The following is a 112496-nucleotide window of genomic DNA, read 5'->3' on the forward strand; positions in this document are numbered from 1 at the left end:
CCACCTCTATTTGATAATAATGGCCTTACTGACTCACATATTACAGGACTTAACTCATGCTTAGTTAAAGCAAAAGCATGGGAATATGAGCAGGAAGTTAGAGTAATTAAAAAGAAAAAGTCAGGAATCTACAAATTTGATAGAAATCAGATTACAGGCGTTTACTTTGGTATGAAAATTGACAAAGACAAGAAAAAAATACTATCAAAGTTAATTGACGATTCTAACAATTACACAGACACAAAAATAAAGAAGCATGATATTAAAATCGCATTCGATAAATTCGAGCTATCTAACGTCCCTTTCCGATTATGATTGAGAGAGAATTACAAAGTGTGTTGCCCATATACGGTTTGCAGAACACTCTCCCAGTTTTGGGGTATGGACAACACATTAATAATTTTACAGATTTCTATAGATTTGTCACCTCTCTTGAAGCTAAGATTAGGAATTACCTCTGTGGTTACAAAGGATTAGTGACATGAATTTATTAGATTTATTGTTTCCACCTAAGAAAGATGATACTGAAAGCCCTCACTCCAGATTTGATAGTGATGAAGCACAAGCCTACTTCAAGGATCCATCAGTTAATTCATATATAAAAAAGCTACTTAGATGTGAAGGTAAAGACTATCTAACTAATGGAGATATGGAAAAACTTAAAGAAGCTTATGAAAAAGCACATGACATCAGAAAGTTTGAAATAGATCTTTATTGGAAAAGAACAACGTATATATGGACACTTGTTGCTGCTCTAATTACTATATGCGGCGTAGCTGTTACGGCACTTTATAGGCTCAAAGATGATCCTGAAAAAATGGCTTCACTACTTATCGGAACGGATGCAATTGCCATATTTGGCAGCGTTATCACTATAATATCTTCAAAGATTTTAATAAGCGGAGAATACTGGCAAAAAAACTGGGAGTTCCATGTTAACATCCTTGAGCCATTCTTTAGCGGTTCATTATACAGTACACACTTATATAATAATAAATCCAAAAGATATTCAATAGCAACACTGAATAAATCTTTTTATCTTGCAGTACAGTGCATATGGTTTATTTTAATAATCGCCAACACAGTAATTCTTCTTAAAACAGTTGATATTTTGGTCGCTTGGTTAAGTGCAATTATCATAGTGGTTACATTAATGGGTTTTTCTGAATTTATTGCATGGTTAACTCAGAGTGAAGATAAGAACACACAACTTATAATGTCACAGTCATCAACAACTATATCTACGATGACTTTAGTCATTGACAATAGACAATCTCCAGAAGAATCTGGCTTCAAAAAACCCTTATTAAATAACAGCTCAATACTGAAAGCATTCCTCCTTGTGGGCATCATCTTCTTTATAATTGGTAGCATTGCATTATTAAAGACAATTGTATAAAAAAAGGGATACCTTATGGTATCCCCTCTTCTACTTCCCGAATTTGTGTATATAGCTCTGAATCTCTTCTTTATCCGTCATAGTACCGGCAAGTAGCTCACTCTCCATTAAACGTCTTGTGTACAGCCCGTAGCACAGCTTGTTAGGCTTACCGTGAAGATACTGAGAGCAATCATAATAGTACTTACCATTTCTGTGTTCCCAACGGCCTTTAGAGTAATCAGGCTTCTTCTGAGAGACGTAACGCCATTGCAGTACTGCCTTACTTGCTTGTGCATAGTTACCTTCTGCAAGCCGCTTTTTTACTGTACTGCTATTCGCTGCGTTTATACCTGCGTTATATGCAAAATCCAGAAAACCTACAGTTGTTGAAACTGGCATTACTGGCAAGTTGTTCAGTACTACTATGTACTTATAAAGTGTCTTATCAAGCAGTACATCACATTCTTTCTTTGTATACTCTTTCTGTATGGCTTCTGTCATTTGTGGTACATAGCCATAACAAAGAGTCGTAATACCAACAGGATCTTTATACGGCGAGTAATTGCCGTTAGGATTCATTGATGGTAATCCTTCAAAGGTTACTACACTTGTTCCAAACAGAAGTATTACCCCTGCACTTATTCCCTTAATTGTGCTTTTTATATCCATCCATAGACTCCGTTTTTAATATCTTGAAGTCAGTTATATCAGTACAATCATGAATCTTTCCGTCCACTACTACACATTGAATATAACTAATTCCTTTCGGCTCTGCTTGTTTACTATTGTGTTCAAAGAACAGGACAGAACCGATAACGATAATAAGTGCGATAACAATCTTTTTCATAAAAACCTCTCATTAAGTTAAAAAATCAGGAAGGGAAGTTATTTTCCTTTCCTGATATTATTTAACGAATTAGTGCTAAAAAGAGGCTCAAATGAAATGAGTTTATTGTTCTTTTTTATCTTTGTAATACTTTCTGATTTTCTTGTACCATCCATATGAGAACTGTATGAACTTCACCAAATTCATCACGAACAAGAGTACTGCACCAATAGCGAGGATAATCGTAACCCATCCGCCTAATGTTACTCCTAAGAAAGCTAAGTTAGAGATTTGAGTACTTGTTATTGCTGCTGCAATGCCCTGATGTGTTAGTTGATCAGTGATACATGAACCGTATACTGTTATTGCTGTTATTACTTCTTTATCTGGTAGCATCCCTGCCCCCTGGTTAAAGGGGTAATCATTACCCCTGTAGTTTATTATTGTTATCCACTGAATCAAGGTAGGCATTAACCCCATCACTTAGCTTTGAACTATATGCCGGATCATTTAACCCCCTCCATCTTTGAACAAGTTTGTTATAATCGCCGCCATTTTCTGAATCTAAGATTTCAATGATCTTTTTGGCAATTGAGTTATATGTTTTTCTGAACGGTGGCGTACTACCCATAACGCCTTTCTTACCGTACCCAAAAGTAGGATCATCAGGACGTGCAGCCATTACTTTAGCTTGATCGATAAAGTTATTAGCGTACTCAAGTTCTTCACTGGTGAAGTACTGCGGGTAACGGGAAACCATATCCTGCATCAAACTACCGGTAATCTGAGCTGGGCCATAGGCAGTACTTGTACCACCTACAGTACTATCCGGTTGGCCTGTACGTATCCACGGATCTTTAAGCCCGCCAGTTTCAGCATGAACAATACCGTTATACAACGCCTCGTTACGTAAGCTGATTTCTGGTGCAGTACTTTTCTGTGCTTCAGCTTGCGGTACTTCTACAGGCTGAGGTACTTGAACAGGTTCAGATACTGATTGAGGCTGGCTTACAGGTTTTTTAGACTGAGTATCGATAGTACTTGCTCCACGTCCTAATGCCTCTGCTGCCTCCATACTGCCATCTATCACTCTCTGGATCATTGGTACGTTCTTACGTGCAAGAGCTTCCATATCCTTCTGAGAGAGAGAATTCCAGTACTGTACCGCTTGGTTGTATGTATCAATATCAGCCTGGCTTGCATTACTACCTGGTGCTGTAGTTTGAGATACACGTTGTGCCTGTAGCCGTTGCATCTCTTTTTCAGCAAGTACATCAGTCATGTTCTTGCCCTTACTACTTTTCAGATAGCTTTTGAGTGCTAACGATTCTTGTACTTTTGCAGCGTTATCTGGCTTAGTTAACCAGTCAATGTACTGGCTCGCCTTGCGGTTAGTACCTCGTAAGCCGTCTACCACGCCTTCAGTGATCGCTTTTCTGGCTCCTGCTCCTGCAAGATGACCAGCAACATATCCGACAGGGCCATGTAGGACTCCACCGAGTACGCCTGACGCCCAACCGATACCGCCGCCTAAGTTGCCGTACCAAAAAGTGTTGCCAGGATCTTTAGGTTTTGCACGTAGCTTAGTAATATCAGCAGCATCTGACAGGGCACTATTGATAGATTGCTGAACAGGTGCATTTGGTAATTTACTGCCAGCGGCAATGAGTTCATCTGAGGCATTACTTTGTACATCGGAGTTACGTAGTACTTTGGCAAGAGTACCAAAATTTATTTGACCAGAAGTTTCAGCTTTTTCTACTGCACGATTACGTACAGCAGTACTCAAGCCCTGTCCTAATTTCACCGCATTGTTACTTACTGCTGGACTATCATTAGTTGCAATGCGACCAAGTACAGAATCTTTTACGTTATTAGTATTAAATTCACCAGAAGTTGGATTGAAGAGTTTATTTTCAGCGGCCTGTTCATTAGGGTCATTGGCAATTTTACTTAGTACTGATTTCTTACCAATAGCATTTACACCATCACCATAAAACTCATCAGCTTCACGATATAAGCTACCGGCAGTAGGGTTAATACTACTAATAGTTGCATCAGCTTCCTGTTTCAACCCTGATAGTACTTCACGTATAGCATCTCTGCTTGTGTAATCGCCCTGACGAAATGCAATGTCTGCTTTATTAGTAAGTGTTCTCTTCCACTTATCCAAGTCTTGAATATTATGTAGATCGGCTTTGTTGAAGTTCTCCAGAGTTCTACGTACTTCAGGACTTAGATTCACATCACCCATGCGTTCGTTTTCATCAAGATGGTACTGTGCTACCTGCTTAGTACGTGGCATCTTGAGTTGTCCAATCTTAGCTTGATCCAGTAATTGCTGTGCTTCATTCGCCCGTGCTGTATAGAGCTTTGACGCCTCTTTATGAAAATCATTACCTAACGCAACGCCTGCATTTTGAAGCGTATCTGGTGAGACATTCACATCATCTATTGCACCTTTGATTGCATCGCCCGTATCAGTAGCCGCATTACGTTGTGACCAGATTGAATCATCTTTGTTGAGTGCCCTACGTTCAGCATTGATATAACGACTACCTGTATCGTTGAACACCTGAGAAGGTACAAGTAATGAGTTACCTGCATCATCAGTAGTTGCAGCAGTAAACGCCTTCTGTGCTTCAGCACGTGCAGTAGGATCTGCAATGTTACTTTGAGTAATGTTCTGTACTGTATCTGGATTCGTTTTATCGCCATATCTGCGTAACATGGCTGCATCTTTAGTGATACCAAGTGCAGGTATATCTAACCCTAAATCAGCCAGTTTGTTACCGATACCAGAACCTAATGCAGTTACGCCTTTCACAAGATAAGGTGCTGCTGCACCACCTGCTGCCCCAAATCCAGCACTTGTAGCCAGTTCACGGCCATTAAAAGCATCGCCAACAGTTTTATCACTTGCCGCTGCATCTGCTGCCTGACCTGCTAACGTACTTCCAGCGGTTAATGCAGCCCCGATACCCAAGCGTGCCAGTAGGGATGTGCCGCCTGTAACCGGTATTGTTGCTGCAAGTGTTGAGTATTCAGCTAAATCTTTTGCATCCTTACCCATTGCCAGACTACCCGCCAGATCAACTTCATCCATTGGGTACTGTTCAGGATTCTTAGCCTTCAATGCCTGAGCCTGCGGTAAGTACTCTTCTATCTGCTTCTTACGAGACTGGAACAGTTCTTCTTCATCTGGATTACGATTTTTACTTTTTAGTTCTTTGTACTGCCCTGCGTAATCAAAGCTTCCAGCACCTTCTAAAATTGCTGAATTTCTGTCAGAAAATTTTTGAAGTAGAGAACGATTATCAGCACCCGTTGGTGAACCTAATGATCCATCCGCTGCGGCCTGATGTAGTGCATTTTGAGCATTAACTAACTGAGCATCGATAGTACTGGCAGTATCAGAGGTAGGTAATGCATTTGCGGTAAAATCATTGTAGACAGTACTTACATCATCACCATTCTGTTCAACCTGTGGGCGAATTACTTTATTAAAATAATCTTCCGCAATTGCACGTTGTGTTTCAGGTGTCTCGTTTAGAAAATCCTGACTGTTTTTTATTTCTGACCATGACTTAGCCATATATTCACCTTATTATTAAAATTATTTTTAGGCGGCTATTAACCGCCTTTTCAGGATGATTAATAGCCGTACTTGGAACCGAAATTAGTACTGGAAGAATTGTATTTCGCAGGTGCAGCACTTACAGGTTGACCACGCTTAGTTGCGTTGAACTGTGTTGTATATGCCTGAATCTTTTCCAGTGAGTTCTGTAATGCTTCAGGAGAAGTTTTATCGAGACGGGGCATAGCTTTAAAGTACATATCCGCTTCGGCTTTGGTATTAATACCCGACGCTCCCATTGCTTTAGCATTAGCAACACCACCAGTTAACATATTACCGTCTATACGTTGTGCTGCTTTATATGCCTCACGTTCTGCATCAGAACCACGTAATGAACTGTTCCAGTCGGCTACAGTATCTGAGCGGCCTGCTACCTGACCGGTAAAGGTATCAACATTGCCTGCTTTGATAGCATCCTGAAGTTCTTTAATATCACCGCTCATCTGTGTTTCTGATGCACTTGGTAAACCACTTACTTCTTTGGCATCCAGTTGCTTTTGCATTTCTGGGCCTGCTGGCTTGTAACCTGTGAACTGACCTTTGCTGTTGAAGTTTGGTACTTGCCATACACCTGTACTGTCTTTCTTAGGTACGTATTCAGTACTGTCAGGCGTAACGTTACCTTGTGCCAGACGTTGTAGACGTGCAGCAGTTTGTTCTGTGACTCGTTGATCAGCTATAGAACGTTGGTTATCAATACGCTGAGTACCTAACTGTACCTGTGCCTGCTGCCACGGAGTTAGCTCTTGTTGTTTGAGTACTGAAGCATCACCAGTACTTTGATACTGCTGTACGCTGTCTGGTGTGTACTGGCGATACAGAGAATCACGGTATGCAGCCTTATCATTCCATGCCTGTTCTGCTTGTCTGTCTTCAAGCTGCTGTTGTCTTGCCAGCTTCTGCTGCTGAGTTCTGCTGATCTCCTGTCTACGCTCATCCATCGTCTGAGCGTATGCATTCAAACCACGCTCAAAACCACCCTGATCACCGGCAAGTGAACTACCAAATGCTGATGCAGATTGTAAGAACGCTGGATTGCTGAATAGGTTTGCAAGATTATCCAGAAAACCGCCAGAACTATTAGTACTTTGAGGCTGTTCATCCGTTGAAGTAGTTTGAGGTAAAACACTTTGTGCATTTAAATCGTAATCATTATTAACTGAGTTACCAATATTGTTAAATACGCTTAGTGCTTGTTGTTTATCCTCTGGAGTACTTTCAGGATTTTGACGTAGCCAATTATCAAATAATGAAGCCATATTTTATTATCTCCGAAATGGGTTAGTACTGTACTGATTTGTTCCCAAGGCCTGGTTTAGTAATTGTTGTGCCTGAGAATATGCAGTACTGGTAGGTGGCTGATAATTAAAACTGCCACTCTTTGTATGTAATGTTATTTGAGGTGCTTGTTGTTGCTGGTTCTGGTTTTGGCTTTGCTGAAGTCTGCTTATCCCTTGCTGGATAAGCTGCGGGTTAATACCAGAACTACCAGATGAACCAAGACCAGCACTAAAATCTGGAGCAATACCAGAACCTGCACCACCAAGTACGGTACTTTGAGTAGGTGCATAGCTGAGTGCTGATGTACCTGCACCTCCGGCGATACCCTGTGAACCTGTACCTGCCAGTACTGAGCTGGAAGAAGGTGCATAAGCCAATGAACTACCAGCAGCAGAAAAGGGAGTTGCAGATACTGAACCTGCACCGATACCACTCGCTCCCGCTGCACCTGAGAATGGCGTAGCAGATACGCCAGCACCAAAACCCGTCATACCTGATCCTGCTGAACCTACCCCAGCAGCACTACCAGTACCGGCTCCCGTTGATGCTGCACCACCTGCCGCCGTTCCAGCAGCCCCACCATAAGCACCGGCTGCCGCCCATCCTCCAAATATAGAAGCCACTACAGCCGCTGCTGTTTCTTGGGGGTGATCACCTACCCAACCTTTTATCCCAAAACCTTTTTGAAATAGATCCTGATCTTTATGCTCATTATGAGTATACAAATCAGTAAGTTCGTCCCAGCCCTTAGATGGATCGGTAACTAAGTCTTTACTGATTTTCACTGGATGAGATACAAGATCCCCTACCCGTTTACCAATTTCCCCTAAGAAGTTTCCCATGTGTAGTATCCTTCTTAAAGTTTGTTGTAATCGACGATTAGGAATCCAGTATTCGGATCTGTACTGACAGCTTCAGGTTTCTTCTTAAGTACTTCCTGTGCAATAACACCTCGTGCTGGCTGATTACCGGCAAGTTCTTTCCCGCGTTTAGTCCATTCCCATTCATAGACGTTGTGACCAGCTTCAGTACCTACTTTCCTGATATTTTTCTTCAGGCGTTTATCAGAGAAACCCTGATAGATTTGTGAAGCAGCCGCCCCGCCAGATAGTAATGAGTTGAACAGTGAAGAACCGCCAGGTTGAGTACTGGAACCAGAAGTAGTACCGCCTAAGCCAGCAATAGAGCCAGATACAGGTAAGTAGTACTGAGAAATGAGGTTAGCCAGGTAGTCACGATTACCAGTAGCATCAGTCTGTTGTTGTTGTTGAATGAGTGCAGATAGCTGAGAACTCTGTAGCTGTGGAGACAGACCATTCAGTACTGAAGACGCATAGTTACCACCCTGCGAGTACAACTGATTACCAGTACTGGCAGTGCCTGCAAGCCCTGCTAACTGCATGTTAGAGTTATTGCTTAAAGTATTAGCTGCGGTATTGATCGCGTTGTTGTATGCGTTGCCGGTTATGGTATTCGCGTTGTCTGCTTTCATCTGTGCAGCATCACGTGCAGCAATAGCCTGAGCCACGCCAGCACGAGATGAACCAGCGTTACCGCCAGCGACCGCATTACGATCAATGCCGGTAAAGGTTTGCTCATTGAGTGTGTTATCAATCTGACGGTTAGCAGCGTCGATCTGATTTTGTACTAAATCGTTGTTATAGAGACTCGATGCGGCATTTGCTATATCGCCAGTACTGTAACCAAGTCCACCATTTGCGGCATTCTGATAGCCAGATAATGCAGACTGTGCAGCACTGTTACCCTGACCAAGCAAACTGTTAGTAGTATTCGTTGCATCAGAACTTACACCGTTTAAACCTTGTAAGTACTGGCTATAGATTGAAGACAGATCACCAGTAGGTGAAATGTATCCTGTTTTTTGAGCCTGGTTATACCAATCACTAACATCACCTAAAATATCTTTGTGAATCGCCACGGCTTTAACAGACACCTCGGAGTCATTTAAGATGGCTTAAAGAGAGGTGCCCATGAGCGGTAAGCGTTATCCCGAAGAGTTTAAAATCGAAGCAGTCAAACAGGTTGTTGATCGCGGTCATTCTGTTTCCAGCGTTGCAACACGTCTCGATATCACCACCCACAGTCTTTACGCCTGGATAAAGAAGTACGGCCCGGACTCATCCACTAATAAAGAACAGTCAGATGCTCAGGCCGAGATCCGCCGACTCCAGAAAGAGCTGAAGCGGGTTACCGACGAGAGAGACATACTAAAAAAAGCCGCGGCGTACTTCGCAAAACTGTCCGACTGAGGTACGCCTTTATCCGCGACAACCGCCGTTGCTGGCCTGTTCGTTTGCTCTGTCGGGTTCTGGACGTCCATCCGAGTGGATTTTATGTCTGGCTTCAGCAGCCACATTCACAGCGTCACCAGGCAGACCAGATGCTGACCGGGCAGATCAAACAGTTCTGGCTTGCGTCTGGCTGCGTCTATGGTTATCGCAAGATCCATCTGGACCTGCGGGATAGCGGGCAGCAGTGCGGAGTGAACCGGGTCTGGCGGCTGATGAAGCGTGCCGGTATAAAAGCTCAGGTTGGGTACCGTAGCCCACGGGCACGTAAAGGCGAAGCCAGCATCGTGGTACCGAACAGGCTCCAGCGGCAGTTCAATCCGGACTCACCAGATGAGCGTTGGGTGACGGACATAACCTACATCCGAACTCACGAAGGCTGGCTGTATCTGGCCGTGGTGGTTGACCTGTTCTCCCGGAAAGTTGTCGGCTGGTCAATGCAACCCCGCATGACAAAAGAGATTGTCCTGAACGCATTATTAATGGCGGTGTGGAGGCGTAATCCTCAAAAACAGGTACTGGTTCATTCTGATCAGGGCAGTCAATACACGAGCCATGAGTGGCAATCGTTCCTGAAATCACACGGTCTGGAAGGCAGCATGAGTCGTCGCGGTAACTGTCACGACAACGCGGTTGCGGAAAGCTTTTTCCAGCTACTGAAACGCGAACGGATTAAGGAAAAGATCTACGGAACACGGGAAGAAGCCCGCAGTGATATTTTTGATTACATCGAAATGTTTTATAACAGTAAGCGTCGGCATGGCTCGAGCGATCAGATGCCACCAACTGAATACGAAAACAAATATTATCAACGGCTCGAAAGTGTCTAGATTATCCGTGGCGATTCAGTCAATGTCATACTGCTGACCGTCATTACTCCAATCAGTACTACCATCTGCTTTCAATGCCTGTACTGAAGCGTTGATAGCATCCCATGCAAGTTCACCTACAAAGGCAAAGGTAGCTTTATCGAGGTACTCACCAAAGTAAGGTGAACCATGCGGTACTTTGGTTAGACCATTTGTATAGGGAAGTAGTACACGTTTGAATCCAGAGTGTGTTGGTGATTCCCAATCGATAGGGTAATTTGCAAGTGATGGTTCCTTACCGTTGATGATCCAGTTACAGATATACATTCGTGGAATGTCTGGTACTGGTTCCTGATAGAAGTGGTCTATGTATGCCTGAAAAGTCTTCTTAGCCATATCAAGCTGCCATTCATCCCGAGTAGCCATGTATGCATAGCAATGACCAATAATCTGTAATGACTGTCCTTCTGTGGTAGCGTCTCCTCCAGGTTGTGCTTCTTGCATACTTGCTGCAATAAAATGACGGTTATTACTTAACACCATTTGTTCATTAAAAACATAGTGCTGTTTTCTACCATCGATGGTTTTACCCGTGTTTCTTTCAAGAAAGTACCTGTGCCCTCTTAAAAGTTGCAGTACATTACCAGAGGAATCTTTATCATTATCCCATATGCTATGTATCATATAACCCTCTTTATTAATTCATGTTAAACCATCCACCATTAAAGAAGCCTAACCATGTATTACCACCGTCATAGCTGGCGAGAGTAAGTACATCCATTATGTTTGCATCTAATGATAGTTGTGGTTTTCTGTCCTGTGACCACTTCACGTTTGCAGGCCAATTAATGGCACGATCACCAAAAACATCTTGCAGTACTAACAATGTAATCTGACGAAATGCAGACTCGCCGCCATATGGTGCAAAGGTGAGATTAGTACTGGCACGGTCTAACGTAATGTGAAATACGGATGCAGTACTTGCGTCAATTTTGATCGAGTCTGCACCAGCCAACGTTTGTAATTTGTAGTTGGAAGCAATTGGAAACGGGTTTGCTTCCGTATAGTACCGGTACTTCATGCCAGTACTTGTTTTTGCGAAGATTACGCCATCCTCCTGTAGTCCTAATATAGCCTTAGAGTTACCGTGCATGATCTCTAAATCGGTTGTGAGATTGTTCATACGTAACTCAGAACCGTTTGCCCCAAATGCCAGCCCAACACCCTCATTAGGTGTGGTTGCGTTGAAGGAGAACAGCCCTGTGATGGTCTGTGCCGTAGTCTTTACTGCTACATCAGGTTTACTGGTAATGTCATTCCAGCCTGGCGACCATGTTACAGAACGGGCACCAACCATATCTGCCGTGTAGTCACCCTTTTGTGGGTACACAGCCCCATGACGCTCATTGAATAGAGCGACACCAGATACAGCACCTGCTGCCAGTTCCATGTAGTGCTTTGCCTGATCTGCATCGGCTGCGGCTGATGACTGTGAGTTAGTCGCACTGGTAGCTGCCAGTTCTGCACGCTTGGCGTTTTCCTCACTGCTACTGATCCATTGCGGATCGTCTGTAGCGAGAGAATCAAAAATCCCTGCCATTTAATATCTCCTTTTTAATAGTACCGCGTGATGTTGTCTGAGTTAGCCCACGTCACTAAAGTACTTCCCTGATATGATTCCCTTAGTAGTTGTTCCTGTAGTCCTGCTAACGAAGTTTCAGCCATGTTACGCCAGTACTGAGCCTGGTCTGGCTGACCGTCAAAGATGTATGCTTGCTCCAGTGCTACCCATAACAGGAAGTCTGGTACGGCAATCAGATACAGGTTGCTGGAATTACTTACATCAAGCTTTTCTGGTGCAATGTAATACACAACTTCGAAAGCGGTATCAGTACTGACAGCTTTATCCAGCTTGTACATGTTGGATACTGAGGCAAAGGCTATTGGCTGATTAGAGTAGTTCTGTACGTCATAGATCTTTTCATAAGACTAACGATACAGAATCTGATTGTTAGAACGGTTACGGATTGATTTTAATTCCAGTAGGTTTTTAGGTGCAGTCAGATAGTCATAGCCTGCACTCACAGTGAACACATCCACCTTTTCAGCAGCAGGATGACGTAAACGGCGATCTAATTCAGTTTCGGCAAAGTACACCCACGCTGGAATTTTACTAATGAAATAAGCTTCCTTAGTATCAACGTATTTTTGTACATCCGTGTACAGGTCAGATACGTTTTGGTATTGAGCCATTTTATATCCTTATAAAATAAAAAAGGGTAAGGCACAGACAAAATTTGTCATTATGCCCTACCCTTGAGGATTGGTTAATTAAGTACTAAGCACTCAATTCAATTAAACTTTAACGTTAGTGATTAGACCAGCAGATTTGAATGAGCGGTTTTTCAAGCCACATTCAACGATTAGTTGACGTGCTTCGCTATCACCAGTTTTAGCCAGTTCATTTAGGCTATATGGACGTAGAGTAACAAGTTCCCACATAGATGAATCGAATACGTAAATGTCACCAATACCAGTACTTGCATCATACTTTGCAAGGCGGTTATTAATAATATCTACCGCACCTACTGGAGATGTATAACGAACGACATCATTAACGATCTCAGTGCCGTTACCTACATCACGTAGTACTCCATCACGTTGAGAAATGGCTTTAACCAGTGCATTACGTACACGTGGGTGACACATGATGTAGTCTGGCGTTGCACCATTCTCGAATAGACGAGTTAGAAGTTCATCAATTACATCAAGAGTAATTACAGCGGATGCCTGATCAATAACGTTACCAGCATCAACCTGTGCCTGATAAGACGCAGTTAAACGGCCTACAGAAGCAGTCTCACCTGTTTTAGCCTGGCCTGATAGAAACGCAAATTCCTGATCACGTTTTAGTTCTTTAGCACGTAGTTCAACCTGATGTGCAAGCTTTTGTTTTTGACCAGCAATACTTGTAACCATTGCAGAACCAGACAGGCGTACAGTCTTGGTAAAGATTTGCGTATAGTTGTCGTGTTCGATTAGAACATTGTCAACATGGTCTTTTGCGTCAGCACCTTCTTTTGCACTGTTACTACCAGCGGCTGCAAGTTCTTCTTCAGTCCAGTAAAATAGTACGTTATCAATAGTACTTTTACCGATCATCGAAAGGAACGGGGTGGATTCTGGTGAGATGTTCTCGACAATATCAGACAGTGCTTTGTGTTGTCCCTTTAGATTGGCAGTTAATTGTTGTGCCATATACTTCTCCTAATTTCTTATAATAATTTTGATAGCAGATCCTGTGTAACTTTGGATTGTTCCCTGCCCCTCAACTGTTTTTGTCTTTGAAGTCCTTTCTCGATTTGTCGAGATTTACTTCCTTTTTGATCTGTCTTTTTAACAGGGGCACTCAAATGTGATTTAGACTCAATCTCTTTTTTCTTCTCAGTTTTTACGTTCTTGTTAGTACGCTCCTGTAGCTTCTGGTATTGCATTGCGTCATACACAATGTCCCATGCTTCAGGCGAGGTCATGCTTAGTACTTGATCCTCTGTAAATCCACGGTTTGATAGAAATTTGTCTAACTCATTAATAGTACCGGCATTGAAGCCATCACGAGTACTCGCCATCTCTTTAAAGATGTTCTCGATTGTTTTTGCGTTTGTTTCACGCATAGAATTTGATGTTTCACGTAAAATATCATCAGCTAATTCTGCGTCTTTTTTAGCTTGAATATAACGTGTGTGAAATTGATCGTACTGTTCAGGGGTAGTTTGTTTGCGTAACCCATCCCAACCGCCCAATTGCTTTAATGCACCATCTAATCGTTCCATTTCGATGTTTGCATTGAACTTGACAGCCTCAGACCGTTCAACTGCTTTGGTCAGTTCTGCTTCAAGTGCTTTACGCTGAGTTGCAATCTCTTGCGTCTTCTTGGTAAATGCCGCTTGTCGCATGTACCCACTTTTGAGTTCACTACCCTTTACGGTAACTTCCTCACCGTCGATAGTAAGTGTGAAGTCATGATCATCAATGTTGCTGGCCTCAGTACTATCAGTACTGTCATCATCGCTTTCATGTTCTTCATCTTCGCTATCTGCGGTTGACTCTTCTTCTGCTTCATAATCGTCTTCATCGTCATGAGTACTTTCTTCGGTAGTTGATTCGTCGGTGTCAAGTTCCTCTTTTTCCACATCATGAGATTGTTCCGCTGGGGAGTCTGCTGGCGATTCAGAATCTAAGAAACTTATAATTTCGTTTGTTGTTTCGGACATAAGTATTCCTCACTATGCATAGTGATAAAGGTTATATTTGTAAGATGTATTATTTCAGTTATTACTTAATAGTAGTCTGATTCATCTATAGGCTTGGAAAGAATATTTTCTTGTTCTGCTGCACTGAATTTAAGTGCTTTGATCTTTCCAATAATACGTTGTAGTGCCTGATACTCATAGTGAGAAATCACAGCATCATCAGGTGACTTTTTAATCCCTGATAAAATATCTTCTTCGACTTGCACAAGAATCTCTTTGAATACTGGATTGTTCAAACACTCTGAACGCAAGGATTCAAACTTTTTTAGTACTTCATTGTCATTCATTCATGCACTCCATAAATTAATCCCGTATTTCAGTACGGGTTCCATTTAGTGGACTACTTTACTCAACTTCAGATACAGAAATCACAGCACTGGTGTAGCTGATATTCTTGATAAAAATATCTCCAGTACTGGATACGGTAATAGAGAATGGTGTAACAAGTTCAAAGCCATCGTGAGAAGTGTTTGAAGTAGTTCTGATAACGATCTTTGCAGTCGATTTGTTTTGTACTAACAGTACCTTTCCTACTGAGTCAGGGAATACTGCATACAAAGAGATTTCACCATCAGCGGGGATAGTGTAATCAGGGTAAGTAGTTTTCATTGTTATTCCTTATTTAATTATTGTGGATCTACCTGGAAGTACGAACTGTCACTTGCTTCTGCACCCCTGAACTTAGCTTTAACGCCTATACGGGTATTGCCATCAGTGATGCCGGTAGCGAGTCCAGTACTGCTGATAGAGGCAACGGCGGGGTCATTGCTGAAGAACTCAAGTACCAGTTCTGGATGAGTAACAACTTCAGCAGGACTGATCGTGTACGTTAGCTGGTAAGTCTCCCCAACTTTGATAGTACTGGTACTGTCTGTGTAAGCTGAGAAGGTTGAGGTAACAACGCCAGAGCTATCCGTAACAGTACTGCCATCGGTGTTAGTCAACGTGACGGCAATACTTACCCCACTACCATCTTTCAGTACCGTCCAGGTGCTATCTGCATTGATCTGAACAACGGTACTGTCAGTGGATGAGTACTGTGCGGTATAGCCGGTAGAGGCTTCTGGATTCGTCGTGAAAGGTACTTGAGGGTTTGTACTACCGATAATCGCTAAGCCCACAGAGCTAAGGTATACGGCCTCTGCGGGTACTACTGGTGCGTTAGTACTGTCAGTCTTGAGGATACCGATAGAAGCGGTTCGGTATGTCTTATTGGTGAGATATACGGTTACGTCCTGATCAACAACTAAGGTTTCCCCTACCTGTAATTCGTATCCCTGCATTGTATTGTTTGAAGCACTTATTAGTACTGGAGTAGTTTTAGGCTGAATCAAATATGGTGCAGTTTGATTTACTTCCTGAGTACTATTAGGTGCTAATGAAATGTCGCTTAGTGTTTCGGACATTATTAACTCCTGTAATTTTAGGGGAAATCCATTCCCCCTTTAAATTGATGTGAAAATATTATTTCCAGATTTAATTTCAGCCTGAGCCATTTCTTCTTTAAGAGCTTCTTCTTTCTCAAGTAGTGCCTGCTTATCAGCCATGTTCTGCAACTTGCCATCGGTTTCATCCTGCTTGCGGATCTGCTCATGTGCCATGTTTTGCATGTCTGCCTGAGCTTGCTGCTCCTGAAGCACAACCTTACGTTCATCCAGTTCAAGCTGCTTCTGAGCCATGTTGTTCGCAGTACTTTGAAGTACCTGATTCTGATCTGAAAGCTGCTGTAGCTGTTGAGCCATCTGCTGCATTTGCTGTTGTAGCTGAGATAGCTGCTGCGTGAGCTGGTCTTTTTGCTGGATAGTACTGTCATCGTTCATGTAGTACTGAGCATCTGCAATATCCATGAGTTCATAACTCTTCACCATCGCGGCACGGATGTTACTTGCACTGGCTAACTTAGCGAGTTCAGTACCTGGTGCAGCCGTTGCCAGTACTTGTGCAAGGTTGCCGTACTTCTGGCTTTGTTCAAGTTTGGCTGTAGTACCCAATGGTGTCTTGATACGTACATCACGTAGTTCAGGCCATTCGTTGGGGTTAATAGTAAGTCGCTCACCATCTACCTGTAGTTCCCATGTACTGAAGTTTTCACGCAACATGTTGTACAGAGTTTTGACAAGAGGAATGATCGCACCGTTGAGTAGTGTGTTGATCACACTCTTCTGTACTAACTGTCCTTCTGACAAAATCATTGCGGCTGATTGAGTACTGGAGCCTGCCGCAAGAGCTTCACCTAACATGCCCTGACCAACAAACGACATACCCGTACCGGATTCACGCATGGTATCGAGCATCTGTAGTAGTCCGGCTGAATCACCCATCAATGCAGAAAGCTGGATAGGGTTGATCGTGCCTGGATTTTTTACTGCAATACCAGTACCTGGACTGGTGTTAAAAATATCTCGTACATTGTGAAGCTGTTCAGGGTTGTACTCAAAGCGTGGACGGCTTGCCATTTCGTTATACACGAACTGTTGGCGTAGTAATCCGGTACGGGCACTCTGAATACTCTTTGTTAGGTCAACCATGCCCTCACCCCAAAACATATGAGGTCTTGGGATTGGTGAAGTACCGCAATAAGGTACTTCATCTGTTTCCTGATATGCTAAAAGTACGCCTTCGCAATAAAATACCTGATAAAGTTTTGATACTGCTATTTCCTTATCAGTACCTACAGTCTCTTCCACGGATGATTTGATATATAACTCATATAGCTCTACCTCACGTTGTGAGTTGTCAAGAGAATCATCATCATTATCCAGTACTAAACCGGATTTACGGGATAGTGATGCAATATTACTATCAGCATCGTCATCATTACACTTCTCCCAAACTTCCTGTACTTTATCTTCATCAATGCCCATTTCTAATAGAGTACTGATAGTTGTCATCGCTTTATGACCAACAATACGAGCATCTTTAATACCACGTGCATCTTTATTGATAATGAAGTTTTCAGCAGGTACGGCTTCAATCTTGATTGCTTTTACTTTTGAGACTAAAACAAAGTAGCCAGTATAAAGAGTCTGCTCCATAACAGTACTGATACCTGTTACATCCATCTGCCCGAGTAGAGATGTTGGCTCTACCGGCATATCATTGCTGATCTGTTCGTCTTTCCTGTCTGTAACGATAACCTCTACTGATTCGTACTGATCATCAGACTCAAGCTGAGCCTGTCTGAACTGAATCACATCCTGTGTTTGTTCTGTGAAGAATTCCTTTTCGATCTTGTTCTCTTCACGAATGATAGGACGCATGACAGAGGCACTACTTACCATCGCATCTTTGAAAAACGCACGGTAAAGGGTTTGTCTGTCGTTGTCGCTATCCAGTACATCATTGAGTACTTGATTGATTACTTTCAGTGTTACTGGTGATGTAATGCCATCAGGCACTACCTCAAGTGACTCACCGCTACTGAATGCATCCATACATGCTGCTACATAGTGTTCAACTGTTGCGGTACAAGTATTGTCAACAAACGAAGGTTCGCCTTCACGCTTCTTAGGCAAAGTACCGTTATAGTACCCCCAATTTTCGGTAATCTTTGGACGAATACTTTCTTCAAGATACTCTTCGCAATCTTCTACATCTGCCCGTACTTGCTTCAGTAGTGCTTCTTCAAAAGCTTCTAACTTTTCCGAGGATAAATTAGGTGTTCGACCTGAAGTCAGGTCTGTATATTTAAAATCCATTTTAATTATTTCTCCGTTAGTAAGTATCGTATGTGTTTGTGTACTTACTCCATTCGTTAGTACTGATTACTTTATTAGTACCTCTTGTTTCGTGATCGTATTCAGATACGCCAAACTTATTGATTGCCATGATGTTATATCTAAAGCTATCAATGAAATGGTTATCTTTGTCGATAAAGTTTCCGTCTTCATCATATGAATACAGGCTGAACTCTTTTAAGAATCCAGTACATTTAGGGTGTACTTTAAGTTTCCCTGACAGCATTAATTCACGCATGAATATAATGCCTGATTTAACAGTACGGTCTTTACCTGTGGGATCAAAGTACCAGTTACGTGCATATTCTTTAGTTAAAATTAATCCTGCACCTTCAAAGATAGATTGGTATGTAGCTCCTAATCCCCTTTCAGACTTTGCATCTGTAGGTAAGATCATGGGTATATATCCCTGCTGCATTGGCCTTACACCGGCTGCACAAATTATTGCATCTGTCTTTGTGTATGACTTCTCGTCATAGAGGTAGTAAGTACCGTCATCGGGATTGTAAGCAATGAAACTGAATACCATGTCATCGCTGTAGCCTAAGTCTGCTGCGGCCATGCGTTTCCAGTGCTTACCGATCTCGAATGTATTATCAAGTAGGCTTTCCTTTAAGATACCGGCGAACACAGCACCACTACCGGCACTTGGGATACCCTCAATACTGAACTGTCTGGCCCACGGTTCGATCTGCTCATTCATCTTCACCTTTTCTTCATCGGTGAACCTGTTGCTGTCCCATAGCGTTACGTGTACTAAACCGCTGTGGTGAGTACCGTCTTCTTCCCAGAACTGTTTGATTACTTCATCAAGTCCTTTCTCTGGCGTTGCTACGTAAAGTACTCGACCGCGTGAAGTCCAGGTACGCTTCTTAACCTGGCTGAAAATGTCTTCTGGTACTTGTTCATCAAGTAACGCAAAGTCGATTTCCATTCCCATGAGAGTACCAACGCCAGCACTGTACACATCAAAGGTGATGCGGCTTTCACCGTCACATACACCTGCTGCATCATAATGCTTCACGTATACAGTACTGACAGTGTTCTGAAGCCCCGTCTTAGGGATAAGCTTTACTATATCTTGTCTTGGTATCCAGCCGCTGCCGCGTGAATCAGAAGTACCAAGTATGCATTCAGCAGTACATTTAGGCCGGTTGATCTGGCTCCAGTCCCAGCCCATTACAAGTACGTTTATTGGTTTGGTATAGCGGTGTCCTGTCCATCCTTCAGGGTATCGGCCTGTAGCATGTATGACAGTTTCATAAGTACCAAAGTATGTCTTCCCGAGGCGGTTTCCGGCACATACCATCCTGAAATCTTCAGTACTACCTAACGTGATCGCGTCTACCTGCCACTGGTCAGGTTCAAAGAACTCAAGCTTGTTGTATTCCCTGTAATCCTTACAGGCTTGTAGATAGTTCAGTACTGAAACTTTTTCTTCATTGGTGAGAGTACTGACATATGCTGATATATCTTGAATGTGATCCAATAGGGTTAAATCCATTTAACGCCCCTTTATTTTTTATCTAATAATTTTTTAATTGCGTCCTCAACATTGTTAGGTTCAATAGTGTTATTAATTTCTACGTTTGAACGTATTGCTTTGGCAAAGTATGGTGCGGCGTTATTCGCTGCTTTTAAAGCACGCTGAAATGAACGCTCGTACTCTTCGCTATGTAAGTCATGCGTCTTTAAAGTAATTGCAAGGTCTTCATAAGCATCATTAGCAATAAGGAATAATATTTCTGCAATATTCTTGTATCCTTCCTGCTCATAGCGAGCTTGCATCTGTAATGTATCTTCATTGAGTTTTGGTGAGAGTCGTGCTTTCCGTGCTTTGCTTCTGTCCTGTACATAGGTAGTACGTTTCTTTTTATTTTCTTCAGCCATGATTAGTACCCTTCTTTGAAGGAATACCCATGCACGTTTAACCAGGTTTTACCGATAATTGATTCTGCGGCGGCATATGGAATATTGATAGTTTTACAGTACTGTTCCAGTGCAGAGACAGGTACTACCTGAATGACTTCATAGTTCTTGATTACTAATACTACATTCTCACCTTCGATTGGTTTAGTACTAACACTGTTAACAGCATCAACTACATCAGCAAGCGATTGATGAAACTTGATTTGTAGATCTGATTTGAGGTTCTTGAGTGAGCGAGTTTTTACTAATGTTGTGATGCCTAATGTGTTGGCATAATCAAGTACTTCATCTTTAGTACTCAGTGCGTTTAGATATTCCTTATCCATATTATTATCCTGTAATTGTAATGTTCAATACTGCATCCCTGTGAGTTAAATTGTGCAGAACTAAACTGGTGCATGTAATTTTTATTTCATCGAGTACTTTAATTGATCCTTTGGTGAGATCATCACTGATAAGTACTGTGACACCTGATTTATTCTGAATAACCAGAGTTTGAGTATCTGTTAATGAAAGTACTGAAAACACGTTCACAGTACTCTCTTTGGGAACGGTAATATCAGTCGATAATTTCAAATTGATAAACCGCTGCTTAATGATTGATGTGTCCATGTGAGTTCTCCTTTTCATCTAATCCATTAAGTAGGCGGCTTTAATTACATATAAGCGTTATATGCCGTTTTAAGGTCTTCTTCCCAGGTATCCCATGTATCTTCAGTAGGTACTTGCTTTAGCTCATCTGGTACTGCTTCTGGCGGTATGCCATCCAGTAACTGATCTTTGAGGTTTTCGAAGTACTCATTTTTTGCCACAGCCAGTAGTGAGTTGGTTACGGCAGTCTTAGTATTTTCAATGTTGTTGGGATGTACGCCTACGGAGTCGTGAATGTAGGCCATATCTGCTTCTAACATACCGTGTTTGATAAGGTGCAGTAGTGCAGCATCGGCACTGTGTATGATGGATGGTACTGAACTACTGGTAGTCTTGCGTTTGTTGGTAGTACTGGTCTTCTTGTTGATACGGCTGGTTAGCGTCTTCCCGTGTACCTTGTAGCTTAGAGAGATCGATTGTTCTTCATAAACTCTTAGTACTACGGGGAAGTTATTAAGCGGATTCACGAACTCAATTACATCTTTATTCTTTAGTACAAACGCCAGCAATTTACGAAAGTACCCAAGAAATTTCATAGCACTTGGTACACCTTCTTCCATTGACCAGAATATCATATTGGTCATCATGGTTATTTCAGAAGGAGTAAGTGAGTAGATAAAGCCATCATCAAATGTTTTAAGCTGGCTTATTACGTCTTGTCTTGATGTTCTTTGAGTGCCGCCATAGTTAGTAATGACCATCACTGATTTCTTAAATGTTTTACGTGCAAATACTTCATCGGCATGTTCAGTCATTTTAATGCACAAGTCACGTTGAGCGATTAAAGTACTCAATGTCTGTTCTACTGATAGTTTTTTATTACGGCAAGATTCGATCAATTTTAATTGCAGGTGATTAATATCCATGTACCCCGTCCTTAGTTATGAATGGGGAACTATCCTTAGTTCCCCATGTAATTTAGCTTTTCTGGTTCGTGTATTTGGTAATACGCTTTTAGCATTGTATTTATCTCTTCATCGCTTTGAGCGGCGATTTCAGTACACATAGCTTTGCAGGTATCAGCTACGGCTTTGTATGCATCAGGCAGTTCATCAGTACTGTTAGGTAACAGATTCGTTAGCCCCGCTGCCTTAGAACATTTCTGTACTAACGCCTGTATCTGGATTGCAGAACTGGTAGCGTCGATGTAGGCGAGTATGCCGGTTTGGTAAGTACTGTCTTTGTTGTGCATATAGAGCGTGTACATGATGTTCAGTGCCTGTAGTACTTCATCTTCATCAAGCAGATCAATCACACTGTAATCACTGTGTTCGATACACTTTGTGAATGCCTCATGTAGCTCCTGTACGCGGTTGTACCGTGCGTTGGTACTCTTCTTACTGAATCCCTCAATCATCCCACCAAGCAGTACCTGAAGCTGGTATACGCCGCTATCGGTAAGCCTATCAGTACTGAAACTTCGTACCAGTGCCTTAGCGAGTGAGTTACCCTGGAATGACAGAGACGTATTGTAGGTATAGACACGGCCACGGTTATCACAGAACACAGGGTGATAAAACTTCTCGTACTGGCTGAAGAACTCAACATCCGTTAACGTCTGTTCCCATCCCCGTGCTTTACCTACTGTACTGGTAGCGTTCACCAGTTCTTCGCTCAGTTTGTCGATTTCATCATTAGCGTTAAGTGCATCACTAATGTGTTGCGTCTTCACATCCTCATCTTTCGTTTGAGTACTGAGATAGTTACTGGTTTTCGCTTTCTTCTGGAGTTTTGCAACCTGGGCATTAATCTCTTTAACCTGCTTGTTTAGTTCGATCTGCATCTTCTTGATGTTGTTATTAAAGTACTTCATTACTGATGGATGTTTGCATTGCTTCATCCAATAAAGGAACTCAGTATTAACAGCCCATTCAGTACTCTGCATTTTATTGATGGTATCGAAGAACATCTTGCCTTCGTTGTCACTTGTGAACTTGTACTGTCTTACTTCAGCCCACTCAGGATTTTTGAGTACTGGAGATTTAATTTCCAGATAACCGCCATCGTGATCGAGTAGGTTGCTATGAGGTAGCGGCGGAACAAGCATAGGTTTGTACGCGGCATGGCTTTCTTCAATAGTATTCAGTAGTTCTTCTTTGCTGATCTGTAGAGTACTGAACTCTGGTTTAATCTTGATAATTATCCCGTCTGATAAGTTTTGAGTTTCGAAGTACTTACAGTAATCGGTTGCAACGTAAATTCTTACCAGTTGGATTACGCCAGCAAGAGCATCATCTGGAGCTTCGCCAAAGAAGTTGTAGCTTTGCATATAATAGTTGGCGATCTTTCTGCAAAAAACAGTTAGTACAATATTCTCTCTTACCATCAACTTAGTTAGTTCTTTTGTTATGAAGTACGCCAGCAAAGTAATTGGGTTTTCATAACGAGGAACAAACAAAGAGTACTTCGCTGCGTTTGTCACATCCTTCTGGTACATCAAAGACTGCTTTTCAATAAGAGCTGTATAGAATTTTGATTTACGGGCTTTCTTCAATTCGCTTTCGATGGATTCATACAGAAAGGTTTGTACAGTACTGAATGTTTCAAGGAAGAATTGCTTCCCTCTTGGTAAGTCCAGTACTGAACCGTTTCCTTTCGCTGCCCTTTCGTAACTACCTGAAGCTTGAAGCAGGTCTTTCTCATAGCCTTGCATCAGTAACTTTCTTTCAAGTTCCCTTTGTAATTCTTCCATATTAATTGTAATCCCCGTAGAAGTTGTAGTTATGAACAGCTTCATCAGTCCATTTCAATTCACCTGTTAATTCATCATTGCTATCTGGAAGGTAATATGTATCTTCAAAATCATCTTCGTACTCGTATTCATCCATTTTTATAAACTCCGTTAGTTAATTTAATATCACGGAGTATTTATCAATTCTTTTAGGTTTTGCGTGTAAAAGAAACGGAAGCCGTTCTTAGTAGCCCATTCTTCCTGAGTCTGCTTAGTACCGTCCTTACGCTTTTTTGCATTAGGCATAGGGGTATTAGCTTTCATGAATAAAAATACTATTTCGTGATCAGCGGGAAGTACTTCACGTACATGTTTGTATTTGGCTGCCTCAGTACTGGTACGGAATCTGCCCTTAGATTCAATGAGGTAAGTTTTAGTATCAGTGCAGAACTTGAAATCTGGCTCGTAACGGGAAGGTATTGTGTATTGGATAGTATTTTCAGGATGGTATTCTAATTGCGGAAACTGCTTATCTATTTGTTGTTCGAATTTCGAATCATACTTTTTTGTCATATTGTCTAAGTCCTTTTATGGTCTTTATCAGTGCATCGTTCCTTGTTGCACATTCGCTATAGATGCCTTGGTACTCAATCAGGGCTTGCATGAGGGCTTTACCGGAAGTATCTGTAGGTATTGGCGTGTCATTACTACATGGCTGTAGAAGTGATTGTTGTTCGATTACAGGGGCTACTTGTACTGGAGTACTACAGGCAGTCAGTAGTAGAGCAACGCCGATGAGAGCAGCCTTAAGGCTTCTTGTCACGTAGTGCATTGCTCGCCTCCTTGTACCGCTTCAATAGCTCTATGCCCTCTTGCTCAATGCATTGCTGTGAATAGATAGGCCGTTCAATGATCGTCTGTGAGTCCCTGAGTACCTTAAAATCCTGATCTTTTAACTCATTGAGTTTTGCTGTTAGTTGTTCTGCTTGTTGGTACTGCATATCACTGATCTCTTTTTTGATAGATGCAGTAACGTTTTTTTCGAGGTTCATTTCATAACCTGTGTAGTACGTATTTGCTTTCCATCCAGAAAAGACAGAAAGCAGTACTATTAAAATCATTGCTTTGTAAGAAGCCATAGGCGATTCCTCAGTACTTTCTTGGGAGTACTTTTATGTATGTGTTGATGTAGTCAATGAAGCGAAAGAGATCCCTTACAATAATTCTCAACCAATCAGTATCAATTCCATTTATTGTGCTAATATTGAATGCGTAATCCCTCCAATCAGTGTCATCATCAATAGGCAGTTCAAGTATGTTTGTATTTAATACATCTGGTTCCTGTTCCCTTTTTGAGTACTTCACAATGTAGATGTCTCCATAAACTGCATTGCAAACCACATAAGTGAGTCCATGATCCATTGTAATACGTTCTGTTTTGCTCTCATATGTAAACACCCCATTACTGAGGGTAATATCTAATTCTCTCATTTGAATTCCTTTTTTGAGTAGTTGTCCATTGAGTAGAAGTCTTTGAGTTGTACATATGAAAAGCGAGAGCAATTCAGTACCTATCAAGTACAGATCAAAAAAAATGCGTTGTTAGTACAGTGAGCGTCAGCGAGATGTACTAACAAAAGCCGTTGGGGTTTCCTGTCAGGGAAACACCTACGTCAATCTACCTATATAGGTTTTAACATTCAAAGAGGGATTACATCCCTCTTCTCTTACATCTCTCGTTGTTCTCGCTGTCGCTCGTACAACAAGAAATGTACTCGTTTTTAATTTTATGTCGAAAAGATCCTTATATAATTTTTATTAAGGAATTATTCGACACAATCAACACATGTCTGCAAATTCGACATTCCCTGTATGCAATCAAATCTCAACCCGAATTGAATTCATTTCAATGCCTTTTAATCAGGACAACCATAAATACTACAAATAATCCTGAAACAAAAAAAATTTATGTCCTATACTAATATTAAACAAAGGAGTCAAACATGAACAGGAACTCAATTACAGAAGAGAACAAAATTGAACGAATTGCCTGCCGTATTACTACTGAACAGCGGGAACACCTCGAAAAATTAACCGATAGCTACGGCTTTAGATCTATGTCAGCAGCAGTTCAAAGCCTCATTGAAGAATCAATGAAAAAAAACAAATAAAATATGAAGAAAAACTCTCATTATTGAGGGTTTTTGTTCGCCTGCGATAAATACTTCATACATTAACAGATAAAGGAATATCTAATGATAAACTATATTAGTACTCAACCTGGCACTGGTAAAACTCACTACATGATTAGTGAAGTTATTAAAACATATAAAGATGTCAAACATCTGATTGTGCAGCCAACAATGAAACTTCAAGAAGAAACCAATGAAGCTTTATCTCTTATTGGTGAACACGTCAAACTACTCAATACAGATAGCAAAAACGAAAATCTCATTCAAGATATTCGTACTGCCTTGCGTGATGATTCAGTACGTGTATTACTAATCACTGAACGCATGTTTTATTTGTTAGCTCCAAGTGAATTGAAAAAACATAAAACATGGATGGACGATTGCATTGAATTTTCAAAGAATTACTTTACTGGCATTGCACTAAACGATTACGACAATTGGAGTACTATCTTCAATGAGACAGTTTTCCAATTTATATCCGTACATAATGCACACTTTGATAATGTAGTACTTAATGAAGCTACACCTGAAATGAGTGATGAAGTAGTACATATCATAACTAAGCTTAAATCATTGATGCGTGGCTTTAACAAATTAGCTGTAAACAATGATTATGCTAATAACCCTCCCAAAGAAGATCAAAAGAGATTTATTACATTAGTTGGATGGCATGACCTTTCAGACTATTGCAGTTTAGATATTTGTTATATGGCAAATGATTTCGATTCAAGTTTATTGTACCAGTACAATCAGAGTTATTTTGTAAAAGTAAACTTTACTGGTAAAGCTAACATTGATACAAACCGCTTGGATGTACGTTATTTTGTCCCAAGTACAAGCTTGAAGTTTGGTTTAACAAAGGGATATACAGAAGATGTAGAAGGCAAGAATCTACTTAATAATATGGTAGCGTATATCAATAGTAATGAAAGCAAGCTTTATTATACGGAAAATACAAATATTACTCTTGATGTTGGTGAAAAGTACTCACCAAATTTACGTGGTATTAATACTCTCCAGCATATGAATACTTGTGCATGGTTTAGCTGCATGAACGGCACAACTCCTGAAATTAATACCTATAAAAAGTTATTCGGATTTACAAGTAATCAAATCAAAACAGAAAGGGAATATTCAGTACTTTTCCAATTTATTTGTCGTGGCGGTATTCGTCGTAGAGATAGTACTGAAAAAATGGTTGTATATGTTGTTAGCGAGGATCAAGCACGTTTTATATCAAATAATCCTACATATATCGATTTGAATATAACTCATAAAAAAGCCACAAAACCTGGCCCTATACCTAAATTAACTGAGGAACAACAATTAGCGTGGAATGCATACAAAACACAATTTAAACGACTAATGAAGAAAAATGAAAAAATGGGTATAAATATTCAACCAGAAAAAGTTGAAGACTTTATTAAAAGAATAAATCTCAATGAAGAACTTTCTAATTACATCAATGTACAATTCGAAAAGTTCCTAACTAAACTAAACAACAAAAAATAACTCTATTTATGGCACTTCATGGATGATTGGCCATAAATACTACACAAGATAAAACCTAACTATGAAAAGGATTTCATATGAAAAGAAAACTCACCCTTCGTGATAAAGCAGTACGTGCATATAACTCTATGGTACTTCGCTGTAAAGCTAACAAGAACTATCAGCACATCGCTATTGATACTGCATGGATCAACAACCGCGAATTATACATTGCTAATTTCATGCAAGGCTACAAACCAAATTGGCATTTAGATAAGGATTTAAAAGTACCCTACTCTAACCTTTATAGTGCTGACACTTGTATGTTCGTCCCTGCACATATCAATAATATCTTACGTGGTAAAAAGTCAAACAGTCGTGGTAATGCTGATAATTCTGTAGTACTTCCATTAGGTGTTAGCATTTCGAAAAGTAGTAAAAACCCATACCAAGCACATTGTAAAATTAATGGTAAGCAAACCCACTTAGGGTTGTTCAGTACTCCAGAGGCTGCACATCGTGCATGGCAATTAGGGAAGATTGATCAATTGCAGTACGCACTTATGGATACAGAATTAACCTCTGAAATCATTGAAGCTTTAGAGCAATGGATTAATATCATTATTTGCGATGTTGAAGCAGGACGTGAAACAAAATTAGATTAATAAGAAGCCAGTACTATGATTGTGAAGTACTGGAACTTAATGTTATATCCTCAAGTACTTAGTACTAATACTTCAGTCTTGATTACTGGTGAAATACCGCCATTGATATATCTTTTCTATTTTCAGTAATTTTTAGGACAAAAGACATTAAAAACAGAGGGTTATAGCAAACAGCTTTCTGTAAATTTTTTTGGTTCTGTTTAGAATTAATCGTTATTTTTTTTAGCTTTAATCACCTATTATTTTCTCACAGCAGCAATCACAGCAAAATTTAACATTTGGAAAAATGAAATGACCGACAATACTTTGTTAGTACAGTGCCTATTCAACAAGATTGTTCCTGTTGGGAAACTTACACCGCTCCAAACAGTATTAATAAAATTGGATGAGGATTCATTTAGAATCAACTATGATGAAATGAAAAAAATGATGGTTAGAATCAGCATGACTGCTGATAATCAAAAAGTGATAAAGAAAGTTGTTGAAAAAGAGTGGAAGAGAATCAAAAAAGCCAAGAGTAATTAATGCTAAGAAGTGTATAGAATTTAATAGATTCTGGAATCTTAAATCATCCTTAGTAAAATTAACACAAAATGTTTTAACACAGCATTAACTCTAATAATATTTGATTAAAAAGGTAATTACGATGAATACATCTTCTAACGCTACAGTTATGGCCTCCGTATACCCAAAAGTTGAAGGATACATTAAAAAGAATATGGTTGGCTATATGAGCACTTCCGTTTGCGTATTAAATACTGATGATGAAAACCAATCGAAATTATACTTATGCGATAAAGATAGCGATGTTGGTACGTACCAGTTTTCTATTAATGAAGAAGATTCAGTTGTAGTATCTGATTACTTCGACGAAGATGAGGTGTTTGGTACATATGGTCTATATGAAGGTTCTAAGTTCAACAAGGACTTTGATCTGAATATCAAGTTCAACAACATCGTGTACTTTCTGAGTCTTTTACAGCAAGAGAAGGCTTACATGTACATCAACATTGATGACGACATGATTCAACATCAAAATCTGATCATGCGTAAAGGATGGACAGATCGTCGCATCAAGCAAGTTTTTGGCATTAAGCCGTATGAGTTTGGTGAGCGTTGGTACTCTTTATTGGATGTACTTAAAGAAGAGGGAAAGGCTAATCTTTAAAATAAAAGAAAATAAAAAACCCAGTACTGTAAGGTACTGGGTTTTTTTGTTATTTGCGAGGCCAGAATAACTTACCGTCTATTGCTGGATAACCAACTACCTGTAGTGCTTTAACAACAGTTTTGAGAGCATGACCTGCTGCTTCAGCTTCTTGATTTTTGAGTGCAAGTATCTTATCAAATAGTTCGTTGTTCATTTCTAATGCTTGTTTGGCTTGCTCAAAACCATCTGACCGCTTAACCAAATCTGGCACACCAAAATAAAAACGCCATTCATCCTTTTCATCCCCTGCTTCAAACGTGAAATCTGTACCGTCTTTAGTAACGTAATAAATCGTTATCTTCTTATCTGCTTTCCAAACTACGGCTTTATCTATAGTACTTCTAACGATTTCTCTAATCTTAACCCTTTCAGGATGGTCAACCGTTTCGATAATCGGCCATTGAATAGTTTCAAAGTAGTTCATCATAAGTTCTTCAAAGTGGCTACTCTCTTGAAGAAGGTTATTTTGCTGTAGTTTATCAAGATGCAAGTTTAGTACTTGTCTTTCTTCATTTAACTTTTTGATGCTTTCAACAACTTCAGCTACATTTCCTAAGCCAGCACTTATCAACTCAGTCAGGTTAGTAATCCTTGCCGTCACAGAAACAATCTTATCATTGGTTTCATTTATTTGGGTTTCATAATCTACTTTTTCTTTATTATCTTTATTCTTATAGATGAAAGCGTATGTGACAGCATACATTAAGGTATGCTCGACTAACTCACCACTTAATGACCAAGTACGACAACCTTTTAATTTCTTAAGTTTATCATCTTTACTTTTTAAGTTGCCAGCAGCCCTACCTTTTTCACAGAGGTATCTAATTGTATCTTTATGCCTCATTGCCATCATTGTAGAGCCACAATGACCACATCTGAAAAGGCGAAGACCCGCCATCAAATTTATCTGATTTTTCTCGCCTGTAGTTATGTACTTGTTGTTTTGCTGAATGTCCTGTAACCGTGCAAACTCTGCTTCTGTAACCAACGCCGGATAATAACCTTCAAGCTTATATTCAATACCTTTTACGCTTAAGATACGTAATCCATAAACAGCCGGATTAGTACGTAACTTTCGCACATTTGGTACTGACCACATTTTACCTTTCCAGCCTTCAGGGAATCGTGTGTTAAGTTCTTTGCAAACCTTAAAGGCAGAAGCCCCTTCTAAGAATAGTTCCATAGCGTACTGTGCTACCTGCCAGTACTGAGGATGTTTGCGTACTTGTTCATCATATGCAGTACTTGCATCTATCCAGAATGGATGAGAACCAACACTTTTGATTGTTGTAGGCAGTCCAGATTTGAATCTTTTAATCCTTTCTAAAGCATTATCCTCCACCCTATTTTTTTTAGTATTAGACTCTTCGTTGGCCCTACTGAACAACATTATCGAGTACATCAGGTCGAAGGGATTCGTGTTTACCGATTCCTTTGAATAACTTCTTTCATCTATACCTGTAACTATGGTTATCCCTAAATCAAGCAACTGAAGGAACAGTTTGTTTGCAGTAATTATGTCGCTTCTTGATATGCGATCCTGGCTCTCTACATAGAGTACTGAATCTCTTGGTATCAGCCCTTCTTCTACGGCATCTATGAACTTACCTAACTCACCTACTTTGGAAGTACTGTTAGACGCTCGTGCTGCATTTCTTCCACGGAACGCAGAAACGCCAGCGTCGATCATAGTGACCAGTTCATAGCCATGTTTAAGAGCATACCTTCTTGCACCCTCTAACTGGCGTTCTTCAGTCGTCCCGCCGTTCTTCCCCTGCACGGCACTTGACCAACGTATGTATGAAAACAGCTTACTTTTCATTTAGTGTTCACTTTTTAATTTCGGGTTGCCCGGATGACTGATGATGTGCACCAGTCCGCTGGCCATGGTGGCGATCATCGCTTCGGTGTGGTGGGCCTTGTCGCGCGGCGCATAGACCGGCTCATGGAAGCCGGCGACAATCAAATCCAGCGCATCCAGCATCGGCCCGCTGCAATCAATCTCACCCTGCTGATTTTTGATGTTGGCTTCAATGCCGCGCAGCACGCCGACGCCGTCAATCACGCGCGGCCAGATGCGCATATTCACAAAATGCCAGTAGTGCGGCGCATCGGCCATGTCCGGACCGTGATCGGTAATGGCGAACAGCTTCAGGCCGTTCTGTTTCGCCTGCGCGACGTAATCGTGCAGCGTGCTGTAAGCATGGGTGCTGGCCACGGTGTGCATATGTAAATCGACGGGATACATCCTCTTCTCCTCTGCTGAATTAATAGCCACGCTGGCGATCGACCAGACCGCGCGGCTGTTGGCCCTGCTCCAGTGCCGTGATGGCACCGGCGATATAGTCCATCGCCTCATGCGGCAAGGTGGTGGCGGCATTATGCGGGGTAATCATGACACGCGGATGAGACCACAGCGGACTCGCGGCCGGCAGCGGTTCCACCTGGAATACGTCCAGCGCGGCGGCGGCCAGTTGACCGCTCTCCAGCGCCGCCAGCAGATCGGCCTCCACCACGTGCGCACCGCGCGCGAGGTTGAGGAAACAGGCGCCGCGCGGTAGCGCGCTGAGAAAGGCGCCATCGATCAGGTTGCTGGTTTCCGGCGTGGCGGGCAGCAAATCAATTAATACCTGACTGTCAGCGAGAAAATCCGCCAGCTGGTCGCGGCCATGAAAGGTGGTGACCCCCGCTATCTGCTTCGGCGAGCGGCTCCAGCAGCGCAGCGGAAAGCCCCACTGGCGCAGGCTCTCCAGCACGCTGCGGCCAAGCACGCCTGCCCCCAGCACGCCAATGGTAAAAGTAGCACGTTCACGGTCCGGCAGCGGCTGCCACAGCGCCTGTCGCTGCTGCTGGTGATAGTCGGCGAAGCGGCGGAACCAGCCCAGCACGCACCAGTTCGCATACTCCTGCATCTGGCGTGCCATGCCGGTGTCTTCCAGCCGGTAGAGCGGCACCGCGTCAGCCAGCATCTCAGGGTGCGTGCGCAGCTGCCGCAAAATTTCGTCCACGCCGGCCCCCATGGCGAATACGCCACGCAACGCCCGTCCCGCCAGCATCTCCACCGGCGGCGATCGCACAATGGCGTAGTCGGCAGGCGCACTGTCGCCCGGCTGCCACTGGCGGATGCGCACTTCCGGCAGTCGCTGGCGCATGCCGTCCAGCCACGGCTGCGGATTCAGTGACGGGTGATACCAGATGATCTCCATACTGCTCTCCTTTTTTTCTTTCAGCCTCAGTCAAATAGCGGCGCAGGGCAAGTAAAAACCCGCGCGGCACCGCAATTTTCCGGCGATTAATCGCGAAGGCTTCACATTTCCGCCGCTGCAAAAGGCTAAGCGGCGCGTTAACGTCTAAAGTTGTTCGGGTGGTCAATGCGTTAGCGCACCACCTTTTCGGACAAGGAGAAAAACCGATGATAAAAAATGTAGTGTTTACGCCTGCGCGTCTTACCCTATTGCTCAGCGCGGCGCTGCTGAGCGCGTCTGCTGTGCACGCTGAGGATAACAGCCGCATGCTCAGCGCCCAGCCGCAGCCGCCGGATGTGCGACTCGGCCCACTATTCAGTGCCGTGCAGCAGGCCAGATTTTATCCGGACCAGAAAACCTTTGCCGATGCGGTCCCCAAATATGACCCGGCGTCGATTCTCGCCGACTGGCAGATGCAGAAAAATCAGCGTAATTTCGATCTCAGGCGTTTCGTGGATACCAACTTCACCCTGCCCAAAGCGCAGGATAAATACGTGCCGCCCGCCGGCCAGAGCCTGCGCGCGCACATCAATGGTCTGTGGCCGGTGCTGACGCGCAGCACGCCAACGGCCAGCCAGTACGATTCGCTGCTGCCACTGCCGAAACCGTACGTGGTGCCAGGCGGGCGTTTCCGCGAAGTCTATTACTGGGACAGCTACTTCACCATGCTCGGGCTGGCAGAGAGCGGCCACTGGGATCGGGTGCAGGATATGGTGGACAACTTCGCCAGCGAGCTGGACAAGTACGGCCACATCCCTAACGGCAACCGCAGCTACTATCTCAGCCGCTCGCAGCCGCCGTTCTTCAGCCTGATGGTGGATTTGCTGGCCAGCCACAAGGGAGACGACGTTTACCGCCAGTATCTGCCGCAGCTGCAAAAAGAGTATGACTACTGGATGGCGGACAGCGATAAGGTGGCTGCCGGCCAGGCGAGCAAGCGCGTGGTGAAGCTGAGCGACGGCACCCTGCTCAATCGCTACTGGGATGACCGTGACGTGCCGCGCACCGAATCCTGGCTGGACGATGTCAACACCGCGAAAAAAGCGCCTGAGCGCAATAAACAACAGGTGTATCGCGATCTGCGCGCGGGCGCCGCCTCGGGCTGGGACTTCAGCTCACGCTGGTTCACCGATGCGCACAATCTGGCCTCGATTCGCACCACCCAGCTGGCCCCGGTGGACCTCAACAGCCTGCTGTTCCACCTGGAGCAGACGCTGGCGAAAGCCGCGAAGCTGGCAAAACAGAATGATAAAGCGCAGCAGTTTGCGGCGGATGCAGAGAAGCGCCAGGCGGCGATCAATCGTTACCTGTGGGATGACAAACAGGGCTGGTATGCCGACTACGATTTCCAGAAAAAGCAGGTGCACAATCAGCTCACCGCCGCCACGCTGTTCCCGCTGTATATGCAGCTGGCGGGCGACAAACAGGCTGAACGTACCGCCGCCGCCGTGGAAAAACAGCTGCTGAAACCGGGCGGGCTGGTCACCACGACGGTAAACAACGGCCAGCAGTGGGATGCGCCTAACGGCTGGGCCCCGCTGCAGTGGGTAGCGGTCGAAGGTCTGGAGCACTATAAGCAGAACCAGCTGGCGCAGCAGATTGGTCAGCGCTTCCTGCAAAATGTGCAGCATACTTACGATCGCGAGCACAAGCTGGTTGAGAAGTATGTGGTCGACGGCGCCCAGCTGGGCGGTGGTGGTGGCGGCGAGTATCCGCTGCAGGACGGTTTTGGCTGGACCAACGGCGTAACGCTGAAGCTGCTGGATAAGTATTGTCCGAAAGATAAAACCTGTAACAGCACACGCGACATCCCCTCAATGCCGACGCTAAACGCGGCGAAATAACCCTGACGTCAGGTGCGCCGCCGTGCGCACCTGCTTCTCAGGCCCGATGCCACAGCCAGGCGATGGCCACGCCCGGCGCTGCGGCATCCCCCTGCGCATCACACTTTTCCATTACTTATCTTTTACATCTTGAAACACCCCTTACTAAAAGATAATAATTCTCAATCTTAAAATGACTCTTTTTCTCATCATTAACCGCCGCGCTGGTGTGGTGCGGCTTTTGTTCTCAGCCAAAGGAATCATTATGACCGCGCTGTTCCCCCTCAACCGTGGCCGGCTGCTGTGCGCGCTGGCGCTGGCGTTTCCGGCACTCGGCGTAGCCGAACCCTCTCTGGTGGTCACCGCACAGCCGCAGGAGAGCGCCACCTCGCCTACGGCGGGCTATCTCGCCACCCGCAGCGGCGCCACGAAAAGCGATCGTCCACTCGTCACCACGCCGCAGTCCATTTCCGTGGTGACGCGTCAGCAGATTGACGATCAGGGTGCGCAGGATCTGAACCAGGCGCTGGGCTATACCCCGGGTGTTTTTACCAACTTTGGTGGCGCGGCCACGCGTTACGACACTATCTCGCTGCGCGGTTTCCACGGCGGTGACGTCGACAACACCTTCCTTGACGGTCTGCGCGTGATGAGCGACGGCGGCAGCTTCAACATCCTGCAGGTGGATAACTGGTTCCTTGACCGCATCGACGTAATTAAAGGCCCCTCTTCTGCCCTTTATGGTCAGACGGTGCCGGGCGGGCTGGTGAACATGGTCACGAAGCGGCCGCAGTTTGCTTCACAGGGCCATTTACGCTTCGCCACCGGCAGCAATGCCAGCAACAGCGCCGCCTTTGATTACACCGATGCGATTAACGATCAATGGGCGTACCGCCTGACCGGCATCACGCGCAACAGCGATACCCAGTACGACCACACGCGCGAAGAGAAATACGCGCTGTCACCCCAGCTGCTGTGGCAGCCGGATGAAGACACCAGCCTGCTGCTGCGTGCTTATCTGGAAAAAGATCCCTCAGGCGGCTATCACGGCTCGGTGCCGGCGGAAGGCACGCTGTACAGCCACAATGGCCGCTGGCTGAGCGACGGCTTCTATGAGGGCGACAGCGCGCTGGATCAGTTCAAACGTCATGAGCAGATTTACGGCTACGACTTCTCGCACCGTTTCGATGAGGTATGGTCGGTGCACAGCACCGGCAGCTACAGCCATTCCAACGTGGCGCTTGATCAGGTGTACCAGATTGGCTGGAACAGCGACAATCCGGACCTGCTCAACCGCTACTACTCCGGTGAGCGCTCTTCGCTCAGCGCATGGGCGACCGATAACCAGCTGCAGGCGGAGTTTGCCAGCGGTGCGCTGCAGCATCGCGTCACGCTCGGCGCGGAGTATCACCGCTATAAAAATGATTTGAGCGACGCCAGCGGCGCTGCCTCACCGCTGAATGCCTGGAGCGGCGAGGCCATCGGCAGCCAGCCGGATTACCTCTGGACAGCGCAGACGCGCCGCTATTACCAGACCGGCCTCTATCTGCAGGATGAGATGGCGTGGCAGCGCTGGCATCTGGATTTGTCTGGTCGCTATGACCGCATCGTGTCAGAGAATGGCAATAGTCGTCGTCAGGACGATCACGTCAGCGGCCGCGCCGCGCTGCTGTACGCCTTTGATAACGGCGTGTCGCCGTACGTCAGCTGGAGCCAGGCGATTACCCCGGCTTCGCTGACCGATCCCGACGGGAATCAGCTGAAACCGACCACCTCAGAGCAGTATGAAGCCGGGGTGAAATACCAGCCGAACGGCACGCGCGATCTCTACAGCGTGGCCCTGTACGATCTTACGCAGAACGATGTGGCCAACCGTAACGTGCAGGACGGCACCTACACCCCGTCCGGCAAAGTGCATGCGCAGGGCATTGAACTGGAGGCGCGCAGCCAACTGACCGAACGGTTCAGCACCATTGCCGGTTATACGCTCAACCATCTGCGCTTTAAGGATTCCGTGGACGGCAACGATGGCCATACGCCTTACGTCACGCCAAATAGCATGGCGTCGCTGTGGGGGCATTATCAGTTTGATTACGGCCTGAGCGCGGGTGCCGGGGTGCGCTATATTGGCCGCCAGTGGGCCGATAACGAAAACACCACCCGTTTGCCGTCGGTGACCCTGTTTGACGCCTCGCTGCGCGCCGATCTGGGCGCGTGGCAGTCGAGCCTGAAAGGTGCCTGGCTGCAGCTGAATGCCCGCAATCTGACGGATAAAAAGTATCTGGCAGCCTGCTACGGCACCGGTTACTGCTATCGCGGCGCCGAGCGGACGCTGACCGCCACAATCGGCTACGATTTCTGACGACATAAAAAAATCCGCAGCCCCGGACGGGACTGCGGATCTTGTTGAATCGTGATTTGGCGTCAGCTGCGGACTTTACGGTAGATCCACAGCACCACAATGGCACCGATCACCGCGACCACAAAGCTGCCAAAGTTGAAGCCGTCAACCCGGCCAAAGCCGAACAGGGTACTGATCCAGCCGCCCACCACCGCACCGACAATCCCGAGTACCACGGTCAAAATAAATCCGCCGCCATCTTTACCTGGCATGATCCATTTAGCGATAATCCCGGCAATCAGACCAAAAATAATCCATGAAAGAATACCCATTTGCTGCTCCTTACGTTATGAATCAAGGTGTTCATCGCGCTAAGTATAGCCGGGAATTTTTTCTCTGCTACATCAACATCATGATGAATTCGTTCACGCCGGCTAAAGCTTTTACCGCCCCGGTCGATAACCGACGAAGAGCAGTGGCACTCGTAAAATAGCAATCGGACAGGTGGAGCAGGACGTGAAAGACGCCGATAAAGAACAATATCTCAAGCGCGGTACGCTGGCGGTGTTGAACGTGATGAAGGATTTGTTGCGTTATCAAACCCTGCTGATGGTCAATTTCTCCCGTGGTCAGTTCATCAGCCGGCTGCTGGCCGCGGATGAAGATCGGGTGGTTTTTGATCTCGGCAGCAACGCGCTGGACAATGATTTGGCACTGCAGGGTGGCGAAGTGAATATTGCGGCCGAAACCCACGGTGCCAAAGTGGAGTTTGGGCTGCAGGGATTAACCCGCATCGATTATGACGGCCTGCCCGCCTTTGCCGCCGCGCTGCCCGACCTGGTGTGGCAGATTCAGCGCCGGGAATTCTTTCGCGTCAACGCGCCGCTCGAACCAGTATTCTACTGCCACAGCCAGTGGCCGGACGGCAGCACCGCGCGCTTTCGCCTGCAGGATCTGTCGCTCGGCGGCGTCGGCGTGTTGCTGGATGAGGCGCTGCCGGAAGGTCTTAATCGTGGCGATACCTTCAAAAAGCTGCGCGTTGAGCTGGGCGAATATGGCCAGTTCGAAGTGACCGCACAGCTGCTGCACATCGGCGAGCGCAGCACCGTGACCAGCAAGAACGAAACCCGCATCACGCCGCGACTCAGCTTCCGTTTTACCGCCATCGAACCAGTGCAGGAGCGTCAGCTGCAGCAGGTGATTTTTGCGCTGGAGCGGCTGGCGCGCGACAAGGCCAATCGCTTCCAGTAAACCGCCGGCGTCCCGCGCGACGCCAGCGTAGTCTATGCTTTCTCCTTGCACATTCTTTTCACCGGCTCCCAGCAAGGAGATTCTCCCCAATGGAAAACTGGCTTTCTGCCCATCGTTTACAACTTATCTTTCTCAATCAAAACTTCTGGATTAATAGCGCCATCATTGTGTTCGGCACGCTGATTGTTTACTGGCTGCTGCGCACCGTTATTCGTTTTGTCTCTAACCGCATCGCCCACTACAGCGAACAGCGCCACGTGCGCTTCACCGGCATTCTGGTGGAGATTCTGCGCAGCACCAGTCAGCTGCTGCTGCTGATCTTCTCGCTGTTGATAACGCTGAAATTTGTCGATCTGCCGGACAGCTGGAGCGTCGCCATCGCCCACGGCTGGTTCCTGGCGCTGATTCTGCAGCTCACGCTGTGGATTGACGGCGGCATTCGCCTGTGGCTGCACTCGTTGCTGCGCGATCCGCTGCACGTGCGCAATCCGGTCACCACGGTGATCCTTGGCATTCTGCTACGCGTCGTGGTGTGGGTGATGATGCTGCTGGCGATCCTCTCCAATATGGGGATCAATATCACCGCGCTGGTGGCCAGCCTCGGCGTCGGCGGTATCGCCATCGCGCTGGCGATTCAGACGGTGCTGAGCGATGTGTTCGCTTCGCTGGCGATTGGCTTCGATAAGCCCTTTGAGCACGGCGACTTTATTGTGTTCGGCGACATCGCTGGCTCCATTGAGCACATTGGCCTGAAAACCACCCGGCTGCGCAGTCTCGGCGGCGAACAGATTGTCTGCTCCAACACTATTCTGCTGCAGCAAACCATCCACAACTACAAACGCATGCAGCAGCGACGCATCGTGTTTAAGTTCGGGATTAATTACGGCACGCCGGCGGAGAAAGTGCGGCAGATTGGCGGCATGGTGCAACGCATCATTGAAGGCGTGCCGGACACGCGTTTTGATCGCGCCCATTTCCTGTCGTTTGACGAATCGCAGCTGACGTTTGAGGTGGTCTATTTCGTGCTGAGCGCCGATTACAACAAATACATGGACATTCAGCAGGAGATTAACCTGCAACTGATGGCGCAGCTGGAGCAGAAACAGATTCGTTTCGCCTTCCCGATGCGCCGCGTGGAGTTCACCGGCGGCGTGCTGCCGCGCATTAACCTCAGCGATGCCTCAAATGAGGCTGCGGCAGAGCGCGCACAGTACTGAGTCCCGCCAGCGGCATTAGCCGATGGTGCGATAGGCGGTGGTGACTTTCCACAGGTAGCGCGGCGCCTGGGCGGCCGGATGCTTGTTCTGCACGTGCTGGTAGAACTCATCCGGCGTCATGGCGTTGATCATTGCAATGGCGCGATCGCGGTCGCGCGAGAAGGTACGAAGCAGCGCGCCGGCACCGTTGGCATAGGAAACAATGGTGGCATAGCGCAGCGTCAGCGGATCGCGAATGCCCGCCAGGGCGGAATCCTGCAGAATCCGGATATAGGCCGCGCCGATATCAATATTTTTCGCCGGGTCGCGCAGTTCGGAGTTACTCGGCTGGCCGTGGCGTCCCTGTGCGCGATACACCTCGCGTCCGGCGGTGGCGGCTTTGATCTGCATCAGCCCGACCGCGTTAGAACGGCTTACCACGGTTGGGTTGCCCCCGGATTCGACACTAATAATGGCGCTGATCAGCTTCTCATCAACGCCATAATGACTGGCGGCATCTTCGGTAAACAGTGACCATGCATCATTCACTTTCGACGGCGGCGCCTGGGTTAATGGCGTATTTCTCTCCGGCGTCACCGGTTTTTCCGGCTCGCTGGCACAGCCAGCCAGCAGCAAAGCAGACAGCATAAGTAGTCGAATTTTCACTGATTTTCGGTTCCGCTATAAGATTGGCGCAAGCTATCATAACCATGACGGTAAAAGGTAAAATTACCGTTTATCCTAAATACGTAAAAAACCTTGTGCTACCGTGACTTCGGTAACGCATTTCGTCATCATCGGCAGGCCAACAGACAGCAGGATGGAAGTTATGCTCGCCCCTCGTTCAATACGCCTCATCGCCCCTTCCGGTTATTGCCACAATCAGGATGCCGCCCGCCGCGCGGTGGAGCGCCTGCAGGCGGAAGGCCATCAACTGCAAAACCCGGAAGCCATTACGCGCCGCTGGCAGCGTTTTGCCGGTGATGACGCGCAGCGCCTGCAGGATGTGAATGCGCTGGCGTCGCTGGCGTCGCTGCCGGATATCGTACTGGCGGTGCGCGGCGGCTATGGTGCCTCACGCCTGCTCGATCACCTCGACTATGTGGCGCTGCAGCGTCGCCTGCTTAATCAGCCTGTCGCGCTGTGCGGCCACAGTGATTTCACCGCTATTCAGCTGGCGCTGCTGGCGCAAACCGGGCTGATCACCTTCAGCGGACCGATGCTGGCCGGCAATTTTGGCGCGGAGGCTTTATCTGAATTTACCGTCAGCCACTTTTGGCAGACGCTAACATCTCCTACAGTCAATCTGGCGTGGCGCAGCGCCAGTCCGGATCGCGGCCGCTGGCAGGGCACGCTGTGGGGCGGCAATCTGGCGATGATCTGCTCCCTGATTGGCACGCCGTGGCTGCCGCAGATTGAAGACGGCATTCTGGTGATCGAGGATGTGAATGAGCATCCGTTCCGCATTGAGCGTATGCTGATTCAGCTGCAGCAGAGCGGTATTCTGGCGCGCCAGCGCGCCATTGTCACCGGCAGCTTCACCAGCACCGCCTTATCCGATTACGACAACGGCTTTGATTTCGCCACGGTGTGGCAGCGGTTGCGTGACGAGTACCAGATTGCAGTGATCAGCGATCTGCCGTTTGGCCATGATGCCGATACCGTGACGCTGCCGCTCGGCGCCAGCGCCACGCTTGAGATTGACCAGGGCGCCGCGCGGTTAGCCTTTACCGGCCATCCGACGTTGCGCTGACGTGTTGCCGCAGGAGACCGCTATTGAAGCCGCTGTACGAAGACTTGTGGATCTCCACGCCGGAATTTCCCGCCGAAGAGACGGCAAATGATTTAATGATGCACGGGTTTATGCTGCGCCATCCGCGCGGCAACCTGTTGATTGGCCGCGTTGAGCAGCTGCTGGATCATGAAGTGCTCGCGGACGCGGGCGGCGTGATTCGCCACTATTTTACCCACTGGCACGAAGCCGCGCCGGGCGCGCGGGCCATTCAGCAGCGCTTCAATAGTGCGCTGTATTGCCACAGCCGATCGCTCGGCCCGGTGAGCCTGGTGATTGAGCCGGACGAAACCTTCACGCATCAGGACGTGCACTTTGGCGACTTTCACCTGCTGCCCACGCCGGGCCACACGCCAGGCAGCTGCAGCTACCTGTACCATTCACCGCTCGGCCAGACCTACCTGTTTGTCGGCGACACCCTGACGCGGGATTACCATCGCTGGATCAGCGTGCTGGTGCCGGACAGTAATCCTGCGGAGCTGCAGCAGTCGCTGGAGCTGTACCGCTCGCTGCGTCCGGATGTAGTGCTGATGAGCACCACGCGCGGACATCTCTCCTGGGCGAAGGTCGATTTACAGAGCTGGCTGGCCGCGATTGATGAAGCGGAACAGTCGCCGCTGGATCTGCGCCAGCAGCCACTGCTGTGATTACAGCGTCTTGCTCAGATAGTGACGCTGATGTTCGCGCGGATAGTGATCAAGGCTAAAACGTAGCGTATAGCCAAGCTTTTCATAAAACGGCCGCGCCTGAAAGCTGGCGGTATCCACCTGCGCGTAACGGCAGCCGCGTGCGCGGGCTTCCTGTTCGGCAGCCTGAATCAGCTGGCTGCCGGCGCCCTGCCCGCGTAACCCATCGCTGACCCACAGCATATCAATACGTAACCAGTTGCCATAGGTTGAGCCCGTCAGACCCGCCAGCTTTTTCCCGGCGCCGTCTTTAATGAATACACCGATGGCTTTCATCTCATTGACGTCAATAAAGCGGCTGTTGAAGGCGTTCAGGCCGAGGCGCATTTCATCCAGATCCTGATGCGTGACGCTATCCGTAACGCTTAATTGCATGGTCGGCTCCTTGTGGCGGCATTATGAAGAGGGGTGCTGGCGGTCGTCGTAGCGCTCCAGCGACAGAATATCAGCATCGCGTTTTTACGTGCGGTTGCAGGGCAACAGCTTATCGCTGTCGGCGTAGACGAAAAAGGTTTCGCCGCTGTTTTTATTCACGATCAGCTGATCGCCATTGCGGAAACGGGTGATGGCGACCTTATCACCGTCCTGCAGACGCGTGCGCTGCTGCCCGGCGGCAATCTGGAAATGCCGGGTTGGCCACATCAGCGTGCTAAGCCCGTAAGCGGCACGCGATACCGTCATGGTGGGGCGGCCCGGGCAGGTGATCTGGAATTCGCTTTCGCTCCACGCGGGGGCAATCTGGCAGGCCATCAGGAGCGCGGCAAGGGTTATCGCCTTCATGGGGGGTTCTCCACTGAGGTTAGATCATGATTTTACAGGAATTTAATCGGCCAGAGGGTAACATACAACCGCCGCCGGTGCGGTAATCTGCGACCGCAGGCCAGCCAGTACGGACAGGAAGAACGCCTCCACATCACTGATTTTTTGAGGTTTTATGCGATCGGGATATCTTTGTAACGAGTTAAGTAAAATGCGCTAAGATCGCGTCAGGAGGATGTTATGCGAGATGAACAGGCATTATTCGCGCGGCTGGCGCAATCGCCGTTTCGCCGCCGCTTCCATTTAGGCGCGAAAGAGCGGCAGTACTGTATTGAGAAAGGCCCGGCGGTGATCGATCAACATGCGGCCGATTTTATCCAGCAAAGACTGGCCGCAGCCGAACCAAAGAATGATGGCAAACAGACGCCAATGCGCGGCCATCCGGTATTTATCGCCCAGCACGCCACGGCAACCTGCTGCCGCGGCTGTCTGGCAAAATGGCATGGCATTGCTGCGCATCAGCCGTTAACGGCAGAGCAGCAGCAATATATGGTGCGGGTGATTCACCGCTGGCTGGTGGGTGAAATAAATGGTTAAGACCGGGATGGGATGGAGCTACTCTGCCGCGACCTGCGCGGCCACCAGCATCAGCGCCAGTCCGGCATCGTCTGGATCGAAACGCTGCATAACTTCATGGATCGCCGTCACGCAGTTCATCACCTGCTGTTTTTTGTCGGCGTCTAACTTATCAATCGCGTGCTGAAGAATCATTAAACTGGCTTCTTCTTCTCTCATGGATTTACCCTTGTTTTGCTTACCTGGTGCGCAACGCTGGCAAGAATAACGTTTATCTGCTAGCAAAGTCACCCCTTTACATGCTTACCGCTTAACGATTAAACAAATGGCAAATGGGCAGTGGCGTCAGACATGCTATGATCGGATCAGTGGCGCGCATCTTCAGGCCAGCATAAATCAGGGAATGCACCAGGAACAGGACCATGTTAAGACTCAGTTTTCTACTCACACTTATCCTGCTGGCTGGCTGCAGCTCCACGCCGAAAGGCGTCGATTGCCCCGGCGAGGTCGCAACGCTCTATGGTCAGTCGCTGGGCCACACCGAAGGGCGCATTTTCGATTTGGTGAATTCGTTTTCGGTGGCGCGCGATGGCGTAACGCTGAGCAGCGGCGCACTGCACTCCACCGACCGTTTCCGCTATGTCCCTTCTGCCGTGACGCCGGAAGGCTTTTATGCACAGCGGCTGAGCGACAAGCAGTTCCGCCTGATCAACCCGGCGCGTAACACCATGATTACCTGGACGTGTCCATAAGCCGTGCGTGGCGCGCGCAGATGGTTTATTGTCAGCGTTTGTCATGCTGCGGACCTGCATTATGGAAAAGAGTCTGGACAATAACGGTTATATCGATTTCCCCTTTCCGGCCACCCGAGACGCGGATGGCTCGGTCAACCCGTGCGGTTTTGACCTGACGCTGGAAACCGATCGCATTGATGAGATCGCCGCCGGTAAACATTCTGAAAATTTGCGTCGTCTGCTGGAAGAGGTCAATCTGCAGGAGGGCCTGTTTATGACGCTGGCCTGTGACTGGCAGCAGCGCGCAGATGGCGTGTGCGGCTTTCTCGACGTGGCGTTCCGCCCCACGCTGGACAGTAGCAGCGAAGAGACACAGAGCCTCGATCAGTTCTTTGAGATGTATCTGCGCCGCCAGGAGCAGCAGCACAGCATGCCACGCGACGCGCTGGTCAACTATGCGCGCGCGGTGCTGGACTGGAGCTGGTCGCCGCTGCAGCAGCGCCATCGCCGCTATGAGAAGGTCACTATTCGCTATTACTGCCAGCAGGCGGACGATGCCGAATGGTGTTTTGATCATCTGCGCCACTTCCTGGTGAGCTGGTACCCGGCGTATCGTGACCAGCAGTGAGGGCGTCCGAGTGACGCCCTGCGCTTACGGTCGTACCAGACGAATCGCGTGTTCCAGCATACGCTGTTCATCGCGTTCGTCGTGGGCGCGATCGTGGCGCGTACGCTGCAGCAAACGGGCAATCTCCTCCCGTCTGGTTTCATGACCGCACTCGGAAAGGACAATCACCGCATCGCCAATCACCCGGCAAACTTCATCGTAATCGTCTTCATTCAGGATATCGCGTTTCATTTCTCCTCCGTTCAGTGAGCGCTGCGTGAGGTTCGCGCAGCTTAGCGTGGTCCTTACCAGGTATGGACAGCAATGCCGATTCCTGCAAACCACTGTTACATCCTGAAAAGCCACCAGGTTGCCGGTCTGCACTTCTCTGTCTACGCTGAAAGAGACATTCACCACTCTCAGGGAGTTAATATGACCGATAAAGCGGAAGCAAAATTGAATGAAGCGGCGGGTGCCGTACAGGAAAAATTTGGCGAGTTCACCGGTTCACGCCGCCATCAGGCACGCGGTGCCGCGCGACGCTATCCGGCGCAGGCCAGTTATGCGGTGCAGGATGCAGCAGACTGCGTGGTGAGATCGGTACGCGACAACCCGGCGACCGGGCTGGCCGTTGCCGCCAGCATCGGCGTGATTGTCGGTTTCCTGCTGGGCCGTAAATAATCCCCGGCGATCGGGGCCCGTGCGGCCCCGATACTCAATGCCGCTGCGGCACGCCGTCCCGTCGTTCCTGAATATGTTCATCCGGCGTTTCGGCGACATCTGCCGTACTGCTGTGCCCGGCAAGGTGGCGCCCATGCTGTCCCGCTATCACCACAGGCCCTACCGGTAATTGTGCACTGGCCGCCAGTGATAGCAGCAATAAAAACCATCCCGTCAGTAACGTTCTTCCCATCCTGCCCGCCTTACACGCTGATTAGTGAGCGCTCAGCTTGCCGGATGTCATGCAAATTAGCGTCAGCGCGACGCAAAGCTATGTCGGCAGTTGTGAATAATCAGGCCTGTGCGCGCCGCGCTTTGTAACGCGCCACCATGGTCATTAATGCCTGATAAATCAAACCGGCATACAGGCTCATGACAATCATCATGCCCGGCGTTTTGCCCTGTGCCTGCCAGGATACAAACCACATAAAAATGCCCCACAGCAGGGAAAAAATCAGCCAGCCTTTTACAAACTTGATCACACCTTGCATAGCACCTCCGGATTGATGAAGGCTGAAGATAGCGGTTCATCCAGCAAATGGCACGCGCGCCGGTGCCGGGATGTTAACTGTTTCAAAGTTTTACGCAAACCACTATCGCAGCGGGAAAAAGCCGTGGAAGACAGTACGCAGAACGCAGCATCAACGGGTGCCTGTCATGGCCGTCCCGGTTAGTTTGACCATGACCCGCCGATGGGATGGCAGAGACCACCTTGCATCAGTGTGTATTGTGTGTATAATTTCACCTACAGGAAGTCCGATGAAGAGCGCGACGCTGATTAAAGTGCTGCAAAAGAATGGCTGGAAGCTGGAGCGCATACGCGGCAGTCATCATCAGTTCTCACATCCGGATTTTGCTCATCTGATCACCGTGCCCATCCGCAGAAGGACATGAAGACAGGCACGCTGATGCAGATTCTGAAAGACGCCAGGCTGGATTGATCCATGCTGGTTTTATTCCGCTTGCTCAGAGGTGACATGATGCTGTTTCCCGCTTTGGTAGAGATTGACGCTGACGGCTCGGCCAGTGGTTATTTCCCGGATGTCACCGGCTGTTATTTTGCCGGTGATACGCCCGAGCAAACGCTGCAGGATGCGCAATCTGCGCTGCATGCCCACTTTGAACTGATGGCGGAGAAAGGCTTGTTGATTCCGGAGCCGGCGCAGCACTGGCAGCAGGAATTTAGCCAGCCTGGCGTGTGGATCTACGTTGATATTGATGTCACCCGCTATCTGGGCAAATCCGAGCGCATCAATATCACTATGCCGCATCTGCTGATTGAGAAGATCGATAAGATGGTCAGTAATAATGCGCGCTACAGCAGCCGCAGCCATTTTCTTGCCGAGGCGGCGCGCAAAGCGCTGGTCTCGTAGCAACACTATTGCGCACGCGTCGCTTATCGTCCGTGGCCGCTTTATGTTTGAATTCCCGCCTCAACCGGCCGGCATGTGGTTAAAATGAATTACTTACGCGACATACAAACGTTTATTGAAGGCAATACGGTACTCTCCGCCACCTTCAGCCTGCTGCTGTTACTGGTTGCCGGTATGGTCACCCATCTGATCTGCAAGTTCTTCGTGGTAAAAGTGGTGCGCCGCGTGTTCTTTAGCACGCATAAAAACCAGGTGCCGCTGGATAAAGACGTCCGGCTCTCAGAAAAGCTGTCGAATTTTATTCCGGTGATCACCGTCTATTACCTGCTGCAGTTTATGCCGGACCTGCCCGAGCATCTGCTGATCGCGGTGAAAACCATCTGCGGCATTCTGTTTTTTGTTTATCTGTCGCTGTTCTTTAACGAAGTGCTGGAGATCGTTAATAACTCCTATTCGCGTAAGTCGAAGCGTAAGAACCACTCGATAAAAGGCTATATCCAGATCGGTAAGATCCTGGTGCACATCATTTCCGCCATCATGATTCTGGCTATCATGTCGAACAAATCGCCGGTGATTATCATCTCCAGTCTGGGTGCGGTCGCGGCGGTATTGATGTTAGTGTTTCAGCACACCCTGCTGTCGCTGGTGGCCAATATTCAGGTGTCATCGAACGATGTGCTGCAGCTCGGCGACTGGATTGAAATGCCGGATAACGGCATCAGCGGTGAAGTGATTGATATCGCTCTGCATACCATTACCATCCGCAACTGGGACAATACGCTGTCGCGGATCCCGACCAAAAATTTCCTGACCGAAACCTACACCAACTGGCAGGCGATGTTCTCTTCCGGCGCGCGGCGTATCATGCGCAGCTTTCATCTCGACCAGACCTCGATTCGCTTTCTCGATCAGCAAATGGTGCAGCAGATGAGCCAGATTCGCGGCGTCAGTGAGCAGCTTTCAATCCTGATGGATGGCCGCGATAGCAGCGTGGTCGGTGACCGCTGGTTTGCCGAAAACGGCATCACCAACCTCACGGTGTTCCGTCACTATCTCACCGCCTGGCTGGCGCAGCGCGACGATATTAAAAAAGATATGTATATCGTGGTGCGCGCGATGAAACCCTCACCGGAGGGATTGCCGGTAGAGGTTTATTGCTTTACCTCCTCGGTGCTGTGGGTTGATTACGAGAATTCCCAGTCGGCGATATTTGAATTCATCTACGCCATCGTCGGTCAGTTTTCGCTGCGGATTTACCAGCATCCGGCCGGCAATGATTTCTGGCGTTTGTCGCAGGCGCGCGATAGCCAGATCGGTCAGTTACAGCCTCCGGCGGAATAAAGCCACGCATCGCACGGTCGTCATGCATGGCAAACCGGCGGTGACAGAAGTCCTTCCCGCTGCCAGCATAAAAAAAGGGAGCCCTGCGGCTCCCTTTCATGTTGCATTTGCTCAGGGCAAATTACATGTTCGCGATGATCGCGTCACCAAACTCAGAACATTTCAGCAGTTTAGCGCCGTCCATCAGACGCTCAAAGTCGTAGGTCACGGTTTTGGCAGCGATTGCGCCTTCCATGCCTTTAACAATCAGGTCAGCCGCTTCGAACCACTCCAGGTGACGCAGCATCATTTCTGCAGACAGGATCACGGAACCTGGGTTCACTTTATCCTGGCCCGCATACTTCGGTGCCGTACCGTGGGTAGCTTCGAACAGTGCGCACTCGTCACCGATGTTGGCGCCCGGTGCGATACCAATGCCGCCTACCTGTGCCGCCAGGGCATCAGAAATGTAGTCACCGTTCAGGTTCATACAGGCGATAACGTCATACTCGGCTGGACGCAGCAGGATCTGCTGCAGGAAGGCGTCGGCGATCACATCTTTAACGATGATCTCTTTACCGGTGTTCGGGTTTTTGAACTTCATCCACGGACCGCCATCGATCAGCTCGCCGCCGAACTCTTCTTTCACCAGCTGGTAGCCCCAGTCTTTGAAAGAGCCTTCGGTGAACTTCATGATGTTGCCTTTGTGCACCAGCGTCAGGGAATCACGGTCATTGGTGATGGTGTATTCAACCGCGGCACGCACCAGACGTTTCGTGCCCTCTTCTGAACACGGCTTCACGCCAATACCACACTGCTGCGGGAAGCGAATTTTCTTCACGCCCATCTCTTCACGCAGGAATTTGATCACTTTGTCCGCTTCCGGCGTACCGGCTTTCCACTCGATACCGGCATAGATATCTTCGGAGTTTTCGCGGAAGATCACCATGTCGGTATCTTCAGGACGTTTAACCGGGCTTGGCGTGCCTTTGTAGTAACGTACCGGACGCAGACACACGTACAGATCCAGTTCCTGGCGCAGTGCCACGTTCAGGGAACGAATACCGCCACCTACCGGGGTAGTCAGTGGGCCTTTAATGGCCACGCGGTACTCTTTGATTAAATCGAGGGTTTCCTGCGGCAGCCAGACATCCTGGCCATAGAGTTCGACGGATTTTTCGCCGGTGTAAATTTCCATCCAGGAAATTTTTCGCTCGCCGTTGTAGGCTTTCTTCACAGCGGCATCAACCACTTTCAGCATCACCGGGGAAACGTCAACCCCAATACCGTCACCTTCAATGTAGGGGATGATCGGGTTATTCGGGACATTCAGTTTGCCCTGATCCAGGGTGATTTTTTGACCTTCCGCCGGAACAACTACTTTGCTTTCCATTAACCTCTCCTTCGAGCGATTTTTTGTTAATGATTTGTAAGATGCGCGTCAATACTACTTGAATATTTCCGCCACGCCAATCACCGCAGTTTCGCGCTATAATGCGCCGATTGTTACCAACTGCAAAGCCCATGCGAAAAACTTCTCAACGAATTCACCAGCATAAGCGCCCTGCTGCCCCGGCGCGCCAGCCTGCGCGGCGTGACACGCGGCCAAAAGGTCCGCGTCGCGTCATACTCTTTAACAAACCTTTCGATGTTCTGCCGCAGTTCAGCGATGAGGCTGGCCGCCGCACGCTGAAAGATTTTGTGCCGGTGAGCGAGGTGTATGCCGCAGGCCGTCTCGACCGCGACAGCGAAGGGTTGATGATTCTGACCAACGATGGCGCACTGCAGGCGCAGCTGACGCAGCCGGGCAAGCGCACCGGCAAAATCTATTACGTTCAGGTGGAAGGCGTACCGCAGGAATCAGATTTATCCCGCCTGCGCAGTGGCATCACCCTCAACGATGGCCCAACGTTGCCGGCGGGCGCAGAAGTGGTGCCTGAACCCGCGTGGCTGTGGCCGCGCACCCCGCCGATTCGCGAGCGCAAAGCTATCCCCACCTGCTGGCTGAAAATCACGCTGTATGAAGGGCGCAATCGCCAGGTCCGAAGGATGACGGCGCACATTGGCTTTCCAACGTTACGCCTGATCCGTTTTGCCATGGGTGATTACCAGCTGCAGGATTTGGCACCGGGCGAATGGCGCGACATCAGCGACCGGACGTAGTTTATACATTTCGATAACGTCAGGTTAACTATTTGGGAGGAACGATGTTTAAACCTCATGTAACCGTCGCCTGTATGGTGCACGCGCAGGGCAAATTACTGGTGGTAGAAGAGCGCGTCGACGGCCGCGTTACCTGGAATCAGCCGGCCGGTCATCTTGAGGCCGATGAAACGCTGCTGGAAGCCGCGCAACGTGAGCTGTACGAAGAGACCGGCATCAGCGCGCAGCCCGACTATTTTCTCGGCGTGCAGCAGTGGATCGCCCCGGACCATACACCTTTTGTGCGTTTTCTGTTTGGCCTCGATCTGCCTGCCACCGTCACCACCACGCCACACGACAGCGATATTGACTGCTGCTGGTGGCTGTCGCCCGCGCAAATTCTCAGCGCAGAGACGCTGCGTTCGCCGCTGGTGGCCGAAAGCGTGCGGCTGTGGCAGCAGGGGGCCCGCTATCCGCTGCAGCTGATAGCTCCGTATCAGTGGCCGTTTCATGAGGGTGCGCACAACGCTTCCGCGTGATAGAATGCGCCGCCTGTTTTTATCGTAATCAAGAGTGCGTCATGTCTGACAACAGCCAGAAAAAAGTGATCGTCGGGATGTCCGGCGGCGTCGATTCTTCCGTTTCCGCCTGGTTACTGCAGCAGCAGGGCTATCAGGTTGAAGGCCTGTTCATGAAGAACTGGGAGGAAGACGATGGCGAGGAGTATTGCACCGCCGCTGACGATCTGGCTGACGCACAGGCCGTGTGTGACAAGCTCGGCATCAAACTGCACAAAATCAATTTCGCCGCTGAGTACTGGGACAACGTGTTCGAGCACTTTCTGGAAGAGTACAAGGCCGGACGCACGCCGAACCCGGATATTCTGTGTAACAAAGAGATCAAGTTCAAAGCGTTTCTCGAATTTGCTGCAGACGATCTCGGCGCAGACTACATTGCCACCGGCCACTATGTGCGCCGTGCCGATGTCGACGGCACCAGCCAGCTGCTGCGCGGTCTCGACGGCAACAAAGATCAGAGCTATTTCCTCTACACGCTCAGCCACCAGCAGATTGCACAGAGCCTGTTCCCGGTCGGCGAACTGGAGAAGCCTGAGGTACGCCGCATCGCCGAACAGCTCGATCTGATTACGGCGAAGAAAAAAGACTCCACCGGCATTTGCTTTATCGGCGAGCGTAAATTCCGCGACTTCCTCGGTCGTTACCTGCCGGCCCAGCCGGGCGTCATCGAGACCGTTGACGGTGAAGTGGTCGGTGAACACCAGGGGCTGATGTATCACACCCTGGGTCAGCGTAAAGGGCTGGGCATCGGCGGACGCAAAGAGAGCAATGACGATCCATGGTATGTGGTCGACAAAGATGTCGCGCGCAATACGCTGATTGTGGCACAGGGCGGCGATCATCCGCGCCTGATGTCGGTGGGCCTGATAGCACAGCAGCTGCACTGGGTCGATCGCCAGCCAGTGACCGCAGCGCTGCGCTGCACGGTGAAAACCCGCTATCGTCAGAGCGACATTCCCTGCGAGATCATTCCGCACGGCGACGATCGCATTGAAGTGCGTTTCGATGAGCCGGTCGCGGCCGTCACCCCGGGCCAGTCCGCGGTATTTTACCTCGGTGACGTGTGCCTTGGTGGCGGTATTATTGAACAGCGCCTGCCGCTGACAGAAGCCTGAGTCGGCACTGCCGACGCGTCTACAGGAGTGAAGCGTGGCTAAAAACTATTATGAGATAACGCTGGCGCTGGCCGGCGTTTGCCAGGCAGCCCATCTGGTGCAGCAGCTGGCACACCAGGGGCACTGCAACAACGCGGCGCTGCAGGTGTCGCTGCGCAGCCTGCTGGATTTAAATCCAGGCTCAACGCTGGCGGTGTTTGGCAATGATGAAGCCAATCTGCGCCCCGGGCTGGAAGCGCTGATGGCGGTGCTGAACAGCGGCAGCCGGCAGGGTGCCAGCGCCGATCTGACGCGTTACACCCTGAGCCTGATGGTGCTGGAGCGTAAACTGCACGGTAACAAAACCGCGCTAAACACCCTGGCGCAGCGCATCGGCCAGCTTGATCGTCAGCTGGCGCATTACGAACTGGAATCAGACACCATCACCAGCGCCATGGCCGGCATTTACGTCGATGTGATCAGCCCGCTCGGCCCGCGCATTCAGGTGACCGGCTCACCGCAGGTGCTGCAGAATTCGCAGGTGCAGAGCAAAGTTCGCGCTGCGCTGCTGGCCGGTATCCGCGCGGCGGTGCTGTGGCAGCAGGTCGGCGGCGGTCGTCTGCAGCTGATGTTTGCGCGCCAGCGTCTGCTGCGCGAAGCGAAAACCCTTTTATCCCGGCTGGGTCCGGCGTATTAAGCGCCGCCCTGCCCTATATTGTTAACGATTCAGGAGTTGCACTGATGGAATTATCCTCTCTGACCGCCGTCTCACCTGTCGATGGTCGTTACGGCGATAAAGTCAGCCCGCTGCGTGCGATTTTCAGCGAGTTCGGTTTGCTGAAATTCCGCGTTGAGGTTGAAGTTCGCTGGTTACAGAAACTGGCCGCGACCGCAGAGATCAAGGAAGTTCCTGCATTTGATGCCGACGCAAACGCTTTCCTTGATGCAATTGTCGCCGGTTTCAGCGAAGAAGATGCGGCGCGCATCAAAACCATTGAGCGCACCACCAACCATGACGTGAAAGCCGTCGAATACTTTCTGAAAGAGAAAGTGGCCAACGTGCCGGCGCTGCACGCGGTGTCTGAGTTTATCCATTTCGCCTGCACCTCCGAAGATATCAATAACCTGTCACACGCGCTGATGCTGGAAACCGCACGCCGCGACGTGATCGTGCCGTTCTGGAACCAGATCATCACCGCCGTGAAGGGCCTGGCGCAGGAGTATCGCGACATTCCGCTGCTGTCGCGCACCCACGGTCAGCCGGCAACGCCGTCCACCATGGGCAAAGAGATGGCCAACGTGGCCTACCGCATGGAACGCCAGCTGCGTCAGCTGAGCAAGGTGGAAGTGCTGGGCAAAATCAACGGCGCGGTGGGTAACTACAATGCGCATATCGCCGCGTATCCGGAAGTGGACTGGCATCAGCTGAGCGAGCAGTTTGTGACCTCGCTGGGTATCAGCTGGAACCCGTACACCACGCAGATCGAGCCGCATGACTACATCGCCGAGCTGTTTGACTGCATCGCGCGCTTCAATACCATCCTGATTGATTTTGACCGCGACATCTGGGGTTACATCGCCCTGAACCATTTCAAACAGAAAACCATTGCTGGCGAAATTGGCTCTTCAACCATGCCGCACAAGGTTAACCCTATCGACTTCGAAAACTCCGAAGGGAATCTGGGGCTGGCCAATGCGGTAATGCAGCACCTGGCCAGTAAACTGCCGGTATCACGCTGGCAGCGCGATCTGACCGATTCTACCGTGCTGCGTAACCTCGGCGTCGGCGTCGGCTACGCATTGATCGCCTATCAGGCCACGCTCAAAGGTATCTCCAAGCTGGAAGTGAACCGCGATCGCCTGCTGGACGAGCTGGATCACAACTGGGAAGTCCTGGCAGAGCCGATCCAGACCGTGATGCGCCGCTACGGCATTGAAAAGCCGTACGAGAAGCTGAAAGAGCTGACGCGCGGCAAGCGCGTGGACGCAGCCGGTATGCAGGCGTTTATCGACAGCCTGGAGCTGCCGGAAGCAGAGAAAGTGCGCCTGAAGCAGATGACGCCAGCCAACTACCTCGGCCGCGCGATTCAGATGGTTGACGACCTGAAGTAATTCCTTGCTCTGAAAACTCAGGCTATGGCAAGTTGGTGTTACCTCAGTCACGCACGTCACGTGGTGGCTGAGGTTCCCCTGCCAGTGCATCACAGCGGAGTGTTAATCTGCGGTTTAGCTGGCGTAGCGTATACTTTTCGCCATCATCACTGAGTTGAAGGTAAGGAAATTCTATGCGTGTTCTGGTTGTGGAAGATAATGCCCTGCTGCGCCATCACCTCGCAGTCCAGTTACGTGACATGGGTCATCAGGTGGATGCCGCCGAAGACGCCAAAGAAGCCGACTATTTCCTGCAGGAACACATTCCCGATATCGCGCTGGTCGATCTCGGCCTGCCCGACGAAGACGGCATGTCGCTGATTCGCCGATGGCGTGGCGATGCCATTCGTCAGCCGATTCTGGTGCTGACCGCGCGCGAAGGCTGGCAGGCGAAAGTTGAAGCGCTGGAAGCCGGTGCCGATGACTACGTGACCAAGCCGTTCCACATTGAAGAGGTCGCCGCCCGCTTACAGGCGCTGATGCGTCGCAATAGCGGACACGCCTCGCAGATTATCTCCATGCCGCCGTTCCAGGTTGACCTGTCGCGCCGCGAGCTTACGGTGAACGACGCGCCGGTCAAGCTGACCGCGTTTGAGTACACCATTGTTGAAACGCTGATCCGCAATGCCGGTAAAGTGGTCAGCAAAGACTCGCTGATGCTGCAGCTGTATCCCGATGCGGAATTGCGCGAAAGCCACACCATTGATGTACTGATGGGCCGGCTGCGCAAAAAAATTCTCGCGCTGCACCCGACCGAAGTGATCAACACCGTGCGTGGCCAGGGATACCGCTTTGATCTCTGATTTATGAAGCTGCTCCGCCGTCAGCGCCCTTTCTCCTTACGCGCGCGTTTTCTGCTGGCGACGGCGGCGATCGTGCTGTTTTTGTCGCTGTCGTATGGCATGGTGGCGGTCATTGGCTATGTCGTCAGCTTTGATAAAAATACCTATCGCGTGATGCGCGGCGAGAGCAATTTGTTCTTCACCCTCGCGCAGTGGAAAGACAACAAGCTCACCATCGCCCAGCCGGAACGCATGACGCTCAATTTCCCGACGCTGGTGTTCATCTATGACGAGCGCGGTAAGCTGCTGTGGCAGCAGCGCGACGTGCCGGAAATCCGCAAAAACATTCGCCGCGACTGGCTGATGAAGCCAGATTTTTACGAGATCGATACCAGCAATCGCACCAGTATGGCGGCGATGGGTAACAATCCGCAGGCACAGCAGCGGCTGCACGCGCTGGACAGTGACAGCAATGACACCTTCACCCACTCGGTGGCGGTCAACCGCTACGACGCGACCACCAATCTCCCGGCGCTGACCATTGTGGTGGTGGACTCGATCCCGCAGGAGCTGCAGCACTCAGACGTGGTGTGGTCGTGGTTTAGCTATGTGCTGGCAGCCAATCTGCTGCTGGTGATTCCGCTGCTGTGGCTGGCGGCACACTGGAGCCTGCGCCCGATTGGCCACCTGACTTCACAGGTGCGCGAGCTGGAAACCGGCCACCGGGAAAATCTTGACGACAACCCGCCGCAGGAGCTGCGCAGCCTGGTGCGCAATCTCAATCTGTTGCTCACCAACGAACGGCAGCGCTACACGCGCTATCGCACCACGCTGTCGGATTTGACGCACAGCCTGAAAACGCCGCTGGCGGTGCTGCAAAGCACGCTGCGCTCGCTGCGCGGTGGCAAAGAGCTGACCATCGAACAGGCTGAGCCGGTCATGCTCGAACAGATCAGCCGCATCTCGCAGCAGATTGGCTACTACCTGCATCGCGCCAGTATGCAGGCGGATCACAACCCGCTGCAGCGCGATCTGCATTCGGTCTCGGCCCTGCTGGATAGCCTGTGTTCCGCGCTCAATAAGGTGTATCAGCGCAAGGGCGTTGAGATCACGCTGGATATTTCGCCGGAGCTGACCTTTATCGGCGATCAAAATGACTTTATGGAAGTGCTGGGCAACGTGCTGGATAACGCCTGCAAATACTGCCTCGAATTTATTGAGGTCAGCGCGCGCCAGACGGAAAACGCGCTGCATCTGTTCATTGACGACGATGGCCCCGGCATTCCCGAAAGCAAGCGCGATCTGATCTTTGTGCGCGGCCAGCGTGCCGATACGCTGCGTCCCGGTCAGGGACTGGGACTGGCGGTAGTGCGCGATATTCTCGAGCAGTATGCCGGTCAGGTAATCGCCACGACCAGCCCACTCGGCGGCGCACGCATGGAGGTGATTTTTCAGCGGCAGGAAGTTGAACATCACCGCGAGTAGAACCGGGCGCGGGCTGTTATACTTGGCAGCAATTATGGCCCTAACCGGAATCCTCGCATGGACTATCAGCTCGACATCAACTGGCCCGACTTTATTCAGCGCTACTGGCAAAAACGCCCGGTGGTGCTGAAACGGGGTTTCAAAAACTTCATTGATCCGATTTCTCCGGATGAGCTGGCCGGTCTGGCAATGGAAAACGAGGTGGACAGCCGCCTCGTCAGCCACAACAACGGCAAGTGGCAGGTCAACCATGGTCCGTTTGAAAGCTACGATCACCTGGGTGAAAGCAACTGGTCGCTGCTGGTACAGGCGGTGAACCACTGGCATGAACCTTCTGCTGCGCTGATGCGCCCGTTCCGCTTTCTGCCCGACTGGCGTATCGACGACCTGATGATCTCGTTCGCAGTGCCGGGCGGCGGCGTAGGCCCGCACTTTGATCAATACGACGTGTTTATTATTCAGGGCACTGGCCGCCGTCGCTGGCGCGTAGGCGAAAAAGTGCCGATGAAACAGCACTGCCCACATCCGGATCTGCTGCAGGTTGAACCGTTCGACGCCATCATCGATGAAGAGCTGGAACCAGGCGACATTCTGTATATTCCACCGGGTTTCCCGCATGAAGGCTATTCGCTGGAGAACGCGCTCAACTATTCAGTCGGCTTCCGCGCACCTAACGGACGCGAGCTAATCAGCGGCTTTGCGGACTACATGCTGGCGCATGAACTGGGCAGCTACCGCTTTAGCGATCCGGATGTGCCGGCGCGTGACTGCCCATCGCAGATTCTGCCGTCGGAAGTAGAAGGGATCCGCAAGGTGATGCTGGATGTAATTAATCAGCCGGAGCAGTTTAACCAGTGGTTTGGCGAATTTATTTCCCAGTCGCGTCACGAGCTGGATGTGGCACCGCCGGAACCGCCGTATCAGCCGGATGAGATTTATGACGCGCTGCAGCAGGGTGATGCGCTGACGCGCCTCGGCGGCCTGCGCGTGCTGACGCTGGGCGACGCGGTGTACGTCAACGGTGAACGCGTCGAGTGCGCGCATCCGTCGGTACTGGCTGCGCTGGCACACAAACACGTATTGACGCTGGAAGATTTCGGCGATGCGCTGGACGATCCTTCGCTGCTGGCTCAACTGGCGGCACTGGTGAACAGCGGGTACTGGTTTTTTGCTGATTGAGTTGATCAGGTCCTCTGCGCCCGTTTCCCTCACCCCGGCCCTCTCCCGCCCGCGGGAGAGGGAGAAAACCGCGCGACGATTGCAGTAAAGCGCCGGCGACGGCATGGGCAAATGAAGAGCCTGGTTCTCGCTCGATCGGTCCCTCTCCCGCGCGCGGGAGAGGGAAAAACAGTGCTCGCCTTGCGACAAGATGGGTAAAGCAGTGATTAAGGCAATAAACAAAACCTGATACCCGCTCGATCGGTCCCCTCTCCCGCGCGTGTACGGTCCGGGGACATGGCAGACAGGTGTTCGGGGACATAGTGAACACTTTTTAACATCCTTTACCCATGGTGATCGACTTTTTCTTCAGGTCGATCACCCCCACTTTTGTGCTGTACCACCACACCTCGTAATAACCGTCTTCCCCCGTCTCCTTCAGCCCGACACGCTCTCCCCTGAACGCCTTGCCCGCCTTCAGGCTGAGCCCTTTTACGCTCAGCTTCCCGCTGATATCCACCTTCCTGACCATCACGCCCTCGTCGTATTCCGGTGGCGCTACGCGGGCGCTGTACTGCCGCGATGAGGGCTGATAGCGCGACGCCGGCACCGCCATCTCCAGCGCCTCATGCGGGCGCTCGAGGTTGTAGACCGTCCGCCAGTGGTCGAAGGCGCGCTGCTGCTCACCGCTGTCCACGAACCACTTCCCCTGCAGCACTTCCGCCTTCAGGCTGCGGTGAAAGCGCTCCAGCTTCCCCTGCGTCTGCGGATGATACGGCCGCGAGTGCCCCACCCGGATGCCGTGGCGCATCAGCCACAGCTCCACTGCCGTCCAGGTGCCGGTGGTGTCGCCCCACGGCGAGCCGTTGTCCATCGTCATCCGGTCCGGCAGGCCGTAGCGCTCAAAGACGCTGACCAGCTGCTCCTGTACCGTCTCACGCCGTTCGTCAGCGCAGTGCACCAGGCACAGCGAGAACCGGGAGTGGTCGTCCAGCAGGGTGAGCGGGTGGCAGCGGCCGCCGCCAAAGGGAAAGTGGCCCTTGAAATCCATCTGCCAGAGCCGGTTCGGGGCCGCATGCTCAAACCGGCCGGTGGCCGGGACGCCCGGCGCTGCGCCCGGCAACAGGCCGTGGCGGGCCATCAGGTTGTGGACGGTGCTGAAGGCCGGCATGCGGTGCCCGCAGTCTTCGAGCCAGCGCTTAATCTTGCGGGCCCCCCAGTGCTGATGAAGCTCATGCGCCATACGCAGCAGGTCAGTGATGTCGTCAGGTGAGCGGTTGGGTGAGTGACAGGGCGCGCGGGAGCGGTCCTGAAGGCCGGACGGTCCTTCCTCCTCCCAGCGGCGAAGCCACTTGTAGCCGGTGGCGGGAGATATGCCGTAGCGGCGGCACAGCTCGCGGATGTTCGCCCCGTCTTGCGAGGCGAGCAGAACAAACTCAGTACGTAATGACATGGTATCTCTCGCATCCCAGGGCATAAGCGACTCCATAAACGGGTTCTTATGCCTTAGTTGTAGGTGTCTACCATGTCCCCGAACAAGTGTTCACGATGTCCCCGGACTGTACACGCGCGGGAGAGGGTTAGGGTGAGGGCAAGCCCCTCTCCGCCCTACTTCTTCTCCGCCGCGAGCGCGGCCAGACGCACAATCACCTCAACCGACTTCGCCATTACATTCAGCGACGCAAACTCATGTTTACCATGGTAATTGTAGCCGCCGGTAAACAGATTCGGACACGGCAGTCCTTTCCATGACAGCGCCGATCCGTCGGTGCCGCCGCGAATCGGCTTCACGTTCGGTTCGATACCGCAGTCGCGCATCGCCTGCAGCGCCAGCTCAATGATGTGCGGATGCGGTTCCACCTTCTCCCGCATATTGCGATAGCTGTCGCTGATCTCCACCTTTATGGAGCACTCAGCCTGCAGGCCTTTACTGACGCGGCGGCCAATCTCCTGCAGCAGCTGCTTACGCTGTTCGTAACTGTCGGCATCAAAATCGCGAATCAGGTACATCAGCTCGGCGTGCTCTACCGATCCCTTAATAGTGTGCAGGTGGAAAAAGCCTTCATAGCCGTCGGTAAACTGCGGCTTCTCTTTGGCCGGCAGCTCGGCGTGGAAGCGCATTGCCAGGTCCAGCGCGTTCACCATCACGTTTTTCGCACTGCCGGGATGCACGTTGTTACCGGTGATTTTGACCAGCGCCGTCGCGGCATTAAAGTTCTCGAACTCAAACTCGCCGAGATCGCTGCCGTCAACGGTATAAGCCCAGTCAGCCGCAAACCCCTCAACGTCGAAGTGCGACGTGCCGCGACCAATCTCTTCATCCGGGGTAAAGGCCACGCGAATGGCGCCGTGCGGCACATCCCCTTTGGCCAGCTCGGCCATTGCCGTCATGATCTCAGCGATACCGGCTTTATCATCAGCGCCCAGCAGCGTTTTACCGTCGGTGGTGATCAGCGTATGCCCGGTCAGCTTGTGCAGCACCGGGAACATCACCGGCGAGAGCACTTCATCCCCGTTGCCCAGTGCGATGTCGCCGCCACGATAGTTTTCAATGATCTGCGGATTGACATTTTTCGCGGTAAAATCCGGCGAGGTATCCATGTGGGAAATAAAACCGATCACCGGCGTCGGCCAGTCGACGTTTGCCGGCAGGGTACCCATCACACAGCAATGATCGCTTAAGGTGACGTCCACAAAACCCAGCGCAATAAGCTCTTCCTGTAACTGACGCGCCAGCGTCCACTGCCCTTCGCTGCTCGGCACCTGCCGCGCCTGAGGTTTTGCCTGGGTTTCTACTGCCACATAACTGAGAAAACGCTCAAGTAATTGATCCATCTGTCATCCCTCTAAAGAACCTGCATTATTATCATGGGGCCTGATTATCGCCATGTTGCGTCAAATCATTATCCTTCAGGTTAGCCCTCTCAGCCCAATCGTGCGCTGAAATTCGCCCTGCCAGCCACCCGTCCGGCTGGCCCGATGAGCATACTCCAGCAATTTGCAGACTTTTCAAGGTTATTCCGTGTCTGAACATGGCAATGGCGCATTTTTCAGGTATTATCGCGCCCTTCATCACGGCAAGCTGTCGCCGGCGGCTATGCTGTAACCTGATTCTTATCAGACTGAGTGACTAAAATGACGCAAACACGCGCGCAGCAGGCGCTGGTTACGCTTTCTGGCATCAGTAAAGCTTTCGATGGCAAAACCATCATCCCGGATTTCGACCTGACCATTGGTCATGGCGAATTTATCACCCTGCTTGGCCCCTCCGGCTGCGGTAAGACCACGATTCTGCGCCTGATCGCCGGGCTGGAAAACGCCGACAGCGGACGTATCCATCTGGATGAGAGCGACATCACTGAAACGCCCGCCGAGCATCGCCATATCAATACCGTGTTTCAGAGCTACGCGCTGTTTCCGCACATGTCGGTGTTTGAAAACGTCGCGTTTGGCCTGCGCATGCAGAAAACCCCGGCGGCAGAGCTGACGCAGCGCGTCAACGAGGCGCTGGCGATGGTGCAGCTGGAAAGCTTTGCCGCGCGTCGGCCACATCAGCTCTCCGGCGGCCAGCAGCAGCGCGTGGCGATTGCGCGGGCGGTGGTCAACCGGCCCAAAGTGCTGCTGCTTGATGAGTCGCTCTCCGCGCTGGATTACAAACTGCGCCGCCAGATGCAAAACGAGTTGAAAGCGCTGCAGCGCAAGCTGGGCATCACGTTTGTGTTTGTCACGCACGATCAGGAAGAAGCGCTGACCATGTCCGATCGCATCGTGGTAATGCGCGACGGGCGCATCGAGCAGGACGGCACGCCGCGCGAGATCTACGAAGAGCCCGCGAACCTGTTTGTGGCGCGCTTCATTGGCGAAATCAACGTGTTTGATGCAGAAGTGATCGGCAGCGCGCAGGCGCCGCAGGTACGGGCTCGCGTCGAAGGCCGCGAGTGTGATATTCACTGCCCGTTCCCGGTCAAACCCGGCGATCGGCTGCATGTGCTGCTGCGGCCTGAAGATTTGCGCGTCGAGGAGATTGATCACGACAGCCGCAGCGAAAACCTGATCGGCTATGTGCGCGAACGCAACTATAAAGGCATGACGCTGGAGTCCACCGTCGAACTGGAGAACGGCAAGCTGCTCACCGTCAGCGAGTTCTTTAATGAGGACGATCCGGATTTTGACCACTCGCTGAACCAGAAAATGGCGGTCAGCTGGGTGCCAAACTGGGAGGTGGTGCTGCCGTATGAAACGGATGCGTAATCGTCTGCAGAAAGGCATTGTGGCGCTGATCGTCGGCTGGCTGACGCTGTTCGTGTTGCTGCCGAATCTGATGATCTTCGTCACCAGCTTTCTGACGCGCGACGACGCGCACTTTGTCAGCATGGTGTTCACCCTGAACAACTATGGCCGGCTCCTCGATCCGCTGTATGCCGACGTGCTGCTGCACTCGCTCAACATGGCCTGCATCGCCACGCTGTGCTGCCTGCTGCTCGGCTACCCTTTTGCCTGGTGCCTGACCAGACTGCCGGCGCGTCTGCGTCCGCTGATGCTGTTTCTGCTGATTGTGCCGTTCTGGACCAACTCGCTGATTCGCATATATGGTCTGAAAATTTTTCTCAGCACGCGCGGCTGGCTCAATGAATTTCTGCTGTGGCTCGGCGTCATCGACAAGCCGTTTCGCATCATGTTCACCCCGGAAGCGGTGATCCTCGGGCTGATCTATATTCTGCTGCCATTTATGGTACTGCCGCTCTACTCCAGCCTTGAGAAGCTGGATAAATCCTGCCTGGAAGCGGCGCGCGATCTTGGCGCCAGCAGGCTACAGACCTTCATCCGTATCATTTTGCCGCTGACCCTACCCGGTATCGTTGCCGGCGCGCTACTGGTATTTATCCCGGCGATGGGGTTGTTCTACGTAGCGGATTTAATGGGCGGGGCAAAGAACCTGTTGATCGGTAACGTAATCAAAAGCCAGTTCCTCAATATTCGTGACTGGCCGTTCGGCGCCGCCACCAGCATTGTCATGACGCTGCTGATGGGGCTGATGCTGCTGGTTTACTGGCGCGCAGCGCGTCTGCTGAATCACAAGGCGGCGTTGCAATGATGGCGCGCGGATTACGCCACGGCTTCATGGCCGTGATTTATGCCTGGTTCTACATTCCGATCATCATCCTGATCGTCAACTCCTTCAATGCCTCGCGCTTCGGCATCAACTGGCAGGGCTTCAGCACCCAGTGGTATCGCCTGCTGGTCAATAACGACAGCCTGATTCAGGCGGCGCAGCATTCGCTGATCATGGGCGTGCTGTCGGCCAGCTGCGCGACGCTGATCGGCTCGCTCACCGCCGTGGCGCTGTACCGCTATCGTTTTCGCGGCAAGCCGTTTGTCAGCGGTATGCTATTTGTGGTGATGATGTCGCCGGATATCGTGATGGCGATTTCGCTACTGGTGCTGTTTATGCTGCTGGGGATTTCGCTCGGCTTCTGGTCGCTGCTGTTTTCCCACATCACTTTCTGCCTGCCGTTTGTGGTGATTACCGTCTATTCGCGCCTGAAAGGCTTTGACGTGCGCATGCTGGAGGCGGCAAAAGATCTCGGCGCCAGCGAAGTGACTATTCTGCGCAAGATTTTGCTGCCGCTGGCGCTGCCGGCAGTAGCCGCGGGCTGGCTGCTGAGTTTCACCCTGTCGATGGATGATGTGGTGGTGTCGTCATTTGTCACCGGTCCCGGCTTCGAAATTTTGCCGCTGAAAATTTATTCCATGGTGAAAGTGGGCGTGTCGCCAGAGGTGAACGCGCTGGCTACCATTTTGATGCTGCTGTCGCTGCTGCTGGTGGCAGCCAGTCAGCTGTTGCTGCGTGATAAAACCAAATAGAGGATAACCGATGAAAAAATGGTCTCACTGGCTGGCGGCTGGGGCGCTGGCACTGGGTATGCAAAGCGCTCAGGCGGATGACAACAACACGCTTTACTTCTATAACTGGACCGAATATGTGCCGCCCGGGCTGCTGGAGCAGTTCACCAAAGAGACCGGCATCAAAGTGATTTATTCCACCTATGAATCCAATGAAAGCATGTACGCCAAGCTGAAAACCTGGAAAGCAGGCGCTTACGATCTGGTGGTGCCGTCGACCTACTTCATCGCCAAAATGCGCAACGAGGGCATGCTGCAGAAGATCGACAAGTCACAGCTGAGCAACTTCCGCAACCTCGATCCCGACCTGCTGAACAAGCCGTTTGATCCGAACAACGACTATTCCATTCCCTATATCTGGGGCGCAACCGCCATTGGCGTGAATACCGACGAGGTGGATCCAAAAACCCTGACCCAATGGGCCGATCTGTGGAAACCTCAGTATAAGCAGAGCCTGCTGCTGACCGATGATGCGCGTGAAGTGTTCCAGATGGCGCTGCGCAAGCTCGGCTACTCCGGTAATACGCAGGATCCAAAACAGATTGAAGCCGCCTATGAAGAGCTGAAAAAGCTGATGCCGAACGTACTGGCGTTCAACTCGGATAATCCCGGTAATCCGTTTATGGAAGGCGAAGTCAACGTCGGCATGATCTGGAATGGCTCCGCCTGGGTAGCGCGCCAGGCTGGCACGCCGCTGCAGATTATCTGGCCGAAAGAGGGCGGAATTTTCTGGATGGATAACCTGGCGATCCCGGCGAATGCGAAAAATAAAGCAGGCGCGCTGAAGCTGATTAACTTCCTGCTGCGCCCGGATGTGGCGGCTAAAGTGGCAGAAACCATCGGTTATCCGACGCCCAACCTGGCGGCAAGAAAGCTGCTGCCGCCCGAGGTGGCCAGCGATCCGTCACTCTATCCGCCGGCTGAAGTGATCAAAAACGGCGAGTGGCAGAACGATGTCGGTGCCGCCAGCGTGCAGTACGAAACGCTGTTCCAGAAGCTGAAAGCGGGACGGTGAGGTTCTGAGGTGGAGGTTGTGCGGCCTGGCCCTCACCCTGCCCTCTCCCAGAGGGAGAGGGTTCATGCGTGCCGGGTTTAGCTGAGTTTCAGTCGGGCGCGTTTTTCCCCTTCTCCCGCCGGGAGAAGGCCGGGATGAGGGGAAACGCGCAGTACGCTGACTATTTATACAAGCCGCGCAAAAAAGTATGCACGAATTCGGGCACCACTTCGCTGGCTAAGCCGTAATGCGCTTCAGCGAATTCGTTACCGACCTGACTGGGGGCCAGATTCAGCTCCACGGTGTGCGCACCCTGCAGTTTCGCTTCATGTACAAAGCCTGCCGCCGGATAGACGTGGCCTGAGGTGCCGATGGCAATAAACAGATCGGCCTGTTCCAGCGCCTGATAAATCTCCTCCATGCCGAGCGGCATTTCACCAAACCACACCACGTGCGGACGCAGCCGCGACGGGAACTGGCAGCAGGTACAGCGATCGTCCGGACCGACGTCCTCTGTCCACGCCAGCACCTGACCGCTGTGCTCACAGCGCACCTTCAGCAATTCACCGTGCATATGCAGCACGCGCTGGCTGCCGGCGCGCTCGTGCAGGTTATCGATGTTCTGCGTAACCAGCAGGAAATTATCGCCCAGCACCTGCTCCAGTTCGGCCAGCGCTTTGTGCGCCGCGTTAGGCTGGATTTCTGGCTGCTGCAGCTGACGCCGGCGCGCGTTGTAGAACCCCTGCACCAGCGCCGGATCGCGGCGAAAGCCTTCGGGCGTCGCCACATCTTCCACGCGATGCTCTTCCCACAGGCCATCTTCCGCGCGGAACGTGCGAATGCCGGATTCTGCCGAAATTCCGGCACCGGTCAGCACCACCACGTGCGGCTGCGGATGGGCGGCAAGTTCGACCTGACGATCGCGCTCAAAGATGCGCTGGCGAAAGCGCTGATGCACTTTGCGGCGGTTCTTTTTGTAGCGGGCGAGTCGAAGGCGGCGGCGCGGTTGGCGCATAAAGGCTCCTTAATCTGCGGCGCTGAACGCCGCGCTGCGGGTGTTTTCCGGGTTACTCAGACCCGATAATAGCGGCTGGGTATGACGGCTGCATGCCGCAGACGCTGAAAATGTGCGCAGCCGCGAAGGCGGCTGCGTGTTTTGTCTTTACTGACCGCTCAGCACGCGGGCAGGATCGATGCGGCTGGCGCGCCGCGCCGGATACCAGCTGGCAATCAGGCTCAGGCCAATCGCCGTCGCCAGCACGATGGCCACATCCAGCCAGTGCAGCTCGGACGGCAGAAAGTCGATAAAGTAGATATCGCCCGCCAGCAGCTGATGCCCGGTAAGGTGCTCCACTACGCGCATCACCGGCGTCAGATTGAGCGCCACCAGCACGCCGACCACCACACCGCTGACGCTGCCCAGCAGCCCGGCCAGCAGGCCATACCAGATAAAGATGGCACGGATCAGGCCGTCTTTCGCGCCCAGCGTGCGCAGCACGGCGATATCGCTGCTCTTGTCCTTCACCGCCATCACCAGCGTCGACACGATATTAAAGCAGGCCACGCCAATCACCAGCACCATCGCCAGATACATAATGGCGCGAATCATCTGGATGTCACGATACATGTAGCCGTAAGTGCCAATCCAGCTGCGGATGGTGACATAGGAGTGGGTGGCTTCGCCGGCATCGCGCACCAGCTTCTGTGCCTGGAACGGATCGCTCATCTTCAGCGCAATGCCGCTGACGCTGTCGCCCAGATCCAGATACTTTTGCGCATCGGCCAGCGGCACCAGCGCCAGACTGTGATCCAGCATGCCGCTCAGCTGCAGAATACCGCTCACCTGCAGACGAATGCGTTTTGGCTGCAGCAGTTTGTTCTCGCCATCATTATTCGGGATCATGATGGTGATCCAGTCGCCCTGCTGCACGTTGAGCGATTTGGCGATACCGCCGCCAAGAATGATCTGCTGCCTGCCGGCGCTGAACTGCGACCAGGCATCGCCGCTGACAAAACGCGGCAGCGCGCTGAGCCGCGGCTCCTGCTGCGGATCAACGCCCTTCACCTGCAGCGCCTGCAGCTTCGCACCGCTCTCAATCAATCCGGTAAAGTTAACGTAAGGGGCCGCTGCGGCGATGCCCGGCACCTGTTCGATGGGCGCAATCATCGGTTGCCAGTTGCGAAATGGCTGGTTAACCGCCTCAATTTCGCCGTGCGGTACCACGGCCAGAATGCGGTTGTTGAGCTCCCGCTCGAAACCGTTCATCGCGCTCAGCCCGATGATCAGCACCGCCACGCCAAGCGCAATGCCGATGGTCGAGATGATGGAGATCAGCGACACCATGCCGCCGCGCCGCCGGCCGCGGCTGAAGCGCAGCCCGAGCAGCAGGGATAAAGAGGACGCCATCAGATCGCTCCCAGCGTCAGGTGATCGCTCAGCTGGCCGTCGCGCATTTCCATCTGACGGCTCAGGCGCTTCGCCAGGTTGAGGTCGTGCGTCACCACCAGAAACGCGGTGCCCTGCTGCACGTTGAGCTCGCCGAGCAGTTCAAAAATGGCGTCCGCGTTACGCGCATCGAGATTACCGGTGGGCTCATCGGCCATCACCAGCCGCGGCCGGTTCACCAGCGCCCTGGCAATCGCCACGCGCTGACGTTCACCGCCCGACAGCTCAGAAGGCCGGTGCGCCGCGCGCTTTTCCAGACCAACCGCCGCCAGCATCTCGCGTGCGCGCGCTTCCGCTTCGGCTTTGCCGGTTTTGCCAATCAGCAGCGGCATGGCTACGTTCTCCAGCGCGCTGAAGTCCGGCAGCAAATGGTGAAACTGATAAATGAAGCCGAGTTCCCGGTTGCGCAGCTCTGCTTTGGCCGCCGACGACATGGCGTTGAGCGATTTCCCGTCAAACACCACGTCACCGGAGGTCGGTGCATCCAGCCCGCCCAGCAGGTGCAGTAAGGTACTTTTGCCCGAGCCGGAGCTACCGACGATGGCCGTCAGTTCGCCCGGCTGCAGGCTAAAAGCCACATTGCGCAGCACATCGGTCTGCACGCTGCCTTCCTGATAGCGTTTGCACAGGTCACGACACTGCAACAAAGGGGTATTACTCATAACGTAAAGCCTCAGCGGGTTGAATGGCGGCAGCGCGCCATGACGGATAGAGGGTAGACAGCAGCGCCACGGCCATCGAGACCAGCGCAATGGTGATCACCTGCCAGACATTGATATCCACCGGCAGCGCCGCGCCATCAAGGAACAGGCCGATCACCGGCATTAAATTGTTGAGCTGGCTGGCCAGCAGCACGCCCAGCAGCGTACCGAGCAGCGCACCGATAATACCGGCGCTGGCGCCCTGCACCATAAATACCGCGACGATTTGCCGCCGCGTTAAGCCCTGGGTTTGCAGGATCGCCACTTCCGCCTGCTTCTCCATGATCAGCAGGCCCAGCGAGGTAATGATATTGAAGGCGGCCACGGCAATGATCAGGCTGAGCAGCAGCCCCATCATGTTTTTCTCCATGCGCACCGCCTGGAACAGGTCGCCCTTGCGTTCGCGCCAGTCTTTCCATGTCAGCCCCTGCGGCAGCGGCTGCTGGCTGAGCGCATCGACATTCAGCGGCTTATCCAGCCACAGGCGCCAGCCGGTAATGTTGCCGAGCGGATAGCGCATCACGCGCGAGGCATCCTGCTGGTTCACCAGAATCTGATAGCCGTCGACTTCGCTATTGGCCGCATAGGTACCGGCAACGGTAAAGATGCGCTGGCTCGGCACGCGCCCCACTGGGGTAAACTGACTGACCGATGGCACCATCAGGCGCAGCTGATCGCCGCGCTTCACGCCCAGCTGCGAGGCCAGCAGTTCACCGAGAATGACTTTATACTGGCCCGGCTGCAGCACGCTCTGCTGGGTGTTGACCAGATAAGGCGTCAGCGGATCCGGTTCGTCAGGGTTGATGCCCAGCATCACGCCCACCGACACGTTGCGCGCACTCTGCAACACCACATCGGCGGTGGTCAGCGGCGCGATCCGCGTCACGCCCTGCAGTTTGAGATCCTGCGCGCGCATCTGCTGCGGATTGATGCTGCCGGTGTCGCTGGTCACCAGCGCCTGCGGCATCAGGCCGAGAATGTTGCCTTCCAGCTCGCGCTCAAAGCCGTTCATCACCGACAGCACCGTCACCAGTGCCAGCACGCCGAGCGTGATACCAATAGTCGAGAGCCAGGAGACGAAACGACCGAAACGGTCTGAAGCACGTCCACGCATGTAGCGCAAACCGATGAATAACGCGACTGGTTGATACATGAGATCCGTCTTGGCCGTTGCCCAAAATTAAGTAGAGCGATGATAAAGGAGCCGTCTGCTTTATGAAACCTCTAACCCGCTGAGTCAGTTGCAAAGTTGCGTCAAAATGCGTCCTCCTGCGCGACAATGCACAAAATTACGACAAAATAGTGACGCTATTAGTACGATTATTCGTCAGCAGGTGGGTTAGACTTAGCTTGCAGTACCGGTTTTCGCATCACAGTAAGCGCAGTACGGAGGTTCTTACCATGAGCAGGTTTCCTAAGGGCAGTATCGTTAAACATAAATCTGGCGAGATCAAAGGCGAAGTGGTCAATGTCTTTGAGCAGGGAGACGCGCTAACCGGTTATTATGTGAAGTGGGACGATGGCAACAACAGCTACCATGTCGAGCGCGAGCTGTCATGGGCCAATGTGGATCGTCCTCGCATGCACTACACACAGCAATCCAGTAAATAACGTGACGCGGCCAGGTCGCCATCAATGACGACCTGGCGACCGGCCATACTGGCGTCCCTTCAGGGTGCCGCTGATGTAAGGTGCGCATTCATGCACCCTGACATAAACTCAGAAAGGAGAGATGATCCTCACGGCGGAATGTGGAATGATGACGCCCTGGAAACTGAGGAGAGAATGTCGGACCTTATGTCGGAACAGCGTCGTTATACCCTGCCTGCTAAAGCAGGCGACCATCGTCAGCTCGGTCAGCTGGTCGGCGCCGCGCAGGCGGTTGAGTGTGCCAGCATCACCGAACGCCACCACGGTCCGGTGCTGATGATTACCCCGGATATGCAATCGGCCCTGCGACTGCAGGAGGAGATCAGACAGTTTACCGATCTGCCGGTCACCAATCTTGCTGACTGGGAAACGCTGCCCTACGACAGCTTCTCGCCCCATCAGGACATTATCTCCGCCCGTCTCTCCACCCTGTACCAGCTGCCCACCCTGACGCGCGGCATGCTGATTCTGCCGGTTAACACGCTGATGCAGCGCGTTTGCCCGCACAGCTTCCTGCACGGCCATGCGCTGGTGATGCAGCAGGGCCAGAAGCTGTCGCGCGATGCGCTGCGCGACCAGCTGGAGCAGGCCGGTTATCGCCATGTCGATCAGGTGATGGAGCATGGCGAGTACGCGACGCGCGGCGCGTTGCTCGACCTGTTCCCGATGGGCAGCGATCAGCCTTACCGCATCGATTTCTTTGATGATGAGATCGACAGCCTGCGCCTGTTTGACGTCGATTCACAGCGCACGCTGGAGGCGGTGAGCGCCATTAACCTGCTGCCGGCGCATGAATTTCCCACTGACAAAGCGGCCATTGAGCTGTTCCGCAGCCGCTGGCGTGAAACCTTCGACGTGCGGCGCGAACCTGAGCACGTCTATCAGCAGGTGAGCAAAGGCACGCTGCCGGCCGGGATTGAGTACTGGCAGCCGCTGTTTTTCGAGCAGGAACTGCCTACCCTGTTTAGCTATCTGCCCGCCAGCACGCTGGTGCTGAACAGCGGCGATCTGCACGCCAGCGCTGAACGTTTCTGGCAGGATGCTAACGCACGCTATGAAAATCGCCGCATCGATCCTATGCGCCCGCTGCTGGAGCCGGCCACGCTGTGGCTGCGCCCGGATGCGCTGCTCAGCGAGCTGAAAAACTGGCCACGCATGCAGCTCAGCGCTGAAACGCTGCCGGAGAAAGCCGCGAACAGTAATCTGGGCTATCAGCCATTGCCGGAGCTGACGGTGCAGGCGCAGGCCAAAGCGCCGCTCGATCTGCTGCGTCAGTTCCTCGAACAGTTTACCGGTCAGGTGATTTTCTCGGTAGAAAGCGAAGGTCGCCGTGAGAGCCTGCAGGAGCTGCTGTCCCGCATCAAACTGCGCCCGCAGCCGATCGATCACTTCGAGCAGGCCGATGAGCAGCCGTACAGCCTGATGATTGGCGCCAGCGAGCGCGGTTTTATCGACACCCAGCGCCAGCGCGCGCTGATTTGCGAAAGCGATCTGCTCGGCGAGCGCGTCAGCCGGCGGCGTCAGGACAATCGCCGCACCATCAATCCGGATGTACTGATTCGTAACCTCGCCGAGCTGCACCCGGGCCAGCCGGTGGTGCATCTTGAACACGGTGTGGGGCGCTACATCGGCCTGACCACGCTGGAAGCCGGCGGTATCGTGGCCGAGTATCTGATGCTCTCCTATGCCGGCGATGCCAAACTTTACGTTCCGGTGTCATCGTTGCATCTGATCAGCCGTTACGCCGGCGGCGCCGATGAAAATGCGCCGCTGCACAAACTGGGCAGCGATGCCTGGTCACGCGCGCGCCAGAAAGCGGCGGAGAAAGTGCGCGACGTGGCCGCTGAGCTGCTGGATATCTATGCCCAGCGCGCGGCCAAGGCCGGCTTTGCCTTTAAGCACGACCGCGAGCAGTATCAGCTGTTCTGCGAAGGTTTCCCGTTTGAAACCACGCCGGATCAGGCGCAGGCAATTAACGCCGTGCTCAGCGATATGTGCCAGCCGCTGGCCATGGACCGCCTGGTGTGCGGCGATGTTGGCTTTGGTAAAACCGAAGTGGCGATGCGCGCTGCCTTCCTTGCGGTGGAGAACGGCAAACAGGTGGCGGTGCTGGTGCCAACCACCCTGCTGGCGCAGCAGCATTACGATAACTTCCGCGACCGCTTCGCCAACTGGCCGGTGCGCATTGAAATGCTGTCGCGCTTCCGCAGCGCCAAAGAGCAGGCGCAGGTGCTGGAACAGGCCAGCGAGGGCAAAATTGATATTCTGATCGGCACCCACAAGCTGCTGATGAGCGATTTGAAGTGGCGCGATCTCGGTTTGCTGATCGTCGATGAAGAGCACCGTTTCGGCGTGCGTCACAAAGAGCGCATTAAAGCGATGCGCGCTGACGTCGATATTCTGACGCTCACCGCAACGCCGATTCCGCGTACTCTGAACATGGCGATGAGCGGCATGCGCGATCTGTCGATTATCGCCACGCCACCGGCGCGCCGTCTGGCGGTGAAAACCTTCGTGCGCGAGTATGACAGCCTGGTGGTGCGCGAAGCGATCCTGCGTGAAGTGCTGCGCGGCGGCCAGGTTTACTATCTCTACAACGACGTCGAAAACATCGAGAAAGCGGCACAGCGGCTGGCCGAGCTGGTGCCGGAAGCGCGCATCGCCATCGGCCACGGTCAGATGCGTGAGCGCGATCTGGAACGGGTGATGAACGATTTCCACCACCAGCGTTTCAACGTGCTGGTGTGCACCACCATCATCGAAACCGGGATCGATGTGCCGAGCGCCAATACCATCATCATTGAGCGCGCCGACCATTTCGGTCTGGCGCAGCTGCATCAGCTGCGTGGCCGCGTTGGCCGTTCACATCATCAGGCCTATGCCTGGCTGCTGACGCCGCACCCGAAAGCGATGACCACCGATGCCCAGAAGCGACTGGAAGCGATTGCCTCGCTGGAGGATCTGGGCGCTGGCTTTGCGCTGGCGACGCACGATCTGGAGATTCGCGGTGCCGGTGAACTGCTGGGTGAAGATCAGAGCGGTCAGATGGAGACCATTGGTTTCACGCTCTACATGGAGCTGCTGGAAAACGCGGTGGATGCGCTGAAGGCCGGACGTGAACCGTCGCTGGAAGATCTCACCAGCAATCAGACCGAGATTGAGCTGCGCATGCCTGCCCTGTTGCCGGATGATTTTATTCCGGACGTCAATACGCGCCTGTCGCTGTATAAACGCATCGCCAGTGCGGCCGATGAACAGGAGCTGGCTGAGCTGAAAATTGAGATGATTGACCGCTTCGGCAAGCTGCCCGATGCCGCGCGTAACCTGCTGGACATCGCCGCGCTGCGCCTGGTGGCGCGCCAGCTGGGACTGCGTAAAATTGAAGCCAGCGAAAAAGGCGGCTTCTTTGAATTCGCACCGCAGAATCAGGTCGATCCCGGCTGGCTGATCGGCCTGCTGCAGAAAGATGCAAAGCAGTGGAAGCTGGATGGTCCGACGCGGCTGAAATTCACCCGCGATCTCAGCGAACGGAAAACACGCATGGAATGGGTGCAGAATTTCGTCGCCGAGCTGGCGAAGAACCGGGTTTGAGCCCCCTGCCGCAGCAGCGCCATCTGACGCGCTGTTGCGTACGGTGCACGTCGCCTGAGCATAAAAAAAGCGCCTTGCGGCGCTTTTTTCGTTACTGCTGCTGTGATGTAGCTTTGCCCAATCAGGCCTGATTCGAGTTGAGGATCAGCTGACCATTACGGTCGAGCGGGATGCGGGTGCCAGGGTCATTCTCCATGCGGATTTTGCCCTGCTGGTCGCCTATTTTATAGGTCACGTCATAACCCAGCATTTTTTCCTGTTTATCGTACACGGTTTTGCAGCGCTGCTCGCTGGTGGTGTAAGTGTCACGATCCTGCAGCGCACCCTGCACCTGGTTACCGCCATAACCGCCTGCCAGCGCACCGGCTACGGTCGCGATATCCCGGCCGCGGCCACCGCCGAACTGGTGACCAATCACACCACCGGCCACGGCACCCAGTACGGAACCGGCGATGCGGTTCTCATCCTGCACCGGACGACGGTGCGTGAGGGTAACGTTGCGGCACTCCTGACGCGGTTGCTTAATGCTCTCTTTGATTGGCGTTGCCGAAAGCACCTGAGCATACTGCGGGCCACGATCAAACACATCCATGCTGGCGACGGCGGCCACGCCCAACGCTGCTGCTACGCCGATTCCAATACCCGCTAACATTGATTTATTCACAGGAATGTCCTCCTGAAGTTGTTACCGCGCATTCCTGCCGCAACCCGATCCCGGGTTACCGAGGCATAACCGGCGTGCGCGCCGCGCCGTGTTCGTTGGCATAAGTTTTACAGATGGTCCGAAAATGCAACATCAGATTAATGGAGGAAACGCAGCGGAAAGCCAGCAGGACCAGCTTTTAGGAGAGTTCTGAGCGGCAGTGTCATTGCGCCGTAACCTGGCGCTGATTGAACGGCAATCAGCCGGTTACGGCAGCCGGGCACGCAGCGGGCGGGGGTGACCGCCCGCCAGCGATCAGTGCAGTTTGAGACGCGGACGCAGCACGCGGTTGAGGCTGCCGACCAGCATCATCAGACCGGTCTTGAAGTATCCATGGAGCGCAATCTGGTGCATACGGTACAAGGAGATGTAGACAAAACGCGCAATACGCCCTTCAACCATCATCGAACCGCGCATCAGGTTCCCCATCAGGCTGCCAACGGTACTGAAGCGGGACAGCGACACCAGCGAGCCGTGATCTTTATACACGTAGGCTTTGAGCGGCTTGCCTTTGCGCTGGGCGAGAATGTTTTCCAGCGCACGCGACGCCATCTGGTGCGCCGACTGCGCGCGCGGCGGCACGAATCCGCCGCCCGGCAGTGCGCAGGAGGCGCAGTCGCCGATGGCGTAAATATCGTCGTCCAGCGTAGTCTGCAGCGTCTCTTTGACCACCAGCTGATTAATGCGGTTGGTCTCCAGCCCGCCAATCTCTTTCATGAAGTCTGGCGCTTTAATACCGGCCGCCCACACCATCAGATCGGCTTCGATGAATTCGCCCCCTTTGGTATTCAGACCGTTGGCTGCTGCGCTGGTGACCATGGTTTGCGTCAGTACGCGCACGCCAAGCTTGCTCAGCTCCTGATGCGCCGCTGCGGAGATGCGCGGTGGCAGCGCAGGCAGAATACGCTCGCCAGCTTCCACCAGCGTGACGTTGAGCGCGCTGCTGTCGAGACCTTTATAGCCGTAGCTGTGCAGCTGTTTCACTGCGTTATACAGTTCTGCCGACAGCTCGACGCCGGTCGCACCGCCGCCGACAATGGCGATATTGACTTTCTGCAGCTGCCCTTCGCTGGCAGAGAAGCGCAGGAACAGGTTGAGCATCTCGTTGTGGAACCGACGCGCCTGATGCGGGTTGTCGAGGAAGATGCAGTGATCTTTCACGCCTGGCGTGCCGAAATCGTTCGAGGTGCTGCCCAGCGCCATCACCAGACGGTCATACGCCAGTTCGCGCTGCGGTACCAGCAGCCCACCCTCCGCGTCGCGGATCTCAGCCAGTTCAATGGTTTTAGTGTCGCGATTAATTTGCGTCAGCGAACCCAGCTGGAACTGGAAACCGTGGTTGCGCGCATGCGCCAGATAGCTGAGCGCATCAATACCTTCATCCATCGAACCGGTCGCCACTTCATGCAGCAGCGGTTTCCACAGATGGCTGTGGTTACGATCGACCAGGATGATCTCCGCCTTTTTTTTGCGGCCGAGTTTATGGCCGAGCTGCGTTGCCAGCTCCAGCCCTCCGGCACCGCCACCGACGATGACGATTTTTTCCATACTTGTAGTCAATGAAGACCCCCTCAAAGTTGTAAACCAAAAGTTAATTAATGGTTATATAAAACCTTAATAAACATAGGGTTGGCGACATTTAATCGCGAGCTGAGGGCAGAATAGCACGGCATAATCATCCGGACATAAGAAAATTGATGTACATCAATCTTTGCACTGCATTATCAGAATGTTACACGTTTTGTGCGCCGCATCACACGGCGCAGCAGCACTCAGGCAAGGGTTTTGAACGCTTTGATGCGTTGCAGATGCGGGGCAATATTTTTGAATTTGTGGCTGGCCTCCTCGTCCCACACGATCTCGTAGTACGGGTGCAATGCGGCCGCGCTGCGCTGATTATCCAGCGCTTCATCGTGACGTGACAAAATGGTCAGGCAGCGGTCGCGGTTCTTTTCACGGAAGTTGCTGACGCATTTGGTGGCGATATCAAGATACTCTTCCGGCCGGTCGATCTTGCCTTCCATGTTTTCATCAGGAAACAGGTTGGGATTGAATATCGCCTGGCGCATGCCGCAAAGGAAGCCGATGCGTTCTGCCCAGTAGCCGCCCAGGCCGACGCCACAAATCAACGGATGCGCATCGCTGCCCTGCTGGAGCAGTTTGTCGCACTCTTTCAGCAGAAACTGCATATCGTGTTTCGGATGGCGGGTGCTGTAGCTAATAAGTCTGACGTCCGGGTCAATAAACTGCAGCTGCAGCACCTTTTCATGGTTGCCCGGACTGTTGGAATCAAAACCGTGCAGATAGATGATCATGATTATCCTCAGCGTGGAGTGAGATCCGGGCAGTGGCGATTATCTGCCCGACGCTTTGTGCGCCAGCCAGCGATCCTGCAGGTCACTGAGCTGGCGGTGATTTTGCCGCCAGCGCTCGCTGGCCTGCAAACTCTGACGGTCAAAACGTCCCTGATGGTATAACTGCGTGACGCGCGTCGCCTGGATCGGCGTCAAATTATCCAGCACGCTCACCGCGCCAGCACGCTGATTGCACACCAGGATCATATCGCAGCCGGCATTCAGCGACTGCTGAGCCCGTTCCGCGTAGCTGCCCATCACCGCCGCGCCCTCCATCGACAGATCGTCTGAGAAGATCACCCCGTTGAAGCCCAGCTCCTGCCGCAGCACCGTTTGCAGCCAGTAAGGCGAACCACTGGCCGGCAGCGGGTCCACTTCAGTATAGATAACATGCGCGGGCATCACCGCATCCAGCAGCTGCTCATCAATCAGCTGCTGGAAGATTGCCATGTCGTGCTGGCGCAGCGTGGCCGTATCGCGCGTGTCGCGCGGCGTCTCTTTGTGCGAATCCGCGCTGACCGCGCCGTGGCCCGGGAAGTGCTTGCCGGTGGTTTTCATGCCGGCTTCGTGCATGCCGTGGATAAACTGGCGCGCCATCTGCAGCGCAATCACCGGATCGGCGTGGAAAGCGCGATCGCCGATGGCCGCGCTGATGTGGCCGATATCCAGCACCGGCGCAAAGCTGATATCGATATCCATGGCGATCATTTCCGCTGCCATTTGCCAGCCGGCCTGATGCGCCAGCTCGCCGGCGCGCGCCATGTCATGCAGCGCGGCGAAGGATTGCATCGCCGGCAGCTGAGTAAAACCGTCGCGGAAGCGCTGCACGCGTCCGCCTTCCTGATCGACCGCCACCAGCAGCCGGTTGCGCGACGCCGCGCGAATCTGGCGCACCAGCTCCGCCAGCTGCGCAACATCATGGAAGTTGCGGGCGAACAGGATCAGTCCGCCTGTCAGCGGATGTTGCAGAATTTCGCGCTCTTCGGCGTCCAGCTCGTAGCCTTCGACGTCCAGCATCAGCGGTCCGGGCGTTGTCATCGTCATGTTTCGGTTCCTGAATTAAAGATCCTGCCAGCTGGACTGCGCCAGCCGTTGCAATGTTTGATCGTGGCTCTGCTCGGCGCGCAGCTGATACCAGCTGGCCATCAGCAGCTGCAGCCACGGCTGCCAGCGCCGGCTTTGACGCCGCAGCGCCGTTGCCGACAGCCGCGCCTCGGCGGCATAGTCGGTGATCCAGTGATCGTGTTGTACACCATCCACCGCGCCGACAGCGGCCAGCTCCAGCGCCACGTCGCCATCCGCAGCATATTCCCAGTCAATTAAACGCAGGCCATCCGGGGTGGCAATCAGATTGCCAGGGTGGACGTCCATGTGCAGCGGTGCCAGCCGCAGCGGCGACGGTTCGCCGCGCTGCAGCAACTGGTTTAAGCGCCGCTGCCAGCGCCAGTGCCGTTGCTGACATAGCTGCCAGTAGCGCTGCAGCAACGGCGCCAGCCGTAAGCGATAACCGGTCAGCGGCTGGTGATGCAGGCGCAGCAGCAGCGTCAGCACCGCTGCGCGCTGCGCGCTGAACTGATCCGGCGACAGCACCTCGCCCGGCAGCCAGCGCTGCAGCAGCCACGGCGCCTGCCACGTCAGCGGCTGCGGCGCCAGCGCCGTAGTACGCAACTGACGCAGGATGCGGTATTCGCGCTGACGATCGACAAACGGGATGGGCTGCGACGGCGTCCGGCGCGCCAGCAGATCGCCCTGCTCGCTGCGTACCTGCACGCTGTTACCGCTCAGTCCCGGCAGCGCGAAAAAATGACCGGCAGCTTGCGCCGTCGGCCATTGTTGCTGAACCAGATGCTGCAGCCGGGGATCAGGGTTGTGCAACGCCGTTGCCCGACCAGATGATTTCGCCGGTCTGCACCAGCATCAGCTGCATTTGCAGCGCAGGGGCTTTCACATCGCCCTGCGCGTTGCTGTACAGCACATACTGCGCGTTGACGATGCGCGCCAGGCCAATCGCTTTGCTGCGCGAGTTGAGGCTATCCTCTGGCGACAGGCCGAGCGTTTGCTTCGCCTGATTAAGCTGATCGTTTGAGACCAGGCTGAACTTGCCGTTATTGGCCAGCGCGTTCTCAATCGCTGCCGTGGCTTTTTCCGTTTGCAGCGAGCCGTTGGTGCTGTTTTTGATGCGATCCACCAGCAGCACGCTGCCCGGATTGACGCCCGCCGACTGCACCATATTGGCGACTAACGGCTGGACGCTGGCGTTCCAGTTGATGGTTTTCAGCTTCGGCGGCTGCGGCACAGTTTGCGGCGGCGGCACCGGCTGCGCGGGCGGTTGCTCTGGCTGGGTTGGCGCGGTCGGCTGCGTCGGTTCAACCGGCGCCGGGGTTTGTTGTTTCACCACACAACCGGTGAGCATCAGCGCAAACAGTAGCGCGCCGGAACGTTGTACACTGCGAATCACAGGTTACTCCTCAAAGATAAAGATAGAGACGCACCTTGCTGGCGGTCGGGTTACCCATTTGCGAGGCCACTTCTACGCTGCCGTGCGCCGGTACGGTTTGAGTCTGCGCCGGCTCCTGCGGCTCAATCTCCAGCCCTTTGTCATCGTACCAGTAGAAACGATAGTGCACGGTGACCGGGGTTTCACGCAGATTTTGCAGCACGCTGGCGGCGCGCTGCTGGCCGTCGCGGCTGGTCAGCGCGGGTTCATCGGTGATGATGCCCGCCGACAGTACGGCAGACTCCATCACCAGCGACTGGGAGGTGTTGATCATCGGCTTATCGCTGCTGCAGCCCACCAGGGTCAGCAACAGCAAGCCGCTCAGCCATTGACGCATCACAAGGTCCGCCTGAGGTTAGATGGCCAGCATCGGGCCCAGCGGCTGTCCGCCGACCAGGTGCATATGAATGTGGTAAACCTCCTGCCCACCGTGACGGTTGCAGTTGATGATCAGGCGATAGCCATCCTCGGCGATGCCTTCATCACGGGCAATTTTTGCGGCAACGGTGACCATGCGGCCCAGCGCCTGCTCATGCGCCGCCTGCACATCGTTGGCGGTCGGAATCAGTACATTGGGGACAATCAGAATATGGGTAGGCGCTTTGGGCGCGATATCGCGGAAGGCGGTGACCAGTTCGTCCTGATAAACCACGTCGGCGGGAATTTCGCGACGAATGATTTTACTGAAAATGGTTTCTTCAGCCATGGTGCAGTTCCTTAAGCCTGAGTTCAGTCAGGCAGTATGCGTGAGGAATTCCGTTTCTTTCAACCTCAGGACTACTTTTCTTCATTAAATGGCTGCCTTTGCATCACTTTTTCACGCTGGCGCGGCACGGCGGGTGGTGTCTGGCGGCAGTAAAATAAAAAACCCCTCGGATGAGGGGTTTTGTCGCACCGAAGTTGCAGTGCGGTGAAGCGGCGGCAGAGGAGTAAAGCGTCCCGCGACAGGGATGTCGCGGGCCGAGCCCCAGGGATGGTGTTGGCGTCTTTACGATCTGACGCCGCTTCACCGCACCGGCCCGGCCTGCCGTCATGTCACTTACATACTGCGGATATAGTCATCCATCTCGGTTTTCAGGTTATCGGACTTGGTGCCGAAAATCGCCTGCACACCGGAACCCGCCACCACAACACCACGCGCGCCGAGGTTTTTCAGTTCAGCCTGATCCACCTTCGCTACGTCCGCCACGCTGACGCGCAGACGGGTAATACAGGCATCAAGGTTAGTGATGTTCTCTTTGCCACCGAACGCCGTGACCAGCTTGCCCGCCATTTCACTGCCGGTCGCGCTGCTCTGCTCAATCGCCGTATCTTCACGACCCGGGGTTTTCAGATTCAGTTTTGCGATCAGCACGCGGAACACGGTGTAGTAAACCAGACCGTAGATGATACCGACAATCGGGAACAGCCAGATTTTGCTGCTGTTGCCGCTCAGCACGATGAAGTCGATCAGACCGTGTGAGAAGCTGGTGCCATCACGCATGCCCAGCAGAATACAGATTGGGAACGCCAGGCCCGCCAGGATAGCGTGGATCACGTACAGGATCGGTGCCACGAACATGAACGAGAACTCGATCGGCTCGGTGATACCGGTCAGGAACGAGGTCAGCGCAGCGGAGATCATGATACCGCCCACTTTGGCGCGGTTTTCAGGTTTAGCAGAATGCCAGATGGCGATAGCCGCAGCCGGCAGACCGTACATCTTGAACAGGAAGCCGCCAGACAATTTACCGGCAGTCGGGTCACCCGCCATGTAGCGCGGAATGTCACCGTGGAAGACCTGACCAGCCGCGTTGGTGAATTCACCAATCTGCATCTGGAAAGGAACGTTCCAGATGTGATGCAGACCAAACGGCACCAGCGCACGCTCAACCACACCGTAAATACCGAACGCCACCACCGGGTTCTGATAGGCCGCCCACTGGGAGAAGTCCTGAATCGCGGTACCAATAGGTGGCCAGATGAAGGACAGCACCACACCGGTGAAAATCGCGGTCAGACCGGAAATGATCGGCACAAAGCGCTTACCGGCGAAGAAGCCGAGGTATTCCGGCAGCTTGATACGGTAGAAGCGGTTGAACATGTAGGCCGCAATCGAACCGGCAATAATGCCGCCCAGCACCCCGGTATCGGCGAGGTGTTTGGCTTCGATCTCGGCCGCCGGCAGATGCAGCACCAGCGGCGCGACCACAGCCAGGGTTTTCACCATAATGCCGTAAGCGACCACGGCGGCCAGCGCCGACACGCCGTCGTTATTGGTAAAGCCCAGTGCCACACCAATCGCAAAGATCAGCGGCATGTTAGCAAACACTGATCCACCCGCTTCGGCCATCACGTGGGAAACCACTTCCGGCAGCCAGCTGAAGTTAGCAGAACCAACACCTAACAAAATACCGGCAATCGGCAGAACCGATACCGGCAACATCAGCGATTTACCTACCTTTTGCAGGTTCGCAAATGCGTTCTTGAACATAGAAGCTCCTGAGTATGAGTGCATTTTTTAGCGCAGTGCGCATGGCAAAGGGGGAGGATCCTTAGCCGGGGTGACGCTGAGCGTCTTTTGATTTATTACGAAGGGTAAAATAAATGACGACACGTTACTTTGACGGCTATCACGTTTCACCAAACACAGCGCTGAAATTTCAGTCATTTCTTACTGACTTGCTGCTATAAACAGCAATAAATCACTGCCTGCGCCGCGAAATACGCAGCGCAGATGAGTGATTTCAGATTAATTACAGAGTTTGAAATAAAGCGCGTTAGCCGCCGAGTCGGCTCATCGGCACCTTAAACAGGCGGGAGAAGTTTTCCGTGGTGGCGGCCGCCAGGGTCGCAAGATCGACGCCCTTCACCACGGCCATATACTCAGCCACGTCGCGGGTGAAGGCAGGCTGGTTTTCTTTGCCGCGATGCGGTACCGGGGCCAGATAGGGTGAATCGGTTTCAACCAGAATGCGATCCAGCGGTACATAGCGCGCTGCTTCGCGGATCTGTTCAGCGTTGCGGAAGGTCACAATGCCGGAGAAGGAGATGTAGAACCCAAGATCCAGCAGCTGCGCCGCCGTCTCTTTGTCTTCGGTGAAACAGTGCAGCACGCCGCCGCACAGCTCTACCTGCTCTTCACGCAGAATGGCCAGCGTGTCTTCTCGCGCATCGCGGGTGTGCACAATAATCGGCTTATTCAGCGCAATGCCGGTGCGGATGTGCTCACGGAACGAGGCCTGCTGCTGGGCTTTGGTCTCCTGCTGGTAAAAATAATCCAGCCCGGTTTCGCCCAGTGCAATCACCTGCTCTTCCGCCGCCAGACGGCGAAACTCTTCCACGTCATACGGCGTTTCCTGATTGAGCGGATGCACGCCGCAGGCCAGCGCGATGTTGTCACGTTCGCCGACCAGCTGCTTGATTTTGTAGTAATCCGGCAGCGTGGTGGCAATCGCCAGCATGAATTTCACATCCCGCGCCGCCGCTTTGGCAAGCACGTCATCCAGATCGCGGTGCTGGGTTTCATAATCAAGGCCATCAAGATGGCAGTGCGAATCAACAATAAACATAGATTTCTCTTTTACCCTTAGCTAACCGTCGCGGGAGACAGCAAACGTCCCCAGGCAAGCAGACGGTCGGTCAGAATCAGTTCACGATTAAGCGCCGCCACATGCAGCAGCTGCTCGCGACACTGCAGCCACTGCTGCACGCTGGCATTCAGCGCGCTGCTGCTGAACTGCTGCGCCAGCTGCGTCACCACGTCCGGGTGATCGCCATTACTCAGCCAGTTGCTGGCGCCCTGCTGCACCTTCATCGCATCCACCAGCAGCGAAAGCAGCCAGCCGAGGCGAACCGCCACATCGTCGCTGTTGAGCGCCGGCAACAGCTGCAGAATATCGCCGCTCAGTGCGCTGTTCAGGCTGTCGCACAGCGTTTGCCGTGCCTGCCAGCGGTCCGGCTGTAACAAGGCCAGCGCCGCAGCAGGTGCACCGTTGCTCAGACGCAGCGCCGCGCGCAGAATCGCTTCCGGCTGCGGCTGCTGTTTCTGCAGCCATTGCAGGCTGTGCGTCTCTTCCGGCGGCGACAGATGCCACGTCATACAGCGGCTGCGCAGCGTGGCCAGCAGTCGCGACGGCTCGCGCACGCTGAGGAAAAACCAGCAGTTAGCGGGCGGCTCTTCCAGCGTTTTCAGGAGCGCGTTGGCGGCGGCTTCGGTCAGTTGCGTCGCATCCGGCAGCCAGACAATTTTCGCGCCACCCTGCTGGGCAAAATGGTACAGCTTCTCACTGACGTCGCGAACCGCATCAATGCCGAGCGAGGCTTTTCCCTTTTCCGCTTCCAGCCGATACCAGTCCGGATGGGTGTGCGCCTGCATCAGCTGGCAGCCGTGACACTGGCCGCAGCTTTTCAGTCCCTGCGGCTGCTGACACATCAGCCAGCGGCTGACGCCCCACACCAGCGCATCGTCGCCCATGCCGTCGATGGCCTGAATCAGCAGCGCGTGATGTGCCTGTCCACTCTGATGGCGGGCAATGATCTGTCGGTACGGCTGGTTCAGCCACGGATACCAGTTCATGCCGCCTGACCTGCCAGCCACTGACGCAGCACAGCTTTAAGTGACGCTGTCACATTCTCAATCGGCTGTGTCGCATCGATGGTTTTGATGGTTGGATCGGCAGCGGCCAGCGCCTGGTAGCGTTCGCGCGTGCGGGTAAAAAAGTTCAGCGACTCCTGCTCAATGCGATCCAGTTCGCCGCGCGCCCGGGCACGCTGCAGGCCAATCTCCGGCGTGACGTCGAGATAGAGCGTCAGGTCGGGACGAAAATCGCCCAGCACCGCATCGCGCAGCGTGGTCATCAGCTGGGTGTCGAGTCCGCGACCACCGCCCTGATACGCCTGCGACGAAAGATCGTGACGGTCGCCCACCACCCAGGCACCGCGCGCCAGCGCCGGTTTGATGACGTTTTCTACCAGCTGCACCCGCGCGGCATACAGCATCAGCAGCTCGGCTTTATCACTCACCTGTTCGCCATCAATGCCCTGTTTCACCAGCACGCGCAGCTGTTCGGCCAAAGGCGTGCCGCCCGGCTCACGGGTAAAGACCACGTCTTCAATGCCCTGCTCATGCAGGACCGCAACCACCGCCTCACGCGCGGTGGTTTTGCCGGCGCCTTCCAGCCCTTCGATGACGATAAACTTACTTTTCATTTTTTTCCTTCATCGCCAGCCGGTAAACCTGCACGGCTTTATTATGACTGGCCAGATTGGTGGTAAAGGTGTGACCGCCTTTGCCATCCGCGACGAAATAGAGGTAATTGGTCTTCTCCGGATGGGCCGCCGCTTCCAGCGAGGCGCGCCCCGGCATGGCAATCGGTCCCGGCGGCAGACCGCTGATGGTATAGGTATTGTACGCGGTCGGCGTCTCAAGATCCTTGCGCGTCAGCGTACCGGTATAGCTGTCGCCCATGCCGTAGATCACCGTGGGATCGGTCTGCAGTTTCATACCGGTGCGCAGGCGATTGATGAATACCGAGGCAACGCGCGCGCGCTCTTCACTGACGCCGGTCTCTTTTTCGATAATCGACGCCATGGTGACCATCTGCTGCGGTGTTTTATACGGCAGACTGGCCATCCGCCCCTGCCAGATCTCATCCACCAGCTTGTTCATGCGCGTGTGCGCCCGCTCCAGCAGTGCCACATCGCTGGTGTTGGCAGTATACAGATAGGTATCCGGATAGAAACCGCCTTCCAGCTGGCTGACATCAAGCTTAAGCGCGGCCGCAACGCTGGCAAATTCATCATCCGGCAGCGTGTGTTTAAGGTATGGCGCTTTACGCAGCTCAGCCAGCCACTCTTTCAGCCGGGAACCCTCGACAAAGCGCAGCGGAAATTGCGCCTCTTTGCCGCTGGCCAGCAATTGCAGTAGCTGGCGCACCGTCATGCCGGTCTCAAGGCGATACGTCCCGGCTTTGAAGTTAGCCAGATCGGGCTCCAGCTTCAGCAACGGGCCAAACCAGATGCTTTGCGGAATGATGTGCTGGCTCTCCAGCTGCGCTTCCAGCACCACGCGACCGCTGCCGGCCGGCAGGGTATACAGGGTTTCCTGGTGAATGGTTAATGGCGTCGCGGCAAAGCGTTTAATCTGCCAGTAGCTCAATGCGGCAGCCAGGCCAGCGATGACTACGGCGCCGGCAACTATTTTTTTCATTCGGGTCATGATGCTTCCATCGTCTGGCAACTGGCGAGCAGTTGCTGGTACAGCGTGCGTGCGGAAAAGGTGACGTCGTCAATTTGCCGCACGGGTAATACTGGCATCAGCGCGTTACAGATCACCACTTCATCGGCGCTTAACACCGCCGACCGGCTGGCCTCTACCTGCTGGCAGTCGTGACCGGCCTGGGCCAGCTGCGCCAGCAAATAACGACGCATGATGCCATCAACGCCGGCCTGCGCGAGGCGCGGCGTGAAAATGGCCTCACCGCTGCGCCAGAATAAATTGGCCGCACAGCATTCCACTACCGTCCCGGCGGTGTCAAGCACCAGCGCTTCGTCAGCGTCGCACGCGTCCAGCTGCTGGCGAATCAGCACCTGCTCCAGCCGGTTGAGGTGTTTGATGCCGGCCAGTAGCGGGTTCTGCGCCAGCCGCACCGGGCTGGTCACCAGCCGCGCGCCCTGCTGCTGCAGCGTGGCGTAGTGCTGTGGCCAGGGTGCGAGCGCGATGATACGCGTGGGGTGCGTGCAGCCGGCGCGACTGTAGCCGCGTCCGCCCGCGCCGGGCGTCAGGATCACTTTGAGCACCGCTTCGCGCTGGCCCGCCGCCGCGCGGCGCATCTCTTCCGCCAGTAAGGCGCGATCCGGCGCGGCCATCAGCAAACGCTGGCAGCCGTCCTGCAGACGCTGCAGATGCGCCTCCAGCAGCTGGATACGGCCCTCTCTGACTGCCGCCGTGGTGAAACAGCCGTCACCAAACTGCACCGCGCGGTCGCGGGCAGAAAGGGTGTCCTGTGCCACTCCGTTAATCCACATGCGCTTCTCCTCTGCCGCTGGCGTCAGCGTTGAATAGCACTGTGGCGCGTAACATTCCACGCCACTGCGTGACAAAATATAAAAAAGGCCCGCATTGCGGGCCTCTGTTCGGCTGGATAGCGCTTAAACCTTGCGGAAGATCAGCGAGCCGTTGGTGCCGCCGAAACCGAAGGAGTTACACAGCGTGTACTCCAGTCCGCTGACCTGCCGCGCCGTGTGCGGCACGAAATCCAGATCGCAACCTTCGTCAGGATTGTCGAGGTTGATGGTCGGCGGAACCGCCTGGTCGCGCAGCGCCAGAATCGAATAAATCGCTTCTACCGCGCCCGCTGCACCCAGCAGGTGACCGGTCATCGATTTGGTCGAGCTGACCATTACGCTGTGCGCGGCCGCACCAAACACCGACTTCACCGCCTGCGCTTCGGCTTTGTCACCGGCCGGCGTTGAGGTGCCGTGCGCGTTAACATAGCCAATCTGCGCCGGGTCCAGCTGCGCATCACGCAGCGCGTTGACCATCGCTGCGGCTGCACCTGAACCGTCTTCCGGTGGAGATGTCATGTGGTAAGCGTCGCTGCTCATGCCGAAACCGACGATTTCCGCATAAATCTTCGCACCGCGTTTCTTCGCGTGTTCGTACTCTTCCAGTACCACAATACCGGCACCGTCGCCCAGCACGAAACCGTCACGATCTTTATCCCACGGACGGCTTGCCGCCTGCGGATTGTCGTTACGGGTAGAGAGCGCACGCGCCGCGCCGAAACCGCCCACGCCCAGTGGCGTACTGGCTTTTTCAGCACCGCCGGCCAGCATCACATCCGCGTCGTTGTACGCGATGATACGGGCAGCGTGACCAATATTGTGCACGCCAGACGTACAGGCGGTCGCAATCGAGATGCTCGGGCCTTTCAGGCCGTACATAATGGTCAGGTGGCCAGCGACCATGTTAACGATGGTTGAAGGCACAAAGAATGGGCTGATTTTGCGCGGACCGCCATTGACCAGCGAGGTATGGTTATCTTCGATCAAACCCAGACCGCCGATGCCGGAACCGATAGCCGCACCGATGCGTCCGGCATTCTCGTCGGTTACGACCAGACCGGAGTCCGCCATAGCCTGAATACCGGCCACAATGCCGTACTGGATGAAGTCATCCATCTTGCGTTGATCTTTGCGCGAGATGTATTCATCGCAGTTAAAATCTTTCACCAGACCCGCAAAACGCGTTGCGTAGGCACTGGTATCAAAATGGTCGATCAGGTTAATGCCGCTCTGACCGGCAAGGAGAGCACGCCAGGTAGACTCTACGGTATTGCCGACAGGAGACAACATGCCAAGACCGGTCACAACTACACGACGCTTAGACACGTTCGTCCTCCAGGGAGGGAAATAATGACGCTATGTGGGGCAAACATAAAACTCAGGCGGTCGAATGACCGCCTGAAGATATTCATTAACCTTTATGGTTATTGATATAGTCGATCGCTGCCTGAACGGTAGTGATTTTCTCAGCTTCTTCGTCTGGAATTTCAGTATCAAACTCTTCTTCCAGAGCCATTACCAGCTCAACGGTGTCAAGAGAATCTGCACCCAGGTCTTCAACGAAAGAAGCGCCGTTAACCACTTCGTCTTCTTTAACGCCCAGCTGCTCAGCTACGATTTTCTTAACGCGTTGTTCGATATCGCTCATACTATTTAATTTCCTATCAAAACTCGCTTTCGCGATGGTTTTCGTAGTGTATAAAATGTTGAAAAAGATGCAACAAAATCCCGGCTGGTCGAACCACGATTTTGCGTTATTCTGCGGTGTTTACCGCAGATAATGCAAATGATTTCGTGATTATCAGACCATGTACATGCCGCCATTGACGTGCAGCGTCTCACCCGTGATGTAGGCGGCTTCGTCAGAGGCTAAGAATGCAACAGCATTGGCAATCTCCTGCGGGTCGCCTAAACGACCTGCCGGCACTTCTGCCAGAATGCCCGAGCGCTGATCTTCGTTCAGTGCACGCGTCATGTCCGTCTCAATAAAGCCCGGAGCCACGACGTTTACGGTAATGCCACGTGACGCAACTTCTCGCGCCAGTGATTTGCTAAAGCCAATCAAACCTGCTTTTGCTGCCGCATAGTTTGCCTGACCCGCGTTACCCATGGTTCCAACTACCGAACCGATGGTAATGATACGGCCCACGCGCTTTTTCATCATGGCACGCATGACCGCCTTCGACAGGCGGAACACCGATGTCAGGTTGGTATCGAGGATATCCGCCCACTCATCGTCTTTCATGCGCATCAGCAGATTGTCACGCGTAATGCCTGCATTATTGACCAAAATGTCAACTTCGCCAAATTCGGCGCGAACTTTCTCGAGCACGCTCTCAATAGAGGCCGCATCGGTCACGTTCAGCAGCAGACCTTTGCCCTTGTCGCCGAGGTAAGCACTGATGGCTTCCGCGCCGCTTTCGCTGGTGGCAGTACCCACCACTTTTGCACCGCGTGCCGCCAGCGTTTCCGCGATGGCACGTCCGATACCGCGGCTGGCGCCGGTCACCAGCGCTACTTTACCTTCAAAGCTCATGATTTTCCTCTTATTCCTGGCCAAGCGCCGCAGCCAGTGACGACGGATCGTTCACCGCTGCAGCCGTCAGGCTGTCCACAATTCGTTTGGTCAGGCCGGTCAGCACTTTACCCGGACCGATTTCCAGCAGTTCAGTCACGCCCTGTGCAGCAATAAACTCAACCGCCTCAGTCCAGCGCACCGGGCTGTACAGCTGACGCACCAGCGCGCTGCGAATCGCCGCGGCGTCGCTTTCGCACTTAACGTCAACGTTATTGACCACCGGTACCGACGGCGCATTGAAGGTCACGCTTTCCAGCGCCACCGCCAGCTTATCCGCCGCAGGTTTCATCAGCGCGCAGTGTGACGGCACGCTGACCGGCAGCGGCAGCGCGCGCTTGGCACCGGCCGCTTTACAGGCGGCACCAGCACGTTCAACCGCTTCTTTATTGCCGGCGATAACCACCTGACCCGGCGAGTTGAAGTTGACCGGCGAAACCACCTGGCCCTGCGCGCTCTCTTCACAGGCTTTGCGAATTGCCGCGTCGTCGAGACCGATAATCGCCTGCATCGCACCGGTGCCTTCCGGCACCGCTTCCTGCATAAGTTTGCCGCGCAGTTCAACCAGCTTGATGGCGTCAGCAAAATTCAGCACGCCCGCACACACCAGCGCAGAGTATTCACCGAGGCTGTGTCCGGCCATCAGCGCAGGCTGTGCGCCATTTTTGCTCTGCCAGACGCGATAAATCGCGACTGAGGCTGCCAGCAGTGCCGGCTGGGTCTGCCAGGTTTTGTTCAGCTCTTCAGCCGGGCCCTGCTGGACCAGCTGCCATAAGTCGTAACCCAGCGCGTCAGAAGCTTCACGGAAAGTGGCTTCAACCTGTGGATTTTCCGCTGCCAGATCGGCCAGCATGCCGACGGTCTGCGATCCCTGTCCCGGGAAAACAAAAGCAATTTGCGTCATCTTGCGTTCCTGTCAATCAAAAGCGAACCAGCGCCGAGCCCCAGGTGAAACCGCCACCAAAGGCCTCGAGCAAAATCAGGTGTCCGGGCTTGATGCGGCCATCACGTACCGCTTCGTCCAGCGCGCTTGGCACCGACGCTGCCGAGGTGTTGCCGTGTCGATCCAGCGTCACCACCACTTTATCCATGCCCATGCCGAGCTTTTTGGCGGTGGCGCTGATGATGCGCAGGTTGGCCTGATGCGGCACCAGCCAGTCAAGCTGTTCACGATCGAGATTATTCGCCTGCAGCGTTTCATCGACGATATGCGCCAGCTCAGTGACCGCGACCTTAAACACTTCGTTGCCGGCCATGGTGAGGTAAGCCGGCTCATCCTGATGCGCGCGATCCTGGTACGGCAGCGTCAGCAGCTTACCGTAGCGGCCATCGGCATGCAGATGCGTGGAGAGGATGCCCGCTTCTTCGCTTGCGCCGAGCACCACGGCACCCGCGCCATCACCAAACAGGATGATGGTGCCGCGATCGTCAGGATCGAGGGTGCGAGCCAGCACATCCGCGCCGATCACCAGCGCGTGCTTCACCGCACCGTTTTTGATGTATTGATCGGCCACGCTCAGTGCATAGGTAAAGCCGGCACAGGCGGCTGCGAGATCGAAGGCGGCGCAGTCGTTGATTTCCAGCATCTGCTGAATCATGCACGCTGAGCTCGGGAAGGCGTGGCTGGAAGAAGTAGTTGCCACGATGATCAGGCCAACGTCGCTGGCAGCTACGCCCGCCATTTCCAGCGCACGCTGGGCCGCGGTGAAGCCCATGCTGGCCACCGTTTCATCCGGTGCCGCAATGCGACGTTCACGAATACCGGTCCGGGTGACAATCCACTCGTCCGAAGTCTCCACCATTTTTTCCAAGTCCGCGTTGCTGCGAACCTGCTCAGGCAAATAGCTGCCCGTACCGATAATTTTGGTAAACATCTACGCTTTGTCACTCCTGGCTAATACAGCGTCAAGGCGCGCGGCAATTCTCTCGGGAACTTGCTTGCGCACCGCCTGCTCTGCCTGTTCTATCGCCACGGCAAACGCGCGTTGATTCGCCGCGCCGTGGCTCTTGATCACTGTCCCGCGCAATCCTAACAGACAAGCGCCATTGTACTGGTCGGGGTTGAGATGACCGAAACGTTTAGCCAGACGCTTTTGGATCCAGCGTCCCAGCCATTTCAGCCACCAGGCCCGTTTTTTTCCTTCACCTGACGATTTGAGCAGAGAAAGAAACATTCTTACCACGCCTTCCATGGTCTTCAACGTGACATTACCCACGAAGCCATCACAGACCAGCACATCCGTCTTGCCGGTGAGGAGATCGTTCCCCTCAAGGTAACCAATATAGTTGATCTGCGGCGAGGCCCGCAGCACCGCCGATGCGGCGCGAATCGTCTCCAGCCCCTTCGTCTCTTCCTGACCGATGTTGAGCAGCGCGACGCGCGGCTGGCTGATTTCCAGCACTTCTTCCGCCATCACCGCACCCATCACTGCAAACTGCACCAGCATTTCACTGTCGGAATCGACGTTAGCGCCCAGATCCAGCACCACCGTCTTGCCGTGCTGCTGATGCGGCAGCACGGTCATCAACGCCGGACGCTCAATGCCATCCAGCGGCTTCAGTAATAATTTTGCCAGGCCCATCAGCGCACCGGTATTGCCGGCACTGACGCACGCCTGCGCTTTCCCCTCTTTCACCAGCTCTAACGCCACGCGCATGGAGCTGCCGCGGCTGTTACGAATCGCCTGCGAGGGTTTGGCATCACTTGCAATAACCGATTCGGCAGGGATTACCTGCACACGCCCCAGTAACGAGGAATCCGCTTTGGCAAGAAATGACGAGATGATGTCGGGATCGCCGACCAGAAGAAGAACCAGCTGCGAATGAGAGGCCAGTGCCTGCAAGGCTGCAGGCACTGTCACGCAGGGACCGAAGTCCCCGCCCATGGCATCAACTGCCAGGGTCAAACGTGTCAAGGTATCGCCTTGCGTAACCGCAAAGAATTACTTGGTGATAACCTTGCGACCGCGGTAGTAACCATCCGCAGTGATATGGTGACGCAGATGAGTTTCACCAGAAACTTTATCTACTGACAGAGTGGTAGTGGTCAGCGCATCGTGCGAACGACGCATACCACGCTTAGAACGGGTTGGTTTATTCTGTTGTACGGCCATGGACCTTACTCCTATTACTTACGCTTTAAACTGGCTAATACGGCAAATGGGTTTGGTTTTTCCGCCTCTTCAGGCAGCTGGCCAAAGACCATGTCCGCGTCGGACACTTCACAGTGTTCAGAATCATGCACCGGAACGACCGGCAGCGCGAGGATGAGTTCATCTTCGATCACCGCCAGCAGGTCGATTTCACCGAAATCGTTGACATCGACCGGCTCGTAGGCTTCCGGCAGTGCCTCGGCCTGCTCATCAGAAGAGACAGGACTGAAGCAATAGCTTACGTGCACAGCATGCGGGAACGGTTGGTTGCAGCGTTGACATAACAACGTTACCTGCACATCGGCTGTTCCTTGCAGAACCGCGAGGCGCTGGTTGTCAACCGCAAACGACATGGCACATTCCACATCACTGTCCACACTCACGACCGTTTCGGCCAGGCGCGCCACCAATTCAGGTGCGTAAACACCGTGATAATCCAGGCGTTTTTGCGCGGCGCGGACCGGATCGAGCGTCAGGGGTAATTTTACCTTTTGCATAGGGCGCGCATATTAACTTTGTAACGTCATAGAGTCAAAGAAAAAGGCCGGTTTACAGCATCTTTCACCCGTTAGTCGCATCCAGTGCGGCGCATAGTTTAAAATGCCTGTCATCTTTACGCTATCACTTCTGCAAAAAAATGATGACACCGCTGGTTTTAGCCTCAACCTCTCCGTTCCGTCAGGCGCTGCTGCGCAAGCTCGGCCTGCCGTTTATCACTGCCGCCCCTGAAAGCGATGAAACGCCGCTGCCGGGAGAAGCCGCGCCGCAGCTGGTGCAGCGGCTGGCCATCGCCAAAGCGCAGGCGCTGGCCGCGCGCTATCCTGCGCACTGGATCATTGGGTCCGATCAGGTCTGTGTACTGGACGGCCGCATCGCCGGCAAGCCGCATACCGCAGAGAACGCCTGCCAGCAGCTGGCGCTGGCGAGCGGTAAAGCCATTACCTTTTATACCGGCCTGGCGCTGATTCACCCCGCCAGCGCGCAGCAGCATGTGCTGTGTGAACCCTTTACCGTGCATTTTCGGCAACTGAGCACGGCTGAGATCGCGCGCTACGTCGAGCTGGAGCAGCCGCTGCAGTGCGCCGGCAGTTTCAAAAGTGAGGGACTGGGGATTTGTCTGTTTGAACGGCTGGAGGGGCGCGATCCCAATAGCCTGATTGGCTTACCGCTGATCGCGCTGAATGGCCTGCTAAGGCAGGCGGGCATCAATCCGCTGGGCTGATGCCACGCTGTCAGGCTTTTTTCTGCTGGCGCAGCTGGGACAGGCAGTGCTTCAGAGCCTTATCCAGCGGCGCTTCCATACGCAGGCTTTCGCCGGTGTTGGGATGGGTAAACGTCAGCGCGGCAGCATGCAGGAACAGCCGCGCCAGACCGGTTGGTGCCAGCTGGCGATCGAATTCGCGATCGCCATAGCGATCGTCAAAAGCAATCGGGTGCCCGCCATGCAGGGTATGCACGCGAATCTGATGCGTACGTCCGGTCACCGGACTGGCTTTAACTAATGTCGCCAGGCCAAAACGTTCTTCAACTTTAAAGCGCGTTTCTGACGGCTTGCCCTCGGCGCTGACCCGCACCACGCGCTCGCCGCTTTGCAGAATGTTTTTCAGCAGCGGTGCCTGCACCACTTTCAGGTGCGATGGCCAGTCGCCGCGCACCAGCGCCAGATAATCCTTCTGCATGCCCTTCTCACGCAGCTGCTCGTGCAGCGAACGCAGCGCCGAGCGCTTCTTCGCCACCAGCAAAATGCCGGACGTGTCACGATCGAGACGGTGCACCAGTTCAAGGAAACGCGCCTCCGGGCGCAGCGCGCGCAGCCCTTCAATCACGCCGAAGCTCAGCCCGCTGCCGCCGTGCACCGCGGTGCCGGACGGTTTGTTCAGCACCAGCAGATAATCGTCTTCATACAGAATGCACGACTCCAGCGCCGCTACTTTATCCAGTTTGGGCGACACTGCCTGCTCTTCACGCTCGGCCACGCGCACCGGCGGCACGCGCACTTCGTCGCCGTCTTCCAGCTTATATTCAGGTTTTACGCGCTTCTTATTCACCCGCACCTCGCCTTTACGCAGGATGCGGTAAATCATGCTTTTCGGCACCCCTTTCAGCTGGGTGCGCAAAAAGTTATCAATACGTTGACCGGCATTTTCAGCCGTGATGGCGACAAACTGTACGCCGGGATTCTCTGTTTTCATGGCGGCGATTCTAAATAGTGTCCCCGGATAGCGCCACCCCTTTTTCTGTGCTTAACTCTGACTTTATCGCCGCGTTACGCGGCCAGAATGCTGGCTTTTTCAACGATGCGATGATTACCCCTGCAAATGAACAGGTTAAGGATGAACAAACTTCACAGCTCGGTAAAAGTCGCCTTGCTATAAGTTGCTAAGCAATGGAATAATGCAGAGGTTTCTGTCCTGGAAAGAGTCAGGCAGGAAAAAGAGCGAAATTAAGGTATTTTGCCGGATGAAACGGACACGCAGCAATGGCGTAAGACGTGATGTTTAATCAGGCACTTAGCGGGCTGCGGGTTGCGGCCTGGACGACAGACTGGGATGTGTGGATTTTTGAATACTCTGTAGCACTTCCACCTTCAGGCGCTGGTTTTCCTTATGAAAAACAGGCCACCGACAAGATTTGCGCCCCTTTAGCCGCCGACAACCGTGAGGTTGACGTCAGTGCATGCAGACACGGGGCCATCGGTTGATTCTCGTCCAGGGTAACGATGCCCGCAGCTTTATCACTCATGTGAGAATAACGAGTAAGTCACGATGAAAAGAATGTTAATCAACGCAACTCAGCAGGAGGAGTTGCGCGTTGCCCTTGTTGACGGACAACGTCTGTACGATCTGGATATCGAAAGCCCCGGACACGAGCAGAAAAAAGCCAACATCTACAAAGGTAAAATCACCCGTATTGAACCCAGCCTCGAAGCTGCGTTTGTTGATTACGGTGCCGAGCGTCACGGTTTCCTCCCTCTGAAAGAAATTTCCCGCGAATACTTCCCTGCTAATTACAACGCGCATGGCCGTCCGAACATCAAAGATGTGCTGCGTGAAGGCCAGGAAGTGATCGTACAAATCGATAAAGAGGAGCGCGGTAATAAAGGGGCAGCACTGACCACCTTTATTTCGCTGGCCGGTAGCTATCTGGTGCTGATGCCCAACAACCCGCGCGCCGGCGGCATTTCCCGCCGTATCGAAGGTGATGACCGTACCGAGCTGAAAGAGGCGCTGTCAGCGCTGGAGCTGCCGGACGGCATGGGCCTGATCGTGCGTACCGCTGGCGTCGGCAAATCTGCCGAATCGCTGCAGTGGGACCTCAGCTTCCGTCTGAAGCACTGGGAAGCCATCAAAAAAGCCGCAGACAGCCGCCCGGCACCGTTCCTGATTCATCAGGAAAGTAACGTGATTGTGCGCGCCTTCCGCGACTACCTGCGTCAGGATATCGGTGAAATCCTTATCGATAACCCGAAAGTGCTGGAGCTGGCGCGTCAGCACATCGCCGCGCTCGGTCGTCCGGACTTCAGCAGCAAAATCAAACTGTACACCGGTGAAATTCCGCTGTTCAGCCATTACCAGATCGAATCGCAGATTGAATCGGCGTTCCAGCGCGAAGTGCGTCTGCCGTCCGGCGGTTCTATCGTTATCGACAGCACTGAAGCGCTGACTGCCATCGATATCAACTCCGCCCGCGCGACACGCGGTGGCGATATCGAAGAGACCGCCTTCAACACCAACCTGGAAGCCGCCGACGAGATTGCCCGTCAGCTGCGCCTGCGCGACCTCGGTGGTCTGATTGTTATCGACTTCATCGATATGACGCCTGTGCGCCATCAGCGCGCCGTGGAAAACCGTCTGCGTGAAGCGGTACGTCAGGATCGGGCGCGTATCCAGATCAGCCACATTTCACGCTTTGGTCTGCTGGAGATGTCGCGTCAGCGCCTCAGCCCGTCACTGGGTGAGTCCAGCCATCACGTCTGCCCGCGCTGTAGCGGTACCGGCACCATTCGTGATAACGAATCGCTGTCGCTGTCGATCCTGCGTCTGATTGAAGAAGAAGCGCTGAAAGACAACACCAAAGAAGTGCACGCCATTGTGCCGGTTCAGGTGGCCTCTTACCTGCTGAACGAAAAACGTGAAGCGGTCAGTGCGATTGAGAAACGTCAGGGCGGCGTGCGTGCCATCATCGTGCCAAACGATCAGATGGAAACGCCGCACTACTCGGTGCTGCGCGTGCGCAAAGGTGAAGAGACGCAAACCCTCTCCTATCACCTGCCGAAACTGCATGAAGCTGAGATGGCGCTGCCTTCGGAAGAAGAGCACGCTGAGCGTCGTCGTCCGGAGCAGCCTGCTCTGGCCGCCTTCGTGATGCCGGATGCACCACCGGCTCCGGTTGAAGTGAGCGAAGAGAGCCAGCCGGCAGCAGTTGACGTCAAAGCCAAACCGGCGGTCGCAGCACCCGCGACGGTCAGCACCGGTTTTGTTGCGCGCCTGCTGGGTGGCCTGAAAAAACTGTTTGCTGGTGATGCCCCCGCCGCAGCCCCTGCTGAAGAGAAGACCGAAGCGAAAACGGCTGACGGTGAGAATACGCAGCAGCGTGGTGAGCGTCGTAACAATCGTCGCAACAACAACAATCGCCGCGAGCGCACGCCGCGCAACGGTGAGCATGCGCAGAGCCGTGAAGGCCGTGAGCCACGTGAAGCGCGCGAGCCGCGTGAGCCTCGTGAAGCCCGCGAGCCACGCGAGCCACGCGATCAGGATAACCGCCGTAACAAGCGTCAGAATGACGCGCGCGGTGAGCGTCCGGCGCTGACTGAAGAGCAACTGCAGCAGCGTGATGAGCAGCAGCAACAGCGTCGCGAACAGCGTGCTGAGCGCCAGCGTCGTCGTCAGGAAGAGAAGCGTGCGCAGCAGGAACCGCAAGTTGCTGAGCAGGTGCCTGTTGTTGATAGCGTTGATGACAGCGTTGCGCAGGAAGACGAACGCGTTCAGGTTATGCCGCGTCGCAAACAGCGCCAGCTCAGTCAGCGCGTGCGCGTAGGTGACAACGCTGAGGCGATGCCTGCTGAGCTGCCTGCCGCTGCCGTTACTGAAGCGGTGCAGGAAAACAGCCAGCGCGCCCAGCTGAAAGAGCAAGTTGAAACCGCTCAGGATGAGCAGGATGACAGCGAGAACCGTGACGGGGCCAACATGCCGCGCCGTTCACGTCGCTCACCGCGTCATCTGCGCGTCAGCGGTCAGCGTCGTCGTCGCTATCGTGACGAGCGTTACCCTACGCAGTCTGCGATGCCGCTGGAAACAGCAGCTGCCTCACCAGAGATGGCGTCAGGCAAAGTGTGGATCACTTATCCGGTCACGCAGACTCACGAGCACTTCACTTCTAACCAGGCGCTGAACGAAATGCCAGACTATGGCTATCAGGATGCCGCCCCGGCGGAAGAACTGCCTGTAGCTGTCGAAGCCGCTGCCGTGGCACAGCCAGAAACGCCAGCGCCAGAAGTGGTGCATCAGGCTGAACCGCAGGCGCACACTGAGGTGCCGGTGGTGAATACTGATGACCTGACGCCAGTGGCGGCACCGGTTGATCACCAGCCAGCAGTGATTTCCGCAGCCGATGAAGCAGTTGCACAGGAAACCGCAGCAGAAGCGCAACCGGCTGTTACGCCTGCCGAAGAGACGCAGCCAGTGGTTACCGAAGCGGTTACCGAAGCGGTTAGCGCAGCGGAACAGGCTCCAATCGAGGTGTCACCCGCAGTCGAAGCGCAGGTAGAAGAAGTGCTGTCCGCGCCGGTAGCGGCCGAAGCACCTGTCGCGCCGGTCACCGAACCGCACGCACCGGTTGCCGCCCGTGATACCGGTGTCAGCCATGCTGAGACCCGCTTCAAGCATCACGCTACGGCACCGATGACCAAAGCACCGGCACCGGCATGGGAACCTGAGCCCGTGCGCCACAGTGACTGGGTCCGTCCGGCCTTCAACTTCGAAGGACGCGGTTCAGCCGGTGGTCACAGCGCCACGCATCAGGCTACCGCACCGGCTACCCGTCCGGAAAGCGCGTAAGTCTCTGCTGTAGAGCACTACCGTCTCCAAACCCCGGCTGGTCCGGGGTTTTTTATTGCCCGCATTCTCCCCTCCCACCTGACTGAACACTCTGAATAAAAGCCAAAAAAAATCCCACGGCCCTCGCAGGCAGTGGGAAAAACTAAGCGTACCCGGTTTAAGTACGCTCAAACAGTCAGGTTTATTTATTCATCTGGAACAGCGACATCTTCGACATATCGCTAAAGGTGGTGTACGACGCCTGCAGCAGCTGCTGCTGCATGGTGTAGGTAGAAATGGCTTCGGTGTAATCGACGTTAACCAGCGTGCTCATCTGATCTTTCAGCGTCACCTTGCGGTCGTCACCTTTTGCATCCAGCGTATCCAGTTCGTCCAGCTGGGTACCAATCTCAGAACGCACCGCCAGCACGTTGTTCAGCGAGTTGCTGAAGCCACGGTTGGCCTTGTCCATCGCCGCGCTGAAGGTCTGTTTAGTGGCATCGTCAGCGTCATTCTGCGGCACTTTCAGCGCTGCAATGGCGTCATCCAGCATATCGAACAGGTTAGTCTGGCTGGGGCTGCCATCCGGCTCCGGCTTGGCGTTGCTGGTCAGCTGGTCAAAAATTGAATTACCGGTATGGCCCACCGTCATGGTGCGTTCGCTGTCGACTTTCTGAGTGATCGCGTCGCTGCCACCGCTATAGATGATTTTACCGCTGGCATCTTCAGTGAACGGCGGCTTGTCGGACGCATAGCCGGCAAACAGGTAGCGGCCGTTCCCGTCTTTGCTGTTGGCCAGGTTGAGCAGCTGCGAGCGAATGCCCTCCAGCTGGGTAGCATAAGACGCACGGTCATCGTCACTCAGCGAGCCGTTACCGGCGCTGATCAGCGTGGATTGCGCCGACTGAATCGCCGTCGTGACATCACTCAGCGTGCTCTCTTCCAGCGACAGGCCCTGATTCGCGAACGAACGCGCCAGCGCGAACTGGCTGTCGCGCGCCTGCGTCTGCGACAGCACCACGGCGCGCGAAGCGGCGATCGGATCGTCAGACGGATTGGTCACGCGGCGACCGGTTGACAGTTGTTCACCCGCTTTCAGCCAGGAGGATTGCGCGTCAGTGACGCCGCGCACCTGCTGGTCGAAAATCATATTGGTACTGAGTCTCATCGGTCAGGCCTCCCGTATTAACCGCGAATGCTCATCAGAGCATCGAAAATGGTATTGGCGGTTTGCAGTACCTGCGCGTTCGCCATGTAAAATTGCTGATATTTGCTCAGGTTGGCGTACTCTTCGTCGAGGTTTACGCCAGAAACCGACTGCTGACGTTCGGTCAGCTGCGTCACCACGCCCTTCTGGGTGGTAGCGGCGGTTTCGAGGTTTTTGGTTTTGTTGCCGACGGTGCTCACGAGGCTGGCATAACCCTGCGCCAGCGTGGCGTTACCGTTAATCAGTTTGGCATCCTGCAGGTCCAGCAGCTTTTGCGCGTTACGGTTATCGCTGGCGCCACCCGCAGCCGAAGCTGCCGCGATCTGCGATTCACTGGTGATAGCCACTGACATGCCGCTAATCACATCCTGCACCGGTTTGACCAGGAAGCTGTCTTTGGCGTTAGCCGTTCCATTTACCGTTAATGACAGTCCGTCAAAGCTCATGGTGGTATTGCCGGCACCGTCGCTGCCCATGGTCGGCGTCACTTTCACGTTGTCCGAAAGACGCGTCACCGACCAGTTGCTGCCGTCATAGCTGACGCTGTAGTTAGAGGCTTTCATCGCCCCGGTATCGGTCCAGCTGGCACTGACGGTAGCGGCAGAGGTGTTTTTGCTGTTGGTCACCACTGTCGGGCTACCAATATTGAAGAAGTTGATGCCGGTGTTGCCTTTGCTGTCATAGCCCTGGCTGTGCACCTGGTTGAAGCTGGTGGTGAATGCCGCTGCCAGCTGTCCGAGCTGGTTCTGCGCGTTATCCAGATCCTGGGTACGGAACGCCAGCAGGCCCCCGAGCGAACCGGTGGTCAGCGTTTTTTCCGGGATCTCAACGTTACCGGCCTGCTTATCGACATAGCCCACGGTAATGCGCGACGCATCGCTGCTGGAAGGCATGGCGATCAGCGAGGTGGTTTTGCTGCCGTTGACCAGCGTGGTGTTACCCATCGAGACGATATAGTTACCGTCCTGCTGCGAAACGTTCACGCCGACCAGGCCATTCAGGTTATTGACCAGCTGATCGCGCTGATCGAGCAGGTCGTTAGGCGCAGAGCCGCCGCCGGTGGTCAGCTTGGCGATCTGCGTGTTGAGATCGGCAATCTGGCTGGAGTAGGTGTTGATCTGCTCGACGCTGGCTTTGATGTCCGTATTGACGCTGTTTTGCATGCTGGTCAGATACTGTGCGGTGGTCTGGAACTGGTTTACCAGCCCCTGCGCATAGCTCAGCATAGACTGGCGCGCAGAAGGATCGTCCGCGTTACTCACCACGTTCTGCACGTTAGTGAAAAAGCTCTGAATCGAGTCAGACAGGCTGGTGGTCGACGTCGACAACAGATCATCAATATTCGAAATCTGGTTGTACTGTGAATTGACCGCGCTGTAGTTGGCGCTGTTACCGCGCAACTGGGCGGTAATAAACTCATCGTATTCACGCTGCACGCCGGTCACATTGACGCCGTTGCCATAATAGTTGCTGCCCTGCAGCGTACTGTTGGCCTGCGACAGCAAAATCGTCTGGCGCGAATAACCGGCCACGGTGTAATTACTGATGTTGTTACTGGTGGTGCTTAATGCGGCCTGTGCGGCGCTCAGCCCGCTCATCGCGGAGTTAATTATGCTGGACATCTCGGTTCCTTTTTCCCGTTAACCGGGCTGGCAGTCATCAGTGCGATTGCGCGGGCCACAACGCCCGCGGCATGTGAAGGTTATCGGCGTGCTTAAGCGAAACTTGAGCGGAAAAATCAGAACAGGTCGGTGAAATCCTGGCTGTAAGCCTTAACCACTTTTTCGCCCATGTTTTTGAATTGCTGGATCATTCCTACCAGTTTCTGCGCATATTTCGGGTCAGTCGCGTAGCCGGCCGCCTGTAGCGCGCGCGCGCCCTGCTCGGCGCTCGGTGCGTTCGCCACCGCCGCATAACGTGGATTACTTGAGATCAACCGCACGTAGTCGCTGAGCGCTTCGAAATAGGAGCCATAAACGCGGAAGGTGGCGCGCACTTTCTTCGCTTCACCGCCCTCGTATTCTGTGGTCATGATGTCGGTGGTTTCGCCCTTCCAGTCGCCGCTGGCTTTAATCCCGAACACGTTGTAGCTCGGCTTACCGTCGCGCGTCAGGATCTGCCGCTGGCCCCAGCCGGACTCCAGTGCCGCCTGCGCCAGGATCAGATGGTGAGGAATGCCGCTCTGCTGGCTGGCCACTTTCGCCGGCTGCGCCAGCTGGGCGATAAACTCATTGCTGTCACCCGGCAGGCTGGCCGGCGAGACCGGCAGACGCGGCACCGCTTTGCGCACCATCTGCTCCAGCTGCGTGGGCGCAAGGCTGCTATAGATGAAGCTGTTATCCAGTTTCATCGGCACGGTACCGGCGCTTTCGTCCGGAGCCTGCGCCGGCTGCATCTGTTTGACAATGGTGTCGGCCAGACCCAGCCCGCGCTTGCCGATTTCCTGCGCAATCTGCTGATCGTAAAGCGAGGTGTAAAGCCGCGTCTGATCGTTGCTCAGCATGCCATCCTGCGGCAGCGCTTCACGCATGCTCTTCAGCATCATCTGCACGAACATCCCTTCGACCTGCTTCGCCACCTGCAGCGCTTTGCCTTTCGGGTCCACGGCAGCCTGGCGTTTCAGTTCGTTCAGCGAGCGGCTGTCATACGCCGCATTCATCAGCGATTGCGTATCGGTCATCAGATAATTTCCAGCTTCGCGCGCAGGCAGCCCGCGCTCTCCATCGATTGCAGAATCGACATCAGCTCAATCGGTGTCGCACCCAGCGCATTCAGCGCCCGCACTACGTTGTTCAGGTTGGCACTGGCGTTAACCCGCTGCAGCGCGCCGCCGCTCTGACGCAGATCGATCTGCGTTTGCGTGGTGGCAACCGTCTGACCACCGGCAAACGGCGTATCCGGCTGGCTGACGTTCTGCTGCTGGTTAACCGTGACCGACAGGTTGCCCTGCGCCACCGCACAGGTGTTGAGCGTCACTTCGCGATTCATCACCACCGAACCGGTGCGCGAGTTAATGATCACTTTGGCGTCTTCCAGCGGTACCGACACGTCGATGTTCTGGATCTCCGCCAGCAGACGTACCTGCGAGCTGTTATTTGGCGACACGCGGATTTGCACGGTACGGGCGTCCAGCGGCAGCGCTGACCCCACGCCACGGCTGTTGATGGCATCAGCAATGCGCTGTGCCATGGTGAAATCTTCGTTGTTAAGCTGCAGGTTTATAGTGTTCTGGCTGCCGAAGTTGCTCTGCAGCTCGCGCTCCACGGTGGCGCCACCGGTAATGCGGCCGCCGTTGAGCTGGTTAACCTGTACGCTGCTGCCACCGGCCGAGGCGCCCGCCCCGCCGACCAGGATGTTACCCTGCGCCAGCGCGTAAACCTGGTTATCGACGCCCTTCATTGGCGTCATCAGCAGCGTACCGCCGCGTAAGCTTTTGGCGTTACCCAGTGAGGACACCACCACATCAACCGTCTGTCCCTGACGGGCAAACGACGGCAGTTTGGCGGTGACCATCACCGCCGCCACGTTTTTCAGCTGCATGTTGGTGCCGGCAGGCACGGTGATGCCCAGCTGCGACAGCATGTTACTCACCGTTTGCGTGGTGAACGGCGTCTGGGTGGTCTGGTCACCGGTGCCGTCAAGGCCAACCACCAGACCGTAACCAATCAGCTGGTTATCGCGTACGCCCTGCACGCTGGTGAGATCGCGGATGCGATCGGCCTGCGCCATCAGGCTGCTGATGCCGAGCAACAGGCCCATGCCCAAACGCAGCAGTGTAGTGTTTTTCATCATGACCTCTTACATCGGCGAGACGTTCAGGAAGAAGCGCTGGAACCAGCCCATGGTCTGCGCCTCATTGATATAACCGTTACCGACGTACTCAATACGTGCATCGGCGACCTGCGTTGACAGCACCGCGTTGCTGGCGCTGATGGTGCGCGGGTTCACTACGCCAGAGAAGCGAATAAATTCGGTGCCCTGGTTGATTTCAATCTGTTTCTCGCCGACCACGCGCAGGTTGCCGTTCGACAGCACCTGGTTAACGGTGACGGTGATGGTGCCGGTAAAGGTGTTGTTGGCGGTCGCGCCACCTTTGCCAGCGAAATCGTTTTTGCCGTTGGCATCGAGCGCGGCTTTTTCGCCGCCGGCGCCCACCAGTCCGGCCAGGCCGGTTGGGATGGCGCTCAGGCCAAAGCTATTGCTGCCATCGCGGCTGGCATTGGCTGAAGAGCTTTTGCTGGCGCTGACGTTTTCCTGCAGCGTAATGGTCAGGGTGTCACCAATGTTACGTGGACGACGATCCTCAAACAGCGGCTGATAGCCGTAGTTGAGCGGCGCCACGCCCTGAAAAATGGAACCGTTCACCACCGGCGGTGCGGATGGCGTCGGCTCAGCCGTCGTCGCACCCTGTACCAGTGGCGTGCGCGGCACCAGCGCACAACCGTTAAGGGTCAGTAGCAGCGTGGCTACTAACCAATGCCCAGGCTTGAGAATCACTTGCTTCGCCACGGAGTTCTGACCTTTTTCATGTTCTTAATCGGGCCAGACGCGCTGGCCCAACGATCCCGGCATTACAGCTGGGTTAACTTCTGCAGCATCTGATCGGAGGTGCTGATCGCTTTGCTGTTGATCTCATAAGCGCGCTGCGTCTGAATCATGGTCACCAGCTCTTCCGCCACGTTGACGTTGGAGGTTTCCACGTAACCCTGATACAGCAGACCGGCCCCGTTCTGGCCCGGCGTGCTTTCGGTCGGCGCGCCGGAGGCCTGGGTTTCCTGATAGAGGTTTTCCCCGACGCTATCCAGTCCGGCATCGTTCATGAAGGTGCTGAGCGTCAGCTGGCCAACCTGCGCCGGCTGCGTCTGCCCCTGCTGTGTCACCGTCACCACGCCGTCACGCGCAATGGTGATGCTGGTGGCGTTCGCCGGAATAGTGATGCCTGGCTGCACCGGGAAACCGGCGTTGGTCACCAGCTGGCCGTTCTGGTCCACCTGGAAAGAGCCGTCGCGGGTATACGCCGACGTACCGTCCGGCATCTGCACCTGGAAATAGCCCTGACCATTAATCGCCACATCTTTTGAGTTGCTGGTCTGCGACAGGTTGCCCTGGTTGTGCAGACGTTCGGTGGTCACCGGACGCACACCGGTACCGATCTGCAGGCCCGACGGCAGCGTCGTCTGTTCTGACGACTGCGCACCCGGCTGACGCAGGGTCTGGTACATCAGGTCTTCGAACACCGCGCGTGAACGCTTAAAGCCGTTGGTGCTGACGTTCGCCAGGTTGTTGGCGATGACGTCCATGTTGGTCTGCTGTGCGTCAAGACCGGTTTTCGCGATCCATAAAGAACGAATCATTGTGTTTTCCTTAAGCCTTAGCTGCTCATATTGAGCAGCTGATTAGCCCGCTGTTCGTTTTCATCGACGTTGGAGATCACTTTCATCTGCATCTCGAAACGTCGGGCGTTGGCGATCATGTCGACCATGGTTTCCACGGGCTTCACGTTGCTGCCCTCCAGCACGCCCGGCATCACCTGCACGGTTGCGTCATTCGGCAGTGCCGCGCCGCGCTGTGCCTGAGTGGCGGCGCTGGGACGGAACATGCCGTCATCACCGCGCGTCAGTTCCTGGCCTGTGGCACGTACCAGCTTCAGCCGTCCGAGCTGCACCGTGGCGTTCGGCGCGTCACCGGCGTTAAGCGCGGTGATGGAGCCGTCGGCGGCAATGGTCAGTTGCGCGCCCTGCGGCACGGCAATCGGACCGCCATCGCCCATCACGGGATTGCCCTGAATGGTCAGCTGGCCGGTCGGGCTAATCTGCATGTTACCGTTGCGGGTATAAGCTTCGCTGCCGTCAGCGGTACGCACCGCCAGCCAGCCATCCTGCTGCACCGCCACATCGAGCGGACGCTCGGTATAATCGAGCGAGCCCTGCGACATATCGGCACCCGGCGTCGAAGCAGCCACCAGCGTACGTGTTGGCAGCGACCAGCCGTTGACCGGCACCGCGCGCAGCGCATTGAGCTGAGCGCGAAAGCCCGGCGTCGAGGCGTTGGCGAGGTTGCTGGCGGTGACAGACTGTTGCTCCATCGTCTGACTGGCCGCGCCCATCGCGGTATATATTGCGTGATCCATAAAGCAATCCCGTTAGCGTATTAACGAAGGTTGACCAGGGTGTTAAGAATCTGGTCCTGCGTTTTGATGGTCTGGCTGTTGGCCTGATAGTTACGCTGGGCAACGATCATATTCACCAGCTCTTTACTCAGGTCGACGTTGGACGCTTCCAGCGCGCCGGAGGTCAGGTTGCCGTAGGTACCGGTGCCTGCCAGACCGACTGCCGCCTGGCCCGAGGAGTTGGTTGCCGACCAGACGTTATCGCCCTCGGACTTCAGCCCTTCCGGGTTAGAGAAACTCGCCAGCACAATCTGACCCAGCAGCTGGGTTTTCTGGTTGGAGTAAGTCCCGGTGATGGTGCCGTCGTCGTTGATGGTATAACTGGTCAGATCGCCCGGTGCATAGCCATCCTGGGTTGGGTTACCGAAGTTGGTTTTGCCGGTGTTCTGCTGCAGGCTGCCGAGCACGCTGAGGCTGACGGCCTGGTTAGCCGCGGCACCGTTCGCACCCTGAATGGTCAGCGCCACTGTGCTGGCCGAGGTCAGGTTACCGCTGGTATCGAATACCATGTTGAAGTTACCGGCAGCCTGACCGGTGGTGGAATCAATCGCGTGCACCGTCCAGTTGTTGTCGGCCGTTTTGACGTAGTACAGATCCAGCGCGTGGTCGTTACCCTGCGAGTCGTACACGGTCACGGTGCTTTTAGCGTTGTAAGTATCCACGTTGGTTGCCGTGAACGCACCGCCGGTTGGCACCGCATCGGTAGAATTCAGGTTGGATACCATAGTGGCGGTGGTGGTGGCACGCGCCGACATCTGGGTGGTCGGAATGCTCAGCGCGACCGGGTTGGCACCGGCCTGAATGGTTGGCGGGGTGCCGTTAGCCGGATAGCCGGTTACGGTCAGGCCTTGGGTGTTCACCAGGTTACGGTTTTCGTCCAGCGTGAACTGGCCGTTACGCGAATAGAACACGCCGCCGCTGGCGTCGGTCAGACGGAAGAAACCGTTGCCGCTCAGCGCCACGTCCAGCCCACGGCTGGTGGAAGTGGTGGTGCCGTCGTTAAAGTTCTGAATCACCGCTGCGACTTTGGTACCCATACCGACGTTCGAACCGGCGAACATATCGGCAAACGCGATGGTGCTGGATTTAAAGCCGGCCGTCGCCGAGTTGGCGATGTTGTTACCAATAACGTCGAGGTTGCTGGAGGCAGCGCCCAGGCCGCTCACCGCTTGTGAAAATGACATGCTATTTCTCCTGCTAAGAGGTTAGTCAGAGAATCTGACGAATTTCATCGAGGGTCGCGGAGCCCATGGTGCCGAGATCCAGTTTTGCGGTGTTATTCACGGTGCTGACGCCGTTGACATAGGCGTAGTTCAGCGGCTGTGCCACCAGTTGGGTGCTGCCATTGCTGGCGGCGAGTGAAACCGTATATTTGCCGTCCGGTGCGGCGCTGCCATCGTCCATCTTGCCGTCCCACGAGAAGGTGTGAACGCCGGCGCTGAGACCGCCGAGATCGATAGAGCGCACTACGCTGCCGTTGCCATCTTTGATGGTGACGCTGGTGGCGGTCGACGCGGTGCCCAGCTCCACGCCAAACGGCGTGCTGGTGCCGCTGCCGACCAGCACCTGGCTGCCCTTCACCATCACGCCATGGCCGATCAGCGTTGAGCTCTGCAGCGACTGGCTGGTGCTGATCTGACCGGAGATCGATCCCAGCGTGGTATTGAGTTTTTCAATGCCGCTCAGGGTGTTGATCTGCGTCAGCTGGGTTGTCAGCTGACTGTTGTCCATCGGGTTAGTCGGGTCCTGATTTTTCAGCTGCGTCACCAGCATGTTCAGGAACTGGTTTTGCAGATCCTGCGCGCTGTTGCCGCTGCCGGTGCTGCTGCTGGAGCTGAGGACCGTGGGGTCGAGGTTGTCTTTAATCCCTACTGCAAGGCTCATAATGCGTCTCCGTTACTGACCCATGGTGAGGGTTTTCATCATCATTGACTTCACCGTGTTCAGCACTTCGACGTTGGCCTGATAGCTGCGCGACGCGGACATGGTGTTAACGGTTTCGGCGACCACGTCGACGTTAGGCATTTTGACGTAGCCTTTCTGGTCAGCCAGCGGATTACCCGGGTCATACACCAGTTTGGCGGGCGTCGGGTCGTTCACGACACCGGCTACTTTGACGCCGCCGGTGGCCGCGCCCTGAGCGGCATCGGTCTGGAAAATCACCTGCTTCGCCACGTACGGCTGACCGTCCGGCCCGGTGACGCTGTCGGCGTTGGCCAGGTTACTGGCGCTGACGTTGAGCCGCTGTGACTGTGCGGTCATCGCAGAACCGGCGATATCAAAGATATTCAGCAATGCCATGATTATTGCCCCTGCAGAACGCTCATCATGCCTTTGATCTGGCTACTGATGAGGGTGAGATCGGTTTGGTATTTCAGGCTGTTATCCGCAAACTGCGTACGCTCGCGATCCATATCCACGGTGTTACCATCCGCGGCAGGCTGATCGGGAATGCGGTACAGCAGATCCAGTGCGGGCTGTGAGTTGGTCTGCGCTTCAATGTGACGTGATGACGTGACATTGAGCGCCAGGCTGCTACCTTCGGCACGGCCGTTCTGCATCACCTTGCTCAGCTGGCTGGCAAAGTCGATATCCCGCGCCTGGTAGCCCGGGGTATCGGCGTTGGCAATGTTAGACGCCAGAATCTCCTGGCGCTGCGCCCGCAGGTTTAATGCTTCTGTACCAAATCGCAGCGCGGCATCGAGTTTGTCGAGCATGCTTCCTCCGCGAATGAGAATTTCGAGCTGACAGCTTAATGGGACAAAAGCAAGGGCTATCGTCTGAATAGCAGCAAAAATCGTGGCTATTTTTCACCTTGAATTTTTGGTGCGCGGAGTAGACTCAGTGCCATCTTTTCGACAGGAGGCGTTGATGCGTACAACTTCTTCCCTGCTGGCCCTGCTGTGGCTGGCCTTCGCGACGCCCGGCTATGCCGCCGATCTCAGCGCGCAGCTGACTCAGTTCTTTCAGGCGCGCGATCCGCAGCACGCCGCCGGTATGACGGTGGTGGTCCGCACGCCGCAGACGCAGTGGCCCGCCTGCGACACACCGCAGCTGCTGCTGCCGGGTAACAGTCGCCAGTGGGGCAATCTGAGCATTGCCGCCAGCTGCGGCCAGAATCGTCGCTATCTGCAGGTGCAGGTGCAGGTCACCGGCGAGTATCTGGTGGCCAATCGTCAGCTGGCGCGCGGCAGCAACGTCAGCGCCAATGATTTCCGTCTGGAGAGTGGCCGGCTGGATACGCTGCCGGCGCGCGCGCTGCTCAGCAGCAGCAATCTGGCGGACGCCATTGCCCTGCGTGACATTGCGCCAGGCCAGCCGGTGACGGCCACCATGCTGCGCCAGCCGTGGCGGGTGAAAGCCGGTCAGAATGTGATGGTGATTGCCAGCGGCAACGGCTTTAATGCCAGCAGTGAAGGTCGTGCGTTAAACAATGCCAGCGCGGCGCAGACGGTGCGCGTGCGCATGAGCAATGGCCAGGTGGTAAGCGGTCGTGTCAGCGAGGATGGGAATATTCTGATATCGCTATAAAGCGTTAAAGAACGCTGTTGTTCTGCCGATAGAGATATCAACAATGATATTACCCTATGCTGACTCAGTTGGCTGATCCCCAACTGACCCTAACAGGAGCCACACCATGAGTATCGACAGAACGCAGCCTTTAAAACCGGTGAGCACTGTACAAACCCGTGACAGCAGCGACAACCAGGCAAAAGTGCGTCAGAACAGCGCACCGGCCGCCAGCACCAGCCAGAATGGTGCAGAAGTGACGCTGAGTCCCGCTCAGGCGCAGCTGATGCAGCCGGGCAGCAAAGATATTAACACAGCGCGCGTAGAGCAGCTGAAGACCGCCATTCGTAATGGTGAACTGAAAATGGATACCGGTAAGATCGCCGATGCGCTGATCGCCGATACCAGGGCGTTTTTAGAGGGTAAATAGTCCCGATGGATAATCTGCTGACCACCTTAGATAAAATGCAGGATGTGCTGAGTTCGCTTAACGTCGTGATGGATGAAGAGCAGCAGCAACTTTCTGCCGGACGGATTAATGGCAACCTGCTGCAGCGCATTACAGAAGATAAAAGCGCGCTGCTGACGACGTTGAATTATCTGGACGAGATGCGCCGCAAAACCGAGCTGTCGCTGGGTACCAAAGCGCCTTATCGTGGTCACATTGATATTGCACGCCGCTGGCACAGCATTCAGCAACATACCCAGCGTCTGCGCGACGCCAATCAGCACAATGGCATGCTGTTGCAGCATCAGATGACCTTTACCGAACAGGCGCTGTCGGTGCTGAAACCGCATCAGACCCAGTCATTTTACGGCCCGGACGGTCGTGGTTTAGGCCAGACCACGCTGAGCCGCAAAGGCTAAACGCAGCCGTGCTGCGGGTCCGCTGAATCAGGGTCGCCCACGCCAGGCGACCCTTTTTTATTGTGCGCTCACACCGCCGTCCGGCGGGCAAAATCGCGCGGGCGGAAGCCCAGTAAACCGAGCATCACGAAGTAAGCGCCGCCGCCAATGGCGCACACCGCCGCCAGCCGCAGTAACCGCCACCACATCTGCCCCTCTTCCCACGCCGGCATCACCTGCAGAATGCCCAGCAGCGCAGCAGCCATCACCGCGACGGCGACCAGCAGACGCAGCAGGAAACCGTGCCAGCCCGGCTGCGGCTGAAAGATTTGCTGTTTGCGCAGCTGCCAGTAGAGCAGCGCCGCATTCAGGCAGGCCGCCAGACCAATCGACAGCGACAGACCGGCGTGCTTCAGCGGGCCAATAAACGCCAGGTTCATCAGCTGGGTCATGATCAAGGTGGCGATAGCAATCTTAACCGGCGTTTTGATGTCCTGACGCGAATAGAAGCCCGGCGCCAGCACTTTCACCACGATCAGCCCCATCAGCCCAACCGAATAGGCAATCAGCGCGCGCTGGGTCATCGCCGCATCAAAAGCGGTAAATTTGCCGTACTGGAACAGCGCCACGGTGAGCGGACCGGAAAGAATGCCCAGCGCAACCGCGCTCGGCAGCGCCAGCAGGAAGCACAGACGCAGGCCCCAGTCCATCAGACGGGAATATTCATCGTGGTTGCCGCTGGCAAAACTCTTCGCCAGCGACGGCAGCAGGATGGTGCCGAGCGCCACGCCCAGCACGCCAGAGGGAAACTCCATCAGACGATCGGCGTAGTACATCCACGACACCGAGCCGGAGACCAGAAACGAGGCGAAAATGGTATTGATGATCAGCGAGATCTGGCTCACCGATACGCCGAGAATCGCCGGGCCCATCTGGCGCATCACCCGCCACACGCCGGCATCGCGCAGGTTGACGCGCGGCAGTACCAGCATGCCAATCTTTTTCAGGTGCGGCAGTTGATAAAACAGCTGCAGCAGCCCGCCCACCACCACTGCCCACGCCAGCGCCATCACCGGCGGATGGAAGTGCGGTGCGGCAAACAGCGCAAAGCCAATCATGCTGATATTCAGCAGCGTGGGCGCGAACGCCGGGACGGAGAAGCGGTTCCAGGTGTTGAGAATCGCCCCGGCCAGCGACGCCAGCGAGATCAGCAGAATATAAGGAAAGGTGACGCGCAGCAGCGAACTGGTTAAGGCGAACTTGTCGGCGGTATCGGCAAAACCCGGCGCCGTTACCACGATTACCCAGGGCGCAGCGACCATGCCCAGCACCGTCACCACCGCCAGCACCAGCGTCAGCAGGCCTGATACATAGGCAACAAACACCCGCGTGGCGTCTTCGCCCTGCTTGCTTTTATATTCGGCAAGAATTGGCACGAAGGCCTGTGAAAAGGCGCCTTCGGCGAAAATACGGCGCAGCAGATTGGGCAGTTTGAACGCCACGAAAAAGGCATCGGTGGCCATGCCAGCCCCGAAAACGCGCGCCACGATGGCGTCGCGGGCAAAGCCCAGCACGCGGGAAAACAGGGTCATCGAACTGACCGCAGCCAGCGATTTCAGCAAATTCATAATGAGTGGCGCATCCTGAAAAGTGTCGGATAAATGAGCAACTTAGCGCGGACATCCTGCGATGTCCGGCGATAGTCTACTGCTGCGGTGGGAAATGACCAGCATTGAGTGTTACAAGGGATTATTCCTGTACGGCGTCGCGCCACAGTTTTTCCACCAGACGCTGCGCCGCCAGCGCCTGTTCACCGCTGGTTTCAGGCATCGTCTGATTTTCCACGCACTGGATAAAATGGTGTGCCGCACCGCTGAAGCCACGCTGGGTCAGATGACTTTGCCACGCCGGCGGGACATCACTGCGCAGGCCGCTAAGCGTCTCTTCACGCCAGTCGCGCATCTCATTAATTTCGATGTAACGCCCGTCGCAGATGGCGCTGACTACTTCACGCTGCGTGCCCGCACGGCGATGCATACTGGTGGTAATTTGCAGCGATCCGGCCGAGAAATGGTGCTCACCGTACAGCATTGCGCCGTCATCATGGGTGTCGATATGGCCGAACTCCAGCCTGAGCTTGCCGCCGGCCAGCCACAGCGCGGTATCGACCACGTGCAGATAGTCATCCAGCAGGGTAAAGCGCAGGTCGTGCGGGCCGACGCTGTCTGCCCGGTGTTTCTCAATGCGCAGCGAGGACGCGCCCGGCAGCTGCGCTTTCAGCTGCTGGTAGCGCGGTGCAAAGCGCCGGTTGAAGGCCACCATCAGTTTGCGTTTGCGCTTTTCCGCCAGCGTCACCAGCGTCTCCGCCTGCTGCAGCGTTTCGGCCAGCGGCTTATCGACACAAACATCTTTACCGGCCAGCAGCAGCGCCTGCACTACCTCAAAATGGCTGGCGGTGCTGCTGTGTACAAACACCGCATCGCTGGCCGCCGCCAGCGCATCCAGCTGACTAAAATAAGGAATACGGTAACTGTCGCAGATCGGCTGCGCCCGCGCCTGGCTGGGCGAGAACGCGCCGACCAGCTGCCAGCCGCTGGCCTGCGCCAGCACCGGCAGCCAGGCTTTCTGCGCGATACCGCCAAGCCCGACCACACCAATACGCAGCGTCATTTCACGCCTCCCGCTGCAGCAGTTGCTGCAGCTGAGCATCAAGGCGCGCCACCTGCGCTTCCAGCTGAGCAACGCGCACGGCCAGATCGTCAGACTCAGGCGACGCTGTGTGGCTCGCGGATAGCTCGTCCGCCACCTCGCCGCCAAACAGATGCATATAGCGGCTTTCTCGCTTGCCCGGCTCGCGTGCCAGACGCACCACCATGGGGCCGTCATCGCGCGTCGTCAGCCCCTCCAGCGTGCGTTCCACTTCGGCCATGTCCTGAAACTCATGCAGACGACCACTGCGGGTACGCAGTTCGCCCGGCGTCTGCGCGCCGCGCAGGAACAGTAGCGTCAGCACCGCCACTTCGGCGGCATTCAGCTGCAGATTGCCAAACGCCGAGTTGCAGAAACGCTGTTCATATTTGCTGACGCGCTGACCGAAACCGCTGTTAGCGGTGACCAGATGCTTTTTCACCAGCTCATCGAGCTGAGCCTGCACCTCGCTTTCGCTCAGGTTCATCACCGGCTCGCGGTTAGATTTCTGATTACAGGCGGTGACCACGCCATTGAGGGATAACGGATATTGATCCGGCGTGGTGACCTGCTTCTCCAGCAGGCAGCCGATCACGCGCAATGCCTGCGCGGAGAGAGCCATCTTCATTACGTGTTCCTTTTATTATTGTCCGCGACGATCCGGGTTCCATTCGCGCCAGGTAAGCGCCGTCAGCACATGATCCTGCCAGCGACCATCAATCAGTAAATAGTCTTTGGCGTAGCCCTCTTTTTCAAAGCCGAGGCGCGCCAGCAAATCACCGCTGCGCTGATTGTGCGGCATATAGTTGGCCATGATGCGATGAATGCGCTGCTGGCGCTGCATATAGCGAATCGCCGCCTGCAGCGCCTCAAACATCATGCCCTGCCCCTGCCACTTCTCTCCCAGCGAGTAGCCGAGATAGCAGGCATGAAACGATCCGCGCAGCACATTACTGAAGTTGGCGACGCCGCGCACTTCATGCTCTTCCGGGTCCATCAGCACAAAATAGAACGCGGAGCCCTGTTTATGCATGTCGGCAATTAAACCCAGGCGCGCCTGCCAGCCGGAAGGATAACAGTGGCTCTCATCGCGCACCGGTTCCCAGGGTTTAAGAAAGGCGCGGTTTTCGGCGTAGTAATCCGCCAGACGCCAGGCATCGCGTTCATGTACTAAACGCACCACCAGACGATCGGTGGTAAGCCGCACGCGCGGGCCAGCAGAGCGATAGCCAAACATCATGACTCCTGAAATCCATAACGAAAGAAAGATGTACGCCAGCGGCGTTACTTCTCACTATAACCGTCACCCCGGCTGCGGTAAAACCCCGCGCATCGCTCACGGCAATTGATTCCGATTAAGGATTAATTTCTCTTCAGGCTGGATAAAAAAATATCATCCTGAAAACGCTATTTTTCCCGCCGGAGCAGGCAGAAAATAGACCAGCTGGTCACTTTTCCTTCTCACTTGCTCAGGATTCAGCATGTCACGGGTTGCGCGGGCACGACGCCTTG

General features: G+C 53.7%; 120 protein-coding genes and 3 pseudogenes (2 of these 123 cut by a window edge). 42 read left to right on the plus strand and 81 right to left on the minus strand.

The features are described 5' to 3' along the window. Positions 1-315, plus strand: the end of a protein-coding gene (locus tag C1N60_RS11855) for a DUF2971 domain-containing protein (RefSeq protein WP_394520880.1). Its footprint begins 462 nt before the window's first position; the window shows 315 of its 777 coding nt (coding positions 463-777); its start codon lies off the left edge, out of view; its stop codon occupies positions 313-315. 166 nt (positions 316-481) lie between these two features. Next, positions 482-1399, plus strand: a complete 918-nt coding sequence (locus C1N60_RS11860) for a RipA family octameric membrane protein (RefSeq protein WP_394520881.1) — start codon at positions 482-484, stop codon at positions 1397-1399. 30 nt (positions 1400-1429) lie between these two features. Here C1N60_RS11860 and C1N60_RS11865 read toward each other — a convergent pair whose 3' ends face one another. From C1N60_RS11865 to C1N60_RS11895, 7 genes are all read right to left on the minus strand, one after another. Then, positions 1430-2050 (minus strand): glycoside hydrolase family protein, encoded by a 621-nt coding sequence (locus tag C1N60_RS11865; RefSeq protein WP_394520882.1) that lies wholly within the window; start codon positions 2048-2050, stop codon positions 1430-1432. After that, entirely contained in the window at positions 2028-2228 is a 201-nt protein-coding gene (locus C1N60_RS11870; RefSeq protein ID WP_394520883.1) for a hypothetical protein, read from the minus strand. Before C1N60_RS11870 ends, C1N60_RS11865 begins: the two co-directional genes overlap by 23 nt. A gap of 102 nt (positions 2229-2330) precedes the next feature. Beyond that, entirely contained in the window at positions 2331-2603 is a 273-nt protein-coding gene (locus C1N60_RS11875; protein WP_394520884.1) for a hypothetical protein, read from the minus strand. A gap of 28 nt (positions 2604-2631) precedes the next feature. Further along, complete coding sequence (locus C1N60_RS11880) at positions 2632-5802, minus strand: hypothetical protein (protein WP_394520885.1); 3171 nt, start codon at positions 5800-5802, stop codon at positions 2632-2634. 59 nt (positions 5803-5861) lie between these two features. Further along, entirely contained in the window at positions 5862-7103 is a 1242-nt protein-coding gene (locus C1N60_RS11885; RefSeq protein WP_394520886.1) for a hypothetical protein, read from the minus strand. Positions 7104-7109: 6 nt separating this feature from the next. Next, positions 7110-7967: a hypothetical protein gene (locus C1N60_RS11890; protein ID WP_394520887.1), complete on the minus strand. Its 858-nt coding sequence runs from the start codon at positions 7965-7967 to the stop codon at positions 7110-7112. A 14-nt stretch (positions 7968-7981) separates the two neighbouring features. After that, the gene (locus C1N60_RS11895; protein WP_394520888.1) at positions 7982-9079 is read right to left on the minus strand and encodes a tail fiber domain-containing protein; all 1098 of its coding nucleotides are present in this window, start codon (positions 9077-9079) and stop codon (positions 7982-7984) included. 37 nt (positions 9080-9116) lie between these two features. Here C1N60_RS11895 and C1N60_RS11900 point away from each other — a divergent pair. Further along, a protein-coding gene (locus C1N60_RS11900; RefSeq protein ID WP_394520889.1) for an IS3 family transposase occupies positions 9117-10264 on the plus strand; the annotation gives its coding sequence in 2 pieces (ribosomal slippage) (positions 9117-9354 and positions 9354-10264; 1149 coding nt in all). A gap of 15 nt (positions 10265-10279) precedes the next feature. On the opposite strand, the gene C1N60_RS11905 is transcribed toward C1N60_RS11900, so the two are convergent. From C1N60_RS11905 to C1N60_RS11945, 9 genes are all read right to left on the minus strand, one after another. Continuing rightward, positions 10280-10927, minus strand: coding sequence for a hypothetical protein (locus tag C1N60_RS11905; RefSeq protein WP_394520890.1), 648 nt, complete (start codon positions 10925-10927; stop codon positions 10280-10282). Between the two features lie 13 nt (positions 10928-10940). After that, positions 10941-11843 (minus strand): hypothetical protein, encoded by a 903-nt coding sequence (locus C1N60_RS11910; protein ID WP_394520891.1) that lies wholly within the window; start codon positions 11841-11843, stop codon positions 10941-10943. A 14-nt stretch (positions 11844-11857) separates the two neighbouring features. Next, entirely contained in the window at positions 11858-12163 is a 306-nt protein-coding gene (locus C1N60_RS11915) for a phage adaptor protein (protein ID WP_394520892.1), read from the minus strand. Between the two features lie 69 nt (positions 12164-12232). After that, positions 12233-12496 (minus strand): phage adaptor protein, encoded by a 264-nt coding sequence (locus C1N60_RS11920; protein WP_394520893.1) that lies wholly within the window; start codon positions 12494-12496, stop codon positions 12233-12235. A gap of 102 nt (positions 12497-12598) precedes the next feature. Continuing rightward, positions 12599-13501 (minus strand): SU10 major capsid protein, encoded by a 903-nt coding sequence (locus C1N60_RS11925; protein ID WP_394520894.1) that lies wholly within the window; start codon positions 13499-13501, stop codon positions 12599-12601. A 17-nt stretch (positions 13502-13518) separates the two neighbouring features. Next, the gene (locus C1N60_RS11930; protein WP_394520895.1) at positions 13519-14517 is read right to left on the minus strand and encodes a hypothetical protein; all 999 of its coding nucleotides are present in this window, start codon (positions 14515-14517) and stop codon (positions 13519-13521) included. Between the two features lie 65 nt (positions 14518-14582). Further along, entirely contained in the window at positions 14583-14843 is a 261-nt protein-coding gene (locus C1N60_RS11935; protein ID WP_394520896.1) for a hypothetical protein, read from the minus strand. A 58-nt stretch (positions 14844-14901) separates the two neighbouring features. Next, positions 14902-15165: a hypothetical protein gene (locus C1N60_RS11940; protein ID WP_394520897.1), complete on the minus strand. Its 264-nt coding sequence runs from the start codon at positions 15163-15165 to the stop codon at positions 14902-14904. A 17-nt stretch (positions 15166-15182) separates the two neighbouring features. Beyond that, entirely contained in the window at positions 15183-15962 is a 780-nt protein-coding gene (locus tag C1N60_RS11945) for an Ig-like domain-containing protein (RefSeq protein WP_094620533.1), read from the minus strand. 1540 nt (positions 15963-17502) lie between these two features. Between C1N60_RS11945 and C1N60_RS11950 the strand changes: the two genes are divergently transcribed. Next, entirely contained in the window at positions 17503-17568 is a 66-nt protein-coding gene (locus C1N60_RS11950; RefSeq protein ID WP_108479763.1) for a YSIRK-type signal peptide-containing protein, read from the plus strand. Positions 17569-18270: 702 nt separating this feature from the next. On the opposite strand, the gene C1N60_RS11955 is transcribed toward C1N60_RS11950, so the two are convergent. The 10 genes from C1N60_RS11955 to C1N60_RS12000 form a co-directional block, all read right to left on the minus strand. Next, positions 18271-19797, minus strand: a complete 1527-nt coding sequence (locus tag C1N60_RS11955; RefSeq protein WP_394520898.1) for a terminase large subunit domain-containing protein — start codon at positions 19795-19797, stop codon at positions 18271-18273. Positions 19798-19808: 11 nt separating this feature from the next. Further along, the gene (locus C1N60_RS11960; protein ID WP_094620554.1) at positions 19809-20183 is read right to left on the minus strand and encodes a hypothetical protein; all 375 of its coding nucleotides are present in this window, start codon (positions 20181-20183) and stop codon (positions 19809-19811) included. A gap of 2 nt (positions 20184-20185) precedes the next feature. Next, positions 20186-20548 (minus strand): hypothetical protein, encoded by a 363-nt coding sequence (locus C1N60_RS11965; protein WP_394520899.1) that lies wholly within the window; start codon positions 20546-20548, stop codon positions 20186-20188. A gap of 4 nt (positions 20549-20552) precedes the next feature. After that, the gene (locus C1N60_RS11970; RefSeq protein ID WP_394520900.1) at positions 20553-20834 is read right to left on the minus strand and encodes a hypothetical protein; all 282 of its coding nucleotides are present in this window, start codon (positions 20832-20834) and stop codon (positions 20553-20555) included. A gap of 44 nt (positions 20835-20878) precedes the next feature. Continuing rightward, entirely contained in the window at positions 20879-21739 is an 861-nt protein-coding gene (locus C1N60_RS11975) for a DNA-directed RNA polymerase (protein ID WP_394520901.1), read from the minus strand. Positions 21740-21774: 35 nt separating this feature from the next. Then, positions 21775-23565: a hypothetical protein gene (locus C1N60_RS11980; RefSeq protein WP_394520902.1), complete on the minus strand. Its 1791-nt coding sequence runs from the start codon at positions 23563-23565 to the stop codon at positions 21775-21777. A gap of 1 nt (position 23566) precedes the next feature. Next, positions 23567-23701, minus strand: a complete 135-nt coding sequence (locus C1N60_RS11985; RefSeq protein ID WP_256991968.1) for a hypothetical protein — start codon at positions 23699-23701, stop codon at positions 23567-23569. A gap of 29 nt (positions 23702-23730) precedes the next feature. Further along, positions 23731-24117: a PDDEXK family nuclease gene (locus tag C1N60_RS11990; RefSeq protein WP_394520903.1), complete on the minus strand. Its 387-nt coding sequence runs from the start codon at positions 24115-24117 to the stop codon at positions 23731-23733. Between the two features lie 233 nt (positions 24118-24350). Beyond that, entirely contained in the window at positions 24351-24683 is a 333-nt protein-coding gene (locus tag C1N60_RS11995; RefSeq protein WP_394520904.1) for a hypothetical protein, read from the minus strand. Positions 24684-24693: 10 nt separating this feature from the next. Then, a complete protein-coding gene (locus C1N60_RS12000) occupies positions 24694-25035 on the minus strand; it encodes a hypothetical protein (RefSeq protein ID WP_394520905.1) in 342 nt (113 codons plus the stop codon). A 512-nt stretch (positions 25036-25547) separates the two neighbouring features. Between C1N60_RS12000 and C1N60_RS12005 the strand changes: the two genes are divergently transcribed. From C1N60_RS12005 to C1N60_RS12025, 5 genes are all read left to right on the plus strand, one after another. Next, positions 25548-25715 carry a hypothetical protein gene (locus C1N60_RS12005; RefSeq protein WP_171002456.1) on the plus strand — a complete coding sequence of 56 codons (168 nt, stop codon included), beginning with the start codon at positions 25548-25550 and terminating at the stop codon, positions 25713-25715. A gap of 84 nt (positions 25716-25799) precedes the next feature. Further along, entirely contained in the window at positions 25800-27248 is a 1449-nt protein-coding gene (locus C1N60_RS12010) for a hypothetical protein (protein ID WP_394520906.1), read from the plus strand. Positions 27249-27325: 77 nt separating this feature from the next. Continuing rightward, positions 27326-27892, plus strand: coding sequence for a hypothetical protein (locus C1N60_RS12015; RefSeq protein ID WP_394520907.1), 567 nt, complete (start codon positions 27326-27328; stop codon positions 27890-27892). A 291-nt stretch (positions 27893-28183) separates the two neighbouring features. Further along, entirely contained in the window at positions 28184-28417 is a 234-nt protein-coding gene (locus tag C1N60_RS12020) for a hypothetical protein (RefSeq protein ID WP_394520908.1), read from the plus strand. Between the two features lie 121 nt (positions 28418-28538). Beyond that, entirely contained in the window at positions 28539-29060 is a 522-nt protein-coding gene (locus C1N60_RS12025; protein WP_394520909.1) for a hypothetical protein, read from the plus strand. A 49-nt stretch (positions 29061-29109) separates the two neighbouring features. Here the strand turns inward: C1N60_RS12025 and C1N60_RS12030 are convergent, their stop codons facing one another. The 3 genes and pseudogenes from C1N60_RS12030 to ghrA form a co-directional block, all read right to left on the minus strand. Next, entirely contained in the window at positions 29110-30924 is a 1815-nt protein-coding gene (locus C1N60_RS12030; RefSeq protein ID WP_394520910.1) for a recombinase family protein, read from the minus strand. 18 nt (positions 30925-30942) lie between these two features. After that, positions 30943-31350 (minus strand): annotated as a pseudogene (locus C1N60_RS12035) (PHP domain-containing protein); the annotation flags it as partial. A gap of 19 nt (positions 31351-31369) precedes the next feature. After that, positions 31370-32308, minus strand: coding sequence for a glyoxylate/hydroxypyruvate reductase GhrA (gene ghrA, locus C1N60_RS12040; RefSeq protein ID WP_394520911.1), 939 nt, complete (start codon positions 32306-32308; stop codon positions 31370-31372). Between the two features lie 206 nt (positions 32309-32514). On the opposite strand from ghrA, the gene treA reads away from it, so the two are divergent. Together treA and C1N60_RS12050 are read left to right on the plus strand one after the other, a co-directional pair. After that, positions 32515-34191 (plus strand): alpha,alpha-trehalase TreA, encoded by a 1677-nt coding sequence (treA, locus tag C1N60_RS12045; protein ID WP_394520912.1) that lies wholly within the window; start codon positions 32515-32517, stop codon positions 34189-34191. Positions 34192-34435: 244 nt separating this feature from the next. Further along, complete coding sequence (locus tag C1N60_RS12050; RefSeq protein ID WP_394520913.1) at positions 34436-36532, plus strand: TonB-dependent siderophore receptor; 2097 nt, start codon at positions 34436-34438, stop codon at positions 36530-36532. A 62-nt stretch (positions 36533-36594) separates the two neighbouring features. Here the strand turns inward: C1N60_RS12050 and C1N60_RS12055 are convergent, their stop codons facing one another. Then, positions 36595-36843: a GlsB/YeaQ/YmgE family stress response membrane protein gene (locus tag C1N60_RS12055; RefSeq protein ID WP_021506355.1), complete on the minus strand. Its 249-nt coding sequence runs from the start codon at positions 36841-36843 to the stop codon at positions 36595-36597. 184 nt (positions 36844-37027) lie between these two features. Here C1N60_RS12055 and C1N60_RS12060 point away from each other — a divergent pair, with 184 nt between their 5' ends. Both C1N60_RS12060 and C1N60_RS12065 read left to right on the plus strand, forming a co-directional pair. After that, on the plus strand, positions 37028-37762 hold the full coding sequence (locus tag C1N60_RS12060) for a flagellar brake protein (protein ID WP_021506356.1): 735 nt from the start codon (positions 37028-37030) through the stop codon (positions 37760-37762). 89 nt (positions 37763-37851) lie between these two features. Then, complete coding sequence (locus tag C1N60_RS12065) at positions 37852-38979, plus strand: mechanosensitive ion channel family protein (protein WP_394520914.1); 1128 nt, start codon at positions 37852-37854, stop codon at positions 38977-38979. Between the two features lie 15 nt (positions 38980-38994). On the opposite strand, the gene emtA is transcribed toward C1N60_RS12065, so the two are convergent. After that, the gene (emtA, locus tag C1N60_RS12070; RefSeq protein ID WP_058776495.1) at positions 38995-39606 is read right to left on the minus strand and encodes a membrane-bound lytic murein transglycosylase EmtA; all 612 of its coding nucleotides are present in this window, start codon (positions 39604-39606) and stop codon (positions 38995-38997) included. A gap of 181 nt (positions 39607-39787) precedes the next feature. On the opposite strand from emtA, the gene ldcA reads away from it, so the two are divergent. Together ldcA and C1N60_RS12080 are read left to right on the plus strand one after the other, a co-directional pair. Beyond that, positions 39788-40711 (plus strand): muramoyltetrapeptide carboxypeptidase, encoded by a 924-nt coding sequence (ldcA, locus tag C1N60_RS12075; RefSeq protein ID WP_336698657.1) that lies wholly within the window; start codon positions 39788-39790, stop codon positions 40709-40711. Positions 40712-40734: 23 nt separating this feature from the next. Continuing rightward, entirely contained in the window at positions 40735-41397 is a 663-nt protein-coding gene (locus C1N60_RS12080) for an MBL fold metallo-hydrolase (protein ID WP_021506360.1), read from the plus strand. Here the strand turns inward: C1N60_RS12080 and C1N60_RS12085 are convergent, their stop codons facing one another. Together C1N60_RS12085 and C1N60_RS12090 are read right to left on the minus strand one after the other, a co-directional pair. Continuing rightward, the gene (locus tag C1N60_RS12085; RefSeq protein WP_021506361.1) at positions 41398-41811 is read right to left on the minus strand and encodes a GNAT family N-acetyltransferase; all 414 of its coding nucleotides are present in this window, start codon (positions 41809-41811) and stop codon (positions 41398-41400) included. Positions 41812-41832: 21 nt separating this feature from the next. Then, positions 41833-42216, minus strand: a pseudogene (locus C1N60_RS12090) (hypothetical protein). Between the two features lie 219 nt (positions 42217-42435). On the opposite strand from C1N60_RS12090, the gene C1N60_RS12095 reads away from it, so the two are divergent. Next, the gene (locus tag C1N60_RS12095) at positions 42436-42792 is read left to right on the plus strand and encodes a DUF4186 domain-containing protein (protein WP_010617204.1); all 357 of its coding nucleotides are present in this window, start codon (positions 42436-42438) and stop codon (positions 42790-42792) included. A gap of 18 nt (positions 42793-42810) precedes the next feature. On the opposite strand, the gene C1N60_RS12100 is transcribed toward C1N60_RS12095, so the two are convergent. Then, the gene (locus tag C1N60_RS12100) at positions 42811-42990 is read right to left on the minus strand and encodes a hypothetical protein (protein ID WP_031279245.1); all 180 of its coding nucleotides are present in this window, start codon (positions 42988-42990) and stop codon (positions 42811-42813) included. Positions 42991-43193: 203 nt separating this feature from the next. Here C1N60_RS12100 and C1N60_RS12105 point away from each other — a divergent pair, with 203 nt between their 5' ends. Beyond that, positions 43194-43523, plus strand: a complete 330-nt coding sequence (locus C1N60_RS12105) for a hypothetical protein (protein WP_021506365.1) — start codon at positions 43194-43196, stop codon at positions 43521-43523. Positions 43524-43584: 61 nt separating this feature from the next. Further along, complete coding sequence (locus C1N60_RS12110) at positions 43585-44133, plus strand: hypothetical protein (RefSeq protein ID WP_058776513.1); 549 nt, start codon at positions 43585-43587, stop codon at positions 44131-44133. Between the two features lie 24 nt (positions 44134-44157). On the opposite strand, the gene C1N60_RS12115 is transcribed toward C1N60_RS12110, so the two are convergent. Beyond that, complete coding sequence (locus C1N60_RS12115) at positions 44158-44364, minus strand: DUF2767 family protein (protein ID WP_021506367.1); 207 nt, start codon at positions 44362-44364, stop codon at positions 44158-44160. A gap of 180 nt (positions 44365-44544) precedes the next feature. Here C1N60_RS12115 and C1N60_RS12120 point away from each other — a divergent pair, with 180 nt between their 5' ends. Continuing rightward, positions 44545-44793 carry a DUF883 family protein gene (locus C1N60_RS12120; RefSeq protein WP_021506368.1) on the plus strand — a complete coding sequence of 83 codons (249 nt, stop codon included), beginning with the start codon at positions 44545-44547 and terminating at the stop codon, positions 44791-44793. Between the two features lie 332 nt (positions 44794-45125). Here C1N60_RS12120 and C1N60_RS12125 read toward each other — a convergent pair whose 3' ends face one another. Then, complete coding sequence (locus tag C1N60_RS12125; protein ID WP_021506369.1) at positions 45126-45323, minus strand: DUF6404 family protein; 198 nt, start codon at positions 45321-45323, stop codon at positions 45126-45128. 268 nt (positions 45324-45591) lie between these two features. Between C1N60_RS12125 and C1N60_RS12130 the strand changes: the two are divergent. The 3 genes and pseudogenes from C1N60_RS12130 (at position 45592) to C1N60_RS12140 (ending at position 47546) form a co-directional block, all read left to right on the plus strand. Further along, positions 45592-45773: pseudogene (locus C1N60_RS12130) on the plus strand (type II toxin-antitoxin system HicA family toxin). Positions 45774-45812: 39 nt separating this feature from the next. Further along, complete coding sequence (locus tag C1N60_RS12135) at positions 45813-46205, plus strand: type II toxin-antitoxin system HicB family antitoxin (RefSeq protein WP_022548759.1); 393 nt, start codon at positions 45813-45815, stop codon at positions 46203-46205. Between the two features lie 84 nt (positions 46206-46289). Then, complete coding sequence (locus C1N60_RS12140; protein WP_021506372.1) at positions 46290-47546, plus strand: mechanosensitive ion channel family protein; 1257 nt, start codon at positions 46290-46292, stop codon at positions 47544-47546. Positions 47547-47667: 121 nt separating this feature from the next. On the opposite strand, the gene icd is transcribed toward C1N60_RS12140, so the two are convergent. After that, positions 47668-48918 carry an NADP-dependent isocitrate dehydrogenase gene (gene icd, locus C1N60_RS12145; protein ID WP_010617214.1) on the minus strand — a complete coding sequence of 417 codons (1251 nt, stop codon included), beginning with the start codon at positions 48916-48918 and terminating at the stop codon, positions 47668-47670. Positions 48919-49019: 101 nt separating this feature from the next. On the opposite strand from icd, the gene rluE reads away from it, so the two are divergent. From rluE to C1N60_RS12185, 8 genes are all read left to right on the plus strand, one after another. Continuing rightward, positions 49020-49688: a 23S rRNA pseudouridine(2457) synthase RluE gene (rluE, locus tag C1N60_RS12150; RefSeq protein WP_072208614.1), complete on the plus strand. Its 669-nt coding sequence runs from the start codon at positions 49020-49022 to the stop codon at positions 49686-49688. A gap of 44 nt (positions 49689-49732) precedes the next feature. Next, entirely contained in the window at positions 49733-50206 is a 474-nt protein-coding gene (locus tag C1N60_RS12155; protein ID WP_031279253.1) for an NUDIX domain-containing protein, read from the plus strand. 41 nt (positions 50207-50247) lie between these two features. Next, complete coding sequence (gene mnmA, locus C1N60_RS12160) at positions 50248-51360, plus strand: tRNA 2-thiouridine(34) synthase MnmA (RefSeq protein WP_058780735.1); 1113 nt, start codon at positions 50248-50250, stop codon at positions 51358-51360. A gap of 34 nt (positions 51361-51394) precedes the next feature. After that, positions 51395-52036 carry a high frequency lysogenization protein HflD gene (gene hflD, locus C1N60_RS12165; protein WP_021506376.1) on the plus strand — a complete coding sequence of 214 codons (642 nt, stop codon included), beginning with the start codon at positions 51395-51397 and terminating at the stop codon, positions 52034-52036. A 44-nt stretch (positions 52037-52080) separates the two neighbouring features. Continuing rightward, positions 52081-53451 carry an adenylosuccinate lyase gene (gene purB, locus C1N60_RS12170; RefSeq protein ID WP_088517708.1) on the plus strand — a complete coding sequence of 457 codons (1371 nt, stop codon included), beginning with the start codon at positions 52081-52083 and terminating at the stop codon, positions 53449-53451. Between the two features lie 173 nt (positions 53452-53624). Next, positions 53625-54293, plus strand: coding sequence for a two-component system response regulator PhoP (gene phoP, locus C1N60_RS12175; protein WP_010617222.1), 669 nt, complete (start codon positions 53625-53627; stop codon positions 54291-54293). A 3-nt stretch (positions 54294-54296) separates the two neighbouring features. Then, entirely contained in the window at positions 54297-55757 is a 1461-nt protein-coding gene (gene phoQ, locus C1N60_RS12180; protein WP_021506378.1) for a two-component system sensor histidine kinase PhoQ, read from the plus strand. A 57-nt stretch (positions 55758-55814) separates the two neighbouring features. Then, positions 55815-56936 (plus strand): ribosomal protein uL16 3-hydroxylase, encoded by a 1122-nt coding sequence (locus C1N60_RS12185; RefSeq protein WP_394520915.1) that lies wholly within the window; start codon positions 55815-55817, stop codon positions 56934-56936. A gap of 313 nt (positions 56937-57249) precedes the next feature. On the opposite strand, the gene C1N60_RS12190 is transcribed toward C1N60_RS12185, so the two are convergent. Both C1N60_RS12190 and pepT read right to left on the minus strand, forming a co-directional pair. Further along, positions 57250-58404, minus strand: coding sequence for an IS481 family transposase (locus C1N60_RS12190; RefSeq protein ID WP_394520916.1), 1155 nt, complete (start codon positions 58402-58404; stop codon positions 57250-57252). A gap of 119 nt (positions 58405-58523) precedes the next feature. Then, positions 58524-59750: a peptidase T gene (gene pepT / locus C1N60_RS12195; RefSeq protein ID WP_021506380.1), complete on the minus strand. Its 1227-nt coding sequence runs from the start codon at positions 59748-59750 to the stop codon at positions 58524-58526. Positions 59751-60050: 300 nt separating this feature from the next. Here pepT and potA point away from each other — a divergent pair, with 300 nt between their 5' ends. The 4 genes from potA to potD are packed head-to-tail and all read left to right on the plus strand — an operon-like array spanning position 60051 to position 63834. Beyond that, entirely contained in the window at positions 60051-61166 is a 1116-nt protein-coding gene (gene potA / locus C1N60_RS12200; protein WP_159378261.1) for a spermidine/putrescine ABC transporter ATP-binding protein PotA, read from the plus strand. Beyond that, a complete protein-coding gene (potB, locus tag C1N60_RS12205) occupies positions 61159-62010 on the plus strand; it encodes a spermidine/putrescine ABC transporter permease PotB (protein WP_166710258.1) in 852 nt (283 codons plus the stop codon). Before potA ends, potB begins: the two co-directional genes overlap by 8 nt. Then, on the plus strand, positions 62007-62780 hold the full coding sequence (gene potC / locus C1N60_RS12210; protein ID WP_058769642.1) for a spermidine/putrescine ABC transporter permease PotC: 774 nt from the start codon (positions 62007-62009) through the stop codon (positions 62778-62780). Before potB ends, potC begins: the two co-directional genes overlap by 4 nt. A gap of 10 nt (positions 62781-62790) precedes the next feature. Then, complete coding sequence (gene potD, locus C1N60_RS12215; protein ID WP_058776483.1) at positions 62791-63834, plus strand: spermidine/putrescine ABC transporter substrate-binding protein PotD; 1044 nt, start codon at positions 62791-62793, stop codon at positions 63832-63834. Positions 63835-63994: 160 nt separating this feature from the next. Here potD and cobB read toward each other — a convergent pair whose 3' ends face one another. From cobB to lolC, 4 genes are all read right to left on the minus strand, one after another. Then, a complete protein-coding gene (gene cobB, locus C1N60_RS12220; RefSeq protein ID WP_010617227.1) occupies positions 63995-64828 on the minus strand; it encodes a Sir2 family NAD+-dependent deacetylase in 834 nt (277 codons plus the stop codon). A gap of 147 nt (positions 64829-64975) precedes the next feature. Further along, positions 64976-66220: a lipoprotein-releasing ABC transporter permease subunit LolE gene (gene lolE, locus C1N60_RS12225; RefSeq protein WP_150058313.1), complete on the minus strand. Its 1245-nt coding sequence runs from the start codon at positions 66218-66220 to the stop codon at positions 64976-64978. Further along, entirely contained in the window at positions 66220-66921 is a 702-nt protein-coding gene (lolD, locus tag C1N60_RS12230) for a lipoprotein-releasing ABC transporter ATP-binding protein LolD (protein ID WP_021506386.1), read from the minus strand. Before lolD ends, lolE begins: the two co-directional genes overlap by 1 nt. Then, the gene (gene lolC / locus C1N60_RS12235) at positions 66914-68113 is read right to left on the minus strand and encodes a lipoprotein-releasing ABC transporter permease subunit LolC (RefSeq protein ID WP_394520917.1); all 1200 of its coding nucleotides are present in this window, start codon (positions 68111-68113) and stop codon (positions 66914-66916) included. The genes lolD and lolC overlap by 8 nt, the downstream gene beginning before the upstream one ends. A 248-nt stretch (positions 68114-68361) precedes the next feature. Here lolC and C1N60_RS12240 point away from each other — a divergent pair, with 248 nt between their 5' ends. Both C1N60_RS12240 and mfd read left to right on the plus strand, forming a co-directional pair. After that, positions 68362-68571 (plus strand): hypothetical protein, encoded by a 210-nt coding sequence (locus C1N60_RS12240; RefSeq protein WP_021506388.1) that lies wholly within the window; start codon positions 68362-68364, stop codon positions 68569-68571. Between the two features lie 186 nt (positions 68572-68757). Continuing rightward, entirely contained in the window at positions 68758-72201 is a 3444-nt protein-coding gene (gene mfd, locus C1N60_RS12245) for a transcription-repair coupling factor (protein ID WP_152391555.1), read from the plus strand. A 121-nt stretch (positions 72202-72322) separates the two neighbouring features. Here mfd and C1N60_RS12250 read toward each other — a convergent pair whose 3' ends face one another. From C1N60_RS12250 to yceD, 22 genes are all read right to left on the minus strand, one after another. Then, on the minus strand, positions 72323-72865 hold the full coding sequence (locus tag C1N60_RS12250) for a glycine zipper 2TM domain-containing protein (RefSeq protein WP_031279257.1): 543 nt from the start codon (positions 72863-72865) through the stop codon (positions 72323-72325). A 294-nt stretch (positions 72866-73159) separates the two neighbouring features. Further along, positions 73160-74464 carry an NAD(P)/FAD-dependent oxidoreductase gene (locus C1N60_RS12255; protein WP_031279261.1) on the minus strand — a complete coding sequence of 435 codons (1305 nt, stop codon included), beginning with the start codon at positions 74462-74464 and terminating at the stop codon, positions 73160-73162. Between the two features lie 212 nt (positions 74465-74676). Further along, positions 74677-75219 (minus strand): alpha/beta hydrolase YcfP, encoded by a 543-nt coding sequence (gene ycfP, locus C1N60_RS12260; RefSeq protein WP_021506392.1) that lies wholly within the window; start codon positions 75217-75219, stop codon positions 74677-74679. Positions 75220-75258: 39 nt separating this feature from the next. Continuing rightward, the gene (gene nagZ, locus C1N60_RS12265; RefSeq protein WP_058769636.1) at positions 75259-76302 is read right to left on the minus strand and encodes a beta-N-acetylhexosaminidase; all 1044 of its coding nucleotides are present in this window, start codon (positions 76300-76302) and stop codon (positions 75259-75261) included. Positions 76303-76317: 15 nt separating this feature from the next. After that, complete coding sequence (gene thiK, locus C1N60_RS12270; RefSeq protein WP_058769635.1) at positions 76318-77133, minus strand: thiamine kinase; 816 nt, start codon at positions 77131-77133, stop codon at positions 76318-76320. Continuing rightward, entirely contained in the window at positions 77120-77716 is a 597-nt protein-coding gene (gene lpoB, locus C1N60_RS12275) for a penicillin-binding protein activator LpoB (protein WP_058769634.1), read from the minus strand. The genes thiK and lpoB overlap by 14 nt, the downstream gene beginning before the upstream one ends. A 10-nt stretch (positions 77717-77726) precedes the next feature. Beyond that, positions 77727-78092: a YcfL family protein gene (locus C1N60_RS12280; RefSeq protein WP_021506396.1), complete on the minus strand. Its 366-nt coding sequence runs from the start codon at positions 78090-78092 to the stop codon at positions 77727-77729. A gap of 18 nt (positions 78093-78110) precedes the next feature. Further along, positions 78111-78461, minus strand: a complete 351-nt coding sequence (hinT, locus tag C1N60_RS12285) for a purine nucleoside phosphoramidase (RefSeq protein WP_058769633.1) — start codon at positions 78459-78461, stop codon at positions 78111-78113. Between the two features lie 333 nt (positions 78462-78794). Beyond that, positions 78795-80228: a PTS glucose transporter subunit IIBC gene (gene ptsG / locus C1N60_RS12290; protein WP_058759479.1), complete on the minus strand. Its 1434-nt coding sequence runs from the start codon at positions 80226-80228 to the stop codon at positions 78795-78797. A 286-nt stretch (positions 80229-80514) separates the two neighbouring features. Then, positions 80515-81306, minus strand: coding sequence for a metal-dependent hydrolase (locus C1N60_RS12295; RefSeq protein WP_394520918.1), 792 nt, complete (start codon positions 81304-81306; stop codon positions 80515-80517). Positions 81307-81323: 17 nt separating this feature from the next. Then, positions 81324-82313: a DNA polymerase III subunit delta' gene (gene holB, locus C1N60_RS12300; RefSeq protein ID WP_348878781.1), complete on the minus strand. Its 990-nt coding sequence runs from the start codon at positions 82311-82313 to the stop codon at positions 81324-81326. Then, positions 82310-82945 (minus strand): dTMP kinase, encoded by a 636-nt coding sequence (gene tmk, locus C1N60_RS12305; protein ID WP_104092814.1) that lies wholly within the window; start codon positions 82943-82945, stop codon positions 82310-82312. The genes holB and tmk overlap by 4 nt, the downstream gene beginning before the upstream one ends. Then, complete coding sequence (mltG, locus tag C1N60_RS12310; protein ID WP_058769629.1) at positions 82935-83954, minus strand: endolytic transglycosylase MltG; 1020 nt, start codon at positions 83952-83954, stop codon at positions 82935-82937. Before mltG ends, tmk begins: the two co-directional genes overlap by 11 nt. Continuing rightward, positions 83951-84763: an aminodeoxychorismate lyase gene (gene pabC, locus C1N60_RS12315; RefSeq protein ID WP_394520919.1), complete on the minus strand. Its 813-nt coding sequence runs from the start codon at positions 84761-84763 to the stop codon at positions 83951-83953. The genes mltG and pabC overlap by 4 nt, the downstream gene beginning before the upstream one ends. A gap of 123 nt (positions 84764-84886) precedes the next feature. Then, positions 84887-86128 carry a beta-ketoacyl-ACP synthase II gene (gene fabF, locus C1N60_RS12320; protein ID WP_058769628.1) on the minus strand — a complete coding sequence of 414 codons (1242 nt, stop codon included), beginning with the start codon at positions 86126-86128 and terminating at the stop codon, positions 84887-84889. Between the two features lie 85 nt (positions 86129-86213). Beyond that, on the minus strand, positions 86214-86450 hold the full coding sequence (gene acpP, locus C1N60_RS12325) for an acyl carrier protein (protein WP_010617251.1): 237 nt from the start codon (positions 86448-86450) through the stop codon (positions 86214-86216). A 153-nt stretch (positions 86451-86603) separates the two neighbouring features. Beyond that, a complete protein-coding gene (fabG, locus tag C1N60_RS12330) occupies positions 86604-87338 on the minus strand; it encodes a 3-oxoacyl-ACP reductase FabG (RefSeq protein ID WP_021506405.1) in 735 nt (244 codons plus the stop codon). Positions 87339-87348: 10 nt separating this feature from the next. Further along, the gene (gene fabD / locus C1N60_RS12335) at positions 87349-88281 is read right to left on the minus strand and encodes an ACP S-malonyltransferase (protein ID WP_058759472.1); all 933 of its coding nucleotides are present in this window, start codon (positions 88279-88281) and stop codon (positions 87349-87351) included. Between the two features lie 16 nt (positions 88282-88297). Further along, complete coding sequence (locus C1N60_RS12340) at positions 88298-89251, minus strand: beta-ketoacyl-ACP synthase III (protein WP_021506407.1); 954 nt, start codon at positions 89249-89251, stop codon at positions 88298-88300. After that, positions 89252-90292 carry a phosphate acyltransferase PlsX gene (gene plsX, locus C1N60_RS12345; protein WP_058759470.1) on the minus strand — a complete coding sequence of 347 codons (1041 nt, stop codon included), beginning with the start codon at positions 90290-90292 and terminating at the stop codon, positions 89252-89254. 27 nt (positions 90293-90319) lie between these two features. Then, complete coding sequence (gene rpmF / locus C1N60_RS12350; RefSeq protein ID WP_016192161.1) at positions 90320-90490, minus strand: 50S ribosomal protein L32; 171 nt, start codon at positions 90488-90490, stop codon at positions 90320-90322. 14 nt (positions 90491-90504) lie between these two features. Beyond that, positions 90505-91026, minus strand: a complete 522-nt coding sequence (gene yceD, locus C1N60_RS12355; RefSeq protein WP_058759469.1) for a 23S rRNA accumulation protein YceD — start codon at positions 91024-91026, stop codon at positions 90505-90507. A 143-nt stretch (positions 91027-91169) separates the two neighbouring features. On the opposite strand from yceD, the gene C1N60_RS12360 reads away from it, so the two are divergent. Then, positions 91170-91751 (plus strand): Maf family protein, encoded by a 582-nt coding sequence (locus tag C1N60_RS12360; protein WP_193751874.1) that lies wholly within the window; start codon positions 91170-91172, stop codon positions 91749-91751. A gap of 10 nt (positions 91752-91761) precedes the next feature. Here the strand turns inward: C1N60_RS12360 and rluC are convergent, their stop codons facing one another. After that, complete coding sequence (gene rluC, locus C1N60_RS12365) at positions 91762-92721, minus strand: 23S rRNA pseudouridine(955/2504/2580) synthase RluC (protein ID WP_021506411.1); 960 nt, start codon at positions 92719-92721, stop codon at positions 91762-91764. Positions 92722-93294: 573 nt separating this feature from the next. On the opposite strand from rluC, the gene rne reads away from it, so the two are divergent. Then, positions 93295-96585, plus strand: a complete 3291-nt coding sequence (gene rne, locus C1N60_RS12370) for a ribonuclease E (RefSeq protein ID WP_394520920.1) — start codon at positions 93295-93297, stop codon at positions 96583-96585. A gap of 181 nt (positions 96586-96766) precedes the next feature. On the opposite strand, the gene flgL is transcribed toward rne, so the two are convergent. The 11 genes from flgL to flgB all read right to left on the minus strand — a co-directional run bounded on the left by flgL (position 96767) and on the right by flgB (position 106657). Further along, a complete protein-coding gene (gene flgL, locus C1N60_RS12375) occupies positions 96767-97732 on the minus strand; it encodes a flagellar hook-associated protein FlgL (protein WP_058775424.1) in 966 nt (321 codons plus the stop codon). A gap of 17 nt (positions 97733-97749) precedes the next feature. Beyond that, positions 97750-99393, minus strand: a complete 1644-nt coding sequence (flgK, locus tag C1N60_RS12380; RefSeq protein WP_021506414.1) for a flagellar hook-associated protein FlgK — start codon at positions 99391-99393, stop codon at positions 97750-97752. Between the two features lie 116 nt (positions 99394-99509). After that, positions 99510-100451, minus strand: a complete 942-nt coding sequence (flgJ, locus tag C1N60_RS12385; protein ID WP_058775423.1) for a flagellar assembly peptidoglycan hydrolase FlgJ — start codon at positions 100449-100451, stop codon at positions 99510-99512. After that, the gene (locus tag C1N60_RS12390) at positions 100451-101530 is read right to left on the minus strand and encodes a flagellar basal body P-ring protein FlgI (RefSeq protein WP_193751829.1); all 1080 of its coding nucleotides are present in this window, start codon (positions 101528-101530) and stop codon (positions 100451-100453) included. The genes flgJ and C1N60_RS12390 overlap by 1 nt, the downstream gene beginning before the upstream one ends. Positions 101531-101569: 39 nt before the next feature. Further along, complete coding sequence (locus C1N60_RS12395) at positions 101570-102280, minus strand: flagellar basal body L-ring protein FlgH (RefSeq protein WP_021506417.1); 711 nt, start codon at positions 102278-102280, stop codon at positions 101570-101572. 62 nt (positions 102281-102342) lie between these two features. Further along, positions 102343-103125, minus strand: coding sequence for a flagellar basal-body rod protein FlgG (flgG, locus tag C1N60_RS12400; protein ID WP_021506418.1), 783 nt, complete (start codon positions 103123-103125; stop codon positions 102343-102345). Positions 103126-103142: 17 nt separating this feature from the next. After that, a complete protein-coding gene (locus C1N60_RS12405; protein ID WP_058759464.1) occupies positions 103143-103901 on the minus strand; it encodes a flagellar basal body rod protein FlgF in 759 nt (252 codons plus the stop codon). A gap of 20 nt (positions 103902-103921) precedes the next feature. Continuing rightward, positions 103922-105124: a flagellar hook protein FlgE gene (gene flgE, locus C1N60_RS12410; RefSeq protein WP_021506420.1), complete on the minus strand. Its 1203-nt coding sequence runs from the start codon at positions 105122-105124 to the stop codon at positions 103922-103924. A 25-nt stretch (positions 105125-105149) separates the two neighbouring features. Further along, on the minus strand, positions 105150-105824 hold the full coding sequence (gene flgD, locus C1N60_RS12415; protein WP_021506421.1) for a flagellar hook assembly protein FlgD: 675 nt from the start codon (positions 105822-105824) through the stop codon (positions 105150-105152). Between the two features lie 12 nt (positions 105825-105836). Beyond that, positions 105837-106241, minus strand: coding sequence for a flagellar basal body rod protein FlgC (gene flgC / locus C1N60_RS12420; RefSeq protein WP_021506422.1), 405 nt, complete (start codon positions 106239-106241; stop codon positions 105837-105839). Positions 106242-106243: 2 nt separating this feature from the next. Next, positions 106244-106657 (minus strand): flagellar basal body rod protein FlgB, encoded by a 414-nt coding sequence (flgB, locus tag C1N60_RS12425; RefSeq protein WP_021506423.1) that lies wholly within the window; start codon positions 106655-106657, stop codon positions 106244-106246. A 154-nt stretch (positions 106658-106811) separates the two neighbouring features. Here flgB and flgA point away from each other — a divergent pair, with 154 nt between their 5' ends. The 3 genes from flgA (at position 106812) to flgN (ending at position 108317) form a co-directional block, all read left to right on the plus strand. Continuing rightward, a complete protein-coding gene (gene flgA, locus C1N60_RS12430) occupies positions 106812-107471 on the plus strand; it encodes a flagellar basal body P-ring formation chaperone FlgA (RefSeq protein ID WP_394520921.1) in 660 nt (219 codons plus the stop codon). A gap of 106 nt (positions 107472-107577) precedes the next feature. After that, positions 107578-107880, plus strand: coding sequence for a flagellar biosynthesis anti-sigma factor FlgM (gene flgM, locus C1N60_RS12435; protein WP_058775421.1), 303 nt, complete (start codon positions 107578-107580; stop codon positions 107878-107880). A gap of 5 nt (positions 107881-107885) precedes the next feature. Then, positions 107886-108317: a flagellar export chaperone FlgN gene (flgN, locus tag C1N60_RS12440; RefSeq protein ID WP_394516230.1), complete on the plus strand. Its 432-nt coding sequence runs from the start codon at positions 107886-107888 to the stop codon at positions 108315-108317. Between the two features lie 68 nt (positions 108318-108385). On the opposite strand, the gene murJ is transcribed toward flgN, so the two are convergent. The 4 genes from murJ to rimJ form a co-directional block, all read right to left on the minus strand. Further along, positions 108386-109924 carry a murein biosynthesis integral membrane protein MurJ gene (gene murJ, locus C1N60_RS12445; RefSeq protein WP_058759461.1) on the minus strand — a complete coding sequence of 513 codons (1539 nt, stop codon included), beginning with the start codon at positions 109922-109924 and terminating at the stop codon, positions 108386-108388. Between the two features lie 121 nt (positions 109925-110045). Beyond that, entirely contained in the window at positions 110046-110966 is a 921-nt protein-coding gene (locus C1N60_RS12450; protein ID WP_394520923.1) for a Gfo/Idh/MocA family protein, read from the minus strand. Position 110967: 1 nt separating this feature from the next. After that, positions 110968-111612 carry a DUF480 domain-containing protein gene (locus C1N60_RS12455; protein WP_059010451.1) on the minus strand — a complete coding sequence of 215 codons (645 nt, stop codon included), beginning with the start codon at positions 111610-111612 and terminating at the stop codon, positions 110968-110970. Positions 111613-111627: 15 nt separating this feature from the next. Then, positions 111628-112221: a ribosomal protein S5-alanine N-acetyltransferase gene (gene rimJ, locus C1N60_RS12460; RefSeq protein ID WP_021506430.1), complete on the minus strand. Its 594-nt coding sequence runs from the start codon at positions 112219-112221 to the stop codon at positions 111628-111630. A 244-nt stretch (positions 112222-112465) separates the two neighbouring features. Here rimJ and mdtH point away from each other — a divergent pair, with 244 nt between their 5' ends. Then, a protein-coding gene (gene mdtH, locus C1N60_RS12465) for a multidrug efflux MFS transporter MdtH (RefSeq protein WP_104092805.1) crosses the window boundary here: on the plus strand, positions 112466-112496 show its start. It continues 1172 nt past the right edge of the window; only the first 31 of its 1203 coding nucleotides appear in the window; the start codon lies at positions 112466-112468; the stop codon falls past the right edge of the window.

This window comes from Pantoea sp. SGAir0184 (assembly GCF_043544755.1).

What these genes read in the sequence shown, in the direction of transcription:
- C1N60_RS11860 (WP_394520881.1), top strand. Translation starts at nt 482, where the DNA reads ATGAATTTATTAGATTTATTGTTTCCACCTAAGAAAGATGATACTGAA.
- C1N60_RS11865 (WP_394520882.1), bottom strand. Translation starts at nt 2,050, where the DNA reads ATGGATATAAAAAGCACAATTAAGGGAATAAGTGCAGGGGTAATACTT.
- C1N60_RS11870 (WP_394520883.1), bottom strand. Translation starts at nt 2,228, where the DNA reads ATGAAAAAGATTGTTATCGCACTTATTATCGTTATCGGTTCTGTCCTG.
- C1N60_RS11875 (WP_394520884.1), bottom strand. Translation starts at nt 2,603, where the DNA reads ATGCTACCAGATAAAGAAGTAATAACAGCAATAACAGTATACGGTTCA.
- C1N60_RS11880 (WP_394520885.1), bottom strand. Translation starts at nt 5,802, where the DNA reads ATGGCTAAGTCATGGTCAGAAATAAAAAACAGTCAGGATTTTCTAAAC.
- C1N60_RS11885 (WP_394520886.1), bottom strand. Translation starts at nt 7,103, where the DNA reads ATGGCTTCATTATTTGATAATTGGCTACGTCAAAATCCTGAAAGTACT.
- C1N60_RS11890 (WP_394520887.1), bottom strand. Translation starts at nt 7,967, where the DNA reads ATGGGAAACTTCTTAGGGGAAATTGGTAAACGGGTAGGGGATCTTGTA.
- C1N60_RS11905 (WP_394520890.1), bottom strand. Translation starts at nt 10,927, where the DNA reads ATGATACATAGCATATGGGATAATGATAAAGATTCCTCTGGTAATGTA.
- C1N60_RS11910 (WP_394520891.1), bottom strand. Translation starts at nt 11,843, where the DNA reads ATGGCAGGGATTTTTGATTCTCTCGCTACAGACGATCCGCAATGGATC.
- C1N60_RS11915 (WP_394520892.1), bottom strand. Translation starts at nt 12,163, where the DNA reads ATGTACAAGCTGGATAAAGCTGTCAGTACTGATACCGCTTTCGAAGTT.
- C1N60_RS11920 (WP_394520893.1), bottom strand. Translation starts at nt 12,496, where the DNA reads ATGGCTCAATACCAAAACGTATCTGACCTGTACACGGATGTACAAAAA.
- C1N60_RS11925 (WP_394520894.1), bottom strand. Translation starts at nt 13,501, where the DNA reads ATGGCACAACAATTAACTGCCAATCTAAAGGGACAACACAAAGCACTG.
- C1N60_RS11930 (WP_394520895.1), bottom strand. Translation starts at nt 14,517, where the DNA reads ATGTCCGAAACAACAAACGAAATTATAAGTTTCTTAGATTCTGAATCG.
- C1N60_RS11935 (WP_394520896.1), bottom strand. Translation starts at nt 14,843, where the DNA reads ATGAATGACAATGAAGTACTAAAAAAGTTTGAATCCTTGCGTTCAGAG.
- C1N60_RS11940 (WP_394520897.1), bottom strand. Translation starts at nt 15,165, where the DNA reads ATGAAAACTACTTACCCTGATTACACTATCCCCGCTGATGGTGAAATC.
- C1N60_RS11945 (WP_094620533.1), bottom strand. Translation starts at nt 15,962, where the DNA reads ATGTCCGAAACACTAAGCGACATTTCATTAGCACCTAATAGTACTCAG.
- C1N60_RS11955 (WP_394520898.1), bottom strand. Translation starts at nt 19,797, where the DNA reads ATGGATTTAACCCTATTGGATCACATTCAAGATATATCAGCATATGTC.
- C1N60_RS11960 (WP_094620554.1), bottom strand. Translation starts at nt 20,183, where the DNA reads ATGGCTGAAGAAAATAAAAAGAAACGTACTACCTATGTACAGGACAGA.
- C1N60_RS11965 (WP_394520899.1), bottom strand. Translation starts at nt 20,548, where the DNA reads ATGGATAAGGAATATCTAAACGCACTGAGTACTAAAGATGAAGTACTT.
- C1N60_RS11970 (WP_394520900.1), bottom strand. Translation starts at nt 20,834, where the DNA reads ATGGACACATCAATCATTAAGCAGCGGTTTATCAATTTGAAATTATCG.
- C1N60_RS11975 (WP_394520901.1), bottom strand. Translation starts at nt 21,739, where the DNA reads ATGGATATTAATCACCTGCAATTAAAATTGATCGAATCTTGCCGTAAT.
- C1N60_RS11980 (WP_394520902.1), bottom strand. Translation starts at nt 23,565, where the DNA reads ATGGAAGAATTACAAAGGGAACTTGAAAGAAAGTTACTGATGCAAGGC.
- C1N60_RS11985 (WP_256991968.1), bottom strand. Translation starts at nt 23,701, where the DNA reads ATGGATGAATACGAGTACGAAGATGATTTTGAAGATACATATTACCTT.
- C1N60_RS11990 (WP_394520903.1), bottom strand. Translation starts at nt 24,117, where the DNA reads ATGACAAAAAAGTATGATTCGAAATTCGAACAACAAATAGATAAGCAG.
- C1N60_RS11995 (WP_394520904.1), bottom strand. Translation starts at nt 24,683, where the DNA reads ATGGCTTCTTACAAAGCAATGATTTTAATAGTACTGCTTTCTGTCTTT.
- C1N60_RS12000 (WP_394520905.1), bottom strand. Translation starts at nt 25,035, where the DNA reads ATGAGAGAATTAGATATTACCCTCAGTAATGGGGTGTTTACATATGAG.
- C1N60_RS12005 (WP_171002456.1), top strand. Translation starts at nt 25,548, where the DNA reads ATGAACAGGAACTCAATTACAGAAGAGAACAAAATTGAACGAATTGCC.
- C1N60_RS12010 (WP_394520906.1), top strand. Translation starts at nt 25,800, where the DNA reads ATGATAAACTATATTAGTACTCAACCTGGCACTGGTAAAACTCACTAC.
- C1N60_RS12015 (WP_394520907.1), top strand. Translation starts at nt 27,326, where the DNA reads ATGAAAAGAAAACTCACCCTTCGTGATAAAGCAGTACGTGCATATAAC.
- C1N60_RS12020 (WP_394520908.1), top strand. Translation starts at nt 28,184, where the DNA reads ATGACCGACAATACTTTGTTAGTACAGTGCCTATTCAACAAGATTGTT.
- C1N60_RS12025 (WP_394520909.1), top strand. Translation starts at nt 28,539, where the DNA reads ATGAATACATCTTCTAACGCTACAGTTATGGCCTCCGTATACCCAAAA.
- C1N60_RS12030 (WP_394520910.1), bottom strand. Translation starts at nt 30,924, where the DNA reads ATGAAAAGTAAGCTGTTTTCATACATACGTTGGTCAAGTGCCGTGCAG.
- ghrA (WP_394520911.1), bottom strand. Translation starts at nt 32,308, where the DNA reads ATGGAGATCATCTGGTATCACCCGTCACTGAATCCGCAGCCGTGGCTG.
- treA (WP_394520912.1), top strand. Translation starts at nt 32,515, where the DNA reads ATGATAAAAAATGTAGTGTTTACGCCTGCGCGTCTTACCCTATTGCTC.
- C1N60_RS12050 (WP_394520913.1), top strand. Translation starts at nt 34,436, where the DNA reads ATGACCGCGCTGTTCCCCCTCAACCGTGGCCGGCTGCTGTGCGCGCTG.
- C1N60_RS12055 (WP_021506355.1), bottom strand. Translation starts at nt 36,843, where the DNA reads ATGGGTATTCTTTCATGGATTATTTTTGGTCTGATTGCCGGGATTATC.
- C1N60_RS12065 (WP_394520914.1), top strand. Translation starts at nt 37,852, where the DNA reads ATGGAAAACTGGCTTTCTGCCCATCGTTTACAACTTATCTTTCTCAAT.
- emtA (WP_058776495.1), bottom strand. Translation starts at nt 39,606, where the DNA reads ATGCTGTCTGCTTTGCTGCTGGCTGGCTGTGCCAGCGAGCCGGAAAAA.
- ldcA (WP_336698657.1), top strand. Translation starts at nt 39,788, where the DNA reads ATGCTCGCCCCTCGTTCAATACGCCTCATCGCCCCTTCCGGTTATTGC.
- C1N60_RS12085 (WP_021506361.1), bottom strand. Translation starts at nt 41,811, where the DNA reads ATGCAATTAAGCGTTACGGATAGCGTCACGCATCAGGATCTGGATGAA.
- C1N60_RS12095 (WP_010617204.1), top strand. Translation starts at nt 42,436, where the DNA reads ATGCGAGATGAACAGGCATTATTCGCGCGGCTGGCGCAATCGCCGTTT.
- C1N60_RS12100 (WP_031279245.1), bottom strand. Translation starts at nt 42,990, where the DNA reads ATGAGAGAAGAAGAAGCCAGTTTAATGATTCTTCAGCACGCGATTGAT.
- C1N60_RS12105 (WP_021506365.1), top strand. Translation starts at nt 43,194, where the DNA reads ATGTTAAGACTCAGTTTTCTACTCACACTTATCCTGCTGGCTGGCTGC.
- C1N60_RS12110 (WP_058776513.1), top strand. Translation starts at nt 43,585, where the DNA reads ATGGAAAAGAGTCTGGACAATAACGGTTATATCGATTTCCCCTTTCCG.
- C1N60_RS12115 (WP_021506367.1), bottom strand. Translation starts at nt 44,364, where the DNA reads ATGAAACGCGATATCCTGAATGAAGACGATTACGATGAAGTTTGCCGG.
- C1N60_RS12120 (WP_021506368.1), top strand. Translation starts at nt 44,545, where the DNA reads ATGACCGATAAAGCGGAAGCAAAATTGAATGAAGCGGCGGGTGCCGTA.
- C1N60_RS12125 (WP_021506369.1), bottom strand. Translation starts at nt 45,323, where the DNA reads ATGCAAGGTGTGATCAAGTTTGTAAAAGGCTGGCTGATTTTTTCCCTG.
- C1N60_RS12135 (WP_022548759.1), top strand. Translation starts at nt 45,813, where the DNA reads ATGCTGTTTCCCGCTTTGGTAGAGATTGACGCTGACGGCTCGGCCAGT.
- C1N60_RS12140 (WP_021506372.1), top strand. Translation starts at nt 46,290, where the DNA reads ATGAATTACTTACGCGACATACAAACGTTTATTGAAGGCAATACGGTA.
- icd (WP_010617214.1), bottom strand. Translation starts at nt 48,918, where the DNA reads ATGGAAAGCAAAGTAGTTGTTCCGGCGGAAGGTCAAAAAATCACCCTG.
- rluE (WP_072208614.1), top strand. Translation starts at nt 49,020, where the DNA reads ATGCGCCGATTGTTACCAACTGCAAAGCCCATGCGAAAAACTTCTCAA.
- C1N60_RS12155 (WP_031279253.1), top strand. Translation starts at nt 49,733, where the DNA reads ATGTTTAAACCTCATGTAACCGTCGCCTGTATGGTGCACGCGCAGGGC.
- mnmA (WP_058780735.1), top strand. Translation starts at nt 50,248, where the DNA reads ATGTCTGACAACAGCCAGAAAAAAGTGATCGTCGGGATGTCCGGCGGC.
- purB (WP_088517708.1), top strand. Translation starts at nt 52,081, where the DNA reads ATGGAATTATCCTCTCTGACCGCCGTCTCACCTGTCGATGGTCGTTAC.
- phoP (WP_010617222.1), top strand. Translation starts at nt 53,625, where the DNA reads ATGCGTGTTCTGGTTGTGGAAGATAATGCCCTGCTGCGCCATCACCTC.
- phoQ (WP_021506378.1), top strand. Translation starts at nt 54,297, where the DNA reads ATGAAGCTGCTCCGCCGTCAGCGCCCTTTCTCCTTACGCGCGCGTTTT.
- C1N60_RS12185 (WP_394520915.1), top strand. Translation starts at nt 55,815, where the DNA reads ATGGACTATCAGCTCGACATCAACTGGCCCGACTTTATTCAGCGCTAC.
- C1N60_RS12190 (WP_394520916.1), bottom strand. Translation starts at nt 58,404, where the DNA reads ATGGAGTCGCTTATGCCCTGGGATGCGAGAGATACCATGTCATTACGT.
- pepT (WP_021506380.1), bottom strand. Translation starts at nt 59,750, where the DNA reads ATGGATCAATTACTTGAGCGTTTTCTCAGTTATGTGGCAGTAGAAACC.
- potA (WP_159378261.1), top strand. Translation starts at nt 60,051, where the DNA reads ATGACGCAAACACGCGCGCAGCAGGCGCTGGTTACGCTTTCTGGCATC.
- potB (WP_166710258.1), top strand. Translation starts at nt 61,159, where the DNA reads ATGCGTAATCGTCTGCAGAAAGGCATTGTGGCGCTGATCGTCGGCTGG.
- potC (WP_058769642.1), top strand. Translation starts at nt 62,007, where the DNA reads ATGATGGCGCGCGGATTACGCCACGGCTTCATGGCCGTGATTTATGCC.
- potD (WP_058776483.1), top strand. Translation starts at nt 62,791, where the DNA reads ATGAAAAAATGGTCTCACTGGCTGGCGGCTGGGGCGCTGGCACTGGGT.
- cobB (WP_010617227.1), bottom strand. Translation starts at nt 64,828, where the DNA reads ATGCGCCAACCGCGCCGCCGCCTTCGACTCGCCCGCTACAAAAAGAAC.
- lolE (WP_150058313.1), bottom strand. Translation starts at nt 66,220, where the DNA reads ATGGCGTCCTCTTTATCCCTGCTGCTCGGGCTGCGCTTCAGCCGCGGC.
- lolD (WP_021506386.1), bottom strand. Translation starts at nt 66,921, where the DNA reads ATGAGTAATACCCCTTTGTTGCAGTGTCGTGACCTGTGCAAACGCTAT.
- lolC (WP_394520917.1), bottom strand. Translation starts at nt 68,113, where the DNA reads ATGTATCAACCAGTCGCGTTATTCATCGGTTTGCGCTACATGCGTGGA.
- C1N60_RS12240 (WP_021506388.1), top strand. Translation starts at nt 68,362, where the DNA reads ATGAGCAGGTTTCCTAAGGGCAGTATCGTTAAACATAAATCTGGCGAG.
- mfd (WP_152391555.1), top strand. Translation starts at nt 68,758, where the DNA reads ATGTCGGAACAGCGTCGTTATACCCTGCCTGCTAAAGCAGGCGACCAT.
- ycfP (WP_021506392.1), bottom strand. Translation starts at nt 75,219, where the DNA reads ATGATCATCTATCTGCACGGTTTTGATTCCAACAGTCCGGGCAACCAT.
- nagZ (WP_058769636.1), bottom strand. Translation starts at nt 76,302, where the DNA reads ATGACGATGACAACGCCCGGACCGCTGATGCTGGACGTCGAAGGCTAC.
- C1N60_RS12280 (WP_021506396.1), bottom strand. Translation starts at nt 78,092, where the DNA reads ATGCGTCAATGGCTGAGCGGCTTGCTGTTGCTGACCCTGGTGGGCTGC.
- hinT (WP_058769633.1), bottom strand. Translation starts at nt 78,461, where the DNA reads ATGGCTGAAGAAACCATTTTCAGTAAAATCATTCGTCGCGAAATTCCC.
- ptsG (WP_058759479.1), bottom strand. Translation starts at nt 80,228, where the DNA reads ATGTTCAAGAACGCATTTGCGAACCTGCAAAAGGTAGGTAAATCGCTG.
- C1N60_RS12295 (WP_394520918.1), bottom strand. Translation starts at nt 81,306, where the DNA reads ATGTTTATTGTTGATTCGCACTGCCATCTTGATGGCCTTGATTATGAA.
- holB (WP_348878781.1), bottom strand. Translation starts at nt 82,313, where the DNA reads ATGAACTGGTATCCGTGGCTGAACCAGCCGTACCGACAGATCATTGCC.
- tmk (WP_104092814.1), bottom strand. Translation starts at nt 82,945, where the DNA reads ATGAAAAGTAAGTTTATCGTCATCGAAGGGCTGGAAGGCGCCGGCAAA.
- mltG (WP_058769629.1), bottom strand. Translation starts at nt 83,954, where the DNA reads ATGACCCGAATGAAAAAAATAGTTGCCGGCGCCGTAGTCATCGCTGGC.
- pabC (WP_394520919.1), bottom strand. Translation starts at nt 84,763, where the DNA reads ATGTGGATTAACGGAGTGGCACAGGACACCCTTTCTGCCCGCGACCGC.
- acpP (WP_010617251.1), bottom strand. Translation starts at nt 86,450, where the DNA reads ATGAGCGATATCGAACAACGCGTTAAGAAAATCGTAGCTGAGCAGCTG.
- fabG (WP_021506405.1), bottom strand. Translation starts at nt 87,338, where the DNA reads ATGAGCTTTGAAGGTAAAGTAGCGCTGGTGACCGGCGCCAGCCGCGGT.
- fabD (WP_058759472.1), bottom strand. Translation starts at nt 88,281, where the DNA reads ATGACGCAAATTGCTTTTGTTTTCCCGGGACAGGGATCGCAGACCGTC.
- C1N60_RS12340 (WP_021506407.1), bottom strand. Translation starts at nt 89,251, where the DNA reads ATGTTTACCAAAATTATCGGTACGGGCAGCTATTTGCCTGAGCAGGTT.
- rpmF (WP_016192161.1), bottom strand. Translation starts at nt 90,490, where the DNA reads ATGGCCGTACAACAGAATAAACCAACCCGTTCTAAGCGTGGTATGCGT.
- yceD (WP_058759469.1), bottom strand. Translation starts at nt 91,026, where the DNA reads ATGCAAAAGGTAAAATTACCCCTGACGCTCGATCCGGTCCGCGCCGCG.
- C1N60_RS12360 (WP_193751874.1), top strand. Translation starts at nt 91,170, where the DNA reads ATGACACCGCTGGTTTTAGCCTCAACCTCTCCGTTCCGTCAGGCGCTG.
- rluC (WP_021506411.1), bottom strand. Translation starts at nt 92,721, where the DNA reads ATGAAAACAGAGAATCCCGGCGTACAGTTTGTCGCCATCACGGCTGAA.
- rne (WP_394520920.1), top strand. Translation starts at nt 93,295, where the DNA reads ATGAAAAGAATGTTAATCAACGCAACTCAGCAGGAGGAGTTGCGCGTT.
- flgL (WP_058775424.1), bottom strand. Translation starts at nt 97,732, where the DNA reads ATGAGACTCAGTACCAATATGATTTTCGACCAGCAGGTGCGCGGCGTC.
- flgK (WP_021506414.1), bottom strand. Translation starts at nt 99,393, where the DNA reads ATGTCCAGCATAATTAACTCCGCGATGAGCGGGCTGAGCGCCGCACAG.
- flgJ (WP_058775423.1), bottom strand. Translation starts at nt 100,451, where the DNA reads ATGACCGATACGCAATCGCTGATGAATGCGGCGTATGACAGCCGCTCG.
- C1N60_RS12390 (WP_193751829.1), bottom strand. Translation starts at nt 101,530, where the DNA reads ATGGGCCTGTTGCTCGGCATCAGCAGCCTGATGGCGCAGGCCGATCGC.
- flgG (WP_021506418.1), bottom strand. Translation starts at nt 103,125, where the DNA reads ATGATTCGTTCTTTATGGATCGCGAAAACCGGTCTTGACGCACAGCAG.
- C1N60_RS12405 (WP_058759464.1), bottom strand. Translation starts at nt 103,901, where the DNA reads ATGGATCACGCAATATATACCGCGATGGGCGCGGCCAGTCAGACGATG.
- flgE (WP_021506420.1), bottom strand. Translation starts at nt 105,124, where the DNA reads ATGTCATTTTCACAAGCGGTGAGCGGCCTGGGCGCTGCCTCCAGCAAC.
- flgD (WP_021506421.1), bottom strand. Translation starts at nt 105,824, where the DNA reads ATGAGCCTTGCAGTAGGGATTAAAGACAACCTCGACCCCACGGTCCTC.
- flgC (WP_021506422.1), bottom strand. Translation starts at nt 106,241, where the DNA reads ATGGCATTGCTGAATATCTTTGATATCGCCGGTTCTGCGATGACCGCA.
- flgB (WP_021506423.1), bottom strand. Translation starts at nt 106,657, where the DNA reads ATGCTCGACAAACTCGATGCCGCGCTGCGATTTGGTACAGAAGCATTA.
- flgA (WP_394520921.1), top strand. Translation starts at nt 106,812, where the DNA reads ATGCGTACAACTTCTTCCCTGCTGGCCCTGCTGTGGCTGGCCTTCGCG.
- flgM (WP_058775421.1), top strand. Translation starts at nt 107,578, where the DNA reads ATGAGTATCGACAGAACGCAGCCTTTAAAACCGGTGAGCACTGTACAA.
- flgN (WP_394516230.1), top strand. Translation starts at nt 107,886, where the DNA reads ATGGATAATCTGCTGACCACCTTAGATAAAATGCAGGATGTGCTGAGT.
- murJ (WP_058759461.1), bottom strand. Translation starts at nt 109,924, where the DNA reads ATGAATTTGCTGAAATCGCTGGCTGCGGTCAGTTCGATGACCCTGTTT.
- C1N60_RS12450 (WP_394520923.1), bottom strand. Translation starts at nt 110,966, where the DNA reads ATGACGCTGCGTATTGGTGTGGTCGGGCTTGGCGGTATCGCGCAGAAA.
- C1N60_RS12455 (WP_059010451.1), bottom strand. Translation starts at nt 111,612, where the DNA reads ATGAAGATGGCTCTCTCCGCGCAGGCATTGCGCGTGATCGGCTGCCTG.
- rimJ (WP_021506430.1), bottom strand. Translation starts at nt 112,221, where the DNA reads ATGTTTGGCTATCGCTCTGCTGGCCCGCGCGTGCGGCTTACCACCGAT.